This is a genomic window from Streptoalloteichus hindustanus (assembly GCF_900129375.1).
In the GTDB taxonomy this organism is placed as follows: Bacteria; Actinomycetota; Actinomycetes; order Mycobacteriales; family Pseudonocardiaceae; genus Streptoalloteichus; species Streptoalloteichus hindustanus.
Window position 1 is genome coordinate 1 of record NZ_FQVN01000013.1, and the last position, 113,893, is coordinate 113,893.

106 protein-coding genes, 4 pseudogenes and 2 CRISPR repeat arrays are annotated in these 113,893 nt (G+C 70.9%); of the genes and pseudogenes, 48 read left to right on the forward strand and 62 right to left on the reverse strand.

The features are described from left to right. From BUE43_RS35410 to BUE43_RS27905, 5 genes are all read left to right on the forward strand, one after another. The coding region (locus BUE43_RS35410) for a hypothetical protein (protein WP_234995967.1) at positions 1-180 on the forward strand (180 nt) is incomplete at its 5' end. A gap of 338 nt (positions 181-518) precedes the next feature. Continuing rightward, positions 519-1,367, forward strand: coding sequence for an ABC transporter permease (locus BUE43_RS27890; protein WP_073489010.1), 849 nt, complete (start codon positions 519-521; stop codon positions 1,365-1,367). 37 nt (positions 1,368-1,404) lie between these two features. Then, complete coding sequence (locus BUE43_RS27895; protein WP_200797692.1) at positions 1,405-2,421, forward strand: taurine ABC transporter substrate-binding protein; 1,017 nt, start codon at positions 1,405-1,407, stop codon at positions 2,419-2,421. Next, the gene (locus tag BUE43_RS27900) at positions 2,418-3,203 is read left to right on the forward strand and encodes an ABC transporter ATP-binding protein (protein ID WP_073489012.1); all 786 of its coding nucleotides are present in this window, start codon (positions 2,418-2,420) and stop codon (positions 3,201-3,203) included. Before BUE43_RS27895 ends, BUE43_RS27900 begins: the two co-directional genes overlap by 4 nt. Then, complete coding sequence (locus BUE43_RS27905) at positions 3,200-4,066, forward strand: TauD/TfdA dioxygenase family protein (protein WP_073489014.1); 867 nt, start codon at positions 3,200-3,202, stop codon at positions 4,064-4,066. Before BUE43_RS27900 ends, BUE43_RS27905 begins: the two co-directional genes overlap by 4 nt. A 525-nt stretch (positions 4,067-4,591) precedes the next feature. On the opposite strand, the gene BUE43_RS27910 is transcribed toward BUE43_RS27905, so the two are convergent. From BUE43_RS27910 to BUE43_RS27980, 15 genes and pseudogenes are all read right to left on the reverse strand, one after another. Beyond that, positions 4,592-5,755, reverse strand: coding sequence for a UDP-N-acetylglucosamine--N-acetylmuramyl-(pentapeptide) pyrophosphoryl-undecaprenol N-acetylglucosamine transferase (locus BUE43_RS27910; protein WP_456114877.1), 1,164 nt, complete (start codon positions 5,753-5,755; stop codon positions 4,592-4,594). A 475-nt stretch (positions 5,756-6,230) separates the two neighbouring features. Continuing rightward, a CRISPR array of direct repeats spans positions 6,231-6,625; the repeat unit is 28 nt; unit sequence GGCTCATCCCCGCGTGCGCGGGGCCGAT. A 75-nt stretch (positions 6,626-6,700) separates the two neighbouring features. After that, on the reverse strand, positions 6,701-6,841 hold the full coding sequence (locus BUE43_RS34420; RefSeq protein ID WP_159447800.1) for a hypothetical protein: 141 nt from the start codon (positions 6,839-6,841) through the stop codon (positions 6,701-6,703). 114 nt (positions 6,842-6,955) lie between these two features. After that, positions 6,956-7,221 (reverse strand): annotated as a pseudogene (locus tag BUE43_RS35415) (Tn3 family transposase); the annotation flags it as partial. A 279-nt stretch (positions 7,222-7,500) separates the two neighbouring features. Further along, positions 7,501-9,117 carry an autotransporter outer membrane beta-barrel domain-containing protein gene (locus BUE43_RS27925; RefSeq protein WP_073489023.1) on the reverse strand — a complete coding sequence of 539 codons (1,617 nt, stop codon included), beginning with the start codon at positions 9,115-9,117 and terminating at the stop codon, positions 7,501-7,503. After that, positions 9,114-9,593 (reverse strand): hypothetical protein, encoded by a 480-nt coding sequence (locus tag BUE43_RS27930; RefSeq protein ID WP_073489026.1) that lies wholly within the window; start codon positions 9,591-9,593, stop codon positions 9,114-9,116. Before BUE43_RS27930 ends, BUE43_RS27925 begins: the two co-directional genes overlap by 4 nt. Next, the gene (locus BUE43_RS27935) at positions 9,590-13,558 is read right to left on the reverse strand and encodes a discoidin domain-containing protein (RefSeq protein WP_073489028.1); all 3,969 of its coding nucleotides are present in this window, start codon (positions 13,556-13,558) and stop codon (positions 9,590-9,592) included. The genes BUE43_RS27930 and BUE43_RS27935 overlap by 4 nt, the downstream gene beginning before the upstream one ends. After that, a complete protein-coding gene (locus tag BUE43_RS27940; RefSeq protein WP_143174434.1) occupies positions 13,555-15,756 on the reverse strand; it encodes a hypothetical protein in 2,202 nt (733 codons plus the stop codon). The genes BUE43_RS27935 and BUE43_RS27940 overlap by 4 nt, the downstream gene beginning before the upstream one ends. Before the next feature lie 5 nt (positions 15,757-15,761). Further along, a complete protein-coding gene (locus BUE43_RS27945; RefSeq protein ID WP_073489033.1) occupies positions 15,762-17,951 on the reverse strand; it encodes a DUF6603 domain-containing protein in 2,190 nt (729 codons plus the stop codon). Further along, positions 17,948-18,463, reverse strand: coding sequence for a hypothetical protein (locus tag BUE43_RS27950; protein ID WP_159447802.1), 516 nt, complete (start codon positions 18,461-18,463; stop codon positions 17,948-17,950). The genes BUE43_RS27945 and BUE43_RS27950 overlap by 4 nt, the downstream gene beginning before the upstream one ends. Beyond that, complete coding sequence (locus tag BUE43_RS27955; protein ID WP_073489038.1) at positions 18,442-20,034, reverse strand: hypothetical protein; 1,593 nt, start codon at positions 20,032-20,034, stop codon at positions 18,442-18,444. Before BUE43_RS27955 ends, BUE43_RS27950 begins: the two co-directional genes overlap by 22 nt. 12 nt (positions 20,035-20,046) lie before the next feature. Then, complete coding sequence (locus BUE43_RS27960; protein ID WP_073489040.1) at positions 20,047-21,792, reverse strand: hypothetical protein; 1,746 nt, start codon at positions 21,790-21,792, stop codon at positions 20,047-20,049. A 687-nt stretch (positions 21,793-22,479) separates the two neighbouring features. After that, the gene (locus tag BUE43_RS27965; protein WP_073489042.1) at positions 22,480-22,686 is read right to left on the reverse strand and encodes a hypothetical protein; all 207 of its coding nucleotides are present in this window, start codon (positions 22,684-22,686) and stop codon (positions 22,480-22,482) included. Positions 22,687-23,054: 368 nt separating this feature from the next. Then, complete coding sequence (locus BUE43_RS27970; protein ID WP_073489044.1) at positions 23,055-23,447, reverse strand: hypothetical protein; 393 nt, start codon at positions 23,445-23,447, stop codon at positions 23,055-23,057. Positions 23,448-23,519: 72 nt separating this feature from the next. Further along, on the reverse strand, positions 23,520-24,062 hold the full coding sequence (locus tag BUE43_RS35830; RefSeq protein WP_327083582.1) for a hypothetical protein: 543 nt from the start codon (positions 24,060-24,062) through the stop codon (positions 23,520-23,522). An 817-nt stretch (positions 24,063-24,879) separates the two neighbouring features. Further along, entirely contained in the window at positions 24,880-25,269 is a 390-nt protein-coding gene (locus BUE43_RS27980) for an AbrB/MazE/SpoVT family DNA-binding domain-containing protein (protein ID WP_234995968.1), read from the reverse strand. A gap of 648 nt (positions 25,270-25,917) precedes the next feature. Here BUE43_RS27980 and BUE43_RS35690 point away from each other — a divergent pair. After that, the gene (locus tag BUE43_RS35690; protein WP_268844454.1) at positions 25,918-26,040 is read left to right on the forward strand and encodes a hypothetical protein; all 123 of its coding nucleotides are present in this window, start codon (positions 25,918-25,920) and stop codon (positions 26,038-26,040) included. A gap of 671 nt (positions 26,041-26,711) precedes the next feature. Here BUE43_RS35690 and BUE43_RS27990 read toward each other — a convergent pair. After that, complete coding sequence (locus BUE43_RS27990) at positions 26,712-26,918, reverse strand: hypothetical protein (protein WP_073489046.1); 207 nt, start codon at positions 26,916-26,918, stop codon at positions 26,712-26,714. A 438-nt stretch (positions 26,919-27,356) separates the two neighbouring features. Between BUE43_RS27990 and BUE43_RS27995 the strand changes: the two genes are divergently transcribed. Further along, positions 27,357-27,662 (forward strand): hypothetical protein, encoded by a 306-nt coding sequence (locus BUE43_RS27995; RefSeq protein WP_073489048.1) that lies wholly within the window; start codon positions 27,357-27,359, stop codon positions 27,660-27,662. Between the two features lie 58 nt (positions 27,663-27,720). On the opposite strand, the gene BUE43_RS28000 is transcribed toward BUE43_RS27995, so the two are convergent. Together BUE43_RS28000 and BUE43_RS28005 are read right to left on the reverse strand one after the other, a co-directional pair. Then, on the reverse strand, positions 27,721-28,140 hold the full coding sequence (locus BUE43_RS28000; RefSeq protein ID WP_073489051.1) for a hypothetical protein: 420 nt from the start codon (positions 28,138-28,140) through the stop codon (positions 27,721-27,723). Between the two features lie 497 nt (positions 28,141-28,637). Next, positions 28,638-29,582, reverse strand: a complete 945-nt coding sequence (locus BUE43_RS28005) for an MBL fold metallo-hydrolase (RefSeq protein ID WP_073489053.1) — start codon at positions 29,580-29,582, stop codon at positions 28,638-28,640. 269 nt (positions 29,583-29,851) lie between these two features. Between BUE43_RS28005 and BUE43_RS28010 the strand changes: the two genes are divergently transcribed. The 14 genes from BUE43_RS28010 (at position 29,852) to BUE43_RS28075 (ending at position 45,488) form a co-directional block, all read left to right on the forward strand. Next, positions 29,852-32,134, forward strand: a complete 2,283-nt coding sequence (locus tag BUE43_RS28010; RefSeq protein WP_083960248.1) for an ATP-binding protein — start codon at positions 29,852-29,854, stop codon at positions 32,132-32,134. A 908-nt stretch (positions 32,135-33,042) separates the two neighbouring features. After that, on the forward strand, positions 33,043-33,411 hold the full coding sequence (locus BUE43_RS28015) for a helix-turn-helix domain-containing protein (RefSeq protein WP_143174435.1): 369 nt from the start codon (positions 33,043-33,045) through the stop codon (positions 33,409-33,411). A gap of 613 nt (positions 33,412-34,024) precedes the next feature. Further along, a complete protein-coding gene (locus BUE43_RS33790) occupies positions 34,025-35,248 on the forward strand; it encodes a CpaE/TadZ family protein (RefSeq protein WP_143174436.1) in 1,224 nt (407 codons plus the stop codon). Next, the gene (locus BUE43_RS28025) at positions 35,245-35,526 is read left to right on the forward strand and encodes a hypothetical protein (protein ID WP_073489057.1); all 282 of its coding nucleotides are present in this window, start codon (positions 35,245-35,247) and stop codon (positions 35,524-35,526) included. Before BUE43_RS33790 ends, BUE43_RS28025 begins: the two co-directional genes overlap by 4 nt. 44 nt (positions 35,527-35,570) lie before the next feature. After that, entirely contained in the window at positions 35,571-36,311 is a 741-nt protein-coding gene (locus BUE43_RS28030) for a hypothetical protein (RefSeq protein ID WP_083960249.1), read from the forward strand. Next, a complete protein-coding gene (locus tag BUE43_RS28035) occupies positions 36,304-37,614 on the forward strand; it encodes a hypothetical protein (protein ID WP_073489059.1) in 1,311 nt (436 codons plus the stop codon). Before BUE43_RS28030 ends, BUE43_RS28035 begins: the two co-directional genes overlap by 8 nt. A 6-nt stretch (positions 37,615-37,620) precedes the next feature. Continuing rightward, positions 37,621-39,096 (forward strand): SCO6880 family protein, encoded by a 1,476-nt coding sequence (locus tag BUE43_RS28040; protein WP_073489061.1) that lies wholly within the window; start codon positions 37,621-37,623, stop codon positions 39,094-39,096. Beyond that, positions 39,093-40,592 (forward strand): ATP-binding protein, encoded by a 1,500-nt coding sequence (locus BUE43_RS28045; RefSeq protein ID WP_073489063.1) that lies wholly within the window; start codon positions 39,093-39,095, stop codon positions 40,590-40,592. Before BUE43_RS28040 ends, BUE43_RS28045 begins: the two co-directional genes overlap by 4 nt. A 77-nt stretch (positions 40,593-40,669) precedes the next feature. Next, on the forward strand, positions 40,670-41,113 hold the full coding sequence (locus BUE43_RS28050) for a hypothetical protein (protein ID WP_073489065.1): 444 nt from the start codon (positions 40,670-40,672) through the stop codon (positions 41,111-41,113). Further along, positions 41,110-42,207: a C40 family peptidase gene (locus BUE43_RS28055; protein WP_143174437.1), complete on the forward strand. Its 1,098-nt coding sequence runs from the start codon at positions 41,110-41,112 to the stop codon at positions 42,205-42,207. The genes BUE43_RS28050 and BUE43_RS28055 overlap by 4 nt, the downstream gene beginning before the upstream one ends. Next, positions 42,204-44,120, forward strand: coding sequence for a type IV secretory system conjugative DNA transfer family protein (locus BUE43_RS28060; protein ID WP_073489069.1), 1,917 nt, complete (start codon positions 42,204-42,206; stop codon positions 44,118-44,120). Before BUE43_RS28055 ends, BUE43_RS28060 begins: the two co-directional genes overlap by 4 nt. Then, positions 44,117-44,545 carry a hypothetical protein gene (locus BUE43_RS28065; RefSeq protein ID WP_073489072.1) on the forward strand — a complete coding sequence of 143 codons (429 nt, stop codon included), beginning with the start codon at positions 44,117-44,119 and terminating at the stop codon, positions 44,543-44,545. The genes BUE43_RS28060 and BUE43_RS28065 overlap by 4 nt, the downstream gene beginning before the upstream one ends. Next, a complete protein-coding gene (locus tag BUE43_RS28070; RefSeq protein WP_143174438.1) occupies positions 44,542-45,099 on the forward strand; it encodes a hypothetical protein in 558 nt (185 codons plus the stop codon). Before BUE43_RS28065 ends, BUE43_RS28070 begins: the two co-directional genes overlap by 4 nt. A 101-nt stretch (positions 45,100-45,200) precedes the next feature. Beyond that, positions 45,201-45,488 carry a hypothetical protein gene (locus tag BUE43_RS28075; protein WP_073489076.1) on the forward strand — a complete coding sequence of 96 codons (288 nt, stop codon included), beginning with the start codon at positions 45,201-45,203 and terminating at the stop codon, positions 45,486-45,488. Between the two features lie 549 nt (positions 45,489-46,037). Here BUE43_RS28075 and mobF read toward each other — a convergent pair. The 3 genes from mobF to BUE43_RS28085 all read right to left on the reverse strand — a co-directional run bounded on the left by mobF (position 46,038) and on the right by BUE43_RS28085 (position 52,851). Beyond that, positions 46,038-50,744 carry a MobF family relaxase gene (mobF, locus tag BUE43_RS28080; protein ID WP_143174439.1) on the reverse strand — a complete coding sequence of 1,569 codons (4,707 nt, stop codon included), beginning with the start codon at positions 50,742-50,744 and terminating at the stop codon, positions 46,038-46,040. Positions 50,745-51,426: 682 nt separating this feature from the next. Beyond that, entirely contained in the window at positions 51,427-51,600 is a 174-nt protein-coding gene (locus BUE43_RS34430; RefSeq protein ID WP_159447803.1) for a hypothetical protein, read from the reverse strand. A 15-nt stretch (positions 51,601-51,615) separates the two neighbouring features. Further along, a complete protein-coding gene (locus BUE43_RS28085; RefSeq protein WP_143174440.1) occupies positions 51,616-52,851 on the reverse strand; it encodes a hypothetical protein in 1,236 nt (411 codons plus the stop codon). 1,389 nt (positions 52,852-54,240) lie between these two features. Between BUE43_RS28085 and BUE43_RS28090 the strand changes: the two genes are divergently transcribed. Continuing rightward, positions 54,241-54,975, forward strand: a complete 735-nt coding sequence (locus tag BUE43_RS28090) for an MBL fold metallo-hydrolase (RefSeq protein WP_073489082.1) — start codon at positions 54,241-54,243, stop codon at positions 54,973-54,975. A 191-nt stretch (positions 54,976-55,166) separates the two neighbouring features. Then, positions 55,167-55,409: a hypothetical protein gene (locus BUE43_RS28095; RefSeq protein ID WP_073489084.1), complete on the forward strand. Its 243-nt coding sequence runs from the start codon at positions 55,167-55,169 to the stop codon at positions 55,407-55,409. On the opposite strand, the gene BUE43_RS28100 is transcribed toward BUE43_RS28095, so the two are convergent. From BUE43_RS28100 to BUE43_RS28120, 5 genes are all read right to left on the reverse strand, one after another. Further along, entirely contained in the window at positions 55,399-55,893 is a 495-nt protein-coding gene (locus BUE43_RS28100; RefSeq protein WP_073489086.1) for an NUDIX hydrolase, read from the reverse strand. The two genes, BUE43_RS28095 and BUE43_RS28100, sit on opposite strands and share 11 nt — an antisense overlap. Positions 55,894-56,153: 260 nt before the next feature. Then, positions 56,154-56,717 carry a hypothetical protein gene (locus tag BUE43_RS33030; RefSeq protein WP_234995969.1) on the reverse strand — a complete coding sequence of 188 codons (564 nt, stop codon included), beginning with the start codon at positions 56,715-56,717 and terminating at the stop codon, positions 56,154-56,156. Positions 56,718-57,602: 885 nt separating this feature from the next. Then, positions 57,603-57,944: a hypothetical protein gene (locus BUE43_RS28110; protein ID WP_073489088.1), complete on the reverse strand. Its 342-nt coding sequence runs from the start codon at positions 57,942-57,944 to the stop codon at positions 57,603-57,605. A gap of 423 nt (positions 57,945-58,367) precedes the next feature. Continuing rightward, complete coding sequence (locus BUE43_RS28115; RefSeq protein WP_073489090.1) at positions 58,368-58,970, reverse strand: hypothetical protein; 603 nt, start codon at positions 58,968-58,970, stop codon at positions 58,368-58,370. 60 nt (positions 58,971-59,030) lie between these two features. Further along, positions 59,031-59,513, reverse strand: a complete 483-nt coding sequence (locus BUE43_RS28120; RefSeq protein WP_143174441.1) for a hypothetical protein — start codon at positions 59,511-59,513, stop codon at positions 59,031-59,033. A gap of 1,062 nt (positions 59,514-60,575) precedes the next feature. On the opposite strand from BUE43_RS28120, the gene BUE43_RS28130 reads away from it, so the two are divergent. Beyond that, positions 60,576-61,076, forward strand: a complete 501-nt coding sequence (locus tag BUE43_RS28130) for an acyltransferase (protein WP_234995970.1) — start codon at positions 60,576-60,578, stop codon at positions 61,074-61,076. Positions 61,077-62,018: 942 nt separating this feature from the next. Here BUE43_RS28130 and BUE43_RS28135 read toward each other — a convergent pair. Together BUE43_RS28135 and BUE43_RS28140 are read right to left on the reverse strand one after the other, a co-directional pair. Beyond that, on the reverse strand, positions 62,019-62,702 hold the full coding sequence (locus BUE43_RS28135) for an ABC transporter ATP-binding protein (protein ID WP_073489098.1): 684 nt from the start codon (positions 62,700-62,702) through the stop codon (positions 62,019-62,021). Next, positions 62,699-63,787: an ABC transporter permease gene (locus tag BUE43_RS28140; protein ID WP_073489100.1), complete on the reverse strand. Its 1,089-nt coding sequence runs from the start codon at positions 63,785-63,787 to the stop codon at positions 62,699-62,701. The genes BUE43_RS28135 and BUE43_RS28140 overlap by 4 nt, the downstream gene beginning before the upstream one ends. Positions 63,788-63,959: 172 nt before the next feature. Here BUE43_RS28140 and BUE43_RS28145 point away from each other — a divergent pair, with 172 nt between their 5' ends. The 4 genes from BUE43_RS28145 to BUE43_RS28155 all read left to right on the forward strand — a co-directional run bounded on the left by BUE43_RS28145 (position 63,960) and on the right by BUE43_RS28155 (position 68,107). Beyond that, positions 63,960-65,177, forward strand: coding sequence for a sensor histidine kinase (locus BUE43_RS28145; RefSeq protein ID WP_073489102.1), 1,218 nt, complete (start codon positions 63,960-63,962; stop codon positions 65,175-65,177). After that, positions 65,174-65,815, forward strand: a complete 642-nt coding sequence (locus BUE43_RS28150; RefSeq protein ID WP_073489104.1) for a response regulator — start codon at positions 65,174-65,176, stop codon at positions 65,813-65,815. Before BUE43_RS28145 ends, BUE43_RS28150 begins: the two co-directional genes overlap by 4 nt. A gap of 810 nt (positions 65,816-66,625) precedes the next feature. Next, a complete protein-coding gene (locus tag BUE43_RS34435; protein ID WP_159447804.1) occupies positions 66,626-66,784 on the forward strand; it encodes a hypothetical protein in 159 nt (52 codons plus the stop codon). A 174-nt stretch (positions 66,785-66,958) separates the two neighbouring features. Further along, positions 66,959-68,107 carry a methyltransferase domain-containing protein gene (locus BUE43_RS28155; protein WP_073489106.1) on the forward strand — a complete coding sequence of 383 codons (1,149 nt, stop codon included), beginning with the start codon at positions 66,959-66,961 and terminating at the stop codon, positions 68,105-68,107. 123 nt (positions 68,108-68,230) lie between these two features. Here the strand turns inward: BUE43_RS28155 and BUE43_RS28160 are convergent, their stop codons facing one another. Beyond that, entirely contained in the window at positions 68,231-68,413 is a 183-nt protein-coding gene (locus tag BUE43_RS28160; protein ID WP_073489109.1) for a hypothetical protein, read from the reverse strand. 354 nt (positions 68,414-68,767) lie between these two features. Continuing rightward, a pseudogene (locus BUE43_RS36055) lies at positions 68,768-68,941 on the reverse strand (hypothetical protein); the annotation flags it as partial. Positions 68,942-69,000: 59 nt separating this feature from the next. Between BUE43_RS36055 and BUE43_RS28170 the strand changes: the two are divergent. Further along, positions 69,001-69,984, forward strand: coding sequence for a hypothetical protein (locus BUE43_RS28170; RefSeq protein WP_073489111.1), 984 nt, complete (start codon positions 69,001-69,003; stop codon positions 69,982-69,984). Positions 69,985-70,342: 358 nt separating this feature from the next. After that, complete coding sequence (locus tag BUE43_RS28175) at positions 70,343-70,699, forward strand: hypothetical protein (protein WP_143174442.1); 357 nt, start codon at positions 70,343-70,345, stop codon at positions 70,697-70,699. Positions 70,700-71,532: 833 nt separating this feature from the next. On the opposite strand, the gene BUE43_RS28180 is transcribed toward BUE43_RS28175, so the two are convergent. The 11 genes from BUE43_RS28180 to BUE43_RS33805 form a co-directional block, all read right to left on the reverse strand. Then, a complete protein-coding gene (locus tag BUE43_RS28180) occupies positions 71,533-72,006 on the reverse strand; it encodes a single-stranded DNA-binding protein (protein ID WP_073489114.1) in 474 nt (157 codons plus the stop codon). A 128-nt stretch (positions 72,007-72,134) separates the two neighbouring features. Then, positions 72,135-73,121 carry a DUF932 domain-containing protein gene (locus BUE43_RS28185; RefSeq protein WP_073489116.1) on the reverse strand — a complete coding sequence of 329 codons (987 nt, stop codon included), beginning with the start codon at positions 73,119-73,121 and terminating at the stop codon, positions 72,135-72,137. A 545-nt stretch (positions 73,122-73,666) separates the two neighbouring features. Then, a complete protein-coding gene (locus tag BUE43_RS28190; RefSeq protein WP_073489262.1) occupies positions 73,667-74,233 on the reverse strand; it encodes an HAD domain-containing protein in 567 nt (188 codons plus the stop codon). A gap of 48 nt (positions 74,234-74,281) precedes the next feature. Continuing rightward, the gene (locus tag BUE43_RS28195) at positions 74,282-74,794 is read right to left on the reverse strand and encodes a hypothetical protein (RefSeq protein WP_143174443.1); all 513 of its coding nucleotides are present in this window, start codon (positions 74,792-74,794) and stop codon (positions 74,282-74,284) included. Between the two features lie 318 nt (positions 74,795-75,112). After that, the gene (locus BUE43_RS35695) at positions 75,113-75,244 is read right to left on the reverse strand and encodes a hypothetical protein (RefSeq protein ID WP_268844450.1); all 132 of its coding nucleotides are present in this window, start codon (positions 75,242-75,244) and stop codon (positions 75,113-75,115) included. Then, positions 75,244-75,513, reverse strand: a complete 270-nt coding sequence (locus BUE43_RS33800; RefSeq protein ID WP_073489121.1) for a hypothetical protein — start codon at positions 75,511-75,513, stop codon at positions 75,244-75,246. The genes BUE43_RS35695 and BUE43_RS33800 overlap by 1 nt, the downstream gene beginning before the upstream one ends. A gap of 133 nt (positions 75,514-75,646) precedes the next feature. Continuing rightward, positions 75,647-76,084, reverse strand: a complete 438-nt coding sequence (locus BUE43_RS28205) for a hypothetical protein (protein ID WP_073489124.1) — start codon at positions 76,082-76,084, stop codon at positions 75,647-75,649. 27 nt (positions 76,085-76,111) lie between these two features. Further along, complete coding sequence (locus tag BUE43_RS28210; protein ID WP_073489126.1) at positions 76,112-76,714, reverse strand: hypothetical protein; 603 nt, start codon at positions 76,712-76,714, stop codon at positions 76,112-76,114. A gap of 131 nt (positions 76,715-76,845) precedes the next feature. Continuing rightward, positions 76,846-77,358: a hypothetical protein gene (locus BUE43_RS28215; RefSeq protein WP_073489128.1), complete on the reverse strand. Its 513-nt coding sequence runs from the start codon at positions 77,356-77,358 to the stop codon at positions 76,846-76,848. A gap of 304 nt (positions 77,359-77,662) precedes the next feature. Further along, positions 77,663-77,983: a DUF6355 family natural product biosynthesis protein gene (locus tag BUE43_RS28220; RefSeq protein ID WP_073489130.1), complete on the reverse strand. Its 321-nt coding sequence runs from the start codon at positions 77,981-77,983 to the stop codon at positions 77,663-77,665. Positions 77,984-78,218: 235 nt separating this feature from the next. Next, on the reverse strand, positions 78,219-79,046 hold the full coding sequence (locus tag BUE43_RS33805; protein WP_143174444.1) for a DEAD/DEAH box helicase family protein: 828 nt from the start codon (positions 79,044-79,046) through the stop codon (positions 78,219-78,221). Positions 79,047-79,203: 157 nt separating this feature from the next. On the opposite strand from BUE43_RS33805, the gene BUE43_RS33810 reads away from it, so the two are divergent. Next, positions 79,204-79,467: a hypothetical protein gene (locus BUE43_RS33810; RefSeq protein ID WP_143174445.1), complete on the forward strand. Its 264-nt coding sequence runs from the start codon at positions 79,204-79,206 to the stop codon at positions 79,465-79,467. Between the two features lie 1,048 nt (positions 79,468-80,515). On the opposite strand, the gene BUE43_RS28230 is transcribed toward BUE43_RS33810, so the two are convergent. Next, a complete protein-coding gene (locus BUE43_RS28230; protein ID WP_083960253.1) occupies positions 80,516-81,274 on the reverse strand; it encodes a TetR/AcrR family transcriptional regulator in 759 nt (252 codons plus the stop codon). A gap of 76 nt (positions 81,275-81,350) precedes the next feature. On the opposite strand from BUE43_RS28230, the gene BUE43_RS28235 reads away from it, so the two are divergent. Next, positions 81,351-82,466 carry an FAD-dependent oxidoreductase gene (locus tag BUE43_RS28235; RefSeq protein WP_073489134.1) on the forward strand — a complete coding sequence of 372 codons (1,116 nt, stop codon included), beginning with the start codon at positions 81,351-81,353 and terminating at the stop codon, positions 82,464-82,466. A 314-nt stretch (positions 82,467-82,780) separates the two neighbouring features. Here the strand turns inward: BUE43_RS28235 and BUE43_RS36060 are convergent, their stop codons facing one another. From BUE43_RS36060 to BUE43_RS28265, 8 genes and pseudogenes are all read right to left on the reverse strand, one after another. Further along, entirely contained in the window at positions 82,781-83,269 is a 489-nt protein-coding gene (locus BUE43_RS36060) for a group II intron maturase-specific domain-containing protein (protein ID WP_407697143.1), read from the reverse strand. Next, a pseudogene (locus BUE43_RS36065) lies at positions 83,252-84,222 on the reverse strand (reverse transcriptase domain-containing protein); the annotation flags it as partial. The pseudogene BUE43_RS36065 and the gene BUE43_RS36060, both read right to left, overlap by 18 nt. Before the next feature lie 112 nt (positions 84,223-84,334). After that, the gene (locus BUE43_RS34440; RefSeq protein ID WP_200797695.1) at positions 84,335-84,784 is read right to left on the reverse strand and encodes an MFS transporter; all 450 of its coding nucleotides are present in this window, start codon (positions 84,782-84,784) and stop codon (positions 84,335-84,337) included. 64 nt (positions 84,785-84,848) lie between these two features. Beyond that, complete coding sequence (locus tag BUE43_RS28250; RefSeq protein WP_073489136.1) at positions 84,849-85,304, reverse strand: hypothetical protein; 456 nt, start codon at positions 85,302-85,304, stop codon at positions 84,849-84,851. Positions 85,305-85,307: 3 nt separating this feature from the next. Next, entirely contained in the window at positions 85,308-86,489 is a 1,182-nt protein-coding gene (locus BUE43_RS33045) for a site-specific integrase (RefSeq protein WP_083960254.1), read from the reverse strand. A 16-nt stretch (positions 86,490-86,505) separates the two neighbouring features. Continuing rightward, a complete protein-coding gene (locus BUE43_RS33050) occupies positions 86,506-87,432 on the reverse strand; it encodes a hypothetical protein (RefSeq protein ID WP_083960255.1) in 927 nt (308 codons plus the stop codon). 55 nt (positions 87,433-87,487) lie between these two features. After that, complete coding sequence (locus tag BUE43_RS28260; RefSeq protein ID WP_143174447.1) at positions 87,488-87,691, reverse strand: hypothetical protein; 204 nt, start codon at positions 87,689-87,691, stop codon at positions 87,488-87,490. Positions 87,692-88,086: 395 nt separating this feature from the next. After that, positions 88,087-88,902: a TetR/AcrR family transcriptional regulator C-terminal domain-containing protein gene (locus BUE43_RS28265; RefSeq protein WP_073489141.1), complete on the reverse strand. Its 816-nt coding sequence runs from the start codon at positions 88,900-88,902 to the stop codon at positions 88,087-88,089. A gap of 33 nt (positions 88,903-88,935) precedes the next feature. On the opposite strand from BUE43_RS28265, the gene BUE43_RS28270 reads away from it, so the two are divergent. Next, positions 88,936-90,639: a right-handed parallel beta-helix repeat-containing protein gene (locus BUE43_RS28270; protein WP_073489143.1), complete on the forward strand. Its 1,704-nt coding sequence runs from the start codon at positions 88,936-88,938 to the stop codon at positions 90,637-90,639. 73 nt (positions 90,640-90,712) lie between these two features. On the opposite strand, the gene BUE43_RS28275 is transcribed toward BUE43_RS28270, so the two are convergent. The 5 genes from BUE43_RS28275 to BUE43_RS28295 form a co-directional block, all read right to left on the reverse strand. Then, entirely contained in the window at positions 90,713-91,180 is a 468-nt protein-coding gene (locus BUE43_RS28275) for a hypothetical protein (protein ID WP_143174448.1), read from the reverse strand. A 251-nt stretch (positions 91,181-91,431) separates the two neighbouring features. After that, positions 91,432-91,728, reverse strand: a complete 297-nt coding sequence (locus BUE43_RS28280) for a DUF1330 domain-containing protein (RefSeq protein WP_073489147.1) — start codon at positions 91,726-91,728, stop codon at positions 91,432-91,434. Positions 91,729-91,821: 93 nt separating this feature from the next. Next, positions 91,822-93,240, reverse strand: coding sequence for an MFS transporter (locus tag BUE43_RS28285; RefSeq protein ID WP_073489149.1), 1,419 nt, complete (start codon positions 93,238-93,240; stop codon positions 91,822-91,824). A gap of 26 nt (positions 93,241-93,266) precedes the next feature. Next, complete coding sequence (locus tag BUE43_RS28290) at positions 93,267-93,725, reverse strand: MarR family winged helix-turn-helix transcriptional regulator (RefSeq protein WP_234995971.1); 459 nt, start codon at positions 93,723-93,725, stop codon at positions 93,267-93,269. 526 nt (positions 93,726-94,251) lie between these two features. Then, positions 94,252-95,094, reverse strand: coding sequence for a helix-turn-helix transcriptional regulator (locus BUE43_RS28295; protein ID WP_073489153.1), 843 nt, complete (start codon positions 95,092-95,094; stop codon positions 94,252-94,254). A 101-nt stretch (positions 95,095-95,195) separates the two neighbouring features. On the opposite strand from BUE43_RS28295, the gene BUE43_RS28300 reads away from it, so the two are divergent. Genes BUE43_RS28300 through BUE43_RS28310 form a run of 3 tightly spaced genes read left to right on the forward strand, consistent with a single transcriptional unit; the run spans position 95,196 to position 97,018 of the window. Beyond that, positions 95,196-95,471, forward strand: a complete 276-nt coding sequence (locus tag BUE43_RS28300) for an Atu4866 domain-containing protein (RefSeq protein WP_073489155.1) — start codon at positions 95,196-95,198, stop codon at positions 95,469-95,471. After that, entirely contained in the window at positions 95,468-96,226 is a 759-nt protein-coding gene (locus BUE43_RS28305) for an SDR family NAD(P)-dependent oxidoreductase (protein ID WP_073489157.1), read from the forward strand. Before BUE43_RS28300 ends, BUE43_RS28305 begins: the two co-directional genes overlap by 4 nt. A 36-nt stretch (positions 96,227-96,262) precedes the next feature. Then, positions 96,263-97,018, forward strand: coding sequence for an SDR family NAD(P)-dependent oxidoreductase (locus tag BUE43_RS28310; protein WP_073489159.1), 756 nt, complete (start codon positions 96,263-96,265; stop codon positions 97,016-97,018). A gap of 285 nt (positions 97,019-97,303) precedes the next feature. Here the strand turns inward: BUE43_RS28310 and BUE43_RS34445 are convergent, their stop codons facing one another. Beyond that, the gene (locus BUE43_RS34445) at positions 97,304-97,675 is read right to left on the reverse strand and encodes a histidine phosphatase family protein (protein WP_143174449.1); all 372 of its coding nucleotides are present in this window, start codon (positions 97,673-97,675) and stop codon (positions 97,304-97,306) included. A gap of 482 nt (positions 97,676-98,157) precedes the next feature. Continuing rightward, positions 98,158-98,392 (reverse strand): annotated as a pseudogene (locus BUE43_RS28320) (transposase); the annotation flags it as partial. 248 nt (positions 98,393-98,640) lie between these two features. Between BUE43_RS28320 and BUE43_RS28325 the strand changes: the two are divergent. The 6 genes from BUE43_RS28325 (at position 98,641) to BUE43_RS33825 (ending at position 104,277) form a co-directional block, all read left to right on the forward strand. Further along, positions 98,641-99,483 carry an alpha/beta fold hydrolase gene (locus BUE43_RS28325; protein ID WP_083960257.1) on the forward strand — a complete coding sequence of 281 codons (843 nt, stop codon included), beginning with the start codon at positions 98,641-98,643 and terminating at the stop codon, positions 99,481-99,483. Between the two features lie 9 nt (positions 99,484-99,492). After that, positions 99,493-100,374: a helix-turn-helix domain-containing protein gene (locus BUE43_RS28330; protein ID WP_234995972.1), complete on the forward strand. Its 882-nt coding sequence runs from the start codon at positions 99,493-99,495 to the stop codon at positions 100,372-100,374. Positions 100,375-101,077: 703 nt separating this feature from the next. Beyond that, entirely contained in the window at positions 101,078-101,494 is a 417-nt protein-coding gene (locus BUE43_RS28335) for a DUF397 domain-containing protein (protein ID WP_268844452.1), read from the forward strand. Between the two features lie 70 nt (positions 101,495-101,564). After that, positions 101,565-102,755 carry a methyltransferase, FxLD system gene (gene fxlM, locus BUE43_RS28340; RefSeq protein WP_268844453.1) on the forward strand — a complete coding sequence of 397 codons (1,191 nt, stop codon included), beginning with the start codon at positions 101,565-101,567 and terminating at the stop codon, positions 102,753-102,755. A gap of 133 nt (positions 102,756-102,888) precedes the next feature. Next, positions 102,889-103,221 carry a hypothetical protein gene (locus BUE43_RS28345; protein WP_234995973.1) on the forward strand — a complete coding sequence of 111 codons (333 nt, stop codon included), beginning with the start codon at positions 102,889-102,891 and terminating at the stop codon, positions 103,219-103,221. 351 nt (positions 103,222-103,572) lie between these two features. After that, positions 103,573-104,277: a hypothetical protein gene (locus BUE43_RS33825; protein ID WP_200797696.1), complete on the forward strand. Its 705-nt coding sequence runs from the start codon at positions 103,573-103,575 to the stop codon at positions 104,275-104,277. 303 nt (positions 104,278-104,580) lie between these two features. Here BUE43_RS33825 and BUE43_RS28355 read toward each other — a convergent pair whose 3' ends face one another. Continuing rightward, positions 104,581-105,264, reverse strand: coding sequence for a hypothetical protein (locus tag BUE43_RS28355; protein WP_234995974.1), 684 nt, complete (start codon positions 105,262-105,264; stop codon positions 104,581-104,583). A 277-nt stretch (positions 105,265-105,541) separates the two neighbouring features. Between BUE43_RS28355 and BUE43_RS28360 the strand changes: the two genes are divergently transcribed. Both BUE43_RS28360 and BUE43_RS28365 read left to right on the forward strand, forming a co-directional pair. Beyond that, entirely contained in the window at positions 105,542-106,210 is a 669-nt protein-coding gene (locus tag BUE43_RS28360) for a hypothetical protein (RefSeq protein WP_073489175.1), read from the forward strand. Between the two features lie 249 nt (positions 106,211-106,459). Further along, positions 106,460-106,873 (forward strand): Imm1 family immunity protein, encoded by a 414-nt coding sequence (locus BUE43_RS28365; protein WP_073489177.1) that lies wholly within the window; start codon positions 106,460-106,462, stop codon positions 106,871-106,873. 656 nt (positions 106,874-107,529) lie between these two features. Beyond that, positions 107,530-108,042: direct repeats of the CRISPR family, unit length 26 nt; unit sequence CTCATCCCCGCGTGCGCGGGGCCGAC. 62 nt (positions 108,043-108,104) lie between these two features. Here BUE43_RS28365 and BUE43_RS28370 read toward each other — a convergent pair. Next, on the reverse strand, positions 108,105-108,845 hold the full coding sequence (locus BUE43_RS28370; RefSeq protein WP_407697142.1) for a TioE family transcriptional regulator: 741 nt from the start codon (positions 108,843-108,845) through the stop codon (positions 108,105-108,107). A gap of 119 nt (positions 108,846-108,964) precedes the next feature. On the opposite strand from BUE43_RS28370, the gene BUE43_RS28375 reads away from it, so the two are divergent. Further along, positions 108,965-110,239, forward strand: coding sequence for an erythromycin esterase family protein (locus BUE43_RS28375; protein ID WP_073489181.1), 1,275 nt, complete (start codon positions 108,965-108,967; stop codon positions 110,237-110,239). Positions 110,240-110,252: 13 nt separating this feature from the next. Here BUE43_RS28375 and BUE43_RS28380 read toward each other — a convergent pair whose 3' ends face one another. The 3 genes from BUE43_RS28380 to BUE43_RS28390 form a co-directional block, all read right to left on the reverse strand. Beyond that, positions 110,253-110,909 carry a polysaccharide deacetylase family protein gene (locus BUE43_RS28380; RefSeq protein WP_073489183.1) on the reverse strand — a complete coding sequence of 219 codons (657 nt, stop codon included), beginning with the start codon at positions 110,907-110,909 and terminating at the stop codon, positions 110,253-110,255. A gap of 192 nt (positions 110,910-111,101) precedes the next feature. Continuing rightward, positions 111,102-111,776, reverse strand: coding sequence for an HD domain-containing protein (locus tag BUE43_RS28385; protein ID WP_073489186.1), 675 nt, complete (start codon positions 111,774-111,776; stop codon positions 111,102-111,104). A 33-nt stretch (positions 111,777-111,809) separates the two neighbouring features. After that, a complete protein-coding gene (locus tag BUE43_RS28390) occupies positions 111,810-112,277 on the reverse strand; it encodes a hypothetical protein (RefSeq protein ID WP_073489188.1) in 468 nt (155 codons plus the stop codon). An 85-nt stretch (positions 112,278-112,362) separates the two neighbouring features. On the opposite strand from BUE43_RS28390, the gene BUE43_RS28395 reads away from it, so the two are divergent. From BUE43_RS28395 to BUE43_RS28405, 3 genes are all read left to right on the forward strand, one after another. Continuing rightward, on the forward strand, positions 112,363-112,704 hold the full coding sequence (locus tag BUE43_RS28395) for a helix-turn-helix transcriptional regulator (RefSeq protein ID WP_073489190.1): 342 nt from the start codon (positions 112,363-112,365) through the stop codon (positions 112,702-112,704). Continuing rightward, positions 112,701-113,375: a permease prefix domain 1-containing protein gene (locus tag BUE43_RS28400; protein WP_073489192.1), complete on the forward strand. Its 675-nt coding sequence runs from the start codon at positions 112,701-112,703 to the stop codon at positions 113,373-113,375. The genes BUE43_RS28395 and BUE43_RS28400 overlap by 4 nt, the downstream gene beginning before the upstream one ends. 90 nt (positions 113,376-113,465) lie before the next feature. Beyond that, positions 113,466-113,870 (forward strand): Imm1 family immunity protein, encoded by a 405-nt coding sequence (locus BUE43_RS28405; RefSeq protein WP_073489194.1) that lies wholly within the window; start codon positions 113,466-113,468, stop codon positions 113,868-113,870. Positions 113,871-113,893: the final 23 nt, after the last annotated feature.

Here is a 113,893-nt window from a genome sequence, read left to right on the forward strand (position 1 = left end):
GACCTCCCACCCATCGTCGTCCTGGAAACACCCCGAGCACTGTCCTTCATGGACACCAAACCCGAAGTGGACTACTACGCCACAGCCATCCGAGGACTCCGCGCCGTGGCACTGAACACCAACGACTCCACCGACTACATCACCGCACTTCTGGCTGACCGGAAGACAGGAGATCTCTAAGCCCGTCAGCACGCATCGGCCTTGACCCGCAGCCGTGACTGCTGCGGGTCAAGGCCATCCGCAACCTGCCGGCTCATCCCCGCGCGTGCGGGGCCGACGCTTCGTGCCCTGGGCTGATGTAGATCACTCGTCGTGGCGGGTAGGGGCATGGTCGAGCGCCAGGTATGGGTCGCGCTGGGCACCAGCAAATCGTCCCCGGACGTGTTTTTGGTCGCCTCGCGAGAAGTTCTCACCATGCGGACCGGGTCGGCGACTTGTTGCGTACGGGCGCACATTCCCTGTTACGAAGATTGACGTCCGCTTCTGAACGTCGTCTCGCTGCTGGAAAGAGCCGCCCCATGTCGACCGAGGTGACGGAACGACCCGTCGTCACCAGCCGCCCCCGTGGCTCCGCGCGCAGGGCGCGCGTGTTCACCAGGCCGGCGCTGGCCCTGCTCGCCCTGCTCGTCCTGGTGGGGATATGGCAGTTGGTTGCCCTCGCCCGAATCTGGCCCGAGCAGCTCTTGCCCACGCCGGGCCAGGTCTGGCACCAGCTACTGGTCACGTCCGACTCGGGCAACGGGCAGGGCGGCTACGGCGGCTCGACCTTGTGGGAACGCCTCGGGGTCAGCCTCCGCCGCGTGGCCTACGGATCGGTCTACGGCATCGGCATCGGCGTCGGGCTCGGCCTGCTGATGGGACTCGTCCCGGCGGTGCGGGCCACCGTGGAGCCGCTGGTCACCTTCCTGCGCGCGTTGCCGCCACTGGCCTACCTGAGCCTGCTGGTCATCTGGTTCGGCATCGACGAGGAACCCAAGGTGTACCTGCTGATGATCGCCGCCTTCCCACCGGTCGCGGTGGCCACGGCGGCCGCCGTCACCGGGGTCAACCGGCAGTACGTGGAGGCGGCGCGGGCGCTCGGCGCACGCGGCTGGCAGGTCGTGGCCTCGGTCATCCTGCCCGCCTCGGCGCCGGAGATCCTGACCGGCGTCCGGCTGGCCGTCGGCATCGCCTACGGCTCGGTCGTCGCGGCCGAAACCGTCAACGGCGCGGACGGCATCGGCGGCATGGTGCTCAACGCCCAGCGGTACAACCAAACCTCCGTCGTGATCCTCGGACTGGTCGTCATCGGGGTGACCGGACTGCTCATCGACTCGCTCCTGGTCGCCCTCTCCCGGCTGCTGTCGCCGTGGCGTGGCCGCGCCTGAACCGCTCCACCGCACCGAAAGGGCCGTCATGTCAACCATGAGCCGACGACGCGCGCTGTCCTGGTTGGGCGGGCTCGCCGCCGTTCCTCTGCTGGCCGCCTGCGGAGTGGGCGGAAAAACCGCTTCGGGCGGCAAGAAAGTCAGGATCGCCTACCAGAACTTCGCCGACAGCACGCTACTGCTCAAGGACCAGGCAACCCTGGAGAAGGCGCTGCCCGGCTACACGTTCCAGTGGACCGCGTTCGACTCCGGAGCCAGCATCAACACGGCGTTCCTCAGCGGGGCGCTCGACCTCGCAGTGATCGGCAGCAGCCCCACCGCGCAGGCGCTGTGCCCACCGCTGAACATCCCGTACCAGATTGTCCAACTGCTGAACGTCATCGGCGACAGCGAAGCCCTGGTCGTCCGCAACGGCACGGGAATCACCGAGGCCGCGCAGCTCGTGGGCCGCAAGGTCGCCACCCCCTTCGGCTCCACCTCGCACTACAGCCTGCTGGCCGCCCTCCGACAGTCCGGAGTGGACCCCGCGCGGGTCGACCTCGTGGACCTCGAACCGCAGAACATCGTGGCAGCCTGGCAACGAGGCGACATCGACGCCGCCTACCTGTGGACACCAGCACTGTCCACTTTGCTCCAGAACGGGACGACCCTCACCGACAGCGCGAAACTCGCACAGGCCGGCAAACCGACCATGACGTTCACCGTCACCAGCAAGGACTTCGCCGACAGACACCCGGCCGTCCTGGCCGAATGGCTCAAGGCGACGAACGCGGCGATCCAGCAGATTAAAACCAACCCCACACCGGTCGCGGAAGCGGTGAGCCGCCAACTCGGCAGCACCCGCGACGACGCGCTCGCCCAACTCAAGCAGAACATCTACCTGGACCTGGGCGAGCAGCACAGTCCCGACTACTTCGGCACGATCACCACACCCGGCGCACTCGCCCAGCGGCTCCAGGACACCGCGGAATTCCTGGCACAGCAGAAGAAAGTGGACACCGTCCCCGGGCTCGACACCTTCCGCAACGCCCTGCGCGTCCCGGAGCTGTCATGAGCACCCTGCTGACCCTGTCCGGAGTCCAGCACCACTACGGCCGGGGCACCCGCGCCGTCGCCGCCGTCGGCCCGCTGGACCTGCACGTGAACGCCGGGGAATTCGTCGTCGTGGTCGGGCCATCCGGCTCCGGCAAGAGCACCCTGCTGCGCCTCATCGCCGGGTTCGAACACCCCTCGACAGGCACCGTCGAACTTGCCGGCCAGCCGCCTGTCCCCGGCCGTGACGTCGGCGTGGTCTTCCAACAACCCCGCCTCTTCCCGTGGCGCTCGGTTGACGGCAACATCAACGCCGCACTGCGCTGGGCTGGAGTTCCCCGCGCGGACCGCGCAGCAGCCAGTGTCGATCTCCTGGCCAAGGTGGGACTATCCGGGCTCGGCGCGCGCCGAGTCTGGGAAATCTCCGGCGGGCAGCAGCAACGCGTCGCCATCGCCCGCGCCCTCGCGGCACGCCCACGCCTGCTGCTCCTGGACGAACCGTTCGCCGCCCTGGACGCCCTCACCCGAGAGCGACTTCAGGAAGACGTGCGGACACTCACCAACCGCGACGGACAGGGCGCGGTGTTCGTCACCCACAGCGTCGACGAGGCGGTCTTCCTGGCCACCCGGATCATCGTGCTCACCGACCGCCCAGGCCGGATCGCCGCCGACATCGCGGTTCCCTTGCCCCGCACCGGAGTGCCAGCGGCCGAACTGCGCGCCTGGCCCGAGTACGCCGCACTACGCGGACAAGTCGCCGCAGCCGTCCGCGCGACCCTGACAGAAGTGGAGGAACGAGTATGACCACCACCGTTGAGAACAGGACCGTGTTCGAACCGTTGACGGTCGCCATCGGAGCGCGCGCACACGACGTCGACCTGTCACAGCCACTGACCCCAGCACTCGTCGCCGAGATCCGCGCCGCCCTGCTCGAACACAAGGTCCTGGTCTTCCCCAACCAGAACCTCACACCGGACAGCCACGTCGCGTTCGGCCGCTCACTCGGCGAACTCACCGCCTCCCACCCCGTCGTGCCCGGCATGGACGACCAGCACCCCGAAATCTACGTGCTGGACAGCACCGACGGCGGCAAAGCACCGGTCTGGCACACCGACGTCACCTTCATGAAGCGACCCCCGCTGGGCTCGGTCCTGCGAGCGGTGTCCCTGCCCACCGTGGGCGGCGACACCTGCTGGACCGACCTCGAAGCCGCCTACCTCACCCTGTCCGAACCCCTGCGACGACTGGCAGACCAACTCCAGGCCGTGCACGACGGCCGCAAGGACTTCCAGGAATACCTGGACAACCGCCTCGGCGGCGAGGGCAACACCTGGGACGGCGACCGCATCCGCACCCTCGACCCCGTCGTGCACCCCGTGGTCCGCGTACACCCGGAAACCGGCCGCAAGAGCCTGTTCGTGAACCCCGGCTTCACCACAACCATCCTCGGACTGTCCGAAGTAGAGAGTCGCGCCCTGCTCGACATCTTCTTCGTCGCGATCGGACGCCCCGAGCACAGCGTCCGCCACCGCTGGACCCAGGGCGACGTCGTCGTCTGGGACAACCGCAGCACCGCCCACTACGCCGTCGACGACTACGGCCACTTCCAACGAGTGATGCACCGCATCACAATCCGCGGCGACGAACCCTTCGGCCCCACCCCCTGACCCCACCCCCGCAGGGCCGATGCGATCAGCCCTGCATCCTGCAGGCACGGGTGGGGCTCACCCCCGCGCGCGGGGCCGATCCCAGGCGAGGATGCTCTGCCTGCTCGCCTCGGGGCTCATCCCCGCGCGCGCGGGGCCGATGAGGACGAAGTCGTGACCATGTCGCCCCGCGAGGACTCATCCCCGCGTGCGCGGGGCCGACGCCGTGATCCTCCGACACGGCCCGGTGATCACGGGCTCATCCCCGCGTGCGCGGGGCCGACACGACCCGAGCGGCCCAGTGGGGCAGCGCCGGCGGCTCATCCCCGCGCGCGCGGGGCCGATACTTCGTGACCTGGGGTGATGGGGCGTCGTGGGCGTGATTTTGACCTGTTCGATTTTGGTTCTCAACACAGTAGATCATCCGTCGCACTTGGTAGCGGGCCGTCTCAGGTCGCTGGTGCTGTGGCCGGAGAGAAGGTCACACCCGCCTGTCTCACGCTCATCGAGTCCGGAGTGGAATCGCACCTTCCCTGAGCGTCGGTGTCAGGACGCGGCGGACAGCACCACAACGGCCAGCCTGTCCGCCGCGTCCGGCCGTCCGTGCTGTCGCGCTCGGGTCGCCATCTCAGCCCGCCGCTGACTGTCGATGAGGAGCGGAGCCAGCGCGTCCCGCAGGGAGCTCGGCGTGGCACCGTCGAGCAGGGCGATCGCGGCGCCAGCAACATGGAGCTGGCGGGCGTTGTGTCGTTGCTCGTCTCCGGCGGAGGTGGCCAGGGGGACCAGCACCGCTGGTTTGCCCAGTGCGGTCAGCTCCGCGATGGTTCCCGCGCCGGAGCGGGAGATGACGATGTCGGCCAGGGCGAGCACGTCGGGTAGCTCGCCGCCGACGAAGCCGGTCAGGTGGTAGCGGCCCGCCAGCTCCCGCGGGAGGCGGGTGGCGTGTTCGTGGAGGTCGGTGAGGTTCGCCGGGCCGCATTGGTGGATGAGGTTGGCGCGTTCCAGCAACCAGGGCAGCAGATCCCGCACCAGGGTGTTGATCTGCTGCGCACCCTGCGCGCCACCCGTCACGTACACGGTCGGAAGGTCCTGGTTGAAGCCGCGCAAGCCCAACGCCACAACCGCCCGATCCGGCTGACCCGTCAATATCTCCGGCCGCACCGGGTTACCCGTCACGACCGCACGTGCCCGCGCCGAGCTGGGCAGCAGCGGCAGGGACGCCTCGCTCGACACCGCGATGCGGGTGGCGACCCGGGCCAAGACCCTGTTGGCCAACCCCAACCGGACTGTCTGTTCGTGGACCACCAAGGGGCGCCGGCACATCGCGGCCGCGATCCCGACCGGCACGGCGACGTAGCCGCCGGTCGCCAACACCACGTCGGGACGCCATTCCGCCACGAGTGCGCGGGCTTGGGCCAGGCCGAGCGGCACGCGCAACATGTCCTTGGCGTTGGCCCGGGTCAGCATCCGCAGCGGATTCTGGGCACGGCGGATCTTGCCGGTGGCCACCGCGGCGAACGGGATGCCCTCGTTCGCGGCGACGCGGGCCTCCAGCCCGGCTGCTGTTCCCACCCACACCACCTCCAGCGCCACGGCATCGGTCGCGAGCCTGGTTCGGAGGGCGCGGATCGTGGTGAGAGCGGGATAGGTGTGACCTCCGGTCCCACCCCCGGTGACCATGACACGGACAGAGCGAGGTGAGCTGTTCACAGAACTCCACCATCCACAGTGGACGAGAACACGAACAGGAGCCGGACGCGGCGCGACAGTACCGCGCCCCGTCTCGCCACAACCGTTCAGGTACTGGAGAAGCCGGCATCGGTAGGGCCGCCCGGGTCTGCCCATCAACGTTGGAGGCCACTTCCGCACGGGCTGGGTTCAGGGACCGTTGGGGTGGGACCTCCGGACGCCAGGTCAGGACTTTGGTCCCCGGCGTGTCGCTGGCGCCTGAGCCAAGCTGGATACCAGCGACGGGGTGAACCTCGTAGACCGGAGTCGGGGGCGGTGAGGGGGAAGCCCAGTGGTTCGGGGGAACCGGGGTCGCACATCCTCGGCTCGGTCTTCCAGGGCTGACGAGCAGAGGCGACAGGGTGGGGTGGCTGGTGGGGACCAGCCACCCCACCTTTTTCACTGCCCCCGCGTGTGGGGGCCAATGACTCCGAGGCCGACGACGCCGAGACCGAGGGGCTCATCCCCGCGTGCGCGAGGCCGACCAGCGAGGGGCGGGTCTTTTCTGTGCTCCCCGTGGCTCATCCCCGCGTGCGCGGGGCCGACTTCGGCCGGAGCTTCGACGGCCTGGACTATCGGGGCCCATCCCCGCGTGCGCGGGGCCGATATGCCGCGTAGAACGCTCCACTGGAAGCTGGCCGGCTCATCCCTGCGTGCGCGGGGCCGATAACTCTGCGGACACCATCATGTCCGTGGCGATCGGCTCATCCCCGCGTGCGCGGGGCCGATCGCGAGGCAGTCGCCCACACCGCGGTGTGGACGGGGCTCATCCCCGCGTGCGCGGGGCCGATGACACCCTCCCTGCGGCGGGTGTCGGCCCGCACGGCTCATCCCCGCGTGCGCGGGGCCGATACTTCGTGACCTGCGGCGATAGGGCGTCGTGGGCGTGGTTTTGACCTGTTCGGTTTGGGTGCTCAGCACAGTAGATCACTGGTCGCTGTGGGTGGTGGGTGGTCTGAGGTCGAGGTAGTGGGCTGAGGCGTTGAGCATGGCTCGGCTTCGGTGGTGGAGGCGGGTGCGCCAGGTGTGGAGGACTTCCTCCAGGGGGGCGATGGCTCCTGCGTTCATCACGTGGGTGATCACGGGGGCGATTTGCTCCGGAGGGTAGCCGGTCGCGGGGTCGCGGGCGGGGCAGGCCACCAATCCTCACGCCGGGTGGCGGCCCACCTCTGCGGAGGGGGGCTACTCCTGGTCGGCGTCGGGGTCCCGGGCGGCCGGATCACGCAGGGGCCGCAGCGCGCCGGGCGCGGGGATGTGGGCGCCGAAGGTGTAGCGGCCGTGGAGGTTGATGTGCTTGTCCACCAACGGTGACAGGCGGGCGGCGTCGAGGTTGTTGATCGGTTCGCCAGGGGCGGGCAGCGCCGCGTGGTCGGGTCGGTGTAGCGGGTGTTCCACACCACCGCGTTGAGCACTAGCCTCAGCGTCCCGAACTGGTCCTCCTGGCCTTCGCAGCAGTGCACACCTGCCGGTGCCGCAGCGCCCGGTGCGGGTGTCCAGCACGCAGAAGGTGTAGGCACGGTGGTTGACCACCCCGGCTGGCAGGGCAGGGTTGGTGAGGACCAGGCGCTGCCACACCTCGACCAGCAAGTTGGTGTTCATCTCGTGGTCGCGGACCTGACCGCGGCCGAGCAGGTCGGGCAACGACCTCACCACGGCGGCGGCACTCCAACTCGGCCTGAGAAGGGTCGTGGACTCGGCTGAGTGATCAGGTGGACTTGGGTCCGGGGTCAGAGCCGTTTGATCTTGAGTTTGGCCGCGTCGTCGTTCTGCGCCCACATCGTCACCGGCCAGCTTTTTCCATTGTGGTCCTTGTGGCTTTCCCTGCTCGTGCCGTTGAGGTAGCGGGTGCTGGAGAAGTAGCTGGTGGTGATCTGGATCTGGTCGTCGTGGCGGATCACGTGTTTTCCGTTCACCTTCACGCCGGTGAGGAAGAGGCAACTTGCGGAGTCGATCCACAGGAGACGGTTGGAGCTGCTGTCGGTCGTGTCTTTCTTGATCACCCGGAAATCTCGTCGTGCCGCCACATAGCCGTCGCTTCCGGCCGCAACGTGGAGGGAGTAGTAGGAGGAGCTTGAGGAGAGCCGACCGGCCTGGAACGTGCCTTCCACCTTGCATGTCTTGCTACTGGCGACTGTGACGTTGTTGTTGAAGGTGCTGGTGCCGGTGACGGTGAGGGTTCCGCCTACGGAGAGGTTCTTGCTGCTGGCGAGTGTCACGTTGTTGTTGAACGTGCTTGCTCCGGTGACGGTGAGCGTGCCGCCTACGGTGAGGTTTTTGCCGCTGGCCAGGCTGGCGTTGTTGTTGAAGGTGCTGGTGCCGGTGACGGTGAGGGTTCCGCCTACGGAGAGGTTCTTGCTGCTGGCGAGTGTCACGTTGTTGTTGAACGTGCTTGCTCCGGTGACGGTGAGCGTGCCGCCTACGGTGAGGTTTTTGCCGCTGGCCAGGCTGGCGTTGTTGTTGAAGGTGCTGGTGCCGGTGACGGTGAGCGTGCCGCCGACCGACAGGTTCTTGCCGCTGGCGAGAGTGACGTTGTTGTTGAACGTGCTCGCCCCATCGGCGGTGAGCATGTTGACGGAGATGTTGGGGCTGCGCACCTTGAGGGAGGTGGTGAGGTAGTGGTCCTCACCGCCGATGGACGCCTTGAGTGTGAAGTTGGTGTGGTCGTTGAGCGCTGGTGAGGTCCAGGAGCCGCCGCTGACCGGGGTGCTCTTCTCGGTCCCGTCCTCCGCCGAGTAGTACATGGTGTAGGTGGCGTTCCTGGACCCCTCCCACTTCAGCTGCACCGTCTGCCCCCGGTTGACGATGGTGGAGGCGGGGCGAAGGCTGTGGAAGTAGAAGGTGTCGTCCCGTTTGACGACCTCGACCCGCCCGGTGCGGTCCTGGAACCCGCTGGTGGGGTTGGTGGAGGTTCGCTCGGTGACGGTGAGGGAGACCGGCCCGACCGCGCTGTTGATCTCGATGTCGGCGAGGGTGAGGATGACCCACCACGTCCCGTCGAACTTGGCGGTGGTCTCCGGCTTGCAGGTGAACACCACCTTGTTCGGGTCGTTGGTGTCGGAGGTGATGTGCCACTGGGTGCCCTGGTCGGCTCCGGTGACCTCGCTGGCCTTCGTCTTGATCAGGGTGGGGGCTGTGGTGAGCGCGCTGCCCTGGGTGCCTACCGGCACGCTGATCTCGATCTGCTCGCAGTAGACCGGCCAGGAGGCGCCGCTGACGTTCTGGCCGAACCTCAGGGCGATGGTGCCGTACTCGTGGTCGGCGAAGTTGCTGATCAGGATCGTGCTCGGCTTCGTCTGGAGTTCCGGCTTCACCCAGTTGGTGTCCGAGGTGAGGTCACGGGTCACGGCTTGCTCCTGGAGGGACCGGAGTGGCGGGTGGCGGTGAGGCGTCCGGCGTGGGAGAGGAGGCTGCCGTCGCCGGACGTCGAGTGCTCGACCACCTCGACGGCGTCGGCCGCGGTCTGGTCGAGGTCGAGGGTGACGGTGAGCGACCAGGTGCCGTCGAAGGTGGCGGGGGTTTCGGGGACGCAGGTGAAGACGGGGGCGTTCGGGTCGGTGGTGGTGGCGTGGACCCACCACTGTCCACCGTGGACGGGTGAGGCGACCGGGGTGACGCGGGTGCGCAGCGCCAGGGGCATGGGGTGGGCGTGGGTGAGCGGCACCGTGAGGAGGATCCGGGCGCAGCGGACCGGCCACCGCGTCCGGTCGTGCGGGGCCCTGCCGATGGTGACCCGGACCCGGCTGCCCTCGCCGGCCGCCGTGCGGAGGGGAGCCAGCTCCACCTCGTAGGGCAGCAGGAGCCCAGAGGACGGGGACGTCACGGGCGTTCTCCTTCCGGTGCGGGCGGCTGGTTGCGGCTGGCCGGGTGGAGTTGCAGGTATCCGGAGCGGGCGACGGGGATCGGGTCGTCGGGGTGGTGGAGGTCGTCGGCGGCCAGGATCGGCAGTTCCGTCCAGCGGGGCGGGTCGGTGGCCAGGGGCTCGGCCCAGGTCCAGACGCCGTGCCAGGGCGCGGGCCGCGGCATGACGATGCCGGCCTCGGGCGGGTCGGCCAGCACGGTGATCTGCCGGATCGCGACCCGGTCGTCGCTGTCGTGGGTGAACCGGAGGCGGATGTGCCGGGCCGCGAACGGCTCCGCCGGGTGGTGGTTGATCTCCACCGCGGGGCCCTGCTCGGTGAGGGCGGTCCAGTCCGTGCCGTCGAGCGAGGACTCCAGGCAGGACGCGCCCAGGGCGTGGTCGCCCCGCGGGTCGCCGCCGGCGAGGTGCACTCCCGCCACCCGGCGCTCGGCGCCCAGGTCGAGCGCGACACAGTCTCCGCTGGTGGCGTGCTCTGCGCTGAGGTAGTGGGTGGAGAGGTCTCCGTCGAGCACCCGCTCGGGAGGGTGACCCTCGGTGTGGCCGAGCGTGGTGGTCACCGTGACGTTCTCGTCCCGCCGGGTGGGGGCCAGCAGCGGGTCGAGCCGGAACGAGGCGCGGATGCGGGCCAGGGCGCCGTGGGTGTGCTCGGCGGCGACCGCCAGGTGGTGGACGGGCAGGACGTCGGTGGTGGCGTGCACCGCGGTGTGCGGGCAGACCAGGAGCGTGACGTGGTGGGTCGCCAGCCGGTCAGGGGGCCGGGCGGGCAGGCGAAGGGTGTCACCGGCGCCGATGGGCGCCAGGTAGCCGCCGTCGGCGGAGGCGTCCGCGACGTACAACGTCTCGTAGCGGGTGGGCTCGTCGACGTCGTCGGCGGCGAAGTAACCGATCAGGCCGTCGGCGAGCCGGTCGGGCTGGCCGAGCCGGACGTTCCACCGGTGCTCGGGGTAGTCGGGCTCGGGCGGGGTGAGGGCGGTGTCCCAACTCGGGTCGGCCAGCGGGGGGCCGAGCAGGTCGAGCCCGAGGTCGGCGCGGACCAGGGCGACGGGTCGGCCGATGAGCCGGGCCGGCGTGGTGTCCTCGGTCGGACTGGTCTCGTCGATGCGGTCCAGTGCGGTGTCGATCGCGGTCATCAGCGCGTCGAAGGCCGAGGGCGGATGCCCGAGGACCCCTGAGGCGAAGGCGGCGACGTGGGGGTGGGCCGCCTGGAAGTCGCTGTCGTCGGGATGGCGGTGGGGGGCGTGGGGGAGGGCGTTCCAGGCGGTGGCCCTGGTGCCCTCGGCGGTGTGCACGACCCGCAGCTCACCGAGCGGGTCCCCGTCGGCCGCGTACACCAGGAGGGTCTGGTCGAGGTGGTTGACCAGCAGCCAGCCCGCGACGGGGGTGCCGCGTTCCTCGGGCACGGCGTCGAACCGGAGCCGCGCCTCGTGCATCAGGCGTGGCGGCAGTTGCAGGAACCGTTGTGGGCCAGGGGCGTTCGGGTACAGGAGGTGGTCGGGTGTGACGCTGTCGGTGCGGATCGGGGCGAACTGCGCGGGTTGGGCCTGGTGCGCGGTGACCATGCGGGCGACCTGGCCGAACCGGTCGACCAGGTGGAGCTCGACGAAGACGAACTGGCCTGCCCGCACCGGTTGGAAGCGTCGTTGTCGCCGGTCGCCGGCCCCGTCGGGGACGTGGTTGGTCTGTCCGACCAGGTCGAGGACGCCGGGGTCGGTGGTGGTCTGGGCCGTGCCGTCGTGCTGCAGCAACCAGTCGCCGAAGCCGTCGAGGCACTGGGACAGGATGTCCACTTCGGACAGATCGTCGCGCAGTGCCCGCAGAGCGGTGACCAGGTCGCTGGGGGCGGTGGGGAGCCGGCGGCGGATCTGTTCGCGGAGCACGTACTTCAGCGCGGGGGTGAGGAAGGACCGTCCCTCGAACTGGGTCCAGCGCAGGTTCCCGTCCCCGCCGCCGGGTTCGGCTCCGGTGCCGTTCCAGCGGTACCGGTCGCCGTCGAAGGTCCAGTGCTGGCTCTGGGCGTCCTGGTAGGGGGTGGCGCAGTGCAGGACGCGCCACTGGAGGTACAGCGGGAGCCAGGGTTGGGTCCAGCAGCGGGTGTGCTCCGGCCAGGCGCCCCTGCTCAGGTTCGTGGGGTCCTCGACGATCGCGTGGAGCGCGGTGCGGTCATCGGAGCCGTCCAGCGGGGCGCGCACCGCCCGGTCCAGCAGGGCGAACTCCTTCAGCAGGGGAGTGCAGAGCGCGGGCAGTCCCTCCAGGTTCGGCAGCGGGGGCGCGGACTCGGGCGGGTGCCACGAGTCGCCGATCCGGACTTCGCTGAGCAGCGCCGAGGGCACCCGACAGGGCAGGGGGTCCTCCTCGTCCCTGGTCAGGGCATCGGTGTTGCCGGTGTTGCCCAGCACCACGACCGGGTCGGCCGGGCGGTGGTAGGTGTCGGCCGGCACCCGTTTGAGCTCCAGCGTCTCCGGAAGCCCCTTGCGGTGGGCGTACTCGTCGATCTCGGCCTGGAGGGCCTCCGGGTCCATGGCGTGCGGGATGCGCGCCAGGATCTCGGCCACCTCGGTCGTCTGGTCGCGCACGGCGGCGCTGAGGCGGTCGATCTCGGCCTGCCACGCGGCGGGGTCGAGGGTGAAGTCGTGGGGGCGGTGACTCGGCGGGAGCTGGCGGAGCCACCACAGGGTCCACAGCCGCCACTGGTCGTGGGCGAGGCGGGGCGCCAGCCGGTCGTAGGCCCGCTGGTCGCCGTTCAGCTCGTGGACCCACTCCGGTTGGGCGGGTGGTGGCGGCTGGGAGTCCATGCCCTCCAACGGTCGGTTGACCACCCGCCACACGTGCCCGCCCTCCCGCCCGGAGAACCAGGAGCGGTGAGTGATCTCGTCCAGGTCCAGATCGCCGTCGGCGGTGTCGAGCTGGTCGAGCGCGTCGGCGAACAACGCGCGGACGAGGTCCGCCGAGCGGGTCGAGCGGGTCTGTTGCGCGACCAGGGCGGCTGCGGCCTCCGCGGTGGAGTGCCCGACCGCGACCTGGATCTTCTCTCCGTCGGGGTGGTGGGAGTCCAGGTGAGAACAGGGCGGGTCGTGCTGGCAGTCGGCCTCCCAGCCGATGCCGTACACGCAGCCGCAGTACCGGGTGTGGGTGATCGTGTTCGGCATGTCGTCCGGGGCGGCCCAGCCCAGTGCCGACAGCACGCCGTCCAGGCCCTCGCCGTCGCCGGGCACCAGACCGGGAATTCGGTGGGCGGTGCGCAGGATGTCCGCCTCGTCGTCGGAGTACCAGCCGATGACCGCGTAACTGAGCACCGTGTCCGGTGGGTCCGCGTACTGGTGGGGCTTGAGGTCCTCCAGCGTGTCGTGGAAGAGGAAGACGTCCTTGTGGTACGGGGCGAACGCGGCGAAGGCGGGCAGGCCCGTGCCCACGGCCGTCAGGAACAGCGGCCCGGACCTCGGTTCGGTCCAGCGCCCCCGCGACAGGTCCCACGCCCGCCCGATCCGGTTCAGCGTGGGCGTGGACGCGTAGGGGTCCAGGCAGGTCGTGGAGCCGGGGACGTCCAGCCCGTGGTCGCCGTTCTGCAGGTAGTCGCTCTGCACCACCCACCCGGCGGCCCGGCGTTGACCGTCCAACTCGCAGTACCGCACCACCAACCACCGGTTCGGGACCAATGGGAACTCGCTGTCCCCCGTGTCGGGGTGGAAGAAACCGGTGGTCAGCGCCTCGGGAAGCTGCCACTGCACGTGCACGCCCTCGAAGGACGGCGAGTTCTCCGTGTCCTCCAGGTTCTGGTAGGGCGGAGGTTCCGCGCCCGCCCTGACGTCCTCGTCCAGCATCAGGAAGAACTGGGGCGACCAGCGGAGGAACTCCCCGTACCTGCGGATCTTCCGGTTGACGGCCAGGGCGTGGACCTGGATCGGCACGACCAGGTCGGTGTCGCTCACGGGGCCTTCGCCTCCTCCACCTCGGTGGTGATGCGTTGTTCGACGGGCGCGTTGACCAGTTGGAGCGCGAAGGCACGCGGGGTCAGGCCGTCCGGGGCGACGACGTCGGCCAGGTCGCTGACGAGACCACCGGCGTCGCACAGGTTCAACACGGCCCGCCCGGAGCGGGCGTCCCGCAGGTAGTGGTCGGAGATGGCGCCCTCGGCGGGGAAGTGGCGGCCCAGCGGAAAGCCCAGGTTCGGGCCGGGGGTGAGGTCGCGCAGGCTGATCACGTCACCGTCGTCCACCCCGAAGTGGATGCCCTGCCCCGGTTCCCGGATGACGATCTCGTCCGGGACGGCGTCGAACAGGCACAGCAGCACGTCCTCGGCCGGCTGGGCGCGACGCAGCTCCCCGACCTGCCTGCCCCGAACCGTGGCGACCAGGTCGAACTCCGGCCAGGCCCGCACCAGGGCCGAGCGGATCAGCACACCGGACACCGGTGGCGACGCGCCGCGCGCCGCCGCCGTCCCCGCCCGCACCGCCGGGTGCGCGAGCACGTCGAGGGAGGTGTGGACACCGATGTCCTGGGCGCCGGCCAGCAGCGCGGCGATCCAGGTCGGGTCGACGTGGAACAGCCGCAGGGACTCCGGGGGCAGCATCGCCGGGTGGGGCACGAGATAGCCGAACGGGACGTGGTGGAGCAGCGCGAGGCCCTCCAGCCAGCCCGGGAGGGTCGGGGCGCGGGTGGTGGCGGCGGCGGTCAACAGCCGTTGGCGGTGGGGATCGGCCATCAGGGCGTGCGCCGAGTGACGGGACAGCCGTTCTCGGCGGACGGTCATCGGTGTCGACCCGGCCACCGGGGGTTGGCGGAGCGCGTCCACGAGGGACCGGCCGAATCCCTCGTCGGCCACCGTGCGCCAGGCGTTGCCACGCGCGGCGTCCGGGTCCAACCCGGCGCGTTCCGGGTCACCTCCCATCGCCATCATCCGCGCCGCCATGCCCGCGACCTCCCGGCGGACGCGGGTCATCTCCTCGGTGTAGGTGGGGTCGGCCAGCGCGAGCGCGCGGCCCAGGGTCCAGGCCGCCGCGTAGCTGACGTCGAACACCCCGTGCTCCGGGTCGTAGATCAGCGCGTGGTCGGCGGTGGTGTGCGGTCCGCCCCGTCTCACCTCGGGGACCGGCTGGGGAACCAGGGGGGTGAACGGGCCCCGGTACCAGCCGAAGGTCACCTCCCCCGACCGCACGCGGTAGGTGACCGGTGTGTACCCCAGGCGCAGGCGCTCGCGGGCGTGTCGCTCCGCCGCACCGGGGTCGGTGGAGCCGGCCTCGTGCGGCAGGCGCAGGGCGAGGTTCTCCGGGTCGCCTCGGCCGGGCTCGGCCAGGCGTCGGAGAAGTCCCGGCGCGTCGAGCTGGCCGTGGGGATCGGACACGAACGACCAGGACCGCAGTGCGCACAACCGCACGGTGTTGATGTGGGAGGGGAGCTGGTCGGGCCCGAGCAGGCCGATGAACCCCTCCAACGACACCAGGTGGACGGCGTAGGCGCCGGCCGGGCGGGGGAACCGGTTGGCCGCCAGGACCGCGTAATCGCCTTCGGTGAGGATCTCGCCGTTCCGGGTGCGCTGGGGGGCGGTGCGCACCTCACGCAGGTGCGCCAGGTACGACAACTCCGCCTCACGCGGCACCACGGCGGTGAACAACGGGGCCGGCACGTCGATCGTCTGGCAGGTGCTGGCGGCGATGCCCGGGGTGATGCCCTCGTCGCTGAGATCGGGGCCGAGGATGTCGGTCTCCTCGGGGTGGCGGAGCGCGTCGACGGTGCGTGTGCGGGTCAACCCCTTGCCGTCCGGGTCGTCGGGCAGTTCGCCCGCGGCGAAGACGAGCAGCGCCAGCCACGGGGCACGAGCGACCACCAACGTCCCGCTCAGTTCGCGTTCCCACGGCAGGATCGCCCGGTTGAGGGTGATGTGCGGCAGCGTCGAGCCGTAGTCGCCGTGGGAGCCGGAGGGCGGGTAGTGGGCGTGCACGGACGAGTCGTCGAGCACGAAACGCACGGCCCGGATCTCGAACTGCTGCTCGACCACGGGCAACGGGTCGCTGGCGGTGAAGTCCACGTCGTCGCGGGTGAGGCACTGTTCGGCGCGGATCGTGTACACGCCCGCGGTCGCCGCGGGCGAGAGGCGGTCGTAGAAGGTGATCTGGAGCGGGTCGGTCACGACGTTCACCTCCCCGAGGCGGCGGTGATCAGGGGTGGGTCGGTGAACAGCGTGCTCGCGCGGGAGGCGTAGGCCCCGAGGGGTGCATTGCCGCCCGGCGCCACGCCCAGCGCCGCCAGCCCGTCGTACAGCGCCGTGCGGCGCCCGGCGGTGTCGTCCGCGCCGATCCCCCCGTCGGGATCACTGATGGTGGCCACGCTGTCCGGGTCGGCCTCGGCGCGCGGCCCCGCCGGGTCGCGCTCCTGGAGGGGAATCGCGGCGCGGGGCAGCTCGTCGACCTCCAGCGCCTCGCCGCGGACCGGGCCGAGCTCGCCCTCCCGGCGAGGGGCGGGCACCTGGAACCGGATGCCGGACAGGCACCCGGAGATGACACCGTCCTCCCTCATCGCCCGCTCCGGGGACGTACCGGGATCACCCCACAACGCCCGCGGCACACCCCGCCGCACCACCGTCACCGACCAGTCGTTGTCCTTCGGGTGGTACACGCTGTCGTAGCGGTGGACCGTCACCCTGTGCTCGGACACCACGTCGCGGTAGCCCATCGGGCGGATCGTGATCCGGTCCTTCTCGGCGCCCTCCAGCAGCGCGCCGTTCAGGGTGATCTTCGAGGCGGGAACGACCGACTCGGTGGCGACGGTGAAGCCGTCGGCCGAGACCAGCTGGGGCGCTTTGGTGGCCTTGCGGGCCTCGGTCTCCGCGGCGTCCACGTCGGCCAGCAACCCGCGCTGGGGCACCACCGCCACCGCCGCCGGGAGCTGCACCCGGAACTCGTCCCACCCGGGCAGGGGCGCCTCGTCGCGCCCGGAGCCGATGCCGATCGTGAAGGAGATGAACCAGACCTTGACCCGCGCGCGCCCACCGATCGGCGGCCCCCACAGGTCCAGGCTGACCCCGACCTCCAGCGACACCCGGACCCGGACGAACACCACCTTCACCGTCGCGGACACGCCGACGCTCAGGCCCATCGACAGGGAGAAGGAGAACGGCTTCCACCGCACGAGCGCGTCGACCCAGGCCGTGAACCAGGCACGGAGGTTGATCCCGTGCCCGTTGTCGTACACGGCCTCCAGCCGCCCGCCGGCCATGAACGCCCCGTCGGTGATCGCCAGGTACGCCTCGCCGCTGATCGTGACCGGGCCCCGGGACCAGCGCCAGCCGACCCTGGGCACCCTCGGGTAGTAGCCGGGCGGCTGGAAGTCCCTGTGGTACCCGCCGACGGTGAAGACGAACCCCTTGCCCCCGCCCGAGGCGGTGCGGTCACTGCCCCAGATGTACAGCGCCAGCCCGCCGGACAACTCGGCCGCCGGATCGAGCACGTAGGAACCGGGCGCGAGCACCGCGTCCATCGAGAACCGGTTGTGCTCGCCGTGGTAGGCGATCGCCAGGTCGACCACCAGCCGGGCCAACGGCCGTCTCGCGGCCTTGTTGCGGGGCAGGTCGAGGGTCGTGCGGCCGATCAGGCAGACCTGCCACGTCGGTCCACCGTGGACCAGCAGCAGCGCGCGGGCCTCCAGGAACCGGAACGAGCTGAACTCCAGGCCACCCGCTCCCCAGTACTCCCCGGCCCGCGGCGTGACCCAGCCGCCGGGGCCGGCCAGCGACTCCAGCACCTCCTCCGGGGTCCCGCCCGCACCGCCGGAGATCCGTTGCACCAACGGGAAGTCCCGCACCTCGTCGATCCGGGGATCGCGGATCCGGCTGTTGACGCCGAAGCCCAGGCACACCGCCATGACGGTGAACACCGGGGGTCCGAACAACCCCCGGTCACCGCTGCCGCCGACCTCGCCGAACAGGAACATCGACGACCAGCCGTCGCGGCTGCGCGCGTAGCTGCCCATCGCGTGGAGCGCGAAGAAACCCGTCTCCACCGCGGCCATGCCGGTCAACCACTCCGCGTACTTCGGATCAACGCGCCGTTCCAGCACACCGGTGACGCGCACCGGGGGTTTGTCCATCTGCAGGCCCGCGCCCCGCAGCGTCGGGGACACGGTGAAGCGACTGTCGATGCCGAAGCCCAGCCCGGCCAACGCCAACTGCGCCGGACCCACCGCCAGAGAAGCGTCCACCAGCACGAACAACCGGCCCTGCGCGTAACTCAACCCGACCCGTCGCACCTCGACCGGGCCCAGTGTCAGACCGAGGTCCCGCCACGCCTCACCGCCCGCCTGCCGTGGCCGGCGCTCCAGTTCCGTCATGCCGCTCCTCCCGCTCGCCGGTTCCCGGCACCAGCCGCCAACCACAGCGGCGTGGGCTTGCCCGCCACCACCAGCTCAACCCCCACCGTCAGGCCCGCGGCCAACCCCTCGGCGGGCAGCCCGGGAAGCCGCAGCACCTGGGCCGCGTCACCGACCAGGTCCAGCGCCGCGGCGACCGCGGCCACCTGCGCAGGCGTCCACGCCGAGGCGGCGTGACCGAACTGGGCGCCGGCCACCACGACGTCCCGATCGGCCGGAACCGCGTCCCCCACCAGCGGAAGGTGCGACATCCGCGCGTCGACCCGCCCCCGCACCTGGAGGACCTTCGCCCGGCCCGCCCCCTCGCCCACCGCGGCCGCCAGCACGCTCACGTGCTCGGTCCCCGCGCCCACCACGCACGCCCTGGTCGCCGAGTCGTACGCCACGACCACACCCCGCGCCTCGGGCCAGGGCAGGTCGGGAAGCTCGGCGGTCTCCCAGCCCAGCGCCGTCAGCAGCGTGCGCGCGGGCACACCCTCGTCGGCGTGCCAGGACGCGGCGAACGCTGTCCCGGCCGGGTCGGTGTCGAACGCGAGCCGCAGGTCCAACCACCGCTCGACGCAGTCGTCCCCTCCGGCCGGCAGGGACAGCTCACCCCAGAAACTGACGCTGGTTCCCCGACCCGGGAGACCTGGGCGTGGACGGCGAGGGGAGCGAGCACCTCGCCCACCGGGAGGGAGCACGCGCAGGTGACGGTGGCGACCTGGGCGGTGGGGTCGAAGGCCAACGCGACCTCGTCGAGCGTGAGCCCGGCCAGCGGGGCGGGCAGCGGTGTCCCCAGGGTGTCGCGGAGCCAGTCCGAGAACCCGGCGAACTCCAGGGCCGCGGTGGTGTCGGCGGCCAGCAGCCAGCCCGTGCCCGCCTCCCGCCGCGCCTCCAGGCAGACCACCGCGTCGGCCACGGCGAGGCCGGCGGTGATCGTGACCAGGTCGGGCGCGCCACCGATCCCCGACAACTCCAGGCTGACCCCCTCCACCGACAGGTCCTCGAAGAACCGCCACGAGGTGTCCAGCCCCAGGGAGACGGTGTAGGAGCGGTCGGCCAACCGGGCCGCCACCGCCAGGCGGGAGACCCGCACGCCGACGTCGATCCCGGACTCCGCCAGGTGGTCCTCGACCAGCTCATCGGTGGCGTCCGGGTTGTCCAGACACGCGGTCAGCACGAGATCCGGCACGCTGATGTGCGCGGTCACCGTGTCGCCGCCCACCCGCAGCGCCGCGACCAGCTCCGCGGAGACCGACCGCGCCGGCGGCAGCCCGAGCCCGGGCTCGTCCCAACCGACGCCGAAGCGCACCGCGAGACGGTCCACGCGCAACAGGTCGGGGACGAGAACCCAGTCCACATTGGACAGTTCGACGCCCACCCACATCCAGCGGAACCCGTTCGTGCCGTCGATGCCGCACCGCAGGCTGACTCCGGCGAGCGCGCCACCGGTGGGCACCTCCTCGGGCAGAGCCAGCTCCTCCGGTGTGAGCGCGTCCAGACCGGGCAGGTCCACCAGCGCCGCGAGATCCGGCAGCCCCAGCTCGGGACCGAACTCCCCGGACAGCTCGTACACCCCACCTGGCTCGTCGGGCGGACGGACCACCAGGCACGCCCGGTGCGAGCGCACCGTGAACGCCAGCCCACCGGCGGCCCAGGACCGGCCGCCCTCGGCGCCGACATCGGCGGCCAGCACGAGGACCGCGCCGTCGAAGCCGAACCCGTCGCGGAAGACGTCCAACGACAGCCGGAGATAGGAGGTGTCGATCTCCCACTCGGTCAGCGGCGCCGCCAGCCGCAACCCGGTCACCCGGTCGGCGTTCTCGACGAACACCACGTCGACCCGGGGCAGGTCGCCGACCTCCCCCAGCTGGGCCGCCCCGGACAGCCGCAGCCCCGCGAGGTCGTGGTCCAACGGCTCCCGCACCACCAGATCACCGGACAGGTACGTGTCGAAGAACTCCGCCGCGTAGTCCAGGCCCAGGTCCTGGGCGGAGAGCGTGAACGGTTCCCCGCTGGAGACCGCGTCCTCGATACGCGATCGCAGCTCCGACACCAGCATCGCTGCGGCTCCTCACCGGTCTCGACGTTCTCGTTGCGGCGGCTTGGGCGGCAGGGGCGCGGGCACGCGGGGTCGCTGTCGTTCGTTCCCGTTGCCGCTGACCGGTGTCGCCGGATGCTGGAGCGCGTCCTGGGCGACAGCGGACGCGCGTTGCCTCACGGACTCAGGAACCTGGGACGGGTCCACCGTCACCGTGCGCAGGCGTTGTCGTGTCGTGCAGTCGAAGAGGGGATGATCGCCGGGGCGCCAGCCGGCGCCCAGCTCTCGGCTCCGGCCATCCGCGGCCACCCAGGCCGCTAGTTTCTGAGCGTAGTCCCGGATGTCGGCCACCGGGGTCGGGTCGTCGGGGGCGCCGCTGTCGGGCGGCAACGCCGCGACGAGCGCGGTGAAGGGGGCGGGGTCCCGGAACGCGGCGTCGGGCAGGTCGGCACGCTTCCTCGGCAGGAACACGTGACGCTGCCACAACACCTCGACGCCGCCGGAGTCCAATTTGGACAGAGTGGGGGCGTAGGAGGCCCGGGTGGGGAGGCCGAGTTCCGCGGCGATCCTGGTCTCGTCCAGCGTCCGCGCGTCCAGGCGCGCCTGCCTGGTCCGCTGCGCGCCGGCCAGCGCCTCGACGGCCTTCTTGTCCGTCGGGTGTTTCCTGATGTGGTCCTCGATGCGCTTGATGTTCGCCTTGGCGCAACTGTCCGACTTGTTCTGGCGCCGCGACGGCCCCAGTCGGCGTGGGTTCACGTCCTGGCGGACCCCACTGACCCAGGCCGTGGTGACATCGTTGCCGTGGGTCCGAGCCTCCTCCAGCGTGACGACCGGTGACTGGAAGAACACCTCTCCGGCCTTCACCGCGCTCGGCGTGAACGGCTGGAAGACCTGCCCTGCCAGGGCGACCAGCTCGTCGTACTGCTTCTTCAGCTCGGCGACCGCCGTCTTCTGCCCCGCCGACAACGCGTTCCACTCCGCGGCGTTGGCCGGGTCGTCCCACCGGTACACGCTGTCGTGGGTCCGGCCCGTCCGCGCGAGGAACATCCTCCGCGCGAGTCTCTCCGGAGTCCCGACCGGGGCGTCCGCACCGGAACCCCCGCCTACGTCGAGCGACCCGGACAGGATGTGCACGGCGTGGACCATCTGGTGGGCCAGGCCGATCTCGGGCGCCATGGCGACCCGGTCGACGAGGAAACCGTTGCGGGGACCGAACACCATCGTCGCGAACGCCCCGCGCCCGTCGGCCGCCGGCGCCGACCTCGCCGTCGGCTCCACCAGGGTGTGGACGTGGTCGGCGAACGACTCGTCCTGCAGGACCACCAACCTGATCGGCACCCGGCGGTCGGGCACGGAGGCCAGGCGGGCCTCCAGCACACGGGGGTTGATCCCGTGGTCGGGGTGGTCCTGGCCGTACGTTCCCTCCACCTCCCCGGGCAACGGGTCCGGAAGCGGCTCGGCCACCCCGAAGAAGTCCACCAGCCGCCGCCCCAGCGGACGGCGTCGCAGCCGCTCCACCAACTCCGCGATCTCGGCGACGAACTCGTCCGGCGACAGCGCCGGCCGCTCCCGTTCGGTGGGAAATCCCAGCTTGGCGAGTCGGGCCTGAGCGACCGAGGGCTCGCCGTTCACCGCGATGCCGGGACGGATCTCGGTCGCCCGTACCGAAGCTCCGTCATCCCAGGCGAGGACCACCTGTCGTCGGGCGAACGGAACCTCGTTCGGTTCGGCGGTCAGGGAAGAGCGGAACGGATCACCGGCCGGGCCGAGAACGAGCATCGCCTGTGCCTCTCTGGCGATCGTGGGATCACGCCGGATTCCGCCGTGCCCCTCGGTCGGGTGCCATGCTATTTGGCGGACTCGGCTGACCAGAAGGGCTGACGGCACAATTCGGCCGACCGGGTCAGGTGTCACCTACACGTCGCACAATCGTCATCGGATCAGGGTATGGACGGCCCGCGAAGCGGACTGGTAGGTCTGGAAGAAGGGTGTGCTTCAGCCCAGGCCAGGGCCACGAACCGCCCCGTTCGGCGCACGGAAGGAGGAAGCAAGCCGGCCGACTCCGCGGTTCGGCGACAATCAGGCGGAGATGCGACACCGGTTCCGGAAGACGCTCCAACAAAAGATCGCTCTGGTTGACGAGCGCCGCTCAACGCCCAAGGAAACCGGCCACGAAAACCTTGACCCCTGATGGGTCGACGGTTTTGTGTCGCCACCATCGCGACGTGAGATCGCGGACGAATCGATCTCGCTATGTGGCCGCCCTGGGGTGTGAATGCGTGGCATGGACGCGGCCGCTTTACGGTGCGGACGTGTTTCTCGGCGTTGTGGCCCAGGGTGCCGTCCGTCACCTCGCGTCTCACGGGGCCGTGCGGTAGCGGCGTGGGTCGTCCCGAAGCTCGTCGAAGTCTGTCGGATGTCCGCTGGGCAGGGTGGGGATGCGGTGCCCCGAGGCCGGCGACAGCGTCACCCCAGGGACAAGGACACGATCACGTCGAGGCGGTCAACAAGCCCTTCGGTGACGACGAGTCTGCCGAACGTGATCTCGAACCCGAGATCTGGCAGATCTTGCGGCGACGCCTGACTGAGTTCCTGCACTTCGACGAGTACAACGTGCTGCCGGAAAGCGTGACGTTCGTGCGCCTGCAGACGGCTCCCGAGGACGAACTCCACCCCAAGGAGCAGACGGCGCTCTCGCTACTCCATATGACAGGCGTGGACTCCGAGGAGTTCACCAAGGACTCCTCCGAGAGCCGCAGAGCCGCGCTTGAACGAACTGACCGACCAGCTCTTCGACTACTGGACCCGCTGCTCCCTCCGAACCGAACCGTGACCACGGGGTAGCGCACGCCAAACATTTTCGAACGAACGGCCGAAGCGCTTCTTCCCGCGCAACCGCCTGCGATCCGCCAACTAGGTCCGGGCAACTCGGGCCGCCGTCCACACCTACTCGGCAAACACGCGCCCCGCCCAGCCGCAGTGGTATTCGTACCTACCTTGGAAACGGTCGTTCGACCGAATAACGATCGCGGTCCGCGGTGTCACACGCGGAGGCGTGCGACGATCGTGGAGTTGATTGTCCTGCCCTCCTGCTGGATGTCCATGCGGATCTCCAACATCTGACCTTCCCGCTTGGAGTTCAGGGTCATCTGGTGCTTGCTGGTCCTCCACGTGACGCCGTCACTCAGATTCCCCATGAACCTGAACCTCTCCTTGTGGTAGAAGCCCTCCCCTTCCACCATCCCCGAATAGGGACGAACGGTGAGCCGCAGCACGGGGACCTCGCCCTGCTCGACCAACCGGCGTTCACGCGGGTAGAGCACCCGCACTTCATCCCTGTCCTCCAGCGACTGCTGCCACACGAACAGGTGTCCCCGCTCGTCGTAGACGACCGCCGCCGTGATGTCACCTGCCCGCTTCGTGAACGCGCCCATCAGCCATGCCTCCTGGTGTGATCGGCTCGCACCGTCCACGCTGTGTGCCGCCGTGCCCATCACGGAGAGAGTTCACCCGGTGCAGTGATGACCGGCCGGGGAGTCACCACCGCCTGTCCGGGCCGGCTTCATGTGACGATCCGAACGAGCGATACCCCAACGGTCTCCGGCCCGCGGCCCTCCACGGAATCCGCCAAAAGTCCGAACAACACAGCCACGCGGTGTTCGCCCCTGCTTGGCGGGCCGCAGGTCAGGCGCTCCGGTCTTCGCGAACTTCGACTGGAACGGCCCAAGGGACTCAGCTGCGGGGTTGAGCCGTCGAACATGGTCGGCCGAGACCAGGCTGTCGAAGGTGGGGCCCGGCCAGAAGAACCTGGCCGGGCCCCACCTGTCAGTCTGCGTCGTTGCTCGCCAAGGGGTGTGTTCATCGGTGAGTACCGACAGGGCGGTCGCCACCTCGTGCAGGCTCGCCCGGACGTAGGTCGCGGTGGATCCCGTGTCGCCGCCGTCGATGTGACCAGCGAACGCGCGCGCGATGGCGTAGCCGGCGTTCCGCTCGACCCAGGTCAGGGTGGTGTGACGGAGCCAGTGGGTGGAGATGCCCTGTGTGGCCACCCAGGGCAGGGTGTTCGCCGATCCGTTTCCGCAGGTGGTCGTAGCGGCGTGTGGTGATCGGTTGCCCGCTGGTGTAGCGAAGGAGCTGTCCGTTCGGTGGGGCGCCGCGTTGTTCGCCGTGCTGTCGCAGGTGGGCCATCAGTGTGGGTGAGACCGGTTGCCACCGCACCGTCTCGCCCTTCTCGCGCAGGAAGATCAAGGACTGTGCGGGGTCGAGGTCCCGGGGACGCAGCGCGAGCGCGCCCCCGCGGCGACAGGCGGTCTCGGTGTGCAGCCGCAGCAACAGTGTGTCCAGCGCGGGGTCGTTGCCGGTGGTCGCGGCGACGCGGATGATCTCGGCCAGCCCTTGGTGAGCCACGGCCCGGCGGGTCGAGGGCAGGCGCCGAGGCTTGGGGACCTTCCGCGCCGGGTTGTTGGCCGCGGGTGATCAGCCCGTCGTTCTCGGCGTGCCGGTAGACGCAGCGCAGGGCGGCGACGAGATGCTCGGCGGCGCCTCGTCCGCCACGGGAGTTCCGGCGGGTCACCACGGTGAGCTTGACCTGCTCGACCAGGTGTTTGATCTCCGACGGGGTTGGTTCGTCGATGCGTCTGTGGCCCCAGCGTTCGGGAACGCGGTTCCAGTACGAGCCGTACACACGCCGCGTCCCCTCCGAGACAGCCTTCTCAACGATGGGGATGTAGGTGGCGAAGGTGGGGATTTCCCTGTCCGACCGTGGGGCCGCCAGGAGGTCCTCGGGTGCGATGCCCATGCGGTCCAGCAGCAACCGTGCCGCCTCCAACTCCGCGGCGACCGGCGGTGGTGACGAGGGGTGGGCGGTCATGCCGGTTCACCTCCGAGCAGACGGGTGTGGCACTCACTGATCAGGGCGTCCAGGGAGGAGGGTGGGTGGACGACGAGCCGGCCCCGGGCGGGATCGGCGACCAGGAGCACCCGATCACCTGGAACCAGGCCGAACCAGTGCCGAACCGGAGCGGGCAGCCGCAGGTATCCCTGGCCGCCCACGATCGAGACGCCCTCGGGGTCCGGCTGAATCACCAACAGGCCCTGAGCCTCGTGCAGGTTCAGTCGGGTTCCCGGCGCCCAGCCGAGTGCCCGCACGGTGATCTGGTCGGCGACGCGGCCACGGGTGTCGACGGCTGCCAGGCCATAGACGGTGGCGGTGGCGCGAAGCGCGGGGACGGCGGGAAGCGGGAGTGCGTTCGTCACGGCGAACGCCTTGGTGCGCTCGTCACAGGAACGACGTGAAGGAGGTCCAGGCACGACCGGCCTGATCAGCGGCGACCTCACCGGCACCACCCCAACGGGCCAGCAGCGACGTGGGTCGACGGTGCCACCGTCGCGTGCTCAAGTGCACTTGAGCACGGACACGGGCGGCGGGGCAGGGGTGCTGCAACTCATCGACCCGGCCCACAACCCGGCCAGGAAGGTCACCACACCCCGACGTCTGCCCTCGACCCGCCGGGCGGTGTCCCATGCCGGCCTCGCGGAGATCAACGAGGCCGCGGCCACGACGGGCAACGATCCCGAACTGGACACCCTGTTGCTGCGGCTGCACACCGAAACCGCCTGCCGCCGCGGCGGGGCCCTGGCCCACATCCCCGCGACCTCGATGTCGAGCAGTGTCTGGTCTTCCTGCGGGCGAAGGGGCAGACCGTGCGGTGGCAACCGGTCTCGCCAGGTTGATGGGGCACCTTCAGCGGCACGTCGACCAGCGCGGCGCCCCACCGGACGGGCAGCTCCTTCGCTACCGCGATGGGCGGCCGATCAGCACCCGCCGCTATGACCAGCTGTGGAAGCGCATCGGCCGTCAGAATCGAGCGCAGGGAATGCAAGGAACTGTGGGCTGGGGCGGGCGTGCTCGCACTGATCGGTGTGGGAGTCCTCGTCGGTACCTGGCTGTCCTGGTGGACGTTGGCGGGTCTGAAGTTGCTGGCGGCCGGCCTGTTCGGCCTGGCTGCCCCGCAAAAGCTCCTGTGATTCGCGCCCGACCGGGCCGGCGACCCGTCGCGCGCTGCCGTGCGGGCACCGCTGACCGACAGCGCGTTCGTCGGGCCGGCGTCGGCGAGCATCAGGACCACGGCCTCGCGGGCTGGTCGGCCGCGTGCACCGTACGAAAACGCCGGGGCAGCCCACCGGAATCTGTGGGAGCAGCACGCCCGTGAGCCCACGAACGCTTGGTCAGGCTCGTCTTCGGACGTCCGGAGAACAGCGACGACCGACGACCAACCGGGGAGGGGGAACCTGATTCCCCCTCCCCGGCCGGTGCCGCAGTCGCGGGACTGCGGCCAGGCCCGGCGGCGAACTCAGCGAGGGCACCGGCCGGCGACGTCGTCGGCCGGCACCACGAGGCGCTCGACGCCGACGAGGGCGGCGGACGAGGAACCCCTGCGGCACCAGCCGCGGGGGCGGCAGGTTCTTCGGAGATACTTCCGTCTGGGGGTGCGTCTAGACGGTCTATCCCGGCACCCGCGATGATGGTCGGGTGATGATGCACTCGCAGAGGAATCCGGACCAGTCCGAGTAGCACTCCTAGTGGAGTGAATCATCGCTGGTAGAAGGCAGGGAAAGGCCGGAAGGGAGCCTCAGGGTGTGCCAGCACCCTGTGGACCGGCTCCCTCCCGGCCTTGGGGTAACGGGCTCTTCTCCGCCTACCGCTTGCGGGTCACGTGCGCGAGCAGGCGGAGCCCGGCCGCGGCTAACCTGGTGGTCATCTGCACCACCGGGTAGCTGCTGGTCACGGCGGTCACCGCGTCCAGCGCCACGGCCAGCCCGGCACAGGCTGGGGCGAGCCACAGGGGCCATGCCCCCCTGTTGTCGGGGGTCCCGTTGTCGTCGGCGTCTCCAGATCCGGCCATGCTCTCTCCTTGTCTCCCGTTCGGGCCGCTCCAACCGGAGCCGGCTACCGGTCGAAATCCCGGCACCCTAGGGAGATCTGCGAGCGAGGCCGTCGTTGCTCACCGACACACGAACGCTAGCGAAGATCGGCGATCTTTCCACCACCGAGAACGACCGCGGCGGAAAGATTGTCGGGGGTTTCCGTCCGTCAGGCGGATGGAAACCCCGGCGACAGGCCGATGCCGCGCAGGGGATGTCCTGCCAGCGGTCGGCGGTGCGGACATGGTCCAGGACGACGGGGGACCGGCAGGGCCAGCGGCCGTGGCCGGTGATGGCGGCAGAACACCTTCAAGGTCAGTCCTGTAGACAGCGGCACAGCGCTGTCTACAGCACTCGGTGTCTACAAGTAACGAGCACCAGGATCACAGTGCGCCTGACGGAGGACCACCCCCCACGGCGTGGCGGCGGCACCGTGGCCACCCGAGGAGCTGGCCGCTGCTTACGACCGGCTGCAGCGCACGACCCTGGCCCGCGTCACGGTCGGCACCGCGCCCAGCGCCGTCACCGACGCGGAGCTGGTGCTGCTGACCATCGACGGGCTGCACGATGTCCTCGGTGACGACCGGATCTCCGAGCTCGTCGCCGCCCACCGGCACGCCGGCGTGGCCGAGCTGGCCCGATCGCTGCTGGACGCCACGGCCGACGTTGGCTTGGCACCGCAGGACAACGCCTCGCTCGCCGTGATCGAGACGCGGCGCGGCTAGCCGACGAAGCGGAAAGCTGCCCCGGCCATCCAGGCCGGGGCAGCGTCGTCTCGTCTCGTCACCGGCTCCAGCCCTGCAGGGCGTGGCGAAGATCTTCCCCGTGGCTGGCGATCGCCTTGGTCATCTCCGCCATGGCTTGGACGTGACTGCCCAGGGCGGCACGGTGGTCGGCCATGCCGCCGGCGTGATCGGCGAGGGCCTGGGCGTGGTCGGAGAGCCGCTTGGCGAGCTGCTGTTGTTGCTGGGCCAGCACTTCCTGGTGGTCGCCGATGGCGCGGAGCTGGTGGTACAGCGCGGTCAGGACCTGTAGCTGCGCGCGGCCCACCAGGCGTGCGGCCTCATCCGGGTCCTTCTCCTGGCGGGCCTGGTGATCCAGGTGCTGGGCTGACTCGATCCTCATCTCGGCGATCTCCCGGTACTCCCACCAGGACGCGGCGTCCGGGTCCGGCGGGGGGATGTGACGAGCGTGATCATCCATGGCCCCAGAGGCTACGGGGAGAGCCCCGCTCGTCCCCGGCCGTCTCACACCGCTTCTGCGCTTCTGTTCCCTTGGCCTAGACCGGTCCCCTCCTAACCGGTGCGGCATCCTGCACTACCCCGAGACCGGGCGCACCATCAAAGCCCCTTACGGGAAACCGAAGCCGCCCCAGGCCGAGGCCGACATCCGCGCCGTGCTCGACACCATCGCCCAACTACCGCACCACCCCTGCGCGCCCACCACCACTGCCACGGCTGCAGCCATCATGGGTGGGTGCAGCGAGCCTCACGCCTGGGCATGCACGTCCGGAGGTTCACCGCAATCCCCCAGGCCACCATGACCGTTTCGTGCTTTTGACCTGCGGCTTTACTGTTGGGTCCTCATCGCTCGCTCCTGTGAGGGGCTGCAAGGGAATGCGCCGAGCACAGGGGAAGCTCGGGTGCCTGATGGCGACGCCGGGGTGTGGGGAGGACCTGGTGCGCTGGCTGTGTGGGTGGTCAGGCGTGGCAGGTGAGGGGGCGGCCGCCGTTGTAGGCGACCAGGTCCTGCATCGCGGACCTCATGTTCAGGGACTGTCCGGGTGTGAGTCCGTCGAGTTCGGCGTGGGCGCGGTGCAGGTTCAGCACGATGCGCTCGGGGTCCACCAGGTCCCGGAACTCGCCGAGGTCGGTTTCGTGGGCGGCTTGCAGGGGGGTGAGTCCGGCCTGTTTGGTTTCGGTGGCGACCCGTTGGACGAAGTGGAGGTAGTCCAGGACGTGGTCGATGGTCTCGGGGCCGCAGACGGGGCCGTGGCCGGGGACGACGGTGTGGGCGCCCAGGGGTTTGACGACGTGTTCCAGGACGTGGATCCAGCCGGTGAGTGAGCCGTGCAGGAGCACGGGGGTCACGCCGTTGGAGATGAGGTCGCCGGCGTAGAGGACCTTGCGGTCGGGGACCCAGACGATGGTGTCGCCGACGGTGTGGGCGGGGCGTCCGACGTGGAGGACCTCGCAGCGGAGGTCGTCGAGCCAGAGGGTGAGGCGGTCGGTGTAGGTGAGGGTGGCGGGGGCGAGTCGGATGTCGCCCCAGTCGACGGGGGCGAGCCAGGGCACCGATCGCAGCCCCAGGCCCTGGTCGATCACGGCCTGCCGGCAGTGTTCGTGGGCGATGATGGTGGCGTCCTGGAACAGGTAGAGGCCGTAGGTGTGGTCGGCGTGGTGGTGGGTGACCACGGCGGTGCGCACCGGTTGGTCGGTGACGGTGCTGAGGGCGTCGAGGTAGGCGAGGGTGCGCTGCGCGGTGGAGCAGGCGTCCACGCTGATCACGCCGTGGCGGCCGACGAGGGCGCCGCAGTTGCTGATGAACCAGCCGCCGTCGGGTTGCACGTACGCGTAGAGACCGTCGCTGATCTCCTCCAGCCGGGGCGGGGGTGGAACGTCACGGTCACGCGGCGACGAGGCCATCCTGTTGTTCTCTCCTGACGGGGCTGCCGAGTCGCTGTGGATCTTCCTTGATCCTGTGGTCGTTGCCGCCGGGGAACGCCTCGTGAACGGGAAAATCACTCGGACGTGCCGCTGGGGCCGCGGGCGATGACGGCCACTGGTCGCTTCCGTCACTCGGCAGGGGGAAAACGTCGGGCACGCCGGTGCAAGATCACCGATTCGTCTCGTCTGCGCGTGTGGGTGGGTGTCTGCTCTGCCGGCACGAGGACACGAACGGCTCAGGGGGAACGATGACCGGCCAGAGGGGGAACCAGAACCAGGACAGCGCAGCGGGGTTCGGGGACCGGTTGCGGCGGGCGCGGGAGGCGTCCGGGCTGTCGCTGCGGGAACTCGCCGCGATCGTCCACTACACCGCGGGGCACATCAGCAAGGTCGAGCTGGGGGAGCGTGCCGCGACGGTGGAGTTCGCCGAAGCGTGCGACCAGGCCCTGAACGTGGGCGGGGAGTTGGTGCGGTGCGCTCAGACCAGCGCCGCCGCCCGGGAGGGAGCGCTCCGGCCGGCGCAGCTCCCGCTGGTGTCGGCGGAGTTCGCCGGCCGGCACGACGAACTGGCGGCGTTGGATGAGGCGCTGGACGCCGGCTGCCCGGTCATCGTGATCGACGGCGCCGCCGGGTGCGGGAAGACGTCGTTGGCGTTGCGGTGGGCTCATCAGGTCGCCCCACGGTTCCCGGACGGCCAGTTGTACGCCGACCTGCGGGGGTATGCCGCCGACGGCGAGCCGGCCGAACCGGGGGATGTGCTGGAGGAGATGCTGATCGCCCTCGGCGTCCAGCCCAGCGACATCCCGGCCTCCCTGGAGCCACGGGCCGCCATGGTCCGGTCGCTGCTGGCCCCTCGCCGGGTGCTGGTCCTGCTGGACAACGCTCGCGCGTCCCGCCAGATCCTGCCGCTGTTGCCGGGTGCCGCGGGCTGCGTGGTCGTGATCACCAGCCGCACCCGGCAGGACAGCCTGATGATGTGGACCGGGGCCCGGCGGGTGCCGTTGGGTCTGATGTCGCCCGAGGACGCCCAGTCCCTGCTTCGCGCTGTGATCGGCGCTGACCGCGCGGCCGCCGAACCCGACGCGGTCGGGCGGTTGGCGACGCTGTGCGCGTACCTGCCGCTGGCCTTGCGCATCGCCGCCCAGCGGGTGGCCACCCGCCCCCACCACCGCCTGTCCGACCTCGTCGACGACCTGGCCCGCAGTGGTGACCTGTTGGGCGCGCTGGCGGTGGACGACGACGAGACCACGGCGATCCGCCCGGTCCTGAGCTGGTCCTACACCGCCCTGGATCCCCACGCGGCGCGGCTGTTCCGGCTGGTGAGCCTGCACCCGGGGCAGATCAGCCTGCCGGCGTTGGCGTCGCTGGCGGGTCTCGCGGTTCCCGAGGCACACCGACTGGTGACCACCCTGACCCACGCGCACCTGGCCGAGGAGACCGGGCCCGACCTGTACGGCATGCACGACCTGCTGCGGGGCTACGCCGGCGAACTCGCCACCACTCTCGACACCCACGAGCAGCGCGGCGACGCCGCCACCCGCCTCGTGGACTGGTACCTCCACACCTCCAACAACGCCCGGGCCGTGATCGCGCCACCCACGTTGCGCCCCCTGCCGTTGAAGGCGCCGCTGCCCGGGGTGGTTCCCCACGAGTTCTCCTCCCGGGAGGACGCGCTGCGCTGGTACCGCACCGAGGAGGACAACATCGTCGCGGTCACCCGGCTGGCGCTCCACCACGACCTGCACGAGGCCGCGTGGCAGTTCCCCGTCGCCTGGACCACCTACCTGATGATGCGGGGACCCCACCACGTCTACGACCGGCTCCACCAGCTCGGCCAGCGCGCCGCCCGACTGGCCGGCGACACCAACGGCGAAGCCTGGGTCACGGCCACCTACGCCTACCTGTTGCGCGGCCGGGGCCATCTCGACCGGGCCGAACAGCAGTTCCGGCACGCGGTCGACCTCCGTCGCCAGCTCGCCGACCCGCGCGGGCAGGCGTGGGCCACCACCGGGCTCGGCCTGGTCGCCCATGACCGACACGATCTCGACCTGGCCGGTGCGCGTCTTCGCGAGGCGCTCACGCTGTTCGAGCAGACCACCGACCAGCACGGCCGGGCGATGGCCCTGTCCGCCCTCGGGGACGTCCACCGTGCCGCCGCCCGGATCGAGGAGGCGCACCGCTGTCTCACCGAGGCGCTGGCCATCCAGACCGAGCTGAGGATCGGCTACGGGCAGGGTCACACGCTGGCCGTCCTGGCCGAGGTTCACCGAGAGCGTGGCGAGCTGGACCAGGCGCTGCGTCACCTGGAGCGGTCGTTGGCTCTGCGGCGTCGCCTGGGTGACCGGTTCGGCACCGCCGACGCCCTGGAGCGGGTGGGTGATCTCGTGGCGGAGATGGGACGGCCGCAGGATGCGCACGACGCGTGGAGCGAGGCCGCGGAGCTGCTCGACGAACTCGGCTCCGCCCGCGCCACCAGCATCCGCGAGCGACTCCGTGGCGAGAGTTTCTCGCGCCGCAGCGAGGACGGGTGACGGCGGCGCTGGGAACAGTCGGTCCCGCCGGGGTGGCGGGGAAGGCGCGGGGGAGAAGCGAGTCCGACACCGAAGCGCGCGGTGATCAATCGCTGCGGCTTGTCCGAGGGGTGAGGCCGCTCCTCGCCCGGGGTGCGGCGCCGTCGTGGCCGGGTTCCCCACCCTGGCTGTGAACGACGAGTCCGACACGGTGGTTCGCGCGGGACGCGCCTCCTTGACATGACGCGATCACCTCCCGTACGCGCGTGAGTGCGCGCACGCAGGGTGGTGTTCGGCGTGGTCGTCCCGCTGTGCGCAAGTCCTTCCGGGAGCAACTGCTGCCTGTGTTGCCCTGTCGCCTGTGTGTCGCGACATGGCAACCCTTGATGACGCCAACGCCGCGACGGGACGATCACCGCATGCTCGGTTGACACCTCGTCTGGGAGAGAAAGCCTCCTCGACTCCGCTTCGCGGTCTCCCATTGGGAGCTGCCGCGGCGGGCCGGAATCACCGCCTCCATCGGAACAGCGCGGAGCGGACCCCAGGGAAGGGCTGACGACAGGTGGGGCCTGCTGGTTCGTGCGTGAGCAGGGAGAAAACCGGATGGCCGTCTTCGACACCATCGTGGTGGGGCCGGCACGGCCGAGGTCGTACCCGGCCAGGCCACCACCGATCGGCACCTCATCCTCGCGGCGATGCCGAACACGGCATTGGTTGTGGCGTAAGGACAAGGCGACTCGGCGCGCGTGGCGGCGGTGTGTCTGGGGGACGCCAGCCCGACGTGCCATCACGGCGGAAAGAACAACAACACCCGGCTGTTGGGTGACGTTCACCGCCATGACCTCAGTGGTGAAGAAGGGAAATCTCCTTCGGCTTCTGCCCACAAGGCCCAGCGGAAGGAGGTGCTGTGAAAGGTGAAGGGGGATCTGATGAACGGCTCTGGTGGCTACCCGGGGCGGCGGGTGTTCGGCGCGGAGCTGCGGCGGTGGCGCAAGCGTCGTGGCCTGACGCTGCGGGAGCTGGGACACCTGGTCGCCTACAGCGCCGGACAGCTCTGCAAAGTGGAGGTAGGGCGGCGGGCGCCGTCGCGTCAGCTCGCCGTGGCCTGCGACCGGGTGCTGGACGCCGGGGGAGCGCTGGTGGCCATCGCCCCACCCCAACCGCCACGGCCTCGTCGGGCGGCTGCGGCGGGGCGATCGGTGGTGCTCCGCGGATTTCTGGAAGATGGCAGGCCGCTCTTTGTGGTGCTGCCGGTCATGCCTGACGGACACAGGTCATCCGGTGGCTGTGTCGGGTAGCGAACCCTCGGTCCGAGGGGGCAGACCTCGCCGGGGATCACGTCCAGGACGTGGTGGCGTCCCTGGAACCGGTCGCCGGTTCCAGGGACGTCGTGTCGCGTTCAGGTGCGGTCACGACGGCGACGCTGGACGGCTCGCCGTCCGATCGACAGCGCCAGTCCTGCGATCAGGCCCAGTGGCAGAGACAGCCACCACGTCGTTCCGGTGAGTGCCACCGCCCCGCCGACGGCCGCATGTTCTCACTCACCACCAGTTGCCACGGTCGTGTTCCAGCCGGTTGCCATCAACTGGAATGTCCTTCGTTTGGCAACAGATGTTCGAGTCGTAGCCCCCCGATCCCGAGTTCCTCAGGATCGCGCCAGCCCCAGCCGAAACCCCGCCTTGCGCATCAGCGATGAGCGTTCCCCCTCCCACGCACAGGCGAGACGATGCCCAGCCGACTTCCCGTTCGTTGTCATTGCCAGGTGATGTGGCAACGCGAGAACCCTGTGCCTCGGATGATCCGTCGTCGATAGTGGTGGTGCGAGAAACGCACGTGTGAGCCCTTCGGAACATTTCGTGCCTCGGTGCGGTCTCGCGTTGATTCTCGCGTCATTCGCGCACGGAGGACGTCATGACCGAACCACACCACGGACAGCCCCTGTTCGGGGCTGGGGGAGCGCTCCACCGGGCCGGGGCGGGATGGGCCGCCCCGGCCGCCGACCAGGCCACCACCGACGGTGCGGGCGGGGCGCGCGGGCAGCACCGGCCGGACCCGCTCGGGGAGGCGGGGCAACGGCCGGTGCTGCCCGGAACCCCTACCTCCATCCCGCCCTGGGTGGCGGCGGCGCCCCGGTGGGCGGGCATCGCCCACCGAGCCCATCCCGGTGGGACGGAGCAGGACCTGGCCGGGGTGGTGGACACCGCCGCCTTCACCGCCGCGAACGCGGCACACGCGGGCGCCGACCCGGAGCGGGTGCGGGAACTGGCAGGGGAGGTCGCGGTGGGTGCGGCGGCGGCGCTGCGCGTGATCGACGAGGACGCCGTCCGCGCCGCCGAACCCGCGCACCTGGACTGGCGGGCGTTCGGTCAGGTCGTGCCGGTGCTGGGGGCCGGTGCGGGGGTGGGGGCCAGCGTCGTCGCGGCGGTGCTGACCGATCTGCTCGCCTCTGGGGGACCAACCCTGCTGATCGACCCGAACGACCCGGCCCGCAGTGGGCTTTCGGCCGCAGCACCCGCCCAGGGACCGCGCCGGCCCTCGCCGCACGCCCGGGTGTGGTTGCGGTGCGGCCACCGTGGCCCCGCCCTGGTGCTACGTCTGGAGACCACCCTGCCGGTGATTACGCCAGGACTGGTTCCGGGCCCGCGGTGGTGGACCCCGCCCACCGGCACTCCCCGCGTGACGGTGGTGGACACCGGTGATGACGGGTGGCGGCTGGCGACCAACCCGGCCGGTGGTCCCGGGGTGTGGATGCGACGCGGAACCCCCGCCCCGTGCCCGGTCCTGGTCGTGCGCCCGTCCCGGCCGAGCCTGGTGGCCGCCGAGCAGCTCCTGGCCCGCCTGGAGCCGTGGGTGCACGCCGGACTGGTCGTCCCGGTGCGGGCCCTGGTGGTGTCGGGAGCGCGGCGCTGGCCGCGCGGCGTGGTGGGCGCGGCCGGCCGCAGGGTGAGCGCCCTGCTCACCTCGGCGCGGTTTCTCCCACACCACCCCGAGATCGTCCGCGGTGGGATCGGCCCGCAGATCACGCCATCCCGGTCGCGGAGGGCTCTGCTGCCCCTGCTGGCCGACCTCGGACTCACACCCCGCCGGCACACCACGCCCTGGTGGGGAAGGCCAGGAAGGGGAATCGTGCGATGAGTCGCCACGCGTTGCCAGGACAGCTGCCGCCCAACCCGGACCCGATCACCCCCGAGTGGGCCAAACCCATCATCGACATCGTCGCGATGGCCAAGGGCTTCGCCGGGTGGTCGGTGGTGGGGTGCTTCTTCACCGCACTGGCGGTGTGGTGCGCGGGCCGGTGGTTCGACCATCACCGTCTGGCCCGGATCGGCGTGATCGGCATGGTCGTGGCCTGCGCCGGCGGCCTCTTCTACGGCATGGGCTACCAGCTCATCAGCTCCTTCGCGGGCGGGTGAACGCGATGCCAGGTCGTCCACGTGTCCGTGTTCGGTGTCGGGGATTGCTGCCGCTGCTGGCCGGCGCCCTGGCGGGAGCGGTGGTGATCGCCCTGTTCCACCTCGCTCCCGGGCCGTCGTTCCGCACCATCCACAGAGAACAATCCACTGTGGACAGTTCTGGTGGCGGGGACGAGCGGGAGTTGGCGCAGCGCCCGATGCCCTCCCTGCCGCCGGAGGCGGCTCGCCCCCAACCGCTGTCCACCGCCCGCGGCCCGGAACCCCACGTGCTGCCTGCGGCCACCGAGACCGGCCGATGGGTCCCCGGCGAGTTCACGGCTTCCACGGAAGGGGCGTTGGCGCAGCTCGTGGTGTTGTGGGAGACCGCTCTGCACGGGGCCGACCCCGCTCTGGTGGAGCGCGCCTACCGGCACCTGGCGATGCCCGGCGCACCGGATCCCGCCACCACCGGGGTGCACCGCACCGTCGTCGCGCTGCGCGTCCACGCCGGCGCACCCGCCACCGGCCCCGTCCCGGACCTGCGCGCCCAGTACCGCGTCACCCACGGCCTGGTCAAAGGCAGCACCGACCGCGGCCGCTACGTGGTGGTGTGTGTGCTCGGAGAGATGTCGGTGACCTACCAGGCCGGCGCCGCGCGGGGCGGGCTGGGGGACTGCCAGGCCATGCGATGGGCCGGTGTCGGATGGCGCGTCGCCCCCGGTCCGCTGCCCGCCCCGGCCCCGCACGCCTGGCCCGGCAGCGACGCCTGCCTCGCCGCCGGCTACCGGGAGGTCCGCCGTGCCTGACTGGATCAAGGACATCGCCAGGGACGCCTTCGACACCGCGATGCGCGCGATCTGGGACTGCGGCCTGGAGTTCTTGCGGGTCGCGTTCGAGCTGGCCGACGCCTTCCCCATCACCGTCTCCACCAGCCAAGGCCCGATCGGCACGATCTGGCCGCTGACCCTGTACCTGTCGGGGCTGGTCGCCCTCGGCCTGTTCTTCGCGCACCTCATCTCCGTGATGCTCAGGGGAGGGCGAGGAGCGCTGCGTCTGGTGACGGGGCCTGTCCAGTACGGGCTGGCCCTCGCGGTGGTGGGGGGCAGTGCGGGATTGTTCCTGGCCGCGGCGGACGGCCTGGCCACCGGGATCCTGCGCGCCACCCTGAAGGTCAACAACTTCGGCGACGCCCTGCGGGCCACGAGCCTGACCGACGGCGCCAAGGACTCGATCAAGGCCGTCACCCTCGGGCTGGGCGCGCTGTTCGGGATCATCCCCGCGGCGCTGGGCTACCTGCTGGAGATGCTGTTCCGGGCCGCGGCCATCCTGATCCTGGTCGGCTGCACCCCCCTGGCCGCGGCGGGCCTGCTGTCGGGAGTGACCGCCCACTGGTTCTGGGTCACGGTGCGCTGGTTGCTCGCCGCGATCTGCATGAAACCCGTGCTCGCCCTGTCGATCTCGCTGGGTGTGCTGGCCACCGGCGGCGCCCAGGGGTTGGCGGAGGTCCTCGTGTCCTGCGGGCTGCTGCTGGTGAGCCTGTACAGCCCGGTGGTTCTGTTCCGGTTGTTCAGCTTCGTCGACCCCAACACCGGCGCGGGGCAGGCGTTGCGGGAGGCCTTCGCCGCTGCCGGTGGCCGCCACCCCTACGACACCGGGATGGATCGCGTGGGTCTGACCGGCGGGGACGAGGAGTCCGACGAGCGCGCCCACGAGGAACGCTTCGCCCCCGCCGAGGACGACCACGAGGACACCGACGACACCGACCGTGCCGACCGGTGGGGTCGGTTCGCCGAGGACGGGGACGACGACCACGCCCGGCGAGCCGAGGAGGACCTCGACGCCGCCCGTGCCCAACGCGACGACCAGGACGACGAGGACCGCGTCGCCCAGCAACAGGACGCAGAACAGGCCGCGGACGAGGGGCAGCCGCCTCCTACCGACGCGCCCGACTCCGACGCGCAGGCGACCCCGGCCCGCGACGAAGCCCCGCCGCCACCCGAACCCGTGCCAGAACCCGAACCTCCGCCCACCGCCGAACCCCTGCCGTCTCCGCCGGCACCGGACGCCGCGGCGACCGGCGAGGCCGGCAGCACCGCCAGGGAGCCCTGATCAGGCATGAGCCCACGCGTCTACACCGGACTGTCACGACGAGAACACGGCGAATGGTTGATGGGGCTGACCCTCGGGCAGACCGTGTCGTGCCTGCTGCTGGCGATCCCGGTGGTCACCTCACTGGCCGCCGGGAACTGGCAGCACAGCATGCTGCTGCTGGGAATCTGCGGGGCGGCGGCGGGCCTGGTCGTCGTGCCGTTCCGCGGGCGCCCCGCGGCGCGGTGGATGCTGCACTGGGCCACCCATCGGGTCGGGGCGCTCACCGGCTGGTCGGCGTGGCAGTCCCACATCGCCGCCGGTGAAGTCCTCCCACCGCAGGAACCGGATCTGCCCGGTGCGCTGTCCCGACTGTCGTTCGTGGACGGACCGACCTACAAGGACCACGGACGCCTCTGCCTGGTCCACGACACCGCAGACCACCAGTGGACCGTGGTGGCTCGGCTCACCCACCAGGGCGTGGGCCTGGCCAGCGACGACGAGCGGGAGACGCTGGCCGTGCGGCTGGGCGCCCTGCTGCGGGGACTCGCCCACCACGACACGATCACCCGCCTCAGCGTCTACGTCCGCACCGCCCCCGACGACGGCGCCGCCTACGAGACGTGGCGGGCCACCCACCACCGGCCCGACGCCCCTGACCTGGCGGTCGCGGTGACCGACGAACTCCGTCGCACCCTCGCCGAGCGCGGCATCCGCCACGAGATGTTCCTCGCGGTCTCCGCACCCGAGACCGCCCTGCGCGGACCCGCCGCAGCCGCCGGCGGCGGACCGGACGGCCGCGCCCACACCCTCTACCGGGCTCTGGACGGGGTGGAGGACCAGCTACGCGGTATGGGATGCACCCACGTCGAGTGGTTGGACTCGCCCGGTCTGGCCGCGGCCGTCCGCAGCGGATTCAACCCCCACGCGACGGGGGAGCACCCGTGCTGGGCGGCCGCCGGACCGACCGCGGCCCCACCGCCCGCCGCGCGTTCCTACACCCACGACGGGTTCACCTCCGTCACCTACGCCGCGCTCCCGGAGTCCGGTGTCCTGTTCGGATCGCTGGGATCCCTGGTGATCCCGCGCACCGTGGGAGAGCGGCGGGCGCTGGCGGTGCACTACGAGATCCTGCCGCCGCACCTGGCACGGCGGGCCGTGCGGGTCGAACGGCAGCGCCACGCGCTCATCAGGGACATCAAGACACGCCGGGGATTCGCCGTGTCCGCCGCCGACCAACGGGCGGTGCGCGAGGCGTACGGGGACGAAAACGCGGTCGCGGCAGGACATGCCATCGTGCGCTACGCCGCCGTGGTGTCCGTGACCGTCCCCGCCGACTGGGAGGTGGAGGACCACGCGGCCCGACTGGAGAACACCGCGACCGGCCGGATCCGGCTGCTCCGGCTGGAGTTGGCGCAGGACAACGCGTTCGTCGCCGCCTGTGTCCCGGTCGGACTCGGCCTGCCGAAGCTGCGCTGGACGCGGATCAGGAGGGCGCGGTGAGCGCGCCCCGCGGCCCCCAGGGCCGCACCCTCGCCTCCCTGCTCCGCGCCTTCGGCCCGGAACCCCCTGCCCGGCCCCGCGACCCCGAACCCGCGCCGGAGCGGAGCGAGACCGGACCGCGCGTCCCGCGACGGGGGATCTCCCGGCCGGGCTGGGGATGGAGCCCGGTGGAGGCGCCGCTGGTGGTGTGCCGGGCGGCGACCAGCGAGATCGGTGGGCTCTGGCCGCTGCTCGACTCCGCCACCCTGCCGCCCGTCGGCGCGCGCCTGGGCTACGACGCGTTGTCCGGAGCCGTCTTCTACTGCCACCCCGTGGAGTGGGTGCTCGGCGGGATCACCAGCAACCCCAACATCATCGTGTTCGGCGAACCCGGTCGCGGCAAGAGCAGCGCGGTGCTGGCGCTGGCGGTGCGTCTGATGCCGTTCGGGGTGCGCACCGTGATCGCCGGAGACGTCAAAGGGGAGTACAGCCCCGTGGTGCGTGCCCTCGGGGCGGAGCCGATCAGGGTGGGCGCGCCCGGGGTACGCATCAACCCGCTGGACCTGGGGCCGCTGGGCGCCCGATGGTCCGGCCTGACGGCGCGGGAGCGGGCGGAGGAAGCCTCCGCCACGGTGGGGCGCTGGGTGCGGCTCCTGGTGGCGTTGACCGAGGCCGCCGGCCACCCGGCGACCCCCACCCACGAGATGGTCCTGTCGGCGACGCTGCGCCGACTGGCGGGCGTGGACGGTGGCGCTGACCGCATGCGGTCGGTCACGATCCCCGAGGTCCACCACGCGCTGTCCCACCCGGACCCGGAGTTGTGGCGCCAGGCCAGGTTCCCCGGCGAGCGTGAGTTCCTCGACGCGATGCGCGGGATCACCGACGCCCTGGGCACCCTGATCCGCGGCCCCCTGGCGGGATTGTTCGACGGGGACACCACGGTCAGGCTCGACTGGTCGGCGCCGATCCAGTCACTGGACCTGGAGCGGCTGGCCAGCCGGGGTGACCAGGCGATCGCGTTCGCGCTGACCCTGCTCGGCTCGTGGGTGTCCACGGCCACCGATCTCCGCCGGGACGGCGAGATCCGCCTCGTGGTCCGGGACGAGGTGTGGCGTCAGATGCGCCTGGGGCTGCGAGCCGTGCAGACCGTGGACGCCGACCTGAGGCTGTCGCGCCGGCACCAGACCATCCAGGTCCTGGCCGCCCACAAACCCTCCGACCTGCTCACCGTCGGCGCGGCGGGGTCGACGGAAACCGCGATCGCGAAGGACCTGCTCGCGCTGTGCGCGACCCGTGTCCTGTTCGGACAGTCCACACGCGTCGCCGACGAACTCGCCGACGCGCTCGCGCTGGGGGAGCGGGAACACCAGGCGATCACGGGCTGGGCGACGGGCCGGCCGGGCCGTGCCCTGTGGAAGCTGGGAACCCGCCCCGGGTTCAAGGTCACCACGGTGCTGACCTCCCCCGAGAAGCGCCTGTTCGACACCAACGCCCAACTCCGGCCCCGCCGGCGCTGACCACCAGAACCCGTTCCACGCCCGCCGCCCCGGTCGACGGCGCGCGAATCCGACCCGCACACAAGAGGGGAAGACACATGCCGCCCACCACGAGCACGTCCGCCCAGGCCCTCCTGGAACTGGTGTGCGCCTGCGGCAACACCCAACCCTGCCCCGTGCCCCGCGTCCGGGTCGCGCTGGGCGAGGACTGGCTCCCCGCTCTGGCCGAGCTGGTGGCCAGTGCGCACGCGGCCCGCTGGCACGTCACCGACGATCTCACCACCGCCTCCTGCCCGCCGTGCCTGCGGACGGCGCGGTGCCTGACCTGGCAGCCCCAGGTCGGCCACCTGGTCGTCGTCCACCGCTTCGGGCCCGCGGTTCCCGCCCTGAACACCGGCGCGGGCTGTCGGCTCGTGCGGATCTGCCAGGAGTGCGGTTGGCGGCACTACGACCCGCCGCCACCCGCCGCGACCGCAACGATCGTCGGCGCGGTCCGCCTCACCGCCGCGGACGCCTCCCCGATGAACGGGGCGCCACAGTGAGCCGCCGCGGGACCCGTACCCGATGGTTGTGGGCGGCGGCCTCGGCCTATCTCGGCATCACGCCCTTCCTGGCCGTGCTGCTGGTGTTCGCCGGCGCTGGCCACGCCGCACCCCTGTGCGCCCCCGCGGCGGGCGGGCTGGTGGCAGGCGGGCCCGGCGGTGGGCCGATGACCGGAACCCACACCTGGTCCGCCGAGCAGACCAGCAACGCCCACACCATCACCGCCGTCACCTCCCAGCGCGGCCTGCCCCGACGCGCCGCGGTGATCGCGGTCGCCGTCGCCATGCAGGAGTCCCGGCTACGCAACCTGGACCACGGAGACCGGGACAGCGTCGGCTTGTTCCAGCAGCGGCCCTCCACGGGGTGGGGCGCCCGCGACCAGCTCACCGACCCCGTCCACGCCACGAGTCTCTTCCTCGACGCGCTCGTACGGGTCCCCGACTGGCAGCGCATCGACCTGTGGCGCGCCGCCGACAGCGTGCAACGCTCCTGCTGCCCACACGCCTACACGCAGTGGGCGAGCGACGCGGCCCTGCTGGTCGGCCGGCACTGGACGGGACCGGCCGATCCCGATCCCGTTCTGCTGCCCGGCGCGGACAGCGGCGCCCCCACGCCCACCACGTCACCCCCGTGCGGTCCAGGCGGCTCGGGCCTGCCTTCCGCCCCCAGTCCCGGCACGGCACCGCGCGTCCCCGCCGAGTGGGCACCACCCGACGACGAACGCCTGCGCACCGTGGTCGCCTTCGCCCTCGACCAGCTCGGCAAACCCTACGTGTGGGGCGGGGTCGGCCCGGACGGCTGGGACTGCTCCGGGCTGACCCTGCGGGCCTGGGCCGCCGTCGGCGTCGCCCTCGGCCGCACCACCTACGACCAGGTCCACACCGGAACCCCGGTCCCGAGCCCGGACGCGGTGCGCCCCGGCGACCTGCTGTTCATCCCCGGCGCCGACGGCACCCACGCCCGCCCCGGCCACGTCGGTCTCGCCCTCGGCCACGGCCTGCTCGTCCACGCCCCCCAACCCGGCCACACCGTCCGCGTCGACCCCCTCACCACCTGGACACCCGTGCTCAGCGCGATCCGGAGGCCGACATGACTGTCCGTCACACCTCGCCGCCCACCCTGCGCCAGGACCTGGTCCTCCTCGGTGTCCTGGCCTGCCTCGGCGCCGCCCTGCTCGGCGGAGCCGGGCTGCTGTGCCTGGCGGTGACCACCACCACCGGCCTGGTCACCGGTCTCTGGCGGATGCCACCCTGGGATCAGTGGGGGCACGTCGCGGCCACCGTGCTGGCCCATCCCGACCAGCCCGGCCTCGGACTTCCCGCACCCTGGGGACCAGCCGGCAGCGAGCACCCGGTGCTGTTGTGGTCGATCACGCTCGGCCTCACCGCCGCCACGGTGGCCGCCCTGGCCCCCGCCACGGTCCTGGCCTGGCGGCGGCTGGCGCCCATGCCCCCGGGGCACGCCACCCGGGGCGAGATCCACGCCGAGCTGTCCGAACACGCCGCCCGCCGCACCGCCGCCGTCACCCGCCCCACCCTCACCGGGCGGGAGCGGACCCGCTGCCGCATCGAGGACGTGGCGGTTCCCCTGCACCGCGCGCCCCGCACCCGCCAGCCGATGTGGGCGCCGCTGGAGAACCCCACCGCGGTCCTGGCGCCGACCCAGGCCGGAAAGTCCCGACAGGACCTCGTCCACAAGATCCTGGCCGCCCCCGGGGCGTTGCTGTGCTCCTCCTCCAAACCGGACCTGGTGCTCATGGCCGGTTTGGCGCGAGCCCGCCGGGGCGGGCCGGTGCTGGTGGTCGACGCCACCGGCACCGTCACCTGGCCAGCCCCCGTGCGCTGGTCCCCCATCGAGGGCTGCACCGACACCACGGTGGCGCGTCGTCGCGCCGAAACCATGGTCGAGTCCGCCTCCCTCGACCTGGCCCGTCTGGACTCCGGCAACGACGCGGTGTTCCGGGACCGCGCCAAGAGCGTGCTCCAGGCATACCTGGTGGCCGCGGCCCACCACCGCCGCGACGTCGCCGACCTCGTGACCTGGGCGGTCCTCCGAGACCCCGAACCCGTCGAGCTCCTCAAACCCCGTGAACCGGACCTGGCCCGCAACCTCCGCGCCGAACTCGCCATGGTCGCCGAGACCGCCGACGCCGTCTGGCTGTCCGTCCGCCGCGTGCTGGAACCGATCATGGACCGGCAGCTGCGCGCCCTCGCCACCCCCACCCACGGCGCCGGCCTCGACATCCCCGGCGTGATCGCACAGCGCGGTTCGATCTTCATCGTGGCGGGTGAACACCAGTCGGCCCAGGCGGCGCCGCTGCTGACCGCCCTGGTCGAACAATGGCTCACCACCGCCCAGGACCTCGCCCTGGAACAGGACCACGAGCGCCTCGACCCACCCGCCACCGCGGTCCTGGACGAGTTGTGCACCGCCACGCCCGTGCCGCGCCTGCCCTCCATCATCGCCGACTCCGCCGGCAGGGGCGTGCTCATCCACTACGCCCTGCAGTCCCTGGCCCAGGCCGAGGCCCGCTACGGATCGGCCGGCCTGCGGCAGCTTCTGGACAACACCACCAGCCTCACCGTCTTCGGCGGACTGAAGGACAAGACCACCCTCGAATGGCTCTCGGTCCTGACCGGACAGCACGACCAGATCCGCTACCACGCCCACAGCCCAGCCCTGCTCAGCGTCGGCTCCACCAGCGTCGGCACCGAAACCGTCCCCACCCACCGGCCCGGCGACATCCGCACCCTGCCCCGCGGCCGCGTGCTCGTGCTGCACCGGCACCTCCGGCCGATCCTCGCCCACACCCTCGACGTCACCGCCCGCCCCGACTGGCCGCACCTGCGCGCCGACCTCACCCGAGTCCGCGGCGGCGACATCCCCATCGGCCCCGACGGCCACCTGACCGACGAAGGACCCAGCACCGCGCCCGCGCCACGAACCCCTCACGTCCGCCACCGACCCACTCCTGCGCTCCTCCACCGCCTTCGGAGGTCGAGGTGACCGACACCACCACCCCGCCCACCCCACCCGAGCGGCCCCACCGCTCCACCGCCGTCAGCCAACGCCTGGCCCGGATGCGGCGCCGCCAGGCCGAACTCGACGCCGCCCGCCGCGAGGCCGAACGCCGCGAGGAGCACGCCCTGCGCACGTGGGCGGGCCTTGCCGAGAAGGACGCCAGACTGCACCGCGAGCTGGCCGAGGTGCGCCGGGACATGGCCGTCGCCGTGCGAACACTGCGGGATGTCGGCCGCCGCCGCGACGAGATCGCCGTCCTCCTGGACCTGCGCCTCACCCAGGTCGACCAACTCCTGCACACCCCCCACGGGGTGAGCCGTGCTCCGAGCCCACCAGCGCGCCCACCACAACCCCAAGCCCACCCTGCCCCTCCCACTGGGCCTGACCCCACCTCCGGAACGGCCCCGTGACGAGCGGACACGACGACGAGGAAGGCACGCGAGCTCGATCGGAACACCCCGTGGCCGCGCCCTCCACAGACGCGTCGCCCGAGGAGCAGATCTCGGCGCTGCGTCAGGAACTCGCCGAACTCCGCGACATCGTCCAGGCCCTCGTGGCCGACGACCAACGCGGGCGCGTCGATCCCGCTCCCTGGTGCTGGTTCCAGCCTCCGGAGCTCGCCGAGGACCCCCGTGCGGCTCTGGCCGCCTGGGTCGACTTCCACAACGCCACCTACGTCGGCGCCCCGGGCGGCGCCGCGCAGCACCCCATCCCAGCCTGCTGGCGGGAACACCCGGGCCTGGCGGCCGAGGTCGCCACCCTCGCGGCCTACTGGCGCCACAGCAACATCGGCCAGTCCGCCCACCCCGGCAACGCCCAGTACTGGCACGACCGCTACCGGCCGGGCTTCACCGCCCGCATCCCCGACTACGTCCACCGCTCCTGCCTGGACGGCGACCACCAACCCGCCGGCGCCCCGGCAAGACCCGACCGCTGGACAGCAGAGAACAGTTCCGACCCGTAGATGGAGCCATCCCCGCTCCAGGTGACCGTGAGGAGCTGGAATCATGCAGGTCCCGTGAAGGACGGCGACGAACACCTCATCACCTTTCACCCAGGAGAGAGATGACGATCGAGCACCCCGCCGAGCTGAACGCGATCATCTACGCGCTGTTCTCCGCTCCCGGCCTGGACCGCGAAGCCGCCGCCGGCATGGTGAAGTCCATGCTCGCCGGGCAGTACTTCCTTGACCGTCCCGCCGCCTACTCGCGGGCGATCGAGCAGGCGTTGGCGCAGCCGGATCCCGTGACCGCCGCCCTGGAACCCCCCTTCAGCGAGACCGAGGTCCGGAAGTTCCTGCGCCTGGTGCATGAGGAGCTGGCGAAGGCCAAGCCCTGGCCCGCCACCACGTGAAGGCCCTGTCGTCGCCATCTGAGGGCAGAGGGAGTGGACGGGCCCGTCAGGTACGAGACGCTGCCGCCGTCGTGAGTCCTCATCGGCGAGTCGGTCCGCCTCGGACCGTCGACCGGGTCATCGATCTTCAACCTGCCCAAGGCCAGGCTGGTCCGGCAGCCCGAGTGCGACGGGTGATCGTTGCTCGTCCACGCGCCGGCCGGTCGGGGCGAGCCCACCCACTCGCCGTCCTCCCCACGTGCTCGGCGCGACTCGTTGTCGCTGGCGGAGGTGTCCGATGAGGACCCTCACCACGAACCTGTGATCCACAGCGTGGGGGAGTACTCAGTCCCGCACGAGATTGTCCGCTGGGACATGGAGAAGGTGGCCGACGAGGTGCGGCGCTGCCGCGAGGTGTTGAGGGACGTCGTCTGACGTCGTCATCCTGGACAACGCGACCGGCCGAAGAGGCCGACCTGCGCTCGCCGGCCACGACGTGTGTCGCCGCAGTGGACGGAGAGGCGAGGACCGGGACTCGTGGCGTGCCCAGCTCGGAGTGAGCCCCACTAGCTACAGGCCGTGGCCGAGGTGGTGGTCGGCGCTGTGGTCGAGGCGGTGGTCGTCGCCGCGACGCTCGGCGTCCCCGAGATGCTCGTCGTGACCACGACGATCCTCGTGGGGTGGATGGTCGTCCCGGGCGTGGCGGGACTTGTAGCGGAGGACCTCGTCGCGCAGCGCGCCCGGTCGGGCCTGTTCTCTCCTGTGCTGCCTCGCGGAAGACGTGGCCATGGGGCTGCTCCTGGTGGCCGAGGACTGATGGCTGCGGGAAAGCGGTGTTTCGGCCGCAGCTTGCTGCCGGGCTGGAGGAGGTTGCGGCGCCGAGGCCGCCGTCGGGGACGAGGCCGTCATCGGGGGCGCTGGCGACGTCGCCGTACCCCCAGTCGCGGCGTGCGCCGTCGCTGCGGACGACCTCGTGGCGGCCCTGGGCGGCGTGGGCTGGGAGGCGGCGGTGGAGTGCTGCGCGGCACCGCCGTGCTGGTGGGCTGACGCGGAGGAAGTGGCGGACGCCGCCGCGTGTGGGGCCGCCGCGTGTGGGGGTGGTGTGGCGCTGTGGGACGACGACGCCCGTGGAACGCCCTGCCCGGGCGGGGACGTGTGCTGCCGGCTTCCCTGGCTCTGTCCCACGGTGTGGTGCGGAGCCTGCGAAGCGGCGGACTGCTGGGCGTTGCTCTGGTACGTCGACCTCGTGGACTGCTGCTGCTGCGCACCAGGAGGCGAGGCCGTGCTTGCCGCTGGTCGCGTTCCCGAATGACGGCGCAGGTGCGGCGGCAAACCCTCCACCCGCCCAAAATGCGGCGCCGACGACACCGGTGTGGTGACCGGTTGGCCCAGCGCCGCGCACCAGGCGGCGTGGGCTGCGTGGTAGGCGTGGGCGCGGCGCCCGGCACCGCTGGGCCGCGCCCCCAGAGCACGGTTCTTGTCCGTGACGGCGTAGGTGTCGCGGTAGGCGGCAGCCAGGCCGAGCGCGTGGTCCCACCGTGCGGCCTGTGTGGGGTCGGTGGGTCGTGACCCCAGTGGTCGGGCCCAGACGGGGCGCTCGTGGGTGGCGATGAGCCGAAGTTCGGCCACGCGGCTGCCCACGGCCTGGTTGACCTGACACAGATAGCTCTCCAGCCCGCGCTCCGGGCCGGTGACCGGGTGGACGGTGCCGTGGTGCAGGCGGTGCATCCACGGCAGCGCCACCGGCTCCGGCACCAGGTTGTGCTGCTTCTGCTGGTGGAACTGGGCGACCAGTGCGTGGGTGAGAGCCTCGTGCGCGGGCGCCCCGGGGCGGCGGGGGTGCCGGTGCACGGTGTGGGTGGCGGCGAGGAGCGCGTTGTCGGCGTCCAGCCCCACGTGTTCTCCGGCGGCGGCGTGCCACCACACCACATCCCACTCCGTGGTGGTCACGTCCACTGTGGACAGGATTCCTGCCACAAGCGCCTGCCACCGCGTGATCTGTTCGGGGAGGGGTTCCCGGATCGGCGCCGGCGGTTCACTGTTCGCGGTGTGGGCCCGCACCCGCGCCAACAGGGGTTTGGCGGGGTCCTCCGGAGGCAGGGGGCCGCGAGCGAGGGCGTGGGGGACGAGCCGGTCGGCCTGCCACCCGACGTCCTCCCTCTCCCGCAGGTACTCCAGGAGTTCGGGCAGGCCGTCGTCGTCGGTGTCCGGTTGGGTGAGCACCGTCGGACACAGCCTGGCCAGCAGCGCCCGATGCCGTGCCGTGGCCAGTTGCTCGGCGCCGTAGTCGTGATGGGACAGCAGGGTCGCCAGAGATTCGGTCCGGGCGAGATGGTCACGCAGGACCTGGGTGGCGGAGAACTCCACGTCGCTGTTCCGCACCGCCGCGGCGAGCACGCGCAGGGCCTGACGTTCGGGCGGGGTTTCCTCGTGGAAGTCCGGGTCCGCGACGTGCTGGACGGTCTCGACGTAGAGGCGGTTCTCCCGCATCGAGCGGGTGATCGCCGGATACAGCTGTTCCCTCGTCATGCCCTGGGGGATCAGGACATGCGCACTGTCCCGGGTGGTCATGCCCTGGCAGCGGTGGATGGTCGCGGCGTAGGCGAGTTCGACGTACCGCTCCACATAGGACGCCGGCAGCCGCACCTCCCAGTCGAAGACGCGGTGCCGCACCACCAGGCCCCCTCCGTCATCGGCGTGGCGCAGGACCCGCCAGGTGTCGCCGTTCATCACGAACGCCCCACCCCCTGTGGTGGTGAGACGACGGTTGTTCCGGCGGGTGACGATCCAGTCCCCGACCCCGGCGAACGTGCCGTCGTGCAACGCCACACCCGCGGCCTCGACCTCACCCCGGGCGACACGTCGCTCCCGAGCCAGGTGGTTCAGCATGACGACGTCCCGGACGCGGGAGACGATCAGCAGGGTCTCCCGGCCCGTCTCCAGGTCCTTCCGCCACGCCCGGTACGCCTGCTCCCGCAGCGTCTCCAGTGACCCGCCCCGCACCCAACCGGCGTTCTCGTAGTAGCGCAGCCCGCCGGAGTGGCCAGCCCGGACGAGGAGGCTGGCGGCGGCCTGCTTCGGGTCCTCGAACCGCACCACCTCAGTCAGGGTCGTCGCGCCCACATCGGTGGCGATCAGCCGGACGGCGCCGCCGGCTTCGACCGCGCCGATCTGGGCGTCATCCCCGACCAGCCGCACATCCGCCCCCCGCTCCAGGGCGTACCGGACGACGGTGTGCAGGGTGTGGGTGCCGGCCATCGCCGCCTCGTCCACGATGAGCAGATCCCCGGGTTGGATCGGGAACGCCTTGTCGACGACGCCGTGCCGCAGGGCGGTGGTGAGCTGGTGCAGGGTGTGCGGTTCGGCGCCGATCGCCTCGCCGAGTTCGTGCGCCGCTCGGGCGGAGGGCCCGAACGCGTACACCTGCCCGCCGACGGTGTCACGCCAGGCATCGGCGAGCACCATCATGGCTCGGGTTTTGCCAGTGCCGGCCGGCGCCAACGCCACCTGCACGCGTCGCCCGGAGGTGGCGAACTCGGTGACCAACCCTCGCTGGCCCGCGTTGAGCACCAGCCCGTGGGCGGCGGCCCCGGTGAGGGCATCGACGACCGCCTGGGCCGGCAACCGATGCCCGTCCGTGCGGCGCGCGGCGGCGACGAGATCCGCCTCGGCGTCGAGAGTGTCGGTGATGGTGTACCGCGGGGCATGGTGGTCGGTGAGCACGCCTTCGTTCCCCACACGCCGTCGCATGCAGTCCACGCCGTGTGGCTCCGGGACCACGTGGGGTGCGTGCACGGGCACGGTTCCGGGCATGGCCAGCACGGTGTCCACCACGGCCCCGACCACGGCTTCCCGGGCATCGGACGCGACCCGAAGACCCGCGGTCTGGCGATGAGCTTCGGCCTCCAGGTTCCATCGCGTGAACGTCGCGTGCCGTTCGGCCACCACCGCCCTGGTGCGCGCCGCGAGAGCGTCGAGGTCCACGGGGCTGAGCTGCTGGCGATGGCAGAACACGTCGGCGGCCAGGTCGTCGCAGCCCCGAGGGCCGATCACCGCCGCGGCGAAACGCCGCCACCCCACCCGATGTTCACCCAACGTGCGGGGAGCCCGCTTGGCCGGTCGGGTGGCGTACTGGGCACGGCGGGACAGCTCCACCAGCTCGCGCGGCTCGGGCTCACGGCCGTGAGCCTGGACGAACGCCACGATCCGGCGGGCGCGCTCGGCCTCGATCTGCTGGGAGCGTCGGGACCACGCCCGCAGCAACCGGGTGGGCACACCGTCCAACTCCCACACCGGGCGCCGGAGGTCGATGCCGTCGGCGGGGCGCTGCACCCACCGCGCCCCCTCATCGCGCAGCAGGTCCCGCAGCCGACTGTCGTAGTACTGGCTGGCGGTGGTCGCGGCGGCGTGCAGGGTACGGCCGTCCAACGTGGTCCACTTGCCGTCGAAGGACCGCCGGACCTTCGCCGAGATCGGCACGTGGGTGTGCAGGTGGGGGTCGCCCGTGCGCGACTCCCAGTGCACGAACACCGCCCCGCAGATCCCGTCGATATCGACCTGGGCCTGGCCCTGGCCGCCGCAGCGGGTGAACGCCGCGTTCGTCTCGATCCACCGCACCGTGTCCGCCACCGCCCGCTGGTGCGCGGTAAGGATCCGCTGGGCGGTCTCGGGTTCGGACACCGCCCACACCACGCTGACGGACTTGGGCGGGGCGAACACCAACTCGTACCCGGACACCGCGGTCTTGGTCTTGGCGCGCTCCTGGGCCAGCCACTTCCGGAGCTCCGCGTCATCGCTGGGGGCACGGCCGTGCTGCTCGACGAACACCGCCCGCTGCACGCCGCGGCGGATACCCGCCCGCACGGTCTCGTCGATCGGATCATGGGGCGCGCGGCCGTTGCGCAGGTTGTGGGCGACGTAGGCCCGCCCGACCCGGCGCCGAAGGTCTCCGACGACCCCGTACTCCGGGAACCGCCGCCCGAGCTGGGTGTGGCGCAACGCCTGGTCCACCCGCACGCCCTGGGCGATGAGCCGAGACTGGATCTCGTCAGCGAGGGGATGCCGTCCCTCACCGAACAACGCGGTCATCTGCGCGCCGGTGACGGTTCCACTGACGCCGAGGATGTCGGCGCCGGTGCCGATCCACTCGCCGGGAGGATGGCCGAGACGCGCGTAGTAGTCGGCCAGGGACTCGCCGGGATCCAGGGAGTGGTCGCCGCAGGCGGTGGTGCCGGTGAGGTACTCGTACCCGCCCGGCGTCATCTTCCGCAACGACATCACGGCCACTCACCTCCCCGTGCGGCCAGTGGCATCGACCACGGACGTCGGGCTGTCACGAACGGGGAGGGAGACAGCCACCTTCACTATCCACACGCGACACCAGCGGATCAAGCAACTGGCAACACACCCACGTTCTTCCCGCACGCACAGGCATCACGGCGCCGAGTCTGTCTGCAACCAGTGCTGTGGGGACGGTGATGTGGGGACGGTGACCGGGCGGCTGGGATCGGGAGGGTGGGGTGTGGTGGTGGGCGGGGAGGGAATGGGTTGTGGTGTCGGGGTGAGGGGGTGGGGGCATGGGTAGCCGTGCTGGCGGCGCGGGGCGCTGCGCGTTGACGCTGCCGGGGGCTTCGGTGGTTGGGGTGTTGTCGCTGGTGTTGTGGGGGTTGTTCGACGGTGGCGCGGTGACGTTTGCTGTGCCAGCGGTGGTGTTGCCTGTCTCTGGGTGGTGCTGGTTTCTGGGGGCCGGTGGCAAGCCGGCGGAGCGCTAGCGGAGGCGGCGCGGCAGTCGAGCGCCCCGGCCACCTGATCAGGGTGAGCACCCGCGCGCTCGTCACGGTCTGGTGGTGGTGTGCGGTCGGAAGTAGCCCGGACTCCACCGGGCGGTGCGAGGAAAAGCCGGTGGTGCCACGGCTTGTCCGTGGCACCACCGGCTTGTTGGCGTGGTGGGTCGTGGCGGTCAGTCCACGTGCTCGTCGAGGCCGCAGCACACCCAGCAGCTGAAGCACACCCGTGGGATCTCGGGCATGAGGGTTTCGTCCATCGCCATGCGGCAGCACACGCACTCGGCGGTGGTGGGTGTGGGTGCGAGCCATCCGGTGAGGAAGGACCGGATGCGGCGGATCGTGTTCATGGGATGGCCTCCGTGTCAGGCTGCGAGGGTGAGGGCGGTCGGGATCGGGCGGGGCTGGGGGTGGGGGCGTCGGCAGTCGACGCACAGGTCCCGGCGGAGGTAGCGCCCTTCGGGGCGGCCGGTGGCGCGGCGGTAGCGGCCTTCCTTGCCGCATCCCTGGCAGACCGCTGGTGGCTCGGGGAGCCATGTGGTGATGGTGGAGGGGCGGTGCAGCGTGTCGCCGTGGCGTTCCATCCAGAGCTGGATGACCTGACGTCCGCGTGGGGTGGCGCGTTTCCACTCGCGGGACACGACGGATCGTGCGTGGGTGGGTTGTAGCTGTCGGGTGTGGTTGAGTCGTGCGATCAGGTCCCGCTCGTCCTTCGGGTGGTGTCGACGCTGGGGGAGGTTGTCGCGGGTGGGGGCGAACCGTCGGGGCAGGTGCTGTGCGGTCCACTTCTGGATCTGCGCGCGGTCGGTGTCGGTGGCGTCCCGCCAGTAGCGGCGGAGGAGGACGAGACCGGCTGTGCGGTAGGTGCGGGTGAGGTAGGCGCAGCGGGCGGCGACGGGGTTGTTGCTGGCGGGGATGCCGGGTCGTCCGTCGTCCCGGCAGGGGGCGCACAAGCCGTCGTCGGGGGTGCGGCGGTTGTCGCTGTCGGGGCGTTCCATCCAGCACGACACGCAGGTGAGGCCTCGTAGGGGAGGGACGTTGGCGCGGACGTAGTCCAGTTGGTAGCCGGCGAGTTCGTGGTCCTCCCATCCTTCGTTTTCGTCGGCGTGGGTGTCTTCGTACTCGCATCGGACGCGGTAGGCGTCGGCAAGGCGGACAGCGGCGGCGGAGGCGGATTCTCCGGTGGTTCGTGTGCGGGCGTGGATTTCGTCGCGCTGTTCGGAGCTCCCGGTGTAGATCGTGTCGGTGTTGACGTCTCGGGGTGCCTGGTAGTGGGTGTCGCGGGTCCAGCGGGGCGCGCGGTCGGGGTTGGTGGTGGTCCGGAGGGGGCGGCGGTCGACGCGGGCCATGGCCGCGATGACGTGGCGCGCGTGTTCGTTGGAGCGCTTCCACGCGTCGCGGAGGATGGCCACGGCGGTGCGTGGCCGGCGGTCGAGGACGTGGGCGCACCGGTGGATGAGGAGGAGGTCGCGTAGGTCGGCGCGTTCGATGAGGTGGGCGGCGCGCTTCTTCGCCTGGTCCCGGTCCCCACTGTCGATCAGCGCGTCCAGGGCGCTGATCAGGTCCACGACAGCAATAGGCTGACTATCGGTGACAGTCATCACCGGAATTCCTTTCTTCGAGAATTTTGACTTCAGGGGTCGCGGGGTGAGATTTGGCGATCTCTCCCCGGTTCCTCTGATGTCTCTATTCTAGAAGAAGGGCGGTGCTGTGGGCGAATTCTGCGCGTCGCTCGATCAGGGCATTTCTGCTGGTCAGAGCCGTATCGCCATGGCGTGGACACACTTCCCCGTCATGGCTTCTTCAAATGTGAGCGTGTGCGCGACACCGGGCGTTGACGCGCATTGCGTTACTGGTGGAATAATGCGGTCACGGCGTTGTGTTCTCTGCTGTTCCGGTGTGCGCGTGAGTCCCCGACGTGACTGGTGTGGGTGCTGACCGGGGGGTCTTTGTGGTGACCCAACAAAGGGGGGCTCCTTGCGTTCTCTCCCCGTCGGCCGTGACACCGCCCGATCACGCCGGGGCAAGGGCGCAACATCCGCTGGTACCGCACTGTCGGTGCCCAGCTTGCGCCCTTGCCCCGGTGTGATAGGTGTCACGAGAGGTCGACGGGGAGAGAACGCACCACCAGAGCCCCCCGGAACGCAACGTGCAGGACCAACCCCCCTCTCTCTTCGGAGGCTGGTCCTTGCTGGTCTTTGGACTCACGCTGGTGCCCGACCGGCGGTCGGCGACATCACTCAGCCATCGCTGGCCTTGCTCCGGTCTTGGGACTCGCGTCGGTGCCCGACCGGCGGCCCCCGGTCCGTCCCCATGCCGCCTGCTCAACAGGGGAGCGCGATGCCACCCGCCTGTCCTGAGAGCTCCGGTGCCACCCGGTGGGGTGGTGTCGCGGCGAAGGGGCGGAACCGGCTCCCGCGTCGACTACCCTGGCGGCGGCTCGTTAATAAAGGCTCCTTCGAGGCCTGTGGCTTGCGAGCCAAACCGTCGTCGGTGGTTGTTTGGCGACTCGTGCTCCGGTCTCCGGGGCAGGGTGACCGCTGTGGCGGTCAGGCCACGGACGACATCTGGTGGCCCACCCCCACGGGGTGGGCCACCAGCGCGTCTCAGAGCTCGCGCCGGGCGCTCCGGCAGCATTCGTCGTAGCTGTCCGGGTCCATGCCGATGTCCTATGGCGGTGTCCGATGATCGCGGTAGAAGTGCCGCTTGAATCCGGTGGTGTCGAAGGAAAGCTCCCAGGGGTCGGCCCCGAGATCCTCGAAGGGGAGCTCGGCCCACCCGTACTCGGACAGCAGGGATGACGTCCCGTCCACTCCGTAGTGTCCGGGCTGAACACGAGGACGCCCAGGCTGTGGGTTGGTCTGGATCGTGCCTCCGCCGCATCCCCGGCATCCCACAAGGTCGAGGAACACGACGAGGAGATCTCGGGACACCGCGCGAAATCCCCGAACGCCACCCACACCAGCCGTGGCGATCGGACAATCACCCTCATGCGGGAGTCGGAGGAGCGCCAGCGCGACGCGCACAACTCGATGTCGGGTGAGGTGACCGGCACCTCGTTCCAGGCCCACACCATCCAGGGCGACGTGCACTTCCACGGCACGCCCGGTCCCCCCGCCCCGAAGCGGCCGATCAGCAAGGCCGCCTGGATCGGCGCCGGGGCGGTCCTCGTCACGGTCGCCGCCGTCGGTCTGGTCGCGGCCAACTGGCCTTCGGGTGCCCCGGCCACCCAGACAGGCGCTCCCGGCACGTCCGCCCAGAACCCACAACCGGCCCCCACGACGTCGGTCCGGTCCACTCCGTCCACCGCCCAGGGAGATGAGGTCCGGTGGGCCGGCCGCATCAACCTGACCTATGTGAAGCTCGATCCGGTTCCCCCGGAAGTGCTCTCCAACAACACCGGCGCCAGCGTGTGGGTCCACTACGAACGCGGTCGGGGCACGGACCAACGGGACCAGAAGGCCACCCTGTACGGGCTCGGCGGTGGGTTCTTCACCACGAGACCGACCATCGCGCTCTGGGAGGGGTCCGCGGAGCCGACCCGCCAGCAGTGCCAGGATCTGATCAGCACCCGGGGCGCCGAAACCCTTGAGGTCACCAAGGAGAGCCGGTTCTGCGTCCTGACCGCGCAGAAGCGCGTCGCCTACCTCAGCGACCTGTCGTACGACGGCGCTGCCGCCATCTACATGGCCACCGTGAGGATCTGGAACACCGTGTCCCCATGACTCGCCGCGGGACAACGGCCGCGGCCGCGAGGCGAGCGCCTACCGTCGGGCAGCGGGTGGTGCACGGCGAGGGGCCGCGGGTTCGGCGCCGCCACCAGGCCGGCGCCGGCGTCGGTGGTTGTCTGGCGACTCGTGCTCCGGTCTCCGGGGCAGGGTGACTGCTGTGGCGGTCAGGTCACCGACGACGTCTGGTGGCCCACCCCCACGGGGTGGGCCACCAGCATGTTCCGGGCGTCCCGGCGGTACGCGTCGTCCTGTCCACCTCGGTCGTGGCGCTGCTGGTCTCGGAGGCGTGCGACATCGGCTTGGCCCCGGTGGTGAACTCCGGCTACGAGGCCCCCCGGGCCCGGCTCGTGCACGTCGACCAGCACGTTCGGCAACCTCTTCGCCTGGCCGGGGCAGAGCACCCGCGACGTCTGGCGGTCAGCCGGTGAGGGTGAGGGGCGCAGGGCTGAACCGGCCGGCGAGCAGGTCGTCGAGCAGGGCCGGCAGTTCGGCGGGCAGGAGTTTGTCGCGGCACTGCCGCAGGTCCTCCGCCGTCCACCAGCGGCGTTCGATCAGCCCGGCCTTCTCGTTCTCGGTGGGCTTGAGCGCGACCTGCGGCGCGGTGCTGGGGGTGCGGCCGAGGAACACGTGCTCGACGCGGTGGTGGTCCCGGCCCTGGTAGCGGAACCGGGATTCACGCACCCACAGTTCGCGGCCCAGTACGGGAAGCAGGATCCCGGTCTCCTCGGCGACCTCGCGCCGCGCGGCGTCGTGAAGGTCTTCGCCCTCGTCCAGGCCGCCGCCGGGCAGTTCCCACCAGTGGTGGTCGGGGTCGGCGGGGTCGAGGGCGTGGATGAGCAGCACGCGGTCGGCGGGGTCCAGCAGCAGGACGCGGGCGCCGATGCGGGGCCCGGTGCTGGTCGGGACGGTCATCCTGCGGCGGGTCCCCTCGCGGTCGGCTGACGGGCAGGTGGCCCGGCAGCCGACGACGAGCGGCGGAGATCGCGTGGGTCAGAACAGCGTCGGCTCCGGCTCGGCGTGCGTGGCCGCCGTGGCGGGGTCCGACGTTAGCAGCGGCGTGGTCGCGGTCAGCGCCAGCCGCACGGCGAGTCCGGAATGGTCGGTGAGCCGGGAGCCGGCCGGGGTGAGTTCCCTGGTCTCGTGGACGTACTCGCAGCCAGTGAGCGCCTCGGTCAGGGTGGCTGAGCCGTGGGTGTGGTCGTAGCGGTAGCGGAGGTCCGTGCGGCGGGACCAACTGTGTTCGACGCGGTCGGGGTGCAGGTGCCGGAACAGGTCGACCAAGCCGTGGTGGACGGTGAGATCGGTGTAGAAGGCGTACTCGAACGGCGCGAACTGGCCCCGGTGCGCGGGTTGGTGGGTGGGTCGAGCACAGTGAGATCGCCGAGCAGCAGCGGCGCCTCGCCGGCGGTGATGTCCAGGGCGTGGCCGAAGCGCTGGATCCAGGTCTTCTTGCGTTCGGTTTTCTCGGCGGTGGCGTCGCGGGAGGGCACGTAGGCGCCGACGACGCGCAGCGGCCCGTCGGTGGTGTCGACCACGATCCCGGCCGCGCGGGCGGGCAGGTAGTCGCGTGCCGCGCCGAGCGGGTCCGGTGTGGTGGGCAGCTTGCTGACGATCATCACGTCGAGTTCGCCGGGGGCGTGGTCGCAGCACCAGGCCGGTCGTTCGGGCATCAGCGGCAGCAGCCGGTGCCCTTCGGCGTGGTCTGCGTCGACGATCCGGCCGCCGGCGGCGACCACGGCGGCCGGGTGGTAGCCCTTGCCGCAGCCGGAGTTCAGCGAGCACGCCGGACAGGTGGCGTTTGCGTCGACCTGGTAGCGGTCGTGGACGCGGTAGTCGTCCAGTCGTTGGGCGATGTCGGGTCGTGCTGGGGCATGGGTGGCGGTGCCGGTGCTTGAGCACGCCGGCCGTGGCCTCTGGCGGCATTGTGGTGTCGGCGGTGGTCACCGCGTGCTCAGCCGAGTCCGCCACGGCCCGGACCCGCCGCAGCCGGTCCAGGGCCAGCACCCGGTCGCGGTCGGGCGACGAGACGCCGGTCCTTCGCCGTGGCCAGGCGACCAGCCTTGGTGCAGAAGCGGATGGTCGCGCCGAGGCGCTTCACAGCTGGTTTGGCTGGGTGGCCCGGGTGTAGCCGGTTCCCGTGGCTTCTGTGGATCGGCGTGGTGGGTGGCTCCGGCGGCGTCGACGCCGAGTCGTCCTGGGGTCAGTTTCGCACCGGCTGACCGACGGCAAGGGGACAGCTCGTGGGAGAAGCCAGCCTGCGCCGCGTCGGGGAAGCACAGAGGGGCGGAGGAGGGTTGTCGGCGGCGGCGCACGGCGTGGGACAGCGCCGTCCACAGGCTGCGGTCGGCGCGATCTCGTCCGCGACGGTGTGTGCCGGGGTTGTCGGCCGGCACACCAGTGGGTGGGAGTGGGCGATGTGCAGGGTGCGCCGTTCGTCGGGGGCTGCTGCGGGGGATCGCGAATACCTCTGAGGACGCCGGCGGGGTGCGGTGTTCGTCGTCGTGTCTTCTGTTGTTGGGGTGAGGTGCCCGAGCATGTGGTGATCGGGCACCTCACCCGGCGGTTGCTGTCGTTGGTCGCCCTGCTTCGAGGGGGTGCGCGGGAGTACGGTGACGGTGTGTTCACGCGTTACCGGGTGGCGATGGGTTGATGCGTCCGGTGCGGGACCAGTGGGTGACGGCGTTGTTCTCCTCCGTTGACCCGTACTGTGCCCTGAGCATGTCGAGGGTGAGTGCGTCCACCAGTGCGTCGGGGATGTGGGCGTAGTCGCGGACGAGATCGATGACCTCGCGCGGGTTGAGGATGTCGTTGTCGTCGCATCCCTTCCACAGCAGGCACTGTGGTTCGTCGTCGGTGCTCTCCTTCATGACCTGGGCGAAGAAGGTGTTGAGGGGGCGGTCGTAGCCGACCACGACGTAATCGGCGATCTGGGGGGTTGTGGGCGTGAGGTAGTGCCTGGTCATTGTTTTCCTTTCGGGCGTGGGCGGGCAGGCCGATGGGCCGGTGGGCTGGATGGTGGGGGTGACGCGCTGTTCGCGGTGAGGGAGGGGAACCGGGAGCGGGGGTCCGGGATCGGTGGTCGCGGCGTGGCGTCGGGGTCCCGCGTGTGCTGTGCCGTCTCCCGGATCGGCTCCCTTCGGGCACGAGCAGGTCGTGCTGTGTCCGGGCCCGGGCTGGGGGGGCTGAAACCTCTGATCAGGGGCAGGACTTCGCTGTCACCACCACGCGGATGGCCGGATCGGTGGCCGTCTCAGGCCGGATCTCCACGAAGCGGCGCGGCCGGCACTCGCCCGGCCGGCGCGGTGGCCGGGTTCCTGGCCCACGCCGCGCGGCGCGTGAGTCCACAGTGGCCGGAGCAAGGAGAAGTCGCTCTGGCCGTCCGGTCTTCAGGGGCGGGAAAGCAGGGTGTCGAGCCATTCCGTGAGCGCGGGGTGCACGGGAAGGGGACGTGCGGTGAGCCGCTGGCCCCCATCCTGAAGCTCGGTCTCGGTGAGCTGTGGCGTGACCTGCTGCCAGGGCAGGTCGTGGGTGGCGCGTTCCAGGACCACGTAGCGGGTCTGGGGGCCGAACACCTCCGTCTCCGCTTCCTCGCCGCGGGGGTACAGGTCGTGCCGGAGCAGGATCCGCAGCCCGCCCTGCTGTGGTGGCGTGGGGGTGTGGGGTTCGGCGGCCACCAGGGCGACTGCCACCGAGCCGTCCGGTGTGGACACACGGTGGGGCATCGCGAGGGAGACTGGCCGGGTGGGCTCGGGGAGCGGATCCCAGAGGCAGTCGCAGGGTTCGGGGTGGGGCCCGTCGTCGGGGTGGTCGAACACCAGCTCGCCACGGCCCCGGCACTCCGGGCAGCGCTCCCACGCGTACAGCCACCCGTGCGGGATGGGCACGTAGCCCTGGGGCGGGCGCACGTCGGTGATCGGTGGGGGTGGTGGGGGCGAGATCCAGGCGGACAGGGACGGCAGTGCGGTGAGGGTCGCGGCGTCCTCGGCCATGCCAGGCTCCTCTCGGCTTGGGGGACCGGGCTCGGTCTGGGGCTGGGGTGTGGTGTGCGGCTACTCGACGGGATCGACGTAGACGGACTCGCCCCGCACCTGGATGCGCAGCGCGACCGTCTCGTCCCGCAGGCTCCGCAGCTCGTCGACGACCTCGTCCAGATCGACGGAGACACACAGGGTGGGGCGGGGGCGGTCGGGGTCGATGTGGACGGACACCAGGGCCCCGGCGAGCCTGATCGCGGGGTGTTCGTCGGCGCGTCGCGCGGAGTGGAACCTGGCGGTTCGGTGGTAGTGGCGGGCGCGTCGACGGGTGTGGGCGCTGCCGGTCTGCGGGGCCAGTGCGACGCGGACTTCGGCGGAGGTCGGCAGCGGGATCCGGAGCGGTTCCGGCTGCGCGGTTCCGGCTCGCTGGGGTGTGTCGCAAGGCGGGGTGGTGGTGTTGTGGAGTGCGGCGGTCAGGTCGTGCTCGATCCGTGCGACCACGGCGGAGTCGGGGCAGCGGTGTTCCGGGGCGGGGAACCGGGCGTGGGGGTCGGCCACAGGACGGTGCCTGCGGAGTCGACGGTTCCGACGAGGCGCACTCCCCGAGCCGGGTTGTGCGCGACGTCGACCACGACCGCCGTCGCCGTGGGATGCCGGATGCGCACGAGGCGAGCGACGTTGAGCAGCCGCAGGTGACGGATCCGGGCCGCGGCGGTCTGTGAGGCGTGGTCGGCCTCGGTGAGGGCGGTGCGAAGCGGTTCTGGTGGTTCCAGATCCATGAGCTGCTCCTCTCACGTGAAGGGCGCGGGCACCGGGCCTGCCGGTGTTCCCCAGCGGATGTCGGGCTGGAAGCGGGTGTTCCCGGTTCGTCCTGTGTGGTGCGTTCGCTACCCGCGCGGCCATCGCGGCTGGAGACACGATTCGGACCGCCCACGTCCCGGACATGCGTCCCGCCCGCGAGCGGCGGACGGTTCCGGCGCCGCGTCCGCCCAGCCGCAGCGACGTCGACGGGTCGAGCCGCTGCTCGGCGTGCTCGACGAGGTCTGTTCGTCGTGGGTTCGCGATATCCGGCTCGTGAAAGCCCGGTTGATCGTGCCGCCGGGTTCCTGACGTCGCCGTCCCCGCACGACCCGCAGGTGTGCGCGTCGCTGGCCTCAAGCCGCCCGGCAGTCGACAGATGCGGCGACAGCGCGCTCGCCAGCGCCTTCTCGTCAGAGGTCCGTGAACCACCCCTTGGTCACGGCGAGAAGGGAGAGGAACCATGGCATCCCGACGCGAAGGATTTCCTTCGGGGAAGCCTGGGGTGCGCGCGGCCTGGTGCGGCAGGTGACCAGGCCGCTCGCGTGGGCCCTTCCCGTGATTGCAGGCGGTGAACGCTCGCCCTCGTAGTGCCTCGGATCGCGGGTTGGGCGGGTCTGGGCGAGTGCGACGTCGGAAATCCGCCAGCATGCTCGTGGTCGGTCGGGTGAGCATCCGTTCGTGATCGTTGAAGCGCAGGGAATCCGCATCCGGCATCGCGGGCGTGAACCGCGGGTCCATCCCACCGCCTACGTCGCCCCGACGGCCACGTTGGTCGGTGATGTCCGCGTGGGGCCGAGGGCGCGGGTGATGTACGGAGCGGTGCTCGACGCCGAGGGGTCGCGGATCGAGGTCGGGGAGGCGTCGGTGATCTGCGAGAACGCGGTGCTGCGCGGGTCCGCGGTCGCCGGTGATCAGCCGGTGCTCGTCGACGACCACGTTTTCGTGGGGCCGCATGCCACGCTGCTGGGCTGTGAGGTCGGCAGGTGTGTCTATGTGGCGACCACGGCGACGGTCCTGCAACGCGCACGGTTGGGGGCTGGCTCGGTTGTCGCTGTCGGCGCGCTCGTCCATGCGCGCACCGTTCTGCCGGACGAGTACTTCGTGCCGCCGCACACCGTGGCGCTTGACGCGCCGGTGCGGTTGTTGGCCCCTGGCGATCCGGGCTTGGCCGAGGCTGTCGGCCGGGTGGGCTTCGCGCAGGTGGCGTTCGGTGTCGACACGGAGTGGACCGATCGGATCCGCCGGTACGAGCGCATCGCGGAGGTGCGCGTCGCCGAGTTCGGCGCGCACGCGGATGACGAGGTTGTGAATCCCGGCTAGCGCCGCGTCAACGCCCTTGTGCTGTGCTGAGGCGACGCGTCGTCCGGTTCCCACTGCAGCGGCGCGCGACCGGCGCGCTGTGTTGATCGCGGAGCGAGTGCGGCTGGCGTGAGAGCGATGACGACGAGGACAGACGGCTGCTGCGCATCATCGGCGGGGGCACCGGGTCGGTGGTGACCTGGCGCCGGGCGTAGGTGGTGCTGCTGTCGGCCCCGGGGCATGTCCGGGGCGGAGATCGCCGAGGTGACGTTCACCAGCGCGGACCGGGTCCGGGGCGTGATCCGCACCGTCAACGTCGACGGCTTCGACTCGCTCCACCCGAAGCACAGGGGCCGGTCGAACCACGACCTTCGCCCTTCCCGAACACCGCGACATCAAGAAGAACGCCAAGCCCAAGCCCACGACGGCCGAGCACGGCCTGCCGTTGTCGACCCGGAGCCCGGCCACGCTGGCCGACTTCCTGGTCGCCGAGGGGTGGTCGACGACCTCAGCCACGGGGGCCCGCGTCGTCTTGTGTCTGGACGAGTTCGGGCCGCCCAACCTCCGGCCCCACCCCGGCCGGGAGCGGACCGAGCGCGGCGGGAGGCACCAAGCCCCCGAACCGGCAACCCTGCCCGGTGCGGGCGGGCGACCCGCACCCGCCCGCACGGGTTCCACCATCTCGTCGCCGCCTGTGACCTGGCCCGAGACAGACTCCACGGCCACATCAAGCCGACGAAGAACCGGACCAGGTTCGCCGGAGTTCTGCCGCTACCCGCGCAGCCTCTACCGGCCGAGATCCGGATCGCGGTCGTGCTCGACACCTTCCCCCGCACCTGAGCACGACGAGGGACACCCGCGTCGGCGACTGGCACGCCTTGGTCGTGTCGCACCGGGTCGCCGCGTACGCCGTCGAGTAGAGGACGGCGGCTGCGAAGTTCCAGGGCTTCGGTGTGGGGGCACCTAGCGGGTGGTGGTCGGAGGGCGAAGTCGCCCGTCGTGGACCTCGGTGATCCGGTCGACGGCGGTGAGGTGGGTTCGGTCGTGGGTGACCAGGACGGTGGCGGTGGCCCGCTCGTGGGTCAGGCGGGTGATCAGGTCGATGACGGCGGCGCCCCGTTCGTGGTCGAGCGCGCTGGTGGGTTCGTCGACCACCAGGAGCGTGGGGTCGTTCATCAGGGCGCGGGCGATGTTGACGCGCTGGCGCTGGCCGCCGGAGAGCTGGTGGGGGCGGCGGCCGGCCTGGTCGGCGAGGCCGACGGCGTCGAGGAGTTCCCTCGCGCGGGTCTGGGCGGCGCGGGGTTGACGGCCGTCGATGTGGGCCATGACCTGGAGTTGTTCGGCGGCGGTGAGGGAGGGCAGCAGGTTGGGCTGCTGGAAGACGATGCCGATCCTGTGGCGGCGGAGTTCGGCGAGTTCGCCGCGGCTGAGGCCGGTGGTGGTCTGGCCGTCGATGGTGACGCTGCCGCTGTCGGGGGTGATCAGGGTGGCGGCGACCGCGAGGAGGCTGGACTTGCCGGAGCCGGAGGGGCCGACCACGGCGGTCAGGGTGCCCCGGGGAACCTCCAGGCTGACCTGGTCGAGGGCGGTGAGGCGGGTGTCGCCGTCGGGGTAGGTGAGGGTGATGTCGGTCAGGCTCAGGCTCATCGGAGGTTCCCCAGGGCGGTCAGCGGGTCGACGGCGGTGATGCGGCGGATGGACAGGGCGGCGCCGAGCACGCCGAGAAGGACGATCACGGCGGCGGGGACCAGGACGGTGGCGGGAGTCAGGAGGAAGGGCACGGCGGAGCCGGACACGAGCGCGCCGAGGGCGGCGGCGATGCCGGTGCCGGTCAGGGTGCCGCCGGCGAGCAGGACGACGGCCTGGCCGAGGGCGTCCTTGAGCAGGCCCGCGGTGGAGGCGCCCAGGGCCTTCAGGACGGCGACGTCGCCGCTGCGCTGGATGGTCCAGACGGTGAAGAAGGCGCCGACGACGAGGGCGGAGATGGCGAACAGGAAGCCGCGCATCAGCTGCAGGGAGCCGTTCTCGGAGGTGTAGGAGCCGATCGCGGCCAGCGAGTCGTCGACGGAGACCGTCGTGGTGCCGGCCTGCTGGTCGATCGCCGCCGTGTCGGCCTGGGAGGTGGTGGTCAGGGCGATGACGGTCGCGGTCGGGCCCTGCCCGCCGCCGGTGGGCGGCGCGGCCCTCCGCCAGGTGTCCAGGCTGGTCCAGATCACCGGGGTGTGGCTGAAGTGGGCCTCGCCCTCGACGGCGGCCACCGTCACCGGCTGGCCGGCCAGGGTGAGGGAGCCGCCGGCTCGCACGCCGAGGTCGTCGGCGGCCGCGGTGGACAGCACCACCGCACCGCTGGTGATCTTGTCGCTGTGGGGGGCGAGGCGGGAGCCGGGCTCGACGCCGAAGGCCGAGACCGCGGCGCTCCTGTCTCCCGCGGTGGCCTTGGTCGTGGTGATGCCCAGCGGCTCGGCGCTGTCGACACCGGGCGCCTGGGACCACTGCCGCCACTGCGCTTCGGTGACGGTGGAGTTGGAGTACGACAGGTCCTGTCCGCCGCTGGGCGCCTGGAAGGCGATCTTGTTGGCGGGCAGTCCCGTGATCGCTGAGATGTTCTGCTGGCCGAGTCCGGCCGTCAGCCCGGACAGCAGCCCGACCAGCAGGGTGATCAGCACGATGACGGTCCCCATCAGGGCGAAACGCCCCTTGGCGAACCTCAGGTCTCTCCAGGCGACGAACACGACCTCGGCCTGCCTCTCCGACGGTGGAAGCGGTACGGCTCCACCGTCGCAGCCGGCCCGCCGTGCGCGCCTGTGGCGCGGGACGGCATCGGGCGGGCCGAACGACAGCACGCGGGTTCTCACTTTCGACAGAGGCCCCCGGGGCGCCGGCCTCCGTACCCTGGGAGGCACTGTGAACACCGCCGCCGCCCTGACCCCGACCACCCGTGCCCTGGCCTGGTGCCTGCACCTGCTGGTCGTCGGCCTGCTCGCCCTGGCCGCCGTCCGGGCCCTGACCGACAGCCGGCCCCACGCCGGACTGATCGTCGCCGCGTCGGCGGTGTGCGGCCTGCTGTACGCGGTCGGGCCGCTGCTGCCGCGTCTACGCCGCTCGCGGCGGGCCGCCGCACTGTGGCTGGCCGCCGTGGGCGGCTGCTGGCTGGCGCTGCTCGCCCTGTCGCCCGACGCGGTGTGGGTGGCCTTCCCGCTGTACTTCCTGCAGCTGCACCTGCTGTCCCGCCGGGTCGGACTGGCGGCGGTGGCCGCCACCGCCGCCGCGGCCATCGCGGGCTTCGCCGCCCACCAGCACTCCTTCGGCCCCGCCATGGCCATCGGCCCCGCGCTCGGCGCCGCCGTGGCGGTCGCGGTGGTGTGGGGGTACCAGGCCCTGTACCGGGAGAGCGAACACCGCCGCGGACTGATCGAGGAACTCACCGCCACCCGCGCCGACCTGGCCGCCGCCCAGCACACCGCCGGCGTGCTCGCCGAACGCGACCGCCTGGCCCGCGAGATCCACGACACCCTCGCCCAGGGCCTGTCCAGCATCCAACTCCTGCTGCGCGCCGCCGAACGCGCCCTGCCCCAGGCGCCGCAGCACGCGGCCCGCCACATCGACCAGGCGCGGCAGGCCGCCGTCGACAACCTCGCCGAGGCCCGCCGCTTCGTCGCCGCCCTCACCCCGCCCACGCTGGAGGGCACCACCCTGGCCGGCGCCCTGGAACGCCTGTGCGCCACCACGTCCGCCCGGCACCGGCTCACCACGCGCTTCCACCTCACCGGCGACCCCGTCCCGCTCACCACCGCGCACGAGGTGGCGCTGCTGCGCATCGCCCAGTCCGCGCTCGCGAACACCGTCGGCCACGCCCAGGCCAGCACCGCCGACCTCACCCTCAGCTACCTCGGCGACCACGTCGCCCTCGACGTCGTCGACGACGGACGCGGCTTCGACCCCGCCCGCCTGCCCGCCTCCGACCCGGAGACCGGCGGGTTCGGGCTGGCCGCCATGCGCGCCCGCGCCGAGGCCCTCGGCGGCGCGCTCACCATCGAATCCGCCCCCGGCCACGGCACCGCCCTGGCCGCCCAGGTGCCCCTGACCCCGCCAGCCCCGACCCAGCCCGAGACCCGCCCATGACCGGCGACAACCCCATCCGCCTGCTGCTGGCCGACGACCACCCCGTCGTGCGGGCCGGGCTGCGCGCCCTCCTGGACACCGAACCCGGCCTGGTCGTCACCGCCGAGGCCGCCACCGCCGAGGACGCCGTCACCCGCGCCGCCGAGGGCGACATCGACGTGGTGCTGATGGACCTGCGGTTCGGCACCGGCATGGGCGGCGTCGAGGCCACCGCCCAGATCACCGCCCGGCCCGGAGCCCCCCGAGTCCTGATCGTCACCACCTACGACTCCGACGCCGACACCCTGCCCGCCATCGAAGCCGGCGCCACCGGTTACCTCCTCAAGGACGCCCCGCCCGAGGACCTGGCCGCCGCCGTGCGCACCGCGGCCGCCGGAGGCACCACGCTGGCGCCCACGGTCGCGGACCGGCTGATGAACCGGTTGCGCACGCCGGGCACCGCCCTGACCCGACGCGAGACCGAGGTCCTCGCCCTGGTCGCCGACGGCCTGTCCAACCAGGCCATCGGCCGGCGCCTCCACCTGACCGAAGGCACCGTCAAGTCCCATCTGGCCCGCATCTACACCAAGCTCGACGTCGACTCGCGTACCGCCGCCGTCGCCACCGCCACCGATCTCGGCCTCATCCGGCGGCGGTAGGGGAGCGCAGGCGGGTGGTGAGGAGGCTGTGCACCGCCAGGTCGGCGTCGGTGACCGGCTCGACTCCCCGTAGACGCTGGGTGCGAGGCGGGATGGGGTGGGGTGCTCGCGCCAGCGGGTGATCTCGGTCCGGCCGGGCGTGAGTGTGTCGTGCAGGACCTCGGCCAGTGCGGGCTCGGGCTCGGGCCCGGCGGGGCGGAGCCGGGCGGTGGTGGCCATGGCGCGGCCCCCTCTTGTTCGGGGCGGGTGGGCCAGGTGAGGACGGCGGCCGCGACACGCCAGACCGGTGGGGTCTCGCGGCGCCCAGGCGTGACGCGGCGCCACCAATCGCCGTCGGGGTGTGGGCGGCGGAGTGCGCGATCACCTGCTCGGCATGTCTCCGGCCGTCGAGGCGCTCCAGCAGCGGGTGACGTAGGACGGTGGGCTCGGTCAGCAGGGACATCGTTATCTGCGCAGACCGCTGTCTGAGCCGGATCCAGAGCGTGCTGCGTTCCCGCGGCGATGCCGTGGACGTGGAGCTTCTCGCGCGGATGCCCAGCGCGCGGAGGAAACCCGCGAAACGCGACCGACCAGAGACCCCATCGGACAGTCCACAGTGGACACACTCCACAGTGGACGGATCTCCAGGTCGCTCCCGACCCGTTCGTCGCCGAAGTCCCCAACCTGCGACTCGCCGCTACCTCCCCGGACCGCCTCCGCTGTCCTCTGCCCTGGCTACCGCCACCACCGCGGCCACCCCGACACCCGCCGAGTGAGGCGCGTTCCGGGCAGCCCATCCCGCTCACGCTCGATCGGATCGAGGAGTTCACCATGCCCGTCACCCTGCGCCTCGTGATCGGCGCGGAGGAGCTGAAACACCGCACGCGCCATGGCTGGTTGCCCGGCCTCGGGCACGGAACCTGGCACCAACCGGAGATCCGTGATGGTGTCGTGGTGCCGTCCCAGGCGATCCGCGCACCTGACGCGTAGCGAGGGGCCCGCGGGCTGTCCTGTGGAGACCGACAGCGGCCGATGCCCCGTGGGGGAGCGCCGTTTCTGCTGCGCACTGTGCGCCGAGCTGATGGCACGACCAGACCACCCGCACCGCGACGGCATCGCCGACGCCCTCGCCGACCAACTCAGCGACACGGGAGAAACCACCACATGACCACCACGACCAGCGACCCCACCGCCGAACTGCGCGCCCACCTGGTCGACCAGCTCACCACCGGGGGGTTCCTGCGTTCCGCGCCCTGGCGGGCGGCGTTTCTGGCCACGCCCCGCCACCTGTTCGTCCCCCGCTTCACCCTGGTCGGTCCTCGTGGTGACCGGGCCGACCATGACACCCGGGACCCCGATCCGGCCACGCGGGAGCAGGCCCTGCGGGCCGCCTACAGCAACGACACCCTCGTCACCCGCTTCACCGGCCCCGAACCAACCAGCTCCTCCACCGAACCGTCGCTGATGGCCGACATGCTGGAGGCCCTGGACGTCCACGACGGCCACCGCGTCCTGGAAGTGGGCACGGGCACGGGATACAACGCGGCCCTGCTCTGCCACCGCCTCGGAGACCAGAACGTCACCACCCTCGACGTCGACGCCGATCTCGTCGACGCTGCCCGCCAGGCCCTGGCTGACGCCGGCTACCGGCCAGCTGCGCGGGCTGGTGACGGCGCGGCGGGCTGCCCCGAGCGGGCGCCGTTCGACCGCGTCCTCGCCACCTGCGGCGTTGGCCGCGTGCCCACGGCCTGGATCGACCAGCTCGCCCCCGGCGGGGCGATCCTGGTCAACGTCGCCAGGGGCATCGTCCTGCTGCGCCGCAACGGGGACGAACCGGCGGTCTCTGGCCGGTTCCTCGGCCCCGCCGGGTTCGTGCGGCTGCGCCGCGCCGAGGAACCGAACCCGATGTCGGCGGCCCACGCCCTCGCCGCCACCCGTGACCTGACCGGCACCGGGCGGGTCGTGTCCCTGCCCCAGAACCTCACCTACACCGTCATCTCGGGGTTCGCCGCGTTGGTCGCCCCGCACAGCCAGCTCGTCCTGGTGCACGACGACGGCGCGCCGCGCGCCTACCACTGGTACGAGGCTGTCACAGGCTCGTGGCTGCGGCTGGATCTCCAGCCCGGCGGAGAGGGCGAGGCCATCCTCACCGAGGCCGGGCCGCGGCGCCTGTGGAACGAGATCGCGCCCATCCTCGCCCGGTGGGAGCAGGAGGGGAACCCGACGATCGACCACTACGGGCTGCGCGTGAACCGCGACGGCACCCACGATCTGTGGCTGAGCCGCTCCGACTGGTCGGTGCGGCTGCCGTGACCCCACCGGTGCCAACTCGGGCGGACGTGTGGACACGTTCCCGCACTGACGGCACGACGACGTGGGACAGGCCCCGACATCCCCGATGTCGGGGCGTGACCGCGCTCCTGTCTTCCCGCACGGTCAACGGCCCGCGAGTGGCGTGGGCAGGATCCGGAGCTGGGCATGCTCTGACAGCGCTGTGCGCAGTGCCTCGTTCTCCACAGTGAGCGCGTGCCCGTGCTGGGCGAGGACGTCGACAGAGCGGCGGAGCGCGACGATCTCGTCTCGCTCCTCCCGTGTGCGTTGCGCCAGTTCACGTTCCACGTGCCGGACATGTTCACGCAGTGTGTCCGGCGTACCGGTTTCTCCGGCCCGCCGCGTGGCCAACATCGCGCGGAGCCGGGCCTGGTCGACGACCCGCCAGGAAAGTCATCGACCTCGCCCCGGATGCGGTCGAACTGGTCAGCGAGGCGAGGAGAGGTGCGGGCTCCGGACGTGTCGTCCTCGTCCTGCTCCAGGAAGGTGTCCTGGCGAGCGAGTTCGTTGTCGGCTTCGACCTTCGAGGGGAACGCGGAGGGCGTAAGTTCCCGTGCAGGGTTTCACATCCGGTGACGTCTTGATTTTGTGTGGCCTGAGGTGTCGCTCGGTGCCCTCGTTGGCAGGTCTTGCCCGGGTGTCTCAGTGAGAGGGCGTTTCTTCTCGCCCACACTGCTGGGCCGCATCGATGACTTCCTGGCCGAGGGGTGGTGGCTTCATGGGGCATCTGCGGTGAGCTCGTTGCAGTAGCCGCCCGCCGAGAGCGTGTTCGAGTTGGCTGATTTGGGTCACCAGTACGGATTCGTGAAGCCCAAGGGCCTCGGCGGCGGGACGCTACCGTAGGCCCCACCGACGCCGGGAAGGGCGGTGATGCCGTGCTGCGGCGGAACCTGATGGCCGGCGTGCTCGGCGTCGCCGGGGCCGCCCTGCTGGGTCCGCCCCGCGCCGAGGCCCAGGCCCACGAGCCCGTGACGGTGGCCGGGTTGCGGCGCCTGGTTGACCAGGCCCAGACCGACTACCTGGCCTGCCGGTACTCCCATCTGGCCTCCGGGCTGCCCCGCGTGATCCGGTACGCCCACGCCGCCCGCGCCGCCGTGCAGGCCGATCAGCGTTGTCAGGTCGACGCGCTGATGGCCACCGCCTACCGGCACGCCACCTGGCTGGCGTTGCGGTTGGGCGAGGACGGGTTGGCCGCCGGCCTGTCGGACCAGGCCCTGTCCGCCGCGCGGACCTCCGGGAACCTGGCGGTCGAGGCCGAGGCCGCGCAGATGGGCGCGGTGGTGCTCCGCAGGTTCGACCAGACCGATCAGGCCCAGCACCTGGTGGTGGACACCGCCGAGAGGCTGCACCGTGACGCGGGCCTGACCGGTCCCGGCCACACCGCGGCCTACGCCATGTTGCTGGAGACCGGCGCCTACACCGCGGCCATCGCTGGTCGTCGTGACACCGCCCTGGACCTGCACTCCGAGGCGGCGGCCGCCGCCCGCACCACCCGGCACGGTCGGCCCGAGCCGCTGACCCCCTCCGTGGTCGACGCCCACTACCTGGGCGTGTACCAGATCAGCGTGCATCGCCGGCTCGGTGACTGCGGTGCCGCCATCGACGCCGCCCGCGCCATCCGGCCCGTCTCCATCACGGTCACCGAACGGCTGGTGCGCTACTGGGAGGACGTCGCGCTGGCCTACGAGGCCTGGGGCAAGAGGCGGGAGGCGTTCTCCGCTCTGCTGGCTGCGGAACGCGCCGCCCCGCAGGAGGTTCGGCTTCGCCCCTGGGCTCACCGCCTCACCAGGCAGCTGCGGTCGTCTGGGCCAGCGCTGCCCGGTCTGCGCGAGTTCGCCGCGCGCGCCGGTGTCGCCTGAGGCCGAACACGAACGCACCACCAACCCGGGGACCGCTCTGCCGGCGCGTGGGGGCCACGGCGACGCGCAGGCCCGCTGGCCGAAGAGGAGGCCGACGTGAGGACGGCTCTTGCCGCCGGGGCGGGTTCGGGCGGCGCACAGGACACGCCCGTGCCCACCGGGCCGATCCGACTCCGGGCGGCCGCGCCGGGGGTGATCCTGAGCGTGGGGGCGACTCCGGCGGCCAAGCACCTCCTTCCGGTTTCGTCAGGTCACCCGCGCCGCCGCGAGCCTCTTCCTCGAAGGGCGAGCCCACCGGACCCGCGACGGGCTCTGGCCGGGCCCCGCGGTCGACAACCGAGACGGCAGAATTCGGGACGTGACGAATTTGATCGAGATGAGTGACCGCGAGTTCTTCGCCCAGTTCGCCACGCACACGGGCATGTTCATCAGCAAGACGACGCTCAACGCGACGACGGCTTTCATGGTCGGCTACGACCAGGCTGCCCGCCGACATGGCGGGTCTGGCCTGGATGGTTGGCGCGAGTGGCTGATGGCCCACCACGAGGTCAGTGGCAACCTTGTCTGGGAAGCCCAGATTCTGCAGATCGCCCTCCCAGGATGGCAGGGCGGGGCCGACCTCACGCCCGAGCAGGAAGCACATGTTCTCCGGGTGCTCTTCGAGTTGCTCGACCGGTTCCTCGCCGAACGGGAAGGCTCCGCCGGACAGGCGTGATGCCTTAGGGGTGCGGGAGGGGAGGAGGCGGGCTTCCGAGCTGGGTGACGTCTGTCCGTCGTCGGCGACGACGCCGTTGCGAGTGGGGGAGGACGATGGATGTGGCTGGCCGGCCGGGTGTGGAGCGGCAGCAGGGTGGCGGCGATCCTGCGGCGTGGCGACGTGGGTGAGGATCTGGCCCGGCAACGCGATTCGGCGAACGCGAGTGCGTGGAGCCGAGCGACTGGCCAGATGTGGTTGTCGGCGTCGCAGTAGGCGAAGTGCATGACGGTGTGACCGGGGCACGTATGGGACGCTGTAACGTTCAATATCTGGTTGTGTCAGGTGTCATCCGGCCACTCGATTTCGTGCTCGCGATCAGCGCGGTTGCTGTTCGAGGCGTTCGACGACAACGCACCACAAAACTTCAGACAGAGCCAGTTCTGAGCACTGGCAGCACCACCGACACCTAGATCCGGACACGGACAGGTTCGATCGGACAGGACACCTTCAACACGACCTACAGCACTGTTTGCAGACTGTGTCTCCACCGTGGTCTGTGCTGTGGGAACGGTGAACGTGAGGTGTTACGGCGTGTTCGCTGGTGGGTGTCCGCGGAGGTCCTCCTGGGTCCCGGTGACCACAGTGGACCTGGCGGAGGTGGTGGGCAGGGTGCGGTGAACGTGGGGCGGAGGATGAGAGCCGGTGCCCCTCATCCTGGGGGGCTGGTCGGGCCCGCTCGATCACCGGTGCGCTGTCGACTCCAGATGAGATCCCAGCGGGGCCAGCGCGCCGGCCGGGATGTCATCTGGGTCTGCCTGGCTCGTCGGTTCGGTGGTGGCACCTGTTGGTGATCAGAACGGGGGTTCGTCCGGTAGTCCGGCCGCTGAGGGCGTGGGTGGGGCCGACGTCCAGGGGTCGGAGGTGGACGTGGTCGACATGGTTGTTGTGTCGCTGGTGCTGCGGGTCGTCTTGGTGACCTTGGCGGTGGCGTGGCGCAGGGAGGGGCCGATCTCGTCCACCACCAGCTCCACCACGGTCCGCTTCGCTCCATCCTTGGTCTCGTAGGAGCGTTGGGCCAGGCGTCCCTGGGCGAGGACGCGCGTGCCCCGGGTGAGGCTCTCGGCGGCGTTCTCGGCGGGTTGCTGCCAGAGGCTGCACCGGAGGAACAGGGTCTCGCCGTCGCGCCACTCACCCGAGTGCCGGTCGAAGGCGCGGGGGGTGGAGGCGATGGTGAAGTGGGCGACCGCCGCCCCGGACGGGGTGAACCGCAGTTCGGGGTCGGCGGTGATGTTCCCGATGACCGTGATGACGGTGTCTCCAGGCATGGGAGGTCTCCTGACGATCGACGTGTTGTCGGTGGGGGTGGGTGCCGCTGCCGGACCGCGGGATGGGGGAGCACCCGCAAGGCCTTGTGGGGGGCCGAGGGCGTCGCGGGGTCGCAGGTGTGCGGGGCTCAGGTGGTGAGCAGGTCGAACGCGTGCTGCTTGAGGTGGGTGACGGGTGCGCTGGTGAGCACGCGACGCGCCCGGATCTGAGGGGCCGTGGCGGGGGCGTGGTGGTCGAGGTACTCGGTGACGGCCATCCACGCCGCGAAGCGGGAGCCGCGGACACTCTCCTGGGTGGGGGCGTGGGACCACAGCCGCAGGAGGTGGTCGGTGCGGCGGTCGTGGTTGGCGCGGGCGCGGGCGGACAGGGGCTCGGTGACGGGCCAGAGCTCGTTGACCAACTGCTCGAACTGGGGTGTGGTCATGCGCGCGGCCACCAGATGGTGGACGTGGTGGTCGAGGGCGCCGGCGTAGTCGTCCATCAGGCCGAGCTTGTGGCGGATCTCGGCGATGTCGAGGTGGGCGCGTCGGGTGTGGCGGAGGGCGACCTGGGAGACCGCGTGCGCGATCGCCACGCGGAGCTGGTTGGCGCACGAGACACGGAACGGCACGAGACAGACCCGGAAGGCGCCGCTGCCGTCGTGGGTGTTGAACGCGACCAGGTACAGGTCGATGTGGTCGTCGCCCACCACGCGGACGCCGTCGGGCAGCCGCATCGTGACGAACGTCGTCCGGCCGCCGTTGAGGGAGCCGGCGTCGGTGAAGCCGGTCGCCTTGGCCTGCCCGCACAGGGCGTCCAGCACGTCGGCCTGGTCCTCGTTCTGCCAGATCCTGTAACCGCTGCCCACTGTGGACAGATAGTGGGTGCGGCCGGTGCGGGGATCGGTGCGCACGAGCATCACCTGGTCCGGGGCGTCGATGACGTCCACCCCGTGGTCGGTGATCTCGCTGCCGGACAGGGGAAGCTTGCGGATGTTCCATCCGGCCAGGCCGGCGTGTCGGAGGGCTTGGTGGGCGGTGGCGCACTGGTCCACCGGGGTTCCGAGGAGCCGCCAGGGGGAGAGTCGGGAGGGGTCCAGCGCAGGGGGCGCGACGGGCGCGCTGGTGGCGAGCATGGGGTGAGTCCTTTCCGGAGCGGAACGCCTCGACGACGAGAGAGCTGAGGTGTGGGGCGACCGCGAGCGCGTTCACGGCTGCGGACGCGGGGGGAAACAACGCCATCGGACACCGGTGTGGGCAGCCGGTGTCGCTGCCCACACCGACCGGTGTCCACAGAGGAATGACGGGTTAGTCCTTGGGCCTGAGCCGCTCGATGAGCGCGCCCAGCAGGGTGGGGATGCCCAGGACGAGCCAGCCGAGCAGGGAGATGGCGAACAGGGCGATGGCCTCACTCAACGCGTGCCACATCACTTCTCCTGTGGTGGTAGGGGAATGGGTCGTGGGGGTGCCGCGGACCAGCGGAGCCGCCTCCAGGCGAACCGGCGGTGGAACTGGTGGCGCATCGGTCGGCGTCGCCGCGTTCCGCGGCCAGGGTGACCCGGACGCCTCCCGCGGCGCTGGTCGGTGCGCGAGGGGAGTGGGCGTCCACCAGCGGGGCACGGGGGACCACGACGGGATGCCGGCACCCTGCCTCGGCGCAGCTGCCCGTGGCGCCTTCGGGTCAGCTCAGGTTGTCGGCCCAGTCCTGGATCGTGGCCAGGTGCTGGGTGTGGAGGCCGCGGGCGGGGTCGACGTGGCACAGCGCCGTCGGGATGTCGGTTCGCCGCTGGAGGAACGCGCGGCGCGCGGTGGGGAACTCCGGCTGGTCGTGTTCGTCGTCCAGCCATGCCAGCGGACGCCCGTCGGCGTAGTCGGCCACCGCGCGCCACTTCCATGACCCGCCCGGCAGCCAGCCCCGCACCGGGTCCAGGTCGGTGCGCGGGAACTCGATCACCGGCAGTTCCGGCAGCCCCAGGACGGGGCCGATCCGGGTGTTGGCCTCGTGCAGCCACGTCGTCGCCCAGGCCAGGTCGAGCCCGCTGGCCGCGGCGCAGTCACGGAGCATGGCGCCGTGGGCGGGGTTGAGCCACACTCGCAGCCCTCGGTGGCGTCGGACGTCGCGGCCGCTGTACCAGGCGCCGGACGGTGTGCGCCGGAACGTGTGGTAGCCCGGTGGGCGCCGGTGGGGTGTGGCCGCGTACGGGTTGAGCGGCCCGTCCACGTCGAGAAGCAGCAGACCCCGAGTCACCGCCACACTTCCTTGCCCGGCACCGGTTGCGCTGTCCTGACGCCGACCCTACTGGTGGGGGTGCGACGAGGAACGCCGGATGCCCGCCACACGGTCTTCGGCGTCGCGGAGAACGTCCAGGATGGTCTGCCAGGACCGCTGGTCGAGGACTTCCCACGTGAGGCGGTCCATGCGGACGCGCAGCACGTCGAGGGCCTGGCCGCTGGTGTGGGGGATCCAGGCGGGGGTGACCTCGACCTGGTGGGTCAGGCGGAGGGCGACGGTGACCGGCCAGCCGGTGACCGTGGGCATCCGCTCCGGGATGGCCCGGTGGGGCAGCCGTAGGGCGAGGGGACCGGTGGCGGCCCATCCGTGGCGCAGGCGCCGCGCGGTGACGGCGTCCCGGACATACAGCAGGAGGTCGCCGATGCGGACGGTGACCTCCTGCTCCGGGGTGCCGGGGGCGTGGAGGTGGGTGCCGGTGGGTGGTCGCCCGGCCACCCGGAGCACGACGGCACACACGGTGCTGGTGGTGGGTGTGGCGCGGCCGGGTGTGCGGGTGCGCGCGAGGGCGGCCGTCATGGCGAACGTCCTTTCCTGGTGGTGGTTGTCCACGGGGGGCGTCTGCGTGGCCGCGGTCCACGGCGTCCCGCCGGCGGTTGACGTGGTCGAGTTCGGGATCGGACAGGGTGTAGCCGTGGCGCTGCACGTACTGCCACCCGAACAGGGCGGCCGCCGCGTCGCGGGGACGCCAGCTGCTCGGCGTTCCGCATCCCGCCGCTCGGCCTCCTACGGGGAAACGTGGCTGGTGTGCTGGGTGCGGATATGGCCGTGCCCTCGCGGGAGTGCGGGAGGCGGCACCTTCCGCAGCACGCGGGGCTGGTCGGTGATCTGCTCCAGTCAGGCCGCGAACTCCAGGTCCAACCCGTCGACGTGCAGGCCGTCGATCTCCAACGCCAGGCTGAGCGTGTGGGCGGTCTCGGAGGTCGTCAGGGGTTTGCGGGTCTGGGCGCTGTTCTCCGCGAGCGGCATCACCAGGTGGCGATCCCGGGGTGGTCGGCCAGGTTCGGGCGGATGACGCACTCCGGGCGCACCAGCCGGTCGGCCCGTGCCCGCGCCGCGTCCAGGTCGGCGCCGGCCCGGCGGGCGCGGTCCAGGACGAGGTGGGCGGCGCGGCGGCAGGCGTCCCGCCGCCGATGCCCCGCGTGGACGACGAACGTGCCCTGGGGTGGGGGTGGGGACGACGAGGGGTTCCAGGAGGCCGACCTCGGCGATGCTCTCGGCGAGGGCGTCGAGATCATCCGGTCGGTGTGTTGGTCCCGGGTTGTCCAGCAACTGGTCGACGTGCTGGGCGACGAGAGGTGGAGTGGTCATCACGGGTGTCCTTCGGTGACAGGGGCCAGTCGCGTGGGGCGGGTTGGCGGTGTCGGGGGATCACCGATGTCGTGACACCAGATCCCGCAGCCGCGTGCTGTGCTCGGTGAGGGTGGCCGCGACCGTGGTGAGGGTGTCGAGGTAACGGGCCCGCAGCCCTGCGGGCATCCTGGGGTCAGGCTGGTCTCGGGCGTGGTGGGCCAGGGCCCGCAGCCGCGCCGCGACGCGGTCCAGCACAGTGGACAGACAGAGCAGCTCCGGTTCGCTGGTGCGGCGCCCCGGATGCCACGGGCGGGGAAGTCGCAGTCCGGCGCGCAGCCGGGCGTCGAGGTCGAGCAGGGCTCGGGCCATGACGTGGGCGTTGGCGGCGCGCCGGCGCAGGACCCGCCAGTGGGTGAGGCTGGGGCCGCCGACGATGGTGGCGACGTGGCCGAGGGCCAGTTCGGTGCGGGCGGCGAGGATGGCCTGTGCGTAGACGTCGTTCGTCGCCGACTTCATGATCAGCTCCTGCTGGTGGGGGCGGGGTCAGTGGCTGGTGGCGATGCGGCCGAGCAGGGTGGCCAGCACGGCGCGGGCGGTGGCGACCGCGTCGTCCCACCGGGGGCGCCGGTTGCTGACCGCCACGGTGACCGGGCCGTGCGGGGTGTCCAGGCGCAGCACGTAGCCGGTGGGGCCGTAGGAGCGGACGAGGGCGGACACGCCGTGCGCCCGGAGCGCGGCGGCGACGGCGTGGGCCAGACACCGGTGCGCCTGGGTGCGCAGCCGCGTTTCCTCCTCGGGGTCGGGGGCGCGCAGGATGCGGTGGATCAGGTCCAGGGCGCGGAGGTTCAACGCTTCGACCCCGTCGACGGCGCACCGACACGGGGACCGGGTGGGGTCGCAGGGGTCGTGCCCGCTGCCCTGGCACCGGGGACAGGTCCGCACCGCGTACCCGCCCGCCCGCACGCGCCGGAGCTGGGCGCGGGACACGGGCTGGGCATCGCCGTGGGCGCGGAACGGGCTGCAGGGCTGGCCGGGCTGCGCGTCGCAGGCGGGATCGCCGCAGGGCAGGCTGATCGGCGGGATGCCGGCGGTGAGAGCGCAGTGGTGGAAGCGCTCGGGTGCGACGTGGTCAGGCAGGTCGTTCACGGGTGTCTCCTGTAGGTGCGGGGAGGCGGGAATGGGCGGGGAACACGAAACCCGCACGGCGGACCGGTGCGGTCCTTGCCGTGCGGGTTCGGGTCGGGGAGGTCTGGGCGGCCTTGCGGCCGGTGATGGTGTTACTGGTGGCCTGCCATGAGGTGCAGCCGTGGTGGTGTGTGCGTGCCGGTCGTGGCTGGCCCGTTGTCGGGCAGGGGCCTCGGGTCGGTGGCCAGGACGGCCGGGTGCCCGACGATCTGGTAGTGGTCGTGGATCGCCCGCGCGTAGGCCTCGGCGCGGGTGGGGTAGACGGGGGTGCGGGGCAGGCCCGCCCGGTCGCAGGTCGGGCACCGGGCCGCGAACCGCGGCTCCCCGCGGGGGTCGGCGCCCGGGTGGATGGTGATGGGGTGGGGCTGGTAGTCGTGGTCCCCGGCGGCGTGGACGACCGCCATGACCGCCTCCAACGAGGTCGGGGTGGCGGCCAGCGCGTACTGGTGCCCGCTGGGAACGACCACGGTCGGCCGGTAGACCAGCAGATCGTTGTCGGGGCGGTCGTAGGTGCCGATCAGGTATCCCTTGGCGTGGATACGGACACCGGTGGGACCGTGGGGGTAGGTCTGGATGGTGATCCGGCGGTGCTCGGACAGGCGCATGTGCTCCCCCTCGTGATGCTGTGTCGTGGTGGGCGGTTCCGCCTCTCGTCGACGGTTCCGGCGGCGGGGGCTTCCCCTGTGGAACGTGATCCACTGTGGCCACGTCGGCGGGCACGGGGAAGATCTGGCGTGTTGCCAAGCCCCGTGATCGGATCGGCAACTGGGCAACGCGCCTCACCGGCGGAGCAGAAACCGGTGGGGTGGAGGCCACGAGACGGCCGAGAGGAACAGGAGTGGGAGCGGCCGGCGAACCGGCCGCTCCCACTGCCCCTGTTGTGGTGCCCCAGCTCGGCGGCCCCCGGTGCTACTTCCGTGGCTTGCGGAGGTCCGCGCAGCCTCCGCCTTCGCGGACGGCGACTCGCGTGTACCAGGCGTTGGTGATCTCCCTGGCCGTGCCGAGCCACCCCTCCCACCACGGCGCGACGCAGATCTCGTAGGAGTCCGCGGAGCCGGCGGGCTGGATCTCGACCCAGACCCAGGTGTCGCCACAGTGGTGGTAGAACGCGTCGCTGTTGCTCTTGTAGAAACCACACGGGCTCGGCGCGGGGGTGGCCGCCGCGCTCGGTGCGAGCACCACCCCCGAGGCGAGCGCGAGCGCGACGCATCCCAGGACAAGACGTCTCATCACGATTCCCCATTCCTGACGGACGATCACGAAAGAGACCACCGAGACCAACTCGTGGCCGACATCGGTGGCAGGACGGCGACTCTGCGGCCGTCCACCATCCACTGTGGAGAACATTCCCACCCGGTGGAAGCAAAACACGTTGCCAGCCAAGGGAAACAGGGAAACAGGAACAGTCAGGCGGCGAACCCGGCCCTGACCCAGGGGCCGGTCGCACCTCCACAGGCGGGCACGGTCAGGACGCGGCGGCGCCCGCCACGACCTCGGACCCCGTGGTGGTCCTGTTCTGCTCGGCGCGGTAGCCCAGCACGTCGAACACCAGCCACTCCAACGACAGTTCCGGCACGCAGCGGGGCTTGTCCACCCCGGGACGGATCCCGGCGCGCACGCTGCGCGCCCCGACCACCAGCGGCGCATGGTCGCGGGACAGGCGGACCCACACCGAACAGTCGTAGGCCAGGTGTTTGTGGCCCTCGACTCGGTAGGACCGTTCACCCGGGATGGGCCGGCCCTGGCCGTCCAGGGCCGTGACCTCCTTGCCACGGGCGATGAGGGTGACGACGCCGGGGATGCTCTGCAGCAGACGCATGAGCTTGTAGTGCCGTTCGGTGGCTTCCTGCCAGATGTTCATCGGCACCCCGATGTCCTCCGCGGCCAGGTCCGGGTTGCGTTGCAGCCGGGCCTTCACCGACGGCGCCGACAGGGCGCGCTTGTGCGCCCACGCCTTGAGGACCTCCCATTCCCAGCTCATCGTGTCGACCGTCAACGTGACCGGCGGCTGTCCGGCGTCGGCGGCGCGTTGGGCTTCGGCGCGCACGGCGTAGACCTGGTTGGCGACGTCCTCGATCGTCCCGTTGTGGTCGAGGATCGTGTAGCGCACACCCGGGATCTGGAGGTACTCCTCCGCGCATTCCTTCTCTCCCCACTCGATCCAGTAGGACCGGCCCACCCTGGGGGAGGCGGTGAGCTGGGCGGCCAACCAGGTCTTGCCGGTCTTCTCCCCACCCTCGACCAGGATCAGCGGCGGCGCGACCCGCGGCGTCGGGGTGCGGGCCCGCAACACCGGCGCTCTCGCCGCGGTCGCGCTGGGACGAGACCGCGGTGGGACGGACGGAGCGCCCGCGGGGGACCCGGCCACCGCGACGGGGTCGGGATCCGACCCGACAGACGGCGGAACCGGTGGCGAGGACCGGACGGGACGGGCGTAGGGGTCGGTCACGATGGTTCTCCTCACTGACGGCGACGACACAGTGGTGCTCGGACCGGCGGGGTGTTCGGCGTCAACCCGTGACCAGTCCGGCGGCGACTCCGGGCGGCACAGCGCGCTGGTCGTCCCGGCGGGCCTGCCCGCGATCCGCCACCGGTGGACGGTGGTGCCGGTGGCCCACAGCCACTGCGCGGTGACCAGCACGGGAGTGCCGTCGGGGCAGGTGTGCTGGTGGCGGACCAGGGTGACCGGGCGTCGCCGCCGGCAGGGCGTGTAGATCGTGTCGCTCATCCAGTCGTAGGCCGGACGAGCCGGGTACTGGGTCACGGGCCACCCCTGACATGAGGCTGGGCGAGTGCGGCGCCTGACAACGTGGGCGCGGTGGACGTCGCGAGTCGACGGGAGAGGCGCCGGGCGGCCCACTGCGAGGCAGGCCAGCAGCCGGGTCGGATCGAACGCATTGGGCGTCCGGTTCACCGCGGTCGTGGTCTGCGGATCGCCGGTGTCGCCGTAGCGGTACCCGGTGGAGCCGGGCAACGGCGCGAACAGATAGTCCCCCTCGGGGGCGGGAGCTGTTCGAGTACGGCGATAGCGTGCTCGACCGTCTCGGAGACCACCGGGTCGCCCGAGCCCTGGTCGCAGTGCCTTCGCCCTTGAACGCCCGGCTGGTAACCAAGCTGCGCACGACAGCGTCGTCACGGTCGCGCCTGCGGATCAGGCATCCGCGCGGCGCATGTGGCTACTCGTCGACCAGGTGCTGTACCGCCTCGCCGGGCAGAACGGCGAACCGGGCGAGCCGCTCTCCCCACCCGCTGTGGTTGTCGGCGTAAAGGGCAATTTCTGTCCGCAATTGCCGTGTCTAGGTGAGTCCGTGTCCTGTTCGGGCGGCGTGGAGTTCTTGGCCGCGAGTCCGGATTGGACGGTCACGTGTCTCGTTTCTCGCAACGATTGTGTGCTGTAGATCATACTTCGCTTGAGCGTCCCGATTGCCGGCGCAGGAGCTTGCTCAGCAGTCGGATTGCGTAGAAAGCGGACGGGGTGGTTTTGGCGGCCCAGGCCAGTGCGGCGAGGGCGAGTGCCATGCAGACGGCGACGCAGCCGAAGGCGACTGCGGGTGACGCGATGGTGTAGAGCAGTCCGGCGATCGTGTTGGCCGTGCAGGACCGGGCGCGGGCCCGGGTCCGCAGGGGGCGTGTCGGCGTACTGCGTTGTCTGCTCAGTCGTGTACGGATGGACGTGCCCAGCATCCTCGTTCGAAACAATCACCCTTCGGGCGACGCCCGTGAGCCAGCCCCGCTGGTGTCCCCTCATAGCCGACTTGAGTGTCAACGGTCGTGTTGTGTCCCGGATGACGGCTGGGGTCGGCTGAGGTTGTTGATGATCAGGCCGAGGGTGAATCTGAACCGGTCGTTTCCGGTGCCGGAGGTCAGCTCGGCGGCATAGCGCCGGGTATGCGGAAATGTGTCGGCCGGCAGCGCGGTGAACCGGCTCAGCAGCTCCTCGTGGCCCAGAACCCATTCGTCGTCCGGGTGTTTCCGCCGCTGCCGGGCCAGCGACTGCTCCAAGGCGTAGGCGCTGACGTAGAGGGACAGGGCATCAAGTGCCCACGCGGCGGTCTGCGGTTCGATGCCCCCGGCGAGCAGAATCGCGAAGAGCCCTTCGCGGACGCGCAGTGTGTCGAGGTTGGTGGGGACCATACCCAGTGCGGCCCGGGAAATACCGGGGTATTTCAGGTACTGGTCGCGGATCTGGGCGTACGCGTCGAGGATCTGTGTCCGCCACGTAGCCGGGTCCGGTTCGGGCAGCACGATCTCGGAGCAGAGCCGGCCGACGAGCAGATCGTCGATGTCGTCTTTGTTCACGATGTGCGCGTACAGCGACGACGGCCCGGTGCCGAGCACCGCGGCAATCCGGCGGATGGTCAGCGCGTCGTAGCCCTCGGTGGCCACGACCTGCAGGGCCGCGTCGGTGATCCGGTCGACCGTGATGGGCATCTTGGGCGACGACGGAGCGGCGAGGTCACCGGAGGGCTGGGCGTGCCGGGCTGCTCGGCGTTGCCGGGGATCGGAGGGCATGTGGAGCATGCTAGCGCTTGCGACGAACTAAGTTCGAGTGCTAGAACTTAGTTCGTCAAGACGAACTAAGTTCAGGAGGTGTGTGATGCGCGTTGCCATCGCCGGAGCCGGTCTGGGCGGTCTGTGCCTGGCACAGGGCCTGCGCAGGGCCGGGATCGAGGCCGACGTGTACGAGCGGGACCCGGCGATCACCGCGCGGTTCCAGGGCTACCGGCTCGTGCTGAGCCCGACCGGGTCAGCGGCGCTGCGCGGCTGCCTGCCGCAACGCTGGCACCCGCTGCTGGACGCGATCACCGGCGACGCCTACGGCGAGCGACTGGTCCTGGACCCGTGGCTGAACAAGATCGGCGAGCTCGGCCCCGGCAGAACCGGGACCGTGATCGACCGGCACGTACTCCGCCACCTGCTGCTGACCGGGCTCGCCGTGCACACCGGGGCCACGCTGACCGGCTACGACGTGCTGGACGACGGCCGGGTCGAAGCTCGGTTCGCCCATGGCGACCCTGTTGTCGCCGACCTGCTCGTCGGGGCGGACGGCGTCGGCTCCGCTGTCCGCGCTGTGCTGTCGCCGCAGACCACGCCGACCGACACCGGCGTCAGGTTCGTCATCGGCCGCACGCCGCTGACCGAGCACTTTGCCGGACTGGAGCGGGCCTTCGGCTCGAAGATCGCCGGAGACGGCGTGAGCCTGCTTCTCGGCGCGATGCGTTTCCGCACCCCGCCGAAGGAAGCGGCCGAAGAACTGGCACCCGAGGTGGTCCTTCCCGATGTCCGTGACTACGTGCGCTGGGCAATGATCCTGCCGCCGGACGGCTCGCGCGGCGACGTGACCCCGCAGGAAACCGTGCTGTCCAGGATCGAGGGCTGGCATCCGGATTTGCGAGCGCTCATCGAGCAGTCCGATCCGGACAACAGCACTCTGCTGTCCATCAGGGTGGTCGAACCGCGCGAGCACTGGGCGCCCGGCCCGGTCACGCTGCTCGGCGACGCCATCCACGCCACTTCCCCGACTGGTGGCAACGGCGCGAACACCGCCCTGCGCGACGCGGACCTGCTGCGCCATTGCCTAACCGAGGGCCGTCGGGACCTCCTCGGCGCGATCGGCGACTACGAACGACAGATGTTCGAGTACGGCGCCGAGGCCGTGCGCCAAAGCCTCGACGCGCTCACCGCTTTCGTCCCACAATCGGAATCAGCCTGACATTGCCCGCCGGGATCTTGCGAACAGTCCGGACGGCCGGATGGCTAGGCCGGCACCGGCGTTCCGGACACCGGGTTCTCGCCGGCGACCTGACGCAGCACCAGGGCTGATTCCATGCCAAGCAGAATGAGCGACGCACCCCTTTCCGTTGCTCCACTGGGATTCCGCGCTGACTGCGGAGAAGTGAGGTCGACTCGGAGCGCCCTGCCGGTGTTGCCACTGGTGGGTTTCTCCGAGCCGCCTCCCGAACCCGGCGTGCGCCGCAAAGCGCACCGGGCTCTCCACAAGCCCCGAAAGGGGTCGCGTGGTTTTCCTCAAGTTGTGCTCGGCCATGGGGTCGGGATGCGTGTTCCCCGGTAGTAGTAGCGCTTCGTGCTGACCCTGGCCGGATCGAACAGCGTCACGTCACCATTGGCGGGCCAGATGCCGTAGCGTCGGCGTAGCTGTTTCCATGACGTGCGCCGATGCTTGCGGTTCTTCCACCTGACGATCTCTTGCCAGAGATAGGAGCGCAGGTAGCTGAAGGTCGCGTTCGAGCATCCGTACCTGAAGTACGCGGTCCAGCCCCGCAGCATCCGGTTCAGTTGGTGCAGCAGGACTTCGAGCGGCAGGTTCGTGTTCTGCCGGCAGATCGTCTTCACCTTGGCCATGACGGCGGCCAGCGCCTTCTTGGCTGGATAGACGTAGACGTAGTGCTTGCCGGTGCCTCGCTTTCGGTGACGCTGGATGCGCCAGCCGAGGAACACGGTGCCCTCGTCAATGTGGGTGATGAGAGTCTTCTCTGGTGACGGGCGCAGACCCATCGTGGACAAGACTCCCGTGATCTCCTCCCGCAGGGCTTCGGCATGCGCCTGGGAGCCTGATACAACCAGGCACCAGTCGTCCGCGTACCGGACCAGCCGGTAGTTGGGCAGACCACGACGGCGCCGTTTGGCCCTGTCCAACCGGCTTGCTGCGGGGCCGTCTGGTCCGTGGGCGATGTGTTCGTCCAGGACCGAGAGGGCCACGTTGCTCAGCAACGGGGAAAGAATCGACCCTTGCGGAGTTCCGGCGTTGGTGTCCGTCAGCGTGCCGTCCTCGGTGAGGATGCCCGCCTTGAGGAACGCCTTCACCAGGGCAAGAGCGCGTTTGTCTCCAACCCGTTCCCGTACTCGGTCCATGAGAGCCGGATGCGAGATTTCGTCGAACAGGCTTTGATGTCACCTTCCACGATCCACTCACAGGAGCGGGACGTGAGGTGGTGGATCTCGGCCACCGCGTCATGAGCCCGGCGATTCGGGCGGAACCCGTAGGAACACGGGAGAAAGTCCGCCTCGAAAATTGGCTCCAACACCAGCTTCAGAGATGCCTGGACCACCCGGTCGCGGATAGTCGCGATCCCCACGTAACGGACCTTGCCGCCCGCCTTGGGGATCGCCCGTCGCCGTACCGGCAGTGGCTGGAAGGTACGGGCTTTGAGATCACTCCGCAGGCCCGTCAGGAACCCCTCCAGCCCACGCTCGGCCTCGATGTAGCGGGCGGTCATACCGTCCACTCCAGCCGTGCGTGCGCCCCTGTTGTTCCGCACGCGATCCCACGCCACCAGAAGAAACGCGGGATCACAAACGAGGTTGTGAGGTCGGCTCAAGGCGCGGTGCCGACCTTTCGGTCGGTCCGTTTCCTTGAGCCGCCTCCCGAACCGGACGTGCGCCTCGGCGACGCATCCGGCTCTCCACAAGGCCGCTGGGGTCGCTTGATTCAGGCCGTGCTCGCCCATGGTGTGGGGATTGCTGCGCCCCGGTATCGGTAGCGGGTTGTTCGCATCCGTCCAGGATCGAACAGTGCCACGCTGCCGTCGGACGGCCACCAGCCGCCTTGGCAGTAGCGTGTCAGTGGCCAGTGGGAATTCCCCGTGGACGGCCACTCATGGACGGCCAGTTCGATTCCCCGCTGGCGGCCAGTTTCACGGTCAGTGATCGCAACAGTTTCGCCAAGGCGGCGAGCAGTCCGGGGATGACTGAGATCAGGATCGCGGCGCGCACGGAGAACACCGCGACCAGGCCAAGTGTGAACAGCGAGCCGACGATCGCGCCGAGGTTGTCCATCGTGCGTTCGAACCCGTAGGCACGCCCGTAAGTCGAGGCGGGAACGACGTCGGCGAGCAGGGCGTTGCGAGCCGGGACGCGCAGACCGCGGGCGGCCCAGGCGACGCCGCGCAGCAGGCCGACCGTGACGACATTCCCGGCGGTGCCGATCAGCGAGGACAGCACGGCGGTGGCGGTGTAGCCGCTCCGGGGTGTCGGCGGCTCGCGGTCCTGGTCTTCACGCTGCTCGGTCACTCGTCGACTCTCGCAACCGGCGCCACCCGGCACAAAATCGCTGGCCGGGGGTGCCGTCGCGGAACTATGGGCGAGCGGAGGCCCGATCGCGGGTCGAGGCCAGGCCACGGACGTTGTTGGCGCTGGTCAGAGCGGCGCGCAGCCGGGTGATCTCGTCGTGCTGAGCGGCCAGCTGTGACACGGCCTGCGTGCGGAACGCGATCAGGTCGGCATTGTCCTGTTCGGCGGTTGACAGCCGCTGCTGGAGGTGGCGGACCTGCTCCTTGAGCCGGTCGATCTGGGCGTCGCGTGGATCGGCGATGACGCCGGCTTCGCGAAGCTGGTCGCGCCGTCGCTCGAACTCCTCCTTCAGGTGCAGGTAGGTGCTGTAGAGCGCGGCGCGGGTGACCCCGCTGGCCGCCGCGAGGGTTTTGACGTCGCACTTGCCGCCAGGCGGGATCTCTCCGCGCAGCAGACGGTCCATCGCCGCCCGGATAGTGGTCTCCTTCTGCGCGCGGGTCTGGTCGGTGAGTCGTCCCATCGGTCAGGTCGCCTCCGCGTCGGAGCCTGCCGGGCCGCTCGCGGCGTCGATGGCGGCCAGCACTCGGTGAGCCCGGTCGAGCTGTGCCTCCAGCCGCGTCCTCTCGGTCGTCTGCCCGCGACCGAGGTTGCCGAGGAACACCGTCGTGCTCGTCACCGCTTGCTCCCAGACGGGTCGGTGACAGGGGTGGTGCGTGGCCTGCGGGCAGCGGGCCGAGTCGCACATCCCGATCAGCGGCCGATCCGCGGTCGGGGTGCCGGCCAGCCGCAGGCACAGCGCTTTGCCGGGGTCGGTGAACCAGCAGTAGTTCGCCACGCCGAGGTGCAGTGTCTTGGCGCGCTTGGCCAGCATCCGGCGCAGCTCCTGATCGTTGAGGATGATCTTCGGTGCCGCGCGTTGCTCGTCGGTGAGCTTGCCGTCGACGGCGTCGAAGAACTCGATCAGATCGTGGGCGTGCGGTCCCGAGGGCCGGACACCACGCTGGTAGTTGTCGATCTCGTCGAGGATCAGGCCGAGGTTGCGTTTCTGTTCCTCGGCGCCGACCTCGGCCAGGAACTTCGCCTGGGCGCAGCCCGGTCGTCCGGCGTAGCCCTCGGTGGTGACCACGCTGATGTGCTTGAGCGCGACCTTCGCCGCCAGCAGCCCACCCGGCCGATACGCGAGCTCGATCGCCAGGGTGCGGCGCAGCATCCGCAACTCCACCGGCGCCTCGGGGATCGGGGCGAGCCCCAGCCGCTGCCCCGACGGCCCGTTCACCCATTTCCGGAAGGTTCCGTAGGTGTTCTTGAAGACCGTGCGGCCGAACAGCAACGTGCCAGGCTCGGCGTCGGTGTCCAAGAGTTGCTCGGCGAGCGCGATCGCCCGATGGACCTCGCCGACGACGACCCATTCGTCGGCCTCGCCGCCGTGACCGCGGTGCTTGATAACCTTCCCGGCCAGCCGGTAGCGGACCAGGCCGGGCGCCGTGCACTCGGGTGGGAGCCGGCATCCCAGCGCGAGCTCGAACAACTCCGAGGAACGCATGCCCGTGGCGGCGGCGACCACCAGCAGGCAGGCCGTGCGGACGACGTCGGGCAGGACGCGGGCGTGGCGCTCGGACAACGGCAGTGTCCAGGGCACCTCGCCCTGGTCGTCGGCTCGCGCGACGAGCGCGGCGTTGCGGCCGATCGGTTCGTCGATCCCCACTTGTGCCACGGCCCGCTCAGCGCGGGCCGCAGGACCGCCAGCCATTCACCGCGGAAATGGCTGAAACCGGCCTCGGCCGCGACGTCGCGCAGCGAGATCCCCCACAGCGGATCGGACTCGTCGACGGCGTATCTGGTGATCGCTCGATGCGCGACGGAACACGATTGAACGGCCTGCCCTCGGTCACGCGCCGGTTGATGGCCTGCAGCAGCACGTCCCAGCCCGGACTGCGAGGTGCGGGCAGCCGGTTGACCCGGTCCCGCTCCGCTTTGATGTGGCGGGTCAGCGACGCCACGTGTGGGCCGAGCGTGTCCACGACGTAGAGCGCCGCGGCCAGCATCGGCTGGAGGATCTCGGCCGGCACCGGCGGCGTGCTGTTCTCCGCCGGGGTCTTCAGCCCGGCAACCGCGACGGCCGCTTTCCCGCCGAAGGGCCGAAAACCGGCTGGGTAGCGGTCGGTGGTGAACAGGTCGTGATACTGGGCGAGACCGGCCACGACTTGGGCCGCGCCGTTGACCGCGCCGCGTTTCTCGATGATCGCACCGTCCTTGTCGTGGCCTGTGCGGCGGTCGGCGATGTAGGAGTCGCAGAGGTGGTCGTCGACCTGCCCGAGGTCGGTGACGCCGTTGTCGGTCAGCCAGTTTAGCCAGCGGATCAGCTCGTAGTGCTTGTTCACGCAGGCCGGGACCGTGCGGGCGACGCGGAACGCGCTCGGCAGGTTCCGCACCGCCTCGTGGGTGGGAACCATCAGCGCGACCAGGTACTCCTTGGCGACGACCCTCCACAGTGGATTGCGGATCGCGGCGAGGTTCCAGCGCTTGTGCGAAGCGGCCATGTATGCGGCCAGGTCGGTAACCGGGGTGAAGTCCCAGACGTCCTGGTCGAAGTTCGGTCCTGCCGCGCCGGGCGCGACGCTGATGCCGATCTCGCGACACAGATCCATGCCCGCGAACGGTGACCGGCCGATGACCTGGCTGGCGGCGGTGACGGGTGAGGTGTCATGAGGTGGTGCGTTCCTCCGGGAGCAGGGGCAGTTCAGCGTCGGTGTCCGCGACGTCGTGGACCGCTCGGACCAGCAACTCGGGGTCGCGGTCGCGGAAAGCGGCGAGGATGGCGTCGATGCGCTGGGCGTAGGGGCCGAAGAGCACCATGAACTGTGCGGAGGGCAGATGCCGCCACTGGCGGGCGAAGAACGCCTGCATGCGCAGCAGGTTCACCGCGTGCCGGGGCGTGAAGATCGCCAGCGGGCACTTTCTCGCCGCAGTGGCCGTGTCTCGATGAGACCGTGTCCAGGTCCGGCGAGTTCGCGCCGTACGGATCCGAGTCCGAACTGGACGGTCATGTGTCTCGTTTCCTGCTTCGCCTCGGTGTTCAGGTCATATCGTTCACGGGTGTCGCGTTGGGTTGGTCAGCAGGCCAATCGTTCAGGCTGACCGGCGCTGGTCTCGTGGATCGAGCGCGATCGCCTGATGTATCGACGGAGCAGCAAGGTGACCGGTCAGACTGGTGCCTAGCCGCTGGACGGGGAGCGTGCGGAGCAGCCGCGCAGCACGGTCCGCCTGGAGGACCTGACCGCGCCGGCGTGATGCCGGTGGTGTCAGCGCTTCCGGCTGCGGTAGGCGCGTTGTTGACAACGTCGCGAGCAGTAGGCGCGCGGACGGCCCGAGGCGGGTTGCTCGATCGGCCCGCCGCACATCGCGCAGGTTTCGTCACGCATTCCCTCACGCTGCGCGATGCGCAACTCGACGCCGTCGAGCAGGAGCGCCAGACCGAACTCGAACGGGTCCGACTGCTCGAAACCGCCTGTCTCCCACAGCGCGGTGAGGGTGGGGTAGCGGCTCATCCGCGACCAGAGCCCGTCGCGCGCGCCCCAGAACTCCTCGTCACTCACTCCGCTGTCCCGCTCGGCGCGCGCCGCCTCGACCAGCGCCAGGGCCTCGGCGTCGAGGAAGCGGCCGAGCAGGCCCGCCGTCGCCACGACCTCCGCCGGCGGCAGGGGAGTGCTCGCCAGGATGCTCAGCAGGTGCTCGTAGTACGCCAGCGCGTTCGGCCCCGGGAGGTGCCGCGTGCTGCGCTCCTCGGCCAGCCACGGGTGGCGTTTGCGCAGCTCCCAGCCGTGTCGGACGGCCGTCTCCAGCCGCTCGCGCCACGGTGCGCCGGTGTCGTCGGGCGCGGGCGGGTCCAGGACGGCGTCACGCATGAGGTCGACCAAGTGCTCCCGGCTGGGCACGTGCCGGTACAGCGACATCGTGGTGAAGCCCAGGCGCTCGGCGACCTTGCGCATGGACAAGCCCGCCAGGCCCTCCGCGTCGGCGACCTCCACCGCGGCGGCCACCACCCGGTCCGGGCTCAACCCCGGCCGCGCGTCCTCGTCGCGCCACAGCAGTTCGACCCGCTCGTTGTCCTGCGCCACCCGACACCTCCTGTTTATAGTATAAATACGTTTATGGCATACACAACCGAAGTTCACGTGGCCCTCGACGGCGACGACGACGCCCCCGGCACCCCGGAACGGCCCTTCGCCACGATCGACCGGGCGCGGAGGGCGGCCCGGGAGGCGGCGGGCGACGTGGTCGTCCACGTGCGCGCGGGCACCTACCCCGGGCCGTGGGAGTTCACCGAGGAGGACTCCGCGCGGGAAGGCAGCCGGATCACCTACCAGGCAAACGGGTTCGGCACACCCGCGCAGGACGAGGTGGTGATCAGCGGCGGACGGGTGATCGCCGGCTGGCGGGTGGGCGGTGACGGCGTCTGGGTCATGGACGTCGGCACGCTCGACACCCGCCACCTCACCGTCGACGGTCGGCGCGTCGACCGGGCCGCCATCGACGGGATCCCGGGCGAGGTGAGTGAAAACGAGTCTGGTTACGTCACGGATGCTCGTCTCGACTGGCGAGCGGGTGTCGAGTTCGTCCACCGGGGCGTCTACCCGTGGACCGAGGCCCGGCTCGCGGTCGAGTCGGTCGCGGACGGCACGATCACCATGAAGCAGCCCGCCTTCTCCTGGGCCCGGCAGCTCTACAACTCCTCCTGGGACGGCCAGACCTCCTCCGGCCCCGGCCTGCCGACCCGCGTGGAGAACGACCCGTCCTTCCTCACCGAACCGGGCACGTTCGCCCTGGACCGCTCCCGCCCCGGCGAGCACGTCCTGCACTACCTCCCGCGCCCCGGCGAGGACCCCGCCGCCACCCGGGTCGTCGCTCCGGAACGGGACACCCTGCTGACGGCGACGGGAGCCAGCGGCATCTCCTTCCGCGGCCTGACCTTCGCCGACACCACCTGGCTGCGCCCGACCGGCGACCGGGGCTTCCTGCACTACCACGGCAACGGCTTCCACGACGGCGGCCGGATCGACACCGTGGTCGTCGTGGAAGGCCAGTCCTGGCTGACCGTCACCGGCGAGCCGGAGACCGTCCCGGCGTGCGTGTCCCTGGTCGGCACCACCGGCATCCGGTTCGAGGGCTGCCGCTTCACCCGCCTGGGCTCGACCGCGCTCGGCGTCACCGGTGGCGCGGACACCGTGGTGCGCGGGTGCGGGTTCGACACCCTCGCCGCCGGCGCCATCACCCTGACCGGCACCGACCGGGCGGTGGTCGAGGACAGCGTGGTCCACCGCGTCGGGCTCGACCACTCGGGCTCGCCGGGCATCTCCCTCCTCGCCACGGTGGACTGCACAGTCGCGCACAACCGCGTGGACGACGTACCGCACTGCGGCATCGTGGGCGGCCCGGCGAAGGGCACGCGCATCCTGCACAACCACGTCACCGGCGCGATGGGCGTGCTGGCCGACGGCGGCGGCATCTACGTGTCCGGGCCCCAGGGCGAATCGCACGAGGACGGGGCGGTGGTGCGCGGCAACGTCGTCACCGACACCCGCACCCCGTACAACTTCGCCCTCTACACCGACTACGGCGCGGCGTGGATGACCGTGGCGGACAACGTGGTGCGGCGCGCCGACAACACCGCCGTGCTGCACGTCCACCCGCCCCTGGACAACGTGGTCTACCGCGGCAACGTGTGGGACGCCGACCCGGTCGGCAGCGACGCCGTCCCGGATTCGGTCACCTACGAGGACAACGTGACCCTGACCGACGCGGCCGACCTGGACGCCGCCGAGGCACGCGCGCAAGCCGGACCTCGCCGACGCTGACCGCACCCGGCCCGCGGCCCCTCCACGGCCCGCGGCCCCTCCACGGGTCGCGGGTCTCAGGGGGTCGCGGGTCTCAGCCGGCCTGGTCCGTGCGCGCCGCGCGCGTGGAGGTCGGGTGCACGTGGGTGTTCGTCCGGTGCAGCAGCCGGTCCAGGAAGGCCGGCCGTGAGACCAGGTGCAGGCTCGCTCCGGCCGATGTCGCGCGGCGGTGGGCCGCGAGCAGCATCGACAGCACCCGACCCGAGTCCGGGCCTCGATGCGACAGCAGCCACTGCGCGCTGTCCGCGCTCCAACCCGAAGTCCGGGGATCCGCCGCCCGCTCGGCCATGGCGCGAGCGTCCCGATAGCCGACAAACGACGTCCGAATCATCGACCGACACGTTTCGACCAACCGGGACCACTCAGCTTCGGTATAGGGCAGCAGCGACCTCCGGTTCGATCGGAAGTTCGGGTTGTGCAGCCGCCCGTCGACCAGCTCCCGAACATCCGGGCGCAGCACGTCGTGCAAGTCGTCCAGGCGCCGCAACAGGATCCGCCCCAACGACTCGGTCTGATGCCGGGCACCCATCCACAACTCGGCGACCCGCGCCCGGGTCAGATCCCCCCCGCACTGCCCCGAGAACCTGCCCTCTTGAGCCGCAACAGCAGGTCCCGCACCGGCGTCACCGACGTGAGAACGCCCCGGCCATGACACTCAGGTGAGCCGGTGATCACCCACGGCGCCCGGGACGTGGCGCGCCGGGGTGATCCCGGGAGTCGGCTTGGTGTTCGTCGCCGACGCGGCCTCGGTCGTCAGACGAGGCCCTCGGTGATGCGGAAGTCGCGCTGGAAGCCGTCGGGGAGTTCGGCCAGCGCCTTCTGGTAGGCCGCACTCTCGTATGCGGCGACGGCCTGTTCGAAGCTGTCGAACTCGATCAGGACAACGCGCTCGGCGATTCCGGCTTCGTGTGCGACGACCCGGCTGCCGACGCTGGCGAGCACCCGCCCGCCCGCGGCCTTGACGGCCAGGCCCGCCAGTTCGTTGTAGACCTCAAGCGCCTCAGGGGCTGTGATGGTGGGGTAGACGCTGACCCAGTAGCCCTTGGCCACGGTTCCTCCTGCGTTCGGAATTGATCATCGGAAACCTACTCAGATCCATCGCCGGCGCGCTGTGGGTCAGCGAGCCGACGGGGACGACGTCGATCAACCGGATGGGGGTGTGATCGGACTGGTCTCGGGTGAGCGTCGGCGGGCGAGGATGAGGCTGGTCAGCGTCGTGATCGCCATCGCGGCGACGCCGACCAGCGCCGCGGTGGTGTAGGCGTCGTCGTCGGGGAGGAGGCGGCCGGTGTCGGTGCCCGCGGCCAGGATCAGGCCGCCGATGGCGCTGCCCAGGGCGTACCCGACGCTGCGGACGACGTAGTTGAAGCTCATGGCGCTGGAGGTCTCGCTCTTGGGGGTGACGGCCAGGATGACGCCGGGCATGGCGGCCGAGAAGCTGCCGACGCCGAAGCCCAGCACGCCCATGGCCGCGAGCAGTTCGGCCAGGTTGGACCGGGCGGTGGCGAACAGGACGAACCCGCCGCCGACGATGGCGGCGCTGCCGGCCAGCAGCAGGGGGCCGTCGATCCGTTCGCGGACCCGCTGCGTGAGCTTGCCGGCGACGAACCCCAGCACGGAGAACGGGATGAGGACCAGCCCCGCCACGAAGGTGCTCAGTCCGAAGCCGTAGCCGGCGCTGTGCGGCGTCTGCGCGTAGCGGGTGATGAGCGTGAGCAGGAGGTACATGCCGCTCCCGCCGACGAACATGGCGATGTTCGCCCCGGCGACCGCCGGGTGTCGTACCGCCCGGACGTCGACCAGGGGCGTCTTGGTGCGCAGTTCGGACACGGCCCAGACGCAGAGCAGGAGTACGGCGGCGACGGCAAGGGTCACCGCCACGGCGAGGTGTCGGCTCCACAGGCTCCTCTCGCCGGCCAGGAACAGGACGAGGAGCAGTCCACCCGCCAGGAGGAGCGCGCCGGTCACGTTCACGCGTGCGGAGCGGCCTTCGGGAGCTGCGGGCATGGAGCGCCACGCGGTCACGAAGGCGATGGCGGTGACGAGCAGGCCGAGGCCGTAGGCGGCCCGCGGTCCGCCGAACTCGGTGAGCAGCGCGGCCAGCGGGTAGCCGACGCCGGCTCCGATGATGGAGACCACCGAGATCAGGGCGATCGTGGGCGCGCTGCGCTGCTCGGGAAGGTGGTCGCGGGCCACGCCCATCATCAGCGCCGTGAGACCGAGTCCGACGCCTTGGGCCGCTCTGCCCACGAGCAGCCAGGCGAACGGCAGCGGCAGCACGGTGAGCGCGCTGCCGACGACGACGATCGCCAGCGTGGCGAGAATCGTGGCCCGCCGGTGCGGACCGGCTCCGAGCCGGCCGAGGACGGGTGTGGCGACGGCGCCGCTGAGCAGGGCGATGGTCAGCGTCCACTGCGCGCTGTCGAGGGAGACGTGGAACGTGGTCGCCACACTGGTGATCAGCGGCGTCCCGAGGCTGCCGACCGCCGCCACGACCAGGGCGATGAACAGCAGGGCGGGGACCAGCAGACGTGACTCGGAACGTGTCAGGGCAGCGCTCATGGGCTGGTCATGAGCCTGGTCCGCAGTCACCGGCCCGACTCCTGTCGGGCGCGGCTTTCCAGCTCCGCCAGACGCAGCAGCGCCGGAAGGGCTGCCGCCAAGGCCTCGACCTCGTCGCCGGTGAGTTCGTCGATCAACCGCGCGTACGCGTCGACGCCCGCCTGGCGTCGCGTCCGGACGTAGGACGCGCCGGCCTCGGTCAGGCACACCAGCGTGACCCGCTTGTCGGACGGGTCCTTCTTCCGCTCGACCAGCCCGGATTCCTCCAGCGTCCGGACCAGGACGGTCATCGCGGGCTGGGTGACGCCCTCGGCCACCGCCAGATCGGTGATCCGTCGCGGGCCGGTCTTGTCCAGGGTGGCCAGGGTGGCGGCGGAGGTCAGGCTCATGTCGCGGGGAAGGCGTCTCACGGCCCTGGTGGCCAGACCGTAGAGGGCTGACCCGATGGCCTCGGAAGCGCCGTGCGCGGCGTCTCGGCGACTCACACCTGAAGCATAGCAGTCTTATATAAGACCTTTATGCATCTGCGATCGGGGCTCGGCGACACCGCTGACAGCGGCCCGTGCCCACCGGGCACGGTGAGGTTCGAAGACCCGACATGCGCCCGACCGGGCCCGGACGAGGCTGGAGTCCACCGACACCACCCAGCCCCACTCCCAGGCCAGGTCCGCCCTCGCATGGACCTGGCCGACCACGCTTCCGCCCCGACGCGATGACCGGTCCGGCGACAACGGCTCCAACACCGTCCCGCGCCGCATCCCACACCCAACTCCTTGCCCAGGAACGTGTCGCGGCCGGTTTGCTCGGCGATGCCTTGGGCGAGCGCGGCTTCGCAACTGGTCCGCAGCGTCCTGGCGTAGGCCCGCAGGGCGGGGGCGGAGGTCACGAGTTCGGCGACACGACGGGATTCGGGGTCCGAGAGCCAGGGCGTGGCTTCGATCGGGGGCTGTTGCGGGAGCGGGAGGGGGACGTGTGGTTTCTGGGGGTGGCCTTCGGGGCCGTTTTCGCGAGTCAGGTGTCGACCGTGCGCGCGTGGTGTGTGGTGGCGTGGAGGCTGCTCAGCAGTGCGAGGGCGTGGGCGCTGGGTGTGGCGGGTTCGGCGTGGTAGATGATCAGTTGCTGGCCGGGGGCACTGCGCACGTCGAATGCCTGGTAGGTGAGGGTGAGCGGGCCGACGTCGGGGTGCACGAGGTGTTTGGGTTCACGGGTCTTGCCGCGCACCTGGTGGGTTTCCCACAAGGCGCGGAAGTGCGCGCTGCCCTCGTTGAGCTCGGCCACCAGGCGCCGCAGACCGAGATCGTGTGGGGTGAGGCCCGCGGCTACCCGCAGGTTCGCCACGGTGGCCTGTGCGGTCCAGTCCCAGCGCGCGTAGAACCGTCGTCCCGCGGGGTCGAGGAAAGTCATGCGGGCGAGGTTGTCCACCGCGCGGAATGGTGAGAACAACGCGTCGGCGAGGGCATTGGTGGCCAGGACGTCCAGCATGTGGTTGAGCACGAAGGCGGGGGTGTGCGGGTAGCCGTCCATGAGTTGCCGCAGTTCGGGGCTCACCGTCTGGGCAACCGGCGCCGGCGTGTTGTCCGGTGCGGCGCCTGCCAGTCGGTACAGGTGCCCGCGGGCGTCGGGGTCGAGATCCAGTGCGCGGCAGAGGGCGTCGAGCACTTGCGGTGACGGGTGGGTCTCGCGGCCCTGTTCCAGGCGGGTGTAGTAGTCGGCGTTCACCCCGGCGAGCACGGCGACTTCTTCGCGGCGCAGTCCGGTCACCCGGCGTCGGCCGGAGTAGAGCACACCCGCGTCTTCGGGAGATCGTTGTGCGCGGCGCGCGCGCAGGAACGCACCCAGTTCACCACTGCCCATGGCAGCAGGGTAGGTCGCTGCCTGCCTGGTTGGGTGGGTGCGGCACACCCAGCCACCACACGTCCTGCCTTCGCTTCGCGCCGTCGCCGACGCTGGTCGGTATGACAAGCGATATCGACGTGGTCGGCACGTGGGTCACCGCGGATGGGCATATCCGGCAGGAGTTGCGCGCAGACGGGCGCTACGACGAAGCGCGCGGCGAACAGCGCAGCGCCTTCACCGGTCGCTACACGGTGACCGGGAACCATCTCGACTACGTGGACGACACCGGCTTCACCGCGACGGGCGATATCCGCGGTGGTGTGCTCTACCACGAGCATCTCGTTCTCCATCGCGAGTCCGCCGCCGCTCAGCGCCGTGGGCAGGCGCCGCGGTGAGCGGGCCACGTTCCGACCGTGAGTTGGAGGGCAAAGTCGCGCTGGTCACCGGGGCAGCCCGTGGGGTCGGCGCGGCCACGGTCGCCTGGCTGCACGCCCGCGGCGCGCGAGTGCTGGCCACGGACCTCCGCCCCGAGGTGGACGATCTCGCCACCCGATTCGACCGGGTGTCCACTGTGGTGGGTGATGTGTCCCGGGAGGACATGGCGGTGCGGTCGGTGGCCGCGGCGGTCGACCGGTTCGGCGGCATGGACATCCTGGTCGGCAACGCCGGTCGATCGGTGAACAAGCCGATCACCGAGACCACCGCGGCCGACTGGGACGAGCTGATGTCGGTCAACGCCCGCGGAACGTTTCTGCACGCCAGGGAGGCGTTCCGGGTGATGCGTGAACGCGGTGGGGGTGTGATCGTCACCGTCGGTTCGTTCGCCTGCACGGTCGGCCTGCCCGACGCGGCGGCCTACAGCGCGTCGAAGGGGGCGCTGGCGCAGTTGACCAAGGTGCTCGCGCTGGAGGGCGGCCGGCATGGCATCCGTGCCAACGTCGTCGCCCCCGGTGTGATCGAGACCGACATGCTCGACAACTTCCGGGCCGACAGCCGGGAGTACCTGCGCTCCTTCGGCGACGCCCACCCCCTGGGCCGTGTCGCGCAGCCCGAGGAGATCGCCGAGGTGATCGGTTTCCTGGCCTCGCCTCGGTCCGGGTTCATCACCGGCGCGGTCGTCGCCGCCGACGGCGGCTACACCGCGGCCTGACACCCCGCGAAACACAACGAGAGAAAAGAGCACACCATGCCTGGACGGCTCGTCGGCAAGGTCGCGTTGATCACGGGCGCGACCGGCGGCATCGGACAAGCCACCGCGGAACTGTTCGCCCGCGAAGGAGCCAGCCTGGTCGTCACCGACATCGCCCAGGACGCGGTGGAAGGGCTCGCCGCGTCCCTGGAAGCCGAGGGCGCCGATGTGCTGGCGGCCCGGCTCGACGTCTCCTCGCCGGAGAACTGGAGCGAGGTGATCGAGCTGACCCGGCGGCGCTTCGGCCGCCTTGACGTCTTGGCCAACATCGCCGGTGTCGTGGACTGGCCCGGTGTCGAAGAGACCACAAAGGACGGCTGGGACCGGGTGGTCGCGGTCAACCAGACCGGCACCTGGCTCGGGATGAAGACCGCCCTGCCCCTGCTGCGCGCCTGCGGCAACGCCTCCGTCATCAACACCTCCTCGGTGCTCGGCCTGGTCGGCAGCGGGGCAGCCGCCGCCTACCAGGCGACCAAAGGAGCAGTGCGGCTGCTGACCAAGACCGCCGCCGTCGAGTACGCGACCCGCGGAGTCCGGGTCAACTCGGTGCACCCCGGAGTCATCGCCACCCCGATGATCCAGGACCTGCTCGACGAGCAGGGCGATGAACAACCCGACATCGTGCGCACCCCCATGCGCCGCGCGGGCAGCCCCGCCGAGATCGCTCCCATGATGCTCTTCCTGGCCAGCGACGAATCCTCGTTCGTTACCGGAGCCGAGTTCGTTGTCGACGGCGGACTCACCGCACACTGATGACGAGCCCTGCATCCACGCCGATCGCCGGATGTCCGCACATGCCGCATATCGGGCGTTCAGGAACGCGGTGTCAGCCGGTCGTCAGCGTGACAACCTGTTCCACTCCTGCGCTGCGGTCGGTGGCCCACGAAGGCCACCGGGTCCTCGCGCCCCGGATGCGGCCACCAGGTGCGCGCCGATCGGCAGGCCGTCGCCGTCGACGTGCAGGGGCGGGGAGATCGCGGGCCGGGCGGGTGAGGCGGCGGCCACCGGGGAGGGTGGCCTCGAATGCCGATCGTGGGTTCATCGTGTCTTCTCTCCACCAATGGTCGGGCAGCGCTGGGGTAGAGGGGTGGTGTCGCCGAGCGCGACGAGTTCCCAGCGCTGCCAGGTGATGGGGACGCTGTCGCGCTCGCGAACGGCGCGCAGGGTGGTGACGCTCGCGGGGGCGACGGTGAGGTGGAGGGTACGCAGGACGGGTGTGCCGATCAGGTAGGTGAGGGCGGCGTGGATGGTCTCGCTGTGGCCGATGATGACCAACGTGCCCTCACGGTGGTCGGTGAGGAGTGCGTCTGGTACTCCAGCCGTGGTTTGTGATGCTGGGCGTGTCTTCGCTGGTAGTGGACTTGTTTGGCGCGGTGTTGGTGGCGTCGTCACCACAGCCACCACTCCCACCCACCATGTCCACTGTGGAGCGAGTCAGGTGTGCCAACAGACGGCAGAGCTCGCCACACCTGGCACTGGTCCAGACCGACCTCGGTCGTGGCGGCCCGGAAACACACCTCGATCACCGTGCCCCCGGCCACCCGAACCAACCTCTCATCCAAGGTCGAGGCCGGAGCACAACACAGCTCGTGGGCCAGCTCCGGCTCGACGCCCTCGACAGTGATCTGGCGGCGCACCACCAACCACCGCGCCCCGTCCGGGATGTTCGGCGATGGTGTGCACGGTCGCCCCGGCCCAGTCATACCCAGCGGGGCCCGTGGGCGCCGTCCCCGGCGGAGTACCACTTCCCGGCCCCTTGCGGGGCCTCCAGCGATCAGGTGGTCGACGCGAGCCGTGGCGAACCCACCCCCGGGTAACGGCCGGCTGTGGGGAACCGCGACGACAGAGCCGATCCGGTGCTGATCCAGCCAGGACCGGAACTCGTGGTCCTGTTGGCAGTTCCCGATGCCTCCGGCGGTTCCGGAGTACTGGCGCTGCACACCGGCCGACCTGGTGCCCTTGGGCAGGAACCCGGTCTCGTCCACGATCAACACCCCCTCGGGGCCAGGCGAGGTATTCGGCCACGTAGCCCCGCACGTCGTCCCGCACCCCACCGGCATCCCAGGTGGCGGTGTTGCACAGGCGCTGCCCCCCATCCGGGGCGCCGTCCCCGGCGATCGGGGCCAACAGCCCCTCCGGCCGGTCGTCCACACGGCGATGCCTCCACCGGTCAGCACAAGATCCGCACGCTAGTAGGCCGTGATCACAAACTGCGGCTGGAGTACTGGGCGATCGCGCAATGTCCTGTGATGCCGACCAGCGGACGTCTTTCGAGCGCTCGCTGGAGCTGAGCACGCGGTGACAGTCCCGCGACGACAGTCGCACGACGACATTTGTCCAAGACTGGTGGTCGGCGATCCGTGCACCATCCTCGCATGCGTGAGAACGGTGTTGAGCGTGCGCAGGGGATGCACGTGGTGCACGACGGTCCGCGGCAGGCGCCGCCGCTGGTGCTCATCCACGGATCGGGGGCCTCGGGTGCCTCGTGGAGCCCGGTGGTCCCGGCCCTTGCTGGCCACCACCACGTCATCCGGGTCGACCTCCCGGGCTGTGGCCAGTCCCCACCGTCACCGTCTTACGACGTGCCCGCGCAGGCGAGCGGAGTGGCGGCGGTGCTCGACGACCTCGGCCTCGGTCATGTCACCGTCGTCGGGCACTCCAGTGGCGGCTACGTCGCCACCGCCCTCGCCGAACAGCGCCCCGACCTGGTGGGCTCGGTCGCGCTGATCAGCTGCGGCCCGCATCCCGACGCGCTGCGTCCCCAGCCGCTGATCCTTCGGATCCTGCTGAGCCCGCCGTTCGGTCCGCTGATCTGGTCGAGGCGTTCGGACGCGATGGTTCGCAAGGGAATCCGGGCAACGGCCGCTCGCCCGGTGGACGTGCCCGACGACGCGGTCGCCGAGCTCAAGAACATCTCCTACCGCACGTTCAGGACGATACTGCGCCGCAACACCGAGTACATCGCCGAGCGCAGCGTGCCCGATCGTCTGGCAGCCCTCACCGTCCCGGTGCTGGTGATCTTCGGTACCGCCGACCCCCGCTGGGACCCGTCGTCGGTGCGCCAGTACGAGGCGGTGCCCACCGCCCGGATCGAGCTGCTGTCCGGCGTTGGACACCTCCCCGCGTTGGAAGTGCCCGAGGCGATCAGCGAACTGCTGCTGGGCTGGACCGCGCGGCAACGGACACTGAGCGCCCCGCCCGTGGTCCCCGACCCCTAGGCTGGTCGTGTGCTGCCGACCGGAACACCGCCGGACTGGAGAACGGTGGACATCGCGGTCCCGCGCCGGTCGAATCGGCTGCCGGGGATCAGCATGGCCGGGTTCCGCCAGAGTCTCCCCGCCCCCGTGGACATCGCCATGGTCGCGCACCCATCCGTCATCCTGCTCATCGACCTGAGCGAGGGGGAAAGCGTCGTCTGCAGCAGCCGCGGCCGCCACGAGCGCGGCAGCGTCGTCATCGGGCTCATGCCCGGCGAACTGCGGGCAGGTGGCTGCGTGGCCGAATGCCTCCAGATCCGGCTGGAGCCGGACGTGGCGGCCGCGGTGCTCGACGCATCACCCGACCTCAGCGGGACGATGGCACCCCTGGCGGACGTCTGGGGCCGCGACGCCGGGCGGATCGAGGACCGGTTGCGCGCCGCCACCTCGTGGGACGAACGGTTCACGATCGCGGCCGAGGTCGTGGGCCAACGGCTGCGCGCCCGCACGCCGGTCGAACCGGAAGTCGCCCACGCCTGGCGGCGGACGCTCACAAGCCGAGGGCAGACACAGGTCGACAGCCTGGCAGGCGAGGTCGGCTGGGACCGCAAGCGCCTGTGGTCCCGCTTCCGGTCCCAACTCGGAATCAGCCCCAAACGCGCCATCCGACTGGTGCGGTTCGACCACGCCGCCCACCTCCTCGCGACCGGCCACACCGCCGCCGACGTCGCCGCCGAGTGCGGCTACGTCGACCAGTCCCACCTCCACCGCGAGGTCAAGGCGTTCACCGGGCTCACACCCTCGGTCGTGGCCGTCGCGCCGTGGCTCGCCATCGACGACGTCGCGTGGCCCACCTCATCACCAACCCGCGACCCCGCGACAGCCGGCCAACACATCCCCACGCGTCGTTGAACAGCCCGCCTCCGCGAAGCCGACCCGACCAACACCGACGCCCAGCCAGAACGGCCGATCCGCTCGACCACGGGCACCATGCCGAGTCCGAACGCTCACACGCGCTGACCGGTGAGCTCCCTCTGACGCTAGCCGGCCAGATCCGCGCGTCCCAACGTCCGCTTCTGCCCATGGGAGGTAGGCAGTAGCCGCGTCATCCCGCTCGGATTGGCGATGCTGGTGTGGTGCCAACTCCACGAGCTCCTCGGCACGAACGCCTGTGTGGCCCAGGATCTCCACGTAGGACCATTCCCAGAACGCGGCTTCCTTCATCGTCTGTCAGGGACCGGACCGCGCCGATCCGCTGGTCGAGGACCCGCACCACCGGGAACTGAGGGTCGTCCTGGTGGCGCTGGTCGGTGCGGGCCGCCCATCCGCTTGCAGGAGCGGCCGTTGTGGGTGAACACCCCGTTCAGCGGCGCGGCGCGCGCGGCCGCCAGGTCCCGCAAGCCGGTGCAGCGCTCCTCGACGCGCGCGACCAGCGTCGACAGCAGCGGCTGGCGCTGGCGGACCCGGTCGGCCATCCGCTCCCACCGGCAGCAGAAGTCCAGTGCCTCCGTCGATCCGCGGCGTCGCGTCCTGGCGCACGCGCACCGCCTCACGCCACTGGTCGTAGACCTCCGACGCGATGTCGAAGTCCCGCTGATGGGACGCGATCTTCTCGATCTCGCTCCAGAACGGGGCTCGCGTCGAGGTGGCCGCTGCCGCGAACGTCGCCGCGGTGCGGGGCTCGAAGAACCCGACCGCCCCGGCGCTCGTGTTCGCGCCGGCCGCGTTCACCGCGTTCGTCAACACGGTAAAGACGGGGCGGCTCGGTCTGAGCCGCCCCGGAGAGAAACCGACGGCGGGGACCAGACGCGACGGCCCCCGCCGTCTTCCGTCGACTCGCGATGCTGGCCACTGCTTCCAGTGCTTTTGGAGGCAAGGAAGCTGGCCGTGCCGCGGGATGTCCGGCTCGACGTTGCCGGCTTGGATGATGTCGAGCTCCCGCGTCAGATCAGGCGGAACCTCTCAGAGGATCTCCCCAACCGTCCTCGTATGCCGGCAAAACCCGGATCACAGCGGGCTCCGCCCCGGCTGACATCAGGCCGGAGGCGGCGCGGCGGCCTCCGCCTCCGCCACGCTCTCGGCGACCAAGCTCGGCTGAAAAGCTGCGTGCGGCAATGGTGGAGAGGATCCGCACATCCGGACACGCGCACCGAGCCGAGGTCGAGCAGGTACTGCTTGCGACACCGCGCCACGAGTTCGTGCCGGACGCCGACCTGTCGCTCGCCTATGACCCGTGGCAGGCGGTGATCACTCACCGATTCGTCGACGGTCGGTCGTCGTCCTGCGCGTCGGCGCCGTGGTTGGTCGCGGCGATGCTCGACCAGCTCGACGTCCAGCCCGGCAACCGCGTCCTGGAGATCGGCGCCGGCACCGGCTACAACGCCTGCCTGCTCGCCCAGTTGACCGGACGCGCGGACCTGGTGACCACCATCGACATCGACCCGGACGTCACCGCGCGAGCTCGACGCTCGTTGACCGCCACCGGCTACGGCGACGTCCACGTGATCACCGGTGACGGCGCGCTCGGCTACCCCGACCACGCCCCCTACGACCGCCTGATCGCCACCGTCTCACCGTGGGACATCCCCGTCCAGTGGTGGAAACAGCTCGCCCCCGGGGGACGCCTGGTTGCGCCGCTGCGGTGGCGTGGACAGGGGCGCAGCGTCGCCTTCACCCACACCCACGGCCGGCTGGTCTCCGACTCGCTGCACCTGTGTGGCTTCGTGTACCTGCTCGGCGAAGACGACGGCGAACTCAGCGGCTCGATCACCTCGGACGGCCTGGTCACACTCCACTGGGACCGCGACCAGGCCGTGGACATCGCCGCGCTCCACACGGTGCTCGACCAGCCCCGCGTCACCGCGTGGTCCGGGGTCAGCCTGGGCGGCAACGAGTCGCACGACGGCCTCTGGCTCCAGCTGACCGTCGCCGATCCCAGGGTCTGCCGGATCAAGGTGCACGCTGATGTCCCGCCCGAGGTGTGCGACCCGGTACCAGGGTGGTGGCGCATGGCGCTTGTCGAGGGCAGCACGCTGGCCTACCTCACGTCTCGTCGCCTGGAGACCGGCGACGAGGCGCGCTGGGAGTTGGGCGCCATCGGCCACGGTCCCGCCGCGACAGAGCTGACCGAGTACCTGTGCGACCGGATCCGAGCCTGGGCGCCGGAGCGAGACCAGCACAAGCCGATGCTGACCGTCTACCCCGCCAACACCCCGGACAGCGAACTCGCCGGACCGGCCATCGACAAGACCCACAGCAGGTTCGTCCTCACCTATCGGGACCTGGCCAGCTGACCTGCCACAAGCCGTCTGACGGGCCGGTCTTCCTCCAGAAGCGTTGGTCAGGTGCCTCACACGGGTTGAAACGTGAGGTTTGCTTGGGTGGCAAGGGCTTACGGTGCGGCCCGTGGCACGCGCTGGGGTGGTGTTGGGTGAGTACTTCGCAGTGGTACGCCGGTTCCTGCAACCGGTGGGGAAGTCCGCCGACCACACCCGGCTGTGCGGCTTGGGGCGTGCGGTGTTGGGCGGGGACGGTTCGGTGTTGCTGTCGTTCCTGCACACGACGCGGCGCTGCCTGACGGCTCATCGGGCGCCGGAAGAGGTGTGGGCACGGCACGAGGCGGCGTTGGCGGTGGTGATCGACCTCGCCGCGGAAGGGGCGACGTTCGAGCGGCTGGATGAGGAGTTCCACCGCGATCTCGTGGCCGCCTATCAGCTGTGTTGGGACTCCGGTCCGCAGTGTCAGGCCCACCGGTATTGAGAAGGACCGTCGCGGCCTCCAGCCAAGGCTGGCACCTTCTCGGGGCGCGCTCGTATCGGGGCACCTGGTCGCCGATAGGAGTCTCATCATCAGCACCAGCCGGTCGGACAGCGGCCGCCCGCACCCCCGCCACCATCGCCACACCAGAGCCTGCCGCCGTCCACAGAACCGAACAGAAGGCGGCCGTCAGCGGTGCGGGGTGTGATCCGCGGGACGACTAGGCCACCGACGGTGGGCAAATGAGCCAGACGGGCAGGAATCGAGGGCGATGTGCTCGCCACCGCGAACTTCTCCGGCGACCCGAAGGAGCCGTTCGAGTCTCCCGGGAACCCAGGTCGGGGCGACCGTGGCATGGGTACACGGCTGATCCCGTCGCTGGGCTGGACGAGGCCCTGGCCGCCGTCGACGCCGTGGACCGGGTCCTCGGGGCCGGACTGCTGGGCCCCAACCTTCCAGAGCGAGGGCCTCACGGCGCTGGCCGACGCCGTCGCCGGCTCGCCGCTGGCGGCCGTGGTCACCGAGGCGACCGAGAAGGCCGCCGCCGACGGGGACCCCGTCGGCGCCCTCGCCGTCGCCCACACCGCGCTGCTCGGCTCCGCGCACGACGCGTTCACGGCCAGGCTCGGAGAGGCGACCGGCCGGGCCCTCGGCGAGGTGTCCGCGGTGGAGCCCTCCGAGGGGCAGGCGGTGAACCTGCTGGCCGCCGCCCGATCCTGGCTCGACGACCTGGCACGCGCTGGCTGGCGGGGCATCGACCACGACGTGGTCTCCGGGGCCGCGCAGATCGTCTCCGCGATGCCGCCGGACCCGGCCCTGCGCCGCCTGGCGACGCTGCTGGACGGCTTCGCCGCCGAACTCGCCGCGTCCGGCCCCGGCGACCACTGCGCCGGCCCCCCGCTGGACCGGCTCCCAGCGCGGATCGCCGTGCCCGTGTTCCTGGAGGGCTACGAGGTCCACACCGACGACGAGCCCCTGACGTTCACCGTCGCCGGGCACGCGCTCGCCGTCGACACCGGCCGCGTTCCGGTCGTCGGAACTCCTGGACGCCCAGAGTGACCGTGCGCCGCACCGGTTCGGTGGCCCTCCCCGAGGTGTCGCCGTTCGTGGAGTTGCTCCACCGCGCATACGAGACCGAACCGCTTGTCACGCCGTGAGCGCGGCCCATCCTCGTCCCAGGCGTTGACGCTCCCGGGGGCAACCCTCCTTCTCTCAGGTAGGGAGGATCGACCCCCAGAATGTGTCGGAGTGGCGACGTTCAGCACCGCCGTCGAGTGCGCCAGCGTCCGTCCACCCTCGCTTCCGGACGCCATCGCGCGGAAGCCGCACCAGATCCAGAACGCGCTCGGGCGGCCTGTCCCGCTACCTGTGCCAGGTGACCGAGTGCGAAGGGGAGTCCTCGTAGGGTGCCTTCGTGTACGAGAACGAGACGATCGGGTCCGAGATGATCCCGAACATCAACTCGCACGTCTCGTACTCCGCGCCCTTGGTCGAGAAACTCGGGGGCGCGAACACCTCCTCCTGGCAGCCCGTGACGTCGACGGAGCGGCCGACCGCGAGCACCGATCCGGGCCAACCGCCGCTCCTGGTGGTGGCGTGCATCGACGGCACCCGGATTCTGGTGAGGTTGGCGCCATCGATGTTCGTCAGCTTCTCGCGGACGAAGAAGAACGTCTTACCTCGGATTTTCTTCTTGTCCTCGTCCTTCAGCGCCAGCTTGCCGATCTCCTCTTCCGTGACCGGCGCCGTGTCGACGGTGACCGAGACTCCGAGCAGTCCCTTCGCGTAGGAGCTGTAGTACGGGATGACCGCCTGCTCGCCGAACTTCAGCCTGGTGCCGGGGCGGGCGGCGTTCTCGCTCAGCTCCAGCGTGGGAGTCGCGGTCAGGTAAGGCTCTTCAGGGGGCTTCGAGACGGTCGTCGAGGGGACCGGAGTGGTCTGAGTGGTCGTTGCTGGTGCTGCTGAGGATGTCTCCGGTGTGCTCGTGCAGGCGCTGGCGGCGAAGGCGAGCGCGGCGAAGACGACAGGAAGGCGTCTCGTTCTCATGAAAACCTTTGTGCCCCTCGTTTTGACTGTTTACCGAGGTGATCTTAATGGCCTTGACTTCGATGTTCGCTCCGAGCCAGCATCCGCCCGGCGCTTGACCGAAACTTCGCGAGATTCGTCTTCGCGCTACCCGGAACGATGATGTGGCGGTCGAAGCGCGAGATAGACGGACGGGCGGTCGGAAGGAAGGACGTTCCGTTGCCATAGCGAGGAAACTGGGCAACAGCGACACGCTGTTCCGCATCCTCGCTGTCTCGCGTTGCTAGCGTGGTAGAGCATGAGCGGCGAGCAGGACAACGACAGCTTCCGCCATCCCGACGACACGCAGGTGGACGTCGTCGCAGCCCGCTTCGGTTTCACGGTTGGGCAGGGTGACTGGGAGAGCCTGGTACGCGGACTTCGTGGCACCGCACCCTTCACCACGCTGCTGGACTACGCCCTGGGCCTTGCTGTCTGGACCGCCCGCCAGGATGCGGATGCGGTCGGCGTCACCGACCGGGATTACGTTGTTGAGAGGCCAGCGGTGGTCCTGGTCGCGCTCGCGTTGTACCGGGTGGCCCGCCAACAGCGGATCTACGACATGCTTCGGGTCCCGATGCGGCAGGCGGTTGCGGTGCTGACCGATGACCAGCGGGCGCGCCAGGCGGTTGCGCAGCGCCCCGGACAGAACCGTGAGCCCTCTGGTCGGCTACGCGAAGACGACCGTGCTGCGTTGTTCACGGCGATGACCTCCGGTGGCGATCAGCCATGGCAGCGGTGGCGACGAGCCGCCCTGCACATCCTGGAAACAAACGCCGACGACAGCGGAGTGACGTCGTTCTCGGGGCCCGTGCTGCATCACCGCTTGAGTCATGTGCGGTGGGCAAGGGTGCGGCACTGCTGGTACGAGCATCCCGAACTACCGCCGATCGTGCCGATCGAGGAAGGCAACCCTGGGCTGCGGTAGGGACGCGAAATCCTGGGCTCTCGCGCTTGGGCCGCGAAGAGCATGGTGCGCTACGTGAGGGATCAGTGCGATGTGCTGGGCAGCGGAGGGTAGTCACTGTCGTGAACGCCAGGGTGCACGGCAGCTCGGCCCAACTCGGTCGGCTAGCAGTTCGGGCACGCCGGCGGCTAATCGCAGGCGACGCCAGAGGTGCCGGCACCGCGGTCAACGACGAAGTGGCCGACGCTGGGTCTACCGAGGGATTCAACAATGACGTTGGAAGCTAGCTGGCGTGTCGTGGACGGTGACGTTTGGAGAACCGAGGGATTGACCATTACCACCTCTGAGCAGGTTCGCCAGTTGATCGTCGCGCTCTCGCGCCATGACACCACCGACGCCCGCGCCTACCTTCCCCAGCGTCCCCTGCTGCCCAGCGGCTGGCCGGACCACGAGATCATCATCGGTGTGCGCGGCGATCGCGGTTCCCTGCTCTACAGCGATGGCGACATCGGCGGCTGGGTCACCCTCGGCGATGGACCGGAAGATCCTCCCGTCTACGCAGAAGGAGAGTTCCCTGCCCGCTGCGAGATCCCCCTGCCGGAGCTGGAGGAGGCGCTGGTGGAGATGGTGGAGGCCGGCCGGCGACCGGAATGTGTGGTCTGGCAACCCTTCGAGGAGGGATAAGCCGCCTCAGGGACGGGCCTTCCAAGGTGGCCAATCAAGGCCACAATCCGGCCAGGAGGGTTCCCAAACCCTGACGTCTGCCTCCACCCGTCGGGCGGTGTCCCACGCCGACCTGGCCGAGATCAACCAGGCCGCCCACACCAGTGGCAACGTTCCCGAGCTGGACGCGCTGATCCTGCGGTTGCACACCGAGACCGCCGGCCGCCGCGACAGGGGGACCGGAGGAGTCGGTATCGGTAGGCCGCCCGGGTCTGCTCATCAACGTTGCAGGCCACTTCCGCACGGGCTGTTGGGGTGGGACTTCTGGGTGTCAGGTCAGGACTTTGGTCCCCGGCGTGTCGCTGGCGCCTGAGCCAACATGGATACCAGCGACGGGACTAACCCTCGAAGACCGGAATCGGGGCCGGTGAGGGGGAAGCCCAGTGGTTCGGGGGAACCGGGGTCGCACATCCTCGGCTCGGTCTTCCAGGGCTGACGAGCAGAGGCGACAGGGTGGGGTGGCTGGTGGGGACCAGCCACCCCACCTTCTCATTTCCCCACACTCGCAGATGCGGGACCGACGACGGGATGCCCTACGCCATCGCGGACTCGTTCGACCCACCCCCGCGCGCGGGGCCGGCCGACCCAACACCACGCTGGAGACGGCGCGGGACGGGCTCATCCCCGCGTGCGCGGGGCCGACCGGAACCATCCAGGTCAGCAGCCGCTCACAGCGGACTCATCCCTGCGTGCGCGGGCCGACCTCGGCCGCCTTGGCGAACGCTTCGCGGTGCGCGGCTCATCTCCGCGTGCGCGGGGCCGACCCGTCGCCGACGCTGACGGCGGCGCGGGCGTAGGGCTCATCCCCGCGTGCGCGGGGCCGACTCATCCAGCTCGGCCACGGACGGCACGTCCATAGACTCATCCCCGCGTGCGCGGGGCCGACCCGCTCATGTGGGAGTGCAGCGCGGCGAGCACGGGCTCATCCCCGCGTGCGCGGGGCCGACTCGCCGAGCTGGTCGGCGGCGGCGAGGCGGCGCGACTCATCCCCGCGTGCGCGGGGCCGACGAAGCGGTATGTGCGGATGCTTCGCCCTCCAAGGGCTCATCCCCGCGTGCGCGGGGCCGACTCGCGAGATGGGGCGCGGACCACGTTCCAGCACGGCTCATCCCCGCGTGCGCGGGGCCGACCCTTCGTGACCTGCGGCGATAGAGGGTCGTGGGCGTGGTTTTGACCTGTTCGGTTTTGGTGCTCAGCACAGTAGATCACTCGTTGTGGGTGGGGGTGGTCTGAGGTCGAGGTAGTGGGCGAGGTGGGCTGAGGCGTTGAGCATGGCTCGGCTTCGGTGGTGGAGGCGGGTGCGCCAGGTGTGGAGGGCTTCCTCCAGGGGGGCGATGCCGCCTGCGTCTCTGACGTGGGTGATGACGGGGGCGATGTGTTCCAGGAGGTAGCCGCCTCGTCGGAGTTGGTGTGCGAGGTGGGCGTCGCGGACGGTGTCGGGTGGGTAGAGGCGGTAGCCGGTGGCGGGGTCGCGGGTGGGGTGGAGGATTCCCGCGTTCTCCCATTTGCGCAGCGTGGCTGGGTGGACGTCGAGGCGGTGGGCCAGGGCGCCGATGGTCAGGGGCGCGGTGTCCGTCGTCGGGGTGAGTTCGGCGGAGGTCAGTTCGCCGAGGGCGGCTGCCACCTCATCGAGGGTGGTGCGGTCCCGCAGCAGGTCGGCGTGGCCCTGGTCGATGAGCCGGAAGGCGGTCTCGTCGTCGTGGGCGTTGGCGGCGCGCAGGATTTCGGCGGAGACCTGGTGGCCGAAGCCGGCGCGCAGGGCGAGGAAGGCGCGCAGCGCCTGGGCGTGCAGTGGGGAGTACTGGCGGTAGCCCTGGGGGCCGCGGTCGGCGGGCGGGAGGATGCCCGCTTCCTCGTAGTTGCGTACCGCCTGCGCGGACAGCCCGTGCTCGCGCGCGAGGTCCGCCGGGCGAAGGGCGCCCTGTCGTGTCACCCCTGACCTCCTGTTGAGGGTTCTTACGCTCATCCTCGGGCTGAGACCAGTCGAAGTTTCAACGGAAAGTTCAAGGATACGGTGGAAGGTGCTGGAATCACCGCAAGGAAGGGAATTCCGTGTCACTTCCCACCGCTGTGCGTTCGCTTGGTTGGCACTTCGCCGACGACGCCGGTCTTGGCGCCGCGCTGGACCACTTCCTGGACTCTCGGCCGGAGCGGCCGCAGTTGCTCGGGCTCGGGGAGCCCACGCATGCCCTCGGGGTGTTCCCGTTGCTGCGGAACCGCGTGCTGCGGCATCTGGTGGAGCACCAGGGTTGCCGCTCGATCGTGGTCGAGAGCAACTGCCTGACGTCCCCGGTCGTCAACGACTACGTCACCACCGGTGATGGCGACATCGACACCGTGCTGTCCACCGGTTTCAGTCACGGGTTCGGCGGCCTGCCCGGGGCCAGGGAGCTTGTCACCTGGCTTCGCGACGTCAACCGGGGGCGTGAGCCGGAAGACCAGATCCGGTTCTTCGGGTTCGACGCCCCCACGGAGATGACCAGCGCCGCCAGCCCCCGGGTCACTCTGACCGGGCTGCACCGCTTCCTCACGGCCCACCTCGGGCCCGAGCGGGTTCCTCACTCCCTCCCGACGATCGAGTCGCTGCTCGGCGACGACGACGCCTGGACCAACCCGGCGGCGGCGATGGACTCCACGCAGTCGGTCGGCGGGTCGGCCGAGGCGCACCAGCTCCGCGTGATCGCCGACGATCTGGTCGCGGTGCTGGAGACCGAGACGCCCGGCCTCCGGCATGCCGGCACGCCGGCCGAGTTCGACCAGGCGTGCCTGTTCGCCCGCATCACGCAGGGGATGTTGCGCTACCACGCCGCCATGGCCGATCCCGGGCCGGGGCGGGTCGGGCGGATGCTGGCGATCCGCGACGCGATGATGGCGGACAACCTTGTGGCGCTGGCGAAATCCGAGTCGCGGCGGGGGCTGTCACTGGTCTTCGCCCACAACGCCCACCTCCAGCGGAGTCGCGGCCACTGGCGGCTGGGGGAGATGGACCTGCGGTGGTGGAGCGCCGGGGCGATCACCGCGGACCGCCTGGGCGGTCGGTACGCGGTGATCGCCTCCGACTTCGGTGTCGCCCCCGAGCTCGGCGTTGCCGGGCCGGAGCCGGACAGCCTCCACGGGGTGCTCGCCGACGCCACCGAGGCGTGTGCCCTGTATCCGGCCAACGCGCTGGCCGGAGCCCTGGACGGTCATCCCGCGCTGGCTCCCCGAGTCGTGGGCGACCCGCGCTACATTCCGCTCGACGCCAGGGGAATCGGCGGCGTCGACGCGGTCGTGTTCGTCAAGGATGTGTCCACTCAGGACGGTCAGTGCGAGGAAGTGCCCGCCTGACGGGGCAACCGCCTCACGGTGCGGTCACCACGGCCGTCCCGTCGCGGTTGACGATCTTGCCGGGGCACAGGCCCCTGGCGCGGAGGTCGCGCACGATCGGCACGACGGCGGCGAGGGTGTTGCGGTGGCCGTCGTGCATCAGGATGATGCCGCCGGCCTTGGCGGTGCTGGCCGCCTTGACGATCTTCTCCGTGCTGACTCCGGCCCAGTCCCAGGTGTCGACGGTCCACATCACCTGGGCCATGCCCTGCCTGCGGGCCTCGGCCTCCACGGCGGCGTTCGTGTCGCCGTAGGGCGGCCGGAACAGCGTCGGCGTCTGCCCGACGATCTCGCGGGTGACGCGTTGGGTCTCCGCCAGTTGCTTGGTCAGTTCGGCGGGGTCGACCTTGGTCAGGTGCGGGTGGGACCAACTGTGGTTGCCGAGCCACATCCCCGCCGCGACGGTGGCGCGCAGCAGGTCGGGGTTCGCTTCCTCGTTGTAGCCGATGTTGAAGAACGTCGCCCGTGCGCCCACCGACTGCAACGCGGAGAGCAGTGGGCGGGTGAACTGCTTGTGGGGTCCGTCGTCGTAGGTCAGTGCCACGTAGCCGGAACAGTGGGGTGTGGCGGCGGTGGCGGGAACCGGGAGGGTGAACAACAGGGCGAGAACCGCGAAGGTGCGCAGGAGCATCCTTCCTCCTCGAAGGATGACGACCAGGGCACCTCCACTATGTGTCCGCCGGCGGCGCCTCACAACGGGTGCGGGCGCGCCGCGCCCCGCGCGCGGGGGCCGGTGTGGGCAGATGACCTGCCCACACCGGCCTTTCCCCGGGGTGCGTGCGAACTTGCGTGGGTGAAAGAGGTCAGACCAGCTTGGCGCGGGTCATCCGGTGCGGGGGCGGTAGCCGTCGTAGTCGTGCCAGCTCGGCTCCTTGTCCATCAGCTGCCGCCATGTCGGCCAGGCGTCCCCGGTCTTCTGGCGGACGAGTTCGCCGGGGAAGCTGAACAGCGGCGCCTTCTGGGGTTTCGCGAGGGCCTGCTCGACGACGAGGTCGTAGAGCACGGCGCCGGTGTGCAGGCGGGGCAGCACGGCGTGGACGCGGTCGGCGTAGCCCGGGGGGAGTGCCGGGCCGGTGGGGCCGAGGTCGTAGCCCGCGCCTTCGGTGACCAGGGCGATCTCGGGTTGCTTGCGCGAGGCGACCTCGAAGTACAGGTGCAGTGCGACCGCGTCCCAGACGACCTCGATCCGTTCGGGGTCGACGCCCTGCTTGGTGAGGAACTCGGCGGCCAGGTCGGCTCCGTCGATGTCGAAGCGCTGGTCGCCGTTGCCCTTGGGGCCGAGGCCGACGTCGTGCAGCACGCAGCCCAGGAACAGCAGTTCGTCGTCGTAGTCCTCGTCGGGGCGCAGACCTCGGTGCTCGCCGAGGAAGCGGCCGTAGAGGTAGGTGCGCATGCTGTGGTTGAAGATCGCGGCGTGCACGTTCTCCCGCGCGAACTGGGTCGCGGCCCGGGCGAGGTCGGTCCGCGGGAACGGTAATCCATCGTAGACAGTCGTCATGTCACTCTCCTTTGAGTGTTGGGGGTTTCGCGGTCAGGCTCCGGTGGTGGAGCCGGGGCGGACGATCATCAGGACGACGACGACCGCCCACAGCAGGTTGAAGACGCCGGTGAGCATGGAGAGCCGGGCGGCGACCGTGCGGATCTGGTCGCGGGCCACGTCCTCCCCGGGTGCGAGCAGCGTCCGCTGGCGCGGCAGGATGGCCGCGGCGAGGATGACCGCCGCGATGGCGGTCAGGATGATCGAGATGATCAGCCAGGTGTCGGTGAGGACGCCGAGCTGGGCGGCGGTGGCGGCGCCGAAGGTGGGGACGGCGAGGCCGACGATGGTGTAGGCGCGGCAGATTCGGTGCAGGAGCGCGGCGATGGTGGCGGCTCGTGTCCCCTTCGCGCCCGCTCCCGCGGTCCGCGCGTAGCGCGGGAAGAGCGAGGCGGCGACGGCGATCGGTCCGACCGTCAGGATCGCCGCGAGGACGTGCACCGACAGCATCAGCTTGGTCACCGAAAGTTCCTTAACAGGTAGCTGTCCTATATGTTGGCTGGCAATAGATAGCACGTCTACGCACCCTTGTATAGGGTGTCTACCTATGAGGCCGGACGCCGTACGAGGTCACCTGGACGCGATGTTGCTGTCAGTGCTCGAAGCCGGGCCGCTGCACGGCTACGCGATCATCACCGCGGTCCAGGACCGCAGCGGGGGAGCGCTGGAGCTGCGCACGGGCACGATCTACCCCGCGTTGAACCGGCTGGAGCGACTCGGACTGCTGCGCAGCAGCTGGCAGTCCGTGGGCGAGCGCCGCCGCCGCTGCTACGAGCTCACCAACGTCGGCCGGCGCGGCCTCGCGAGCGAGCGCTCGGCGTGGCAGGAGTTCACCTCCGCGATCGGCTCCGTCCTCAACCCCGCCGCCTCGACGCGGCCCGCCTCGTGACCACCCTCGACGAGCGGATCGCCGCCGCACCCGGCGGCCCGATCGAGGACTACGTCGCGGCGCTCTCCGCCGCCCTGCACGGCCCCGACCGCGCCAAGGAGCGGATGGTCAAGGAGATCCGCGACGGTCTCACCGACACGGCCGCGGCCTACGCCTCCGACGAGGCGCCCGGCGACGAGGCCGCCCGGCGGGCGGTGCGCGACTTCGGGACCGTCGACGAACTCCTCCCGGGGCTCCAGCGCGAGCTGACCATCGCCCAGGCCCGGCACACCGCCCGGACCGCCGCCGTCACCGTCCCGGTCCTGGCCCTCGTCTGCATCCTGATCCGCACCGCCGAACACGACCCGGACTGGCCGCTGCGGGCGCTGGCCTCGCACCTGGCCGGGCTGGCGGCCGTCGCCGGCGTGCTGGCCACCGCGGCCCTGGCCGCGACCGGCCCCCTCGCCCGCTGGCTGCCCACCCCGCACCGGCTGCCGCTCGTGATCGCCTGGACCGGAACCGGCGCGGCCGTCGCCATGGGCGTGGCCACGCTCGGGCTCGCCACCACCTCGGCCCTGGCCACCCACTGGACGCTGATGGTGCTGGCCGGCGCGCTCACCGCGTTCTCCCACGCCGTCGTGGCCGCCTCGGCCCGCACCTGCCGCCAGTGCGCCCGCCTCGCGGCCCAGTAACGCGAAAGCCGATGGTGGGGCCACACGGGTGACCCCACCATCGGGTCCTACTCGAACCTTCAGCCGGGCCTCTGTCGGAGACGAGGACGTATGACGATCGAGGTGATGTGGCGGACTGTCGAGGACGATCGGTGGCGGGAGCACCGCGAGTTGATCCGCGACGCCGAGAGCCTGGCCCGCGTGGTGGGGTTGTTGGAGGACCCCCGGGTTGACGGAGCAACCGCCCACCACCCCAGTCACGAGGGGTTCTCCGAGATGGTGTTCGGCGTGCGGAACGGACGTGGAGCGCTGTTCTACACCGACGCCGAGGGCGCCTGGTACACGCTCGGCGAGGACGAGGAAGGTGGGGAGGAGCGGGAGCCTCCCGTGTGGTTCGAGGTCGACTTCCCGCCTCGCGCCGAGGTGCCCGCCGAACTCGTGGCTGTGGCGTTGGACGAGTACCGCCAGACCGGGCAGCGCCCCACGGTGGTGCGGTGGCAGCCGATGGAGCTGTGACTCGCGGCAGGCGCGACCCGACG

Coding starts and splice junctions, on each gene's coding strand:
- BUE43_RS28355 (WP_234995974.1), bottom strand. CDS start 105,264: ATGAGAACGAGACGCCTTCCTGTCGTCTTCGCCGCGCTCGCCTTCGCC.
- BUE43_RS28090 (WP_073489082.1), top strand. CDS start 54,241: ATGCGGGAGTCGGAGGAGCGCCAGCGCGACGCGCACAACTCGATGTCG.
- BUE43_RS28015 (WP_143174435.1), top strand. CDS start 33,043: ATGAACGGCTCTGGTGGCTACCCGGGGCGGCGGGTGTTCGGCGCGGAG.
- BUE43_RS33800 (WP_073489121.1), bottom strand. CDS start 75,513: ATGATCTCGACGCCCTCGCCGAGAGCATCGCCGAGGTCGGCCTCCTGG.
- BUE43_RS28260 (WP_143174447.1), bottom strand. CDS start 87,691: ATGCAGGCGTTCTTCGCCCGCCAGTGGCGGCATCTGCCCTCCGCACAG.
- BUE43_RS27945 (WP_073489033.1), bottom strand. CDS start 17,951: ATGACGGAACTGGAGCGCCGGCCACGGCAGGCGGGCGGTGAGGCGTGG.
- BUE43_RS33825 (WP_200797696.1), top strand. CDS start 103,573: ATGGGTACACGGCTGATCCCGTCGCTGGGCTGGACGAGGCCCTGGCCG.
- BUE43_RS28155 (WP_073489106.1), top strand. CDS start 66,959: ATGACCACCACGACCAGCGACCCCACCGCCGAACTGCGCGCCCACCTG.
- BUE43_RS28075 (WP_073489076.1), top strand. CDS start 45,201: ATGACGATCGAGCACCCCGCCGAGCTGAACGCGATCATCTACGCGCTG.
- BUE43_RS35695 (WP_268844450.1), bottom strand. CDS start 75,244: ATGCCGCTCGCGGAGAACAGCGCCCAGACCCGCAAACCCCTGACGACC.
- BUE43_RS28005 (WP_073489053.1), bottom strand. CDS start 29,582: ATGGCCTCGTCGCCGCGTGACCGTGACGTTCCACCCCCGCCCCGGCTG.
- BUE43_RS27890 (WP_073489010.1), top strand. CDS start 519: ATGTCGACCGAGGTGACGGAACGACCCGTCGTCACCAGCCGCCCCCGT.
- BUE43_RS28115 (WP_073489090.1), bottom strand. CDS start 58,970: ATGGCCGAGGACGCCGCGACCCTCACCGCACTGCCGTCCCTGTCCGCC.
- BUE43_RS27960 (WP_073489040.1), bottom strand. CDS start 21,792: ATGCTCGTTCTCGGCCCGGCCGGTGATCCGTTCCGCTCTTCCCTGACC.
- BUE43_RS28215 (WP_073489128.1), bottom strand. CDS start 77,358: ATGCGCCTGTCCGAGCACCGCCGGATCACCATCCAGACCTACCCCCAC.
- BUE43_RS28060 (WP_073489069.1), top strand. CDS start 42,204: ATGACTGTCCGTCACACCTCGCCGCCCACCCTGCGCCAGGACCTGGTC.
- BUE43_RS28150 (WP_073489104.1), top strand. CDS start 65,174: ATGACCGGCGACAACCCCATCCGCCTGCTGCTGGCCGACGACCACCCC.
- BUE43_RS27990 (WP_073489046.1), bottom strand. CDS start 26,918: ATGGCCGGATCTGGAGACGCCGACGACAACGGGACCCCCGACAACAGG.
- BUE43_RS28100 (WP_073489086.1), bottom strand. CDS start 55,893: ATGACCGTCCCGACCAGCACCGGGCCCCGCATCGGCGCCCGCGTCCTG.
- mobF (WP_143174439.1), bottom strand. CDS start 50,744: ATGTCGTTGCGGAAGATGACGCCGGGCGGGTACGAGTACCTCACCGGC.
- BUE43_RS28040 (WP_073489061.1), top strand. CDS start 37,621: ATGAGCCCACGCGTCTACACCGGACTGTCACGACGAGAACACGGCGAA.
- BUE43_RS28300 (WP_073489155.1), top strand. CDS start 95,196: ATGACAAGCGATATCGACGTGGTCGGCACGTGGGTCACCGCGGATGGG.
- BUE43_RS28380 (WP_073489183.1), bottom strand. CDS start 110,909: ATGCTCCTGCGCACCTTCGCGGTTCTCGCCCTGTTGTTCACCCTCCCG.
- BUE43_RS28000 (WP_073489051.1), bottom strand. CDS start 28,140: ATGGATGATCACGCTCGTCACATCCCCCCGCCGGACCCGGACGCCGCG.
- BUE43_RS28295 (WP_073489153.1), bottom strand. CDS start 95,094: ATGGGCAGTGGTGAACTGGGTGCGTTCCTGCGCGCGCGCCGCGCACAA.
- BUE43_RS28310 (WP_073489159.1), top strand. CDS start 96,263: ATGCCTGGACGGCTCGTCGGCAAGGTCGCGTTGATCACGGGCGCGACC.
- BUE43_RS28085 (WP_143174440.1), bottom strand. CDS start 52,851: ATGACTGTCACCGATAGTCAGCCTATTGCTGTCGTGGACCTGATCAGC.
- BUE43_RS28385 (WP_073489186.1), bottom strand. CDS start 111,776: ATGACGACTGTCTACGATGGATTACCGTTCCCGCGGACCGACCTCGCC.
- BUE43_RS33790 (WP_143174436.1), top strand. CDS start 34,025: ATGACCGAACCACACCACGGACAGCCCCTGTTCGGGGCTGGGGGAGCG.
- BUE43_RS34430 (WP_159447803.1), bottom strand. CDS start 51,600: ATGAACACGATCCGCCGCATCCGGTCCTTCCTCACCGGATGGCTCGCA.
- BUE43_RS34420 (WP_159447800.1), bottom strand. CDS start 6,841: ATGAACGCAGGAGCCATCGCCCCCCTGGAGGAAGTCCTCCACACCTGG.
- BUE43_RS28110 (WP_073489088.1), bottom strand. CDS start 57,944: ATGACCAGGCACTACCTCACGCCCACAACCCCCCAGATCGCCGATTAC.
- BUE43_RS27900 (WP_073489012.1), top strand. CDS start 2,418: ATGAGCACCCTGCTGACCCTGTCCGGAGTCCAGCACCACTACGGCCGG.
- BUE43_RS28285 (WP_073489149.1), bottom strand. CDS start 93,240: ATGAGCGCTGCCCTGACACGTTCCGAGTCACGTCTGCTGGTCCCCGCC.
- BUE43_RS28395 (WP_073489190.1), top strand. CDS start 112,363: ATGAGGCCGGACGCCGTACGAGGTCACCTGGACGCGATGTTGCTGTCA.
- BUE43_RS27970 (WP_073489044.1), bottom strand. CDS start 23,447: ATGGGCGCGTTCACGAAGCGGGCAGGTGACATCACGGCGGCGGTCGTC.
- BUE43_RS28025 (WP_073489057.1), top strand. CDS start 35,245: ATGAGTCGCCACGCGTTGCCAGGACAGCTGCCGCCCAACCCGGACCCG.
- BUE43_RS28010 (WP_083960248.1), top strand. CDS start 29,852: ATGACCGGCCAGAGGGGGAACCAGAACCAGGACAGCGCAGCGGGGTTC.
- BUE43_RS28135 (WP_073489098.1), bottom strand. CDS start 62,702: ATGAGCCTGAGCCTGACCGACATCACCCTCACCTACCCCGACGGCGAC.
- BUE43_RS33810 (WP_143174445.1), top strand. CDS start 79,204: ATGGTTCTCCTCACTGACGGCGACGACACAGTGGTGCTCGGACCGGCG.
- BUE43_RS36060 (WP_407697143.1), bottom strand. CDS start 83,269: ATGGGTCTGCGCCCGTCACCAGAGAAGACTCTCATCACCCACATTGAC.
- BUE43_RS28405 (WP_073489194.1), top strand. CDS start 113,466: ATGACGATCGAGGTGATGTGGCGGACTGTCGAGGACGATCGGTGGCGG.
- BUE43_RS27905 (WP_073489014.1), top strand. CDS start 3,200: ATGACCACCACCGTTGAGAACAGGACCGTGTTCGAACCGTTGACGGTC.
- BUE43_RS28205 (WP_073489124.1), bottom strand. CDS start 76,084: ATGAAGTCGGCGACGAACGACGTCTACGCACAGGCCATCCTCGCCGCC.
- BUE43_RS28360 (WP_073489175.1), top strand. CDS start 105,542: ATGAGCGGCGAGCAGGACAACGACAGCTTCCGCCATCCCGACGACACG.
- BUE43_RS28325 (WP_083960257.1), top strand. CDS start 98,641: ATGCGTGAGAACGGTGTTGAGCGTGCGCAGGGGATGCACGTGGTGCAC.
- BUE43_RS28195 (WP_143174443.1), bottom strand. CDS start 74,794: ATGACGGCCGCCCTCGCGCGCACCCGCACACCCGGCCGCGCCACACCC.
- BUE43_RS28365 (WP_073489177.1), top strand. CDS start 106,460: ATGACGTTGGAAGCTAGCTGGCGTGTCGTGGACGGTGACGTTTGGAGA.
- BUE43_RS28250 (WP_073489136.1), bottom strand. CDS start 85,304: ATGGGACGACTCACCGACCAGACCCGCGCGCAGAAGGAGACCACTATC.
- BUE43_RS27955 (WP_073489038.1), bottom strand. CDS start 20,034: ATGCTGGTGTCGGAGCTGCGATCGCGTATCGAGGACGCGGTCTCCAGC.
- BUE43_RS33050 (WP_083960255.1), bottom strand. CDS start 87,432: ATGGATCTGTGTCGCGAGATCGGCATCAGCGTCGCGCCCGGCGCGGCA.
- BUE43_RS28220 (WP_073489130.1), bottom strand. CDS start 77,983: ATGAGACGTCTTGTCCTGGGATGCGTCGCGCTCGCGCTCGCCTCGGGG.
- BUE43_RS28230 (WP_083960253.1), bottom strand. CDS start 81,274: ATGCTCCACATGCCCTCCGATCCCCGGCAACGCCGAGCAGCCCGGCAC.
- BUE43_RS28235 (WP_073489134.1), top strand. CDS start 81,351: ATGCGCGTTGCCATCGCCGGAGCCGGTCTGGGCGGTCTGTGCCTGGCA.
- BUE43_RS28185 (WP_073489116.1), bottom strand. CDS start 73,121: ATGCTCGCCACCAGCGCGCCCGTCGCGCCCCCTGCGCTGGACCCCTCC.
- BUE43_RS28050 (WP_073489065.1), top strand. CDS start 40,670: ATGCCGCCCACCACGAGCACGTCCGCCCAGGCCCTCCTGGAACTGGTG.
- BUE43_RS27895 (WP_200797692.1), top strand. CDS start 1,405: ATGAGCCGACGACGCGCGCTGTCCTGGTTGGGCGGGCTCGCCGCCGTT.
- BUE43_RS28270 (WP_073489143.1), top strand. CDS start 88,936: ATGGCATACACAACCGAAGTTCACGTGGCCCTCGACGGCGACGACGAC.
- BUE43_RS28180 (WP_073489114.1), bottom strand. CDS start 72,006: ATGCCTGGAGACACCGTCATCACGGTCATCGGGAACATCACCGCCGAC.
- BUE43_RS34435 (WP_159447804.1), top strand. CDS start 66,626: ATGCCCGTCACCCTGCGCCTCGTGATCGGCGCGGAGGAGCTGAAACAC.